Origin of the sequence: Actinoplanes sp. NPDC026670 (assembly GCF_040638175.1) — a bacterium.
Taxonomy (GTDB): Bacteria; Actinomycetota; Actinomycetes; order Mycobacteriales; family Micromonosporaceae; genus Actinoplanes.
The window spans coordinates 1-113,068 of record NZ_JBEZXU010000018.1 but is presented as its reverse complement, the minus strand read 5'-3'; the positions used below and the strand labels follow the sequence as shown (position 1 = coordinate 113,068).

Sequence of the window (113,068 nt, the reverse complement as noted above, 5' to 3'; positions counted from 1 at the left end):
CACCGGCGGCGGAGATCGCGCTGCTGCGCATCGCCCGCGAATCCCTGACGAACGCGACCCGCCACGCTCCCGGCACTCCGATCGCCATGACTCTCAGTTATCTCCCGCGATGCGTCCGGCTGACGGTCCGCAACCCTTCATTCGGTACGGCCACGCCCGGCCCGTTCCAGCAGGAGGAACGTCCGGCGGTTCCGGTCCGTATGAAAGCCCCGCTGGCCACGCACGGGCTGATCGGGGCGCGGGAGCGGGCCGCTCTCGTCGGTGGGACCATGCGGGCCGGCGCCGAGGACGGCGAATGGCTGGTCAGCGTGGAGGTCCCGGAGTGAGCGAACACCCGTTGCATGTCCGGTGGCTGGTCAGCCCGGAGGTCCCGGAATGAGCGAACACCCGTTGCATGTCCGGTGGCCGGCCAGCGTGGGGGTTCCGGAGTGAACGAACGCCCGTTGCGTGTCCTGGTCGCCGATGATCAAGCGCTGGTCCGGGAGGGACTGACCGCCCTGCTGGAGCTCACCGACGGTATCGAGGTGCTCGGCGCCGCCGCCGACGGTGAGCAGGCGCTGGCCCTGGTCGCCGACCACCGGCCGGACGTGGTGCTGATGGACCTGCGGATGCCGGTGCTCGACGGGATCACCGCGACCGCCCGGATCCGGGCCGAGTTCCCCGAGGTCGCCGTGGTGGTGCTGACCACCTACGCCGACGACGAGTCGATCACCGGCGCCCTGGCCGCCGGAGCTCGCGGCTACCTGACCAAGGACGCCGGCCGTGCCGAGATCAACCTCGCGCTACGGGCCGCCGCGGCCGGGCACGCCATGTTCGACCCGGCTGTGGCCGCGCGGCTGTCCGAAGCGATGTCCCGCCCGGTCCCGGCGCCGCCGCGGGACCGCCTGCCCGACGGGCTGACCCAGCGGGAGGCCGAGGTGCTCGCACAGATCGCGGCCGGCCGGACCAACGCGGAGATCGCCGCCGCCCTGTTCGTGACCGAGTCGACCGTCAAGACGCACATCAACAACGCCTTCGCCAAGATCGGCGCCCGCAACCGCACCGAGGCCGCCACCTACGCCACCCGCCACAGCCTGCCAAAACCCACGTGGTGACCGGTGGTCCGATCCGAGCCACGTTTCACCACGCGAACCGGCGCGGAGCGCAGCGTGCCGAGCCGCGGCGCATTCCGCACCACACATCACCACGCGAACCGGCGGGGAGCACAGCGTGCCGAGCCGCGGCGCGGAGCGCACCCCGAGCGCGGGCCCGGGCGTGGACGGCGGTGGTCAGGCGGCGTGGCCGGACTGGGCGGCGTGGGCTATCGCCCGGCGCAGGACCGCCACCGAGACGGTCAGGTCGCCGGCCATGTCGGTGAGGCCGAGCTCGATCCACTCACGGATCAGCTGGGAGTAGGGGATGCCGGCCTGGTCGGCGGCGGCCCGCACACGCTGCGCCAACAGCGGCGGGACACGGATGCCGAGGGGTACCATGGGTTCGGCCTCGGGCGCCGGGGGCAGGCTCACCCTCGTACCCTCGTGGTAGGTGACGTCTCCGGCGGCGAACGCCGCCGCGGCCGCCGAGATCTGCTCGTCGCTGTATTGCTGACTCATGACGCGTCCGCCTCCCAGGCCTTGAACCGCACCAACTCGTCGGGGGTCATCTCGCGGGCGCCGATGATCTGCTGCCGGTGCCCGCCGAGCAGCCGCACGGCGACGACGAGGGGACGGCCGGTGCCGGTGCGCCCGCTGATCGTCAGGAAATGCACCCCGGCGCTCTCCGCGGCCAGCGGCAGACGCCGCTGAGCGGACAGAACCTGGGTGACCTCCTGAGACTCGATGTCACGTAGACGCGCCAAGGCCTCGGTCAGCCACTCGTACCCCACATCACCAGCGTAAAACGTTCGTCAGACGGCGTCCAATGGCCCGGCTGTGACAAGACCGTGTTTATTTGCTGGTAGACAACTATCCGTGGCAGACGACTACTACACCATCGCGCTGGAACCGGCCGGCCGCAGCGCGGCGTCGCGCGTCCTGCTCACCGGCGCGTTCGACCTGGGTGCTCGCGAGGACCTGCGCACCTCCCTGCTCGACCTGGTCGGCAGCGATCCCGGTCCGCGAATCGTGGTCGACCTCGGGCGGGTGACGTTCATCGACTCGGAGGCGATCAACGCCCTGATCGAGGGATATCTCGCCGCCGAACGGGCCGGGATCGTGTTTCGTCTGGCCCAGGCCCGGGGCATCGTCGAACGGGTGCTCCGGGTGATCGGGCTCGACCATCTGCTTGACCCGCCGGAAGCCGGTGGTGATCAGGCAGAGGTGTGACCGGGCGCTAACCTCGGGGCGCGGACAAGCACGAGGAAGGGGCCACAGGGTCTTGGGCAACGGGGACGACCTACGGCTGTTGCGCGCCTACGAGCCGGTGGCCAGGTTCACCGAGGGTGAATACTTCTTCCCCGTCTCGGTCGAGCGGTACGTCAGCCGCGCCAGCCTGTGGCGTCACGAACCCGGGCAGGGCCCGGTGCAGATCGCCGCGCCCGGCGACCTGAGCCTCGACGCGCTGGCCACGGCCGGCGGCGCCGAACAGGGCCTCGGTCACGCGCTGTCCGGCATCGGCACCGGCGACAAGCACCTCACCCACATCCCGCTGCGCGACCGGCCGCCGCATCTGTCCCGGTCCAGCCGGCTCGGCGCGGTCGGGCTCACCGGCCGGCTGGTCGACACGCTCAACCGGTTCTCGCTGCTGTTCCGGGGCAGTGTCCCGGGTGGTTCGGCGGCCCGCTCGTTCCTGCTCCAGCGCGACCACCTGGAGACGAGCGAGCCCACCTACTACGGGCGGGTGGTGCGCGACGGGCCGTGGACCGTGTGCCAGTACTGGTTCTTCTACAACTTCAACAACTGGCGGTCGGCGTTCGGTGGGGTCAACGAGCACGAGGCCGACTGGGAGCAGGTGACCGTCTTCATCGACGCGGCCGCCCCGGACGGCCCGGACGGGCTTCCGGCGCCGTCGTGGGTGGTGTTCTCGGCGCACGACGAGGTGGGCGACGACCTGCGCCGCCGCTGGGACGACCCGGATCTGACGACTGTCGGCGGGCGGCACCCGGTGGTGTTCGTCGGGGCCGGCTCGCACTCCGGGGCCTATCTGCCCGGCGACTACCTGATCACGGTCCGGCCACCACGGCTGCGCGGCCTGGTCGGCGCGTTGCGGTGGTCGGCGCGACTCCTGGCGCCCTGGTCCCCCGAGGATCAGAGCAACGTCGGGATTCCGTACGTGGACTACGCGCGCGGCGACGGACGTGCGGTCGGTCCCGGCCAGTCCGAGGCATGGCACCAGGTGCAGATCGGCGACGAGACGGGCTGGGTACGCGACTTCCGCGGCCTGTGGGGGCGCGACACCCGCGACCGTCTCGGCGGCGAACGCGGGCCGGCCGGGCCACGATACGGGCGCGACGGCACGGTCCGGCCGGCGTGGGCGGATCCGGTCGGCTGGGCCGGGCTCGCGAAGGTCGTACCCGATCAGGCGGAGGAACGGCGGCTCGTCGCCATCCGTACCCAACGTGATCTTGATCGTCTCGCCGAGTTGGACGACGAGATAGACGCGCTGCGGCATGAGCTGACGGTGGCCGCCGCGGGTCTTCCGGCGGCCGCGCCGGAGGTGCGGTCGCTGGCCGCCCGGGAGCAGAAGCTGCTCGCGCTGCGGATGGAACGCACCCGGCTGGCCGACGAGCTGCGCCGGGCCACGACGGCGCCGCCGGTCGCCCAGCATCCGCACGCCCACCTGCTGCACCGCCGTCTGCCGATCGACCAGGTCGGCGGTTTCCTGGGCCGGGCGCTGTCCTGGTGGGCGGTGCTGAGCACGCCGCTGATCCTGCTGGCGATCGGCGCGGTGGTGGCGCCGCCGCCGGTCTCCGGCCAGCTGACCGCCCTGGTCCTGCTACTGGTTCTGCTCGGCGTGGAGGGCCTGGTCCGCAAGAAGTTCCTGGCCGTGGTGCTGCGGATCCTGGCGGCGTTCGTGCTGTTCGTAGCTTTGGCGGTGCTGTGGATGGAGGGCCGCTACGTGGTCACCTTCATATGCGCGGCGGCGGCGCTGCTGGTGCTGCTGGTGAACGTCCGCGAGGCCACCCGCCGCTGATCGGCGCTCTTGCGGCGACCCGCCGCTGCCCGACACTCCCGCAGCCACCCGCCGCTGCCCGACACTCCCGCAGCCACCCGCCGCTTATCGGCGCTCTTGCGGCGACCCGCCGCTGCCCGACACTCCTACGGCCACCCGCCGCTTATCGGCGCTCTTGCGGCGACCCGCCGCTGCCCGACACTCCTACGGCCACCCGCCGCTTATCGGCGCTCTTGCGGGGTCGACGGCCGCTGCGGCCACTCGGCGTTCGGGCGGCGTCGGCTATGGTCGGGCCGTGGCCACCGTCCGTGTTGAGACCGCCCTGTCCGTTTCTGCCCAGGCCGCCTGGGAGGCTGTGGCCGATGTCGGTGCGGTGCACGAGCGACTGCTCCCCGGCCGGGTGGCCGCCGCCCGGATGGAGGGCGACACCCGGATCCTGACCATGCCGGACGGGTGGGAGGTGCGCGAGTTGATCGTCGCGGTCGATCATGAGCAGCGCCGCCTGGCCTACGCCGTCGTGGGTGGGCAGCGGCTGCCACTGACCTACCATCACGCGTCGTTCCAGGTCTTCCCGGAGGGCGCCGGCAGCCGCCTGGTGTGGACGACCGACGTGCTGCCGCACCCGATGGCCGCGCACGTGGAGGCCCGGGTCTCCCGCGGCATCGAGGAGATCAAAGAGGCCCTGGAGGCGTAACACCCCCACCCGCCCCGCCCCCACCGGCGATCTTGTGGAGTTCCGACACACTCGAGTTTCGCCATTCCGGGGATCGTTTGGGTGACGGCGCACCGGTGTCCGTCGTCGCAAGCCTTGGTCGTAGCCTTCCGCGAGACTCGGTCGGCGGCGCTGGGCCCGGCGCGGTCGCCAGCGGGCGGCCAGACTCGGTCGCCAGCGCTCGGCCCGGCGCGGTCGCCAGCGGGCGGCCAGACTCGGTCGCCAGCGCTCGGCCCGGCGTGATCGCCAGCGGGCGGCCAGACTCGGTCGCCAGCGCTCGGCCCGGCGTGATCGCCAGCGTGCGACGACCAGCGCACACAATCCGGCAACGTGCGATTCCATCCTCGCCGGAGCGATGACAGGCGCACACGGACGACACAACGTGTGCGCCCGTCCCCGTCAGAGCGAAGCAGGCGCACACGATCGGCGAACGTGTGCGCTGACCACCGCTGCGCCCAGGCAAACGTGTGCGCCGACCATCGCTGCGACCGGCGAGCCCGCCCTCGGCAGCCCGCTCCCGGCATCGGCTCCGGAACGGCCGCCCAAGGTCGTAAGACGTCACGATGATCTTGCGAAGCTCGCTGAGGATGACGCTGACCAGTACGAATGCAAGACTCACTTCAGCGTCGACCCCGACCTGCAATGTCGATGCGCAAAATGGCGAAACTCGAGCGACACACCTGTCTCGCAGAACTCCACAAGATCGACGCGGAAGGCGCGAGGGGCGCGGACGCGCGAGGGCGCGGGCGGCGCCGCGAAGCGCGGGCGGCGGCACTGGGCGCCGGCTACGGGGTGGGGAACTCCTTCTCGGGGCGGTCCTTCATGTAGTCGGCGAGGGTCTCGTAGACGGCCGGGTTCACGATGCCGTGTGACATCCGGTCGGTGTGCGCGGCCCAGTCCGGGTTGGCCAGGTATCCGGCCACGACCAGGTCGCGGGTGCCGACGACCAGGGCGGCCGTCTTGTCGCTGTCGGTGGTGCCGGTCTTGCCGAACACCGGGTGCCCCACGACGCTACGGACCTGCGGCGCGGTCGAGCCGGCACAGTTGCCGAGCTGGGCACGGTCGCCGACCGGGCAGCGGGCCGCGTCGAGGGCTTTGCGGGCGACGTCCTTGGTGGTGGCGCGGGTGCACGCCGACTTCCCAGTGTCGATCTTGGTGCCGTCAGCGGTGGTGATCTGCTGGATCGGGGTGGGCGCGCAGTACATGCCGTCGGCGGCCAGGGTCGCGTACGCGTTCGCGATGTCCAGCGGAGTGGACGCCGAGACGCCGAGGCTGAAGGCACCCCACTCGTGCGCCTGCTCCGGGTCGTTGGCCCGGGTCGCGTCATCGGCCGACCGGAACTGCACACCGAACCGCTTGGCCACGGCCACCACGTTCTCCGCACCGGCCCGCTCCTGAAGCGGGATGAAGTAGGTGTTCACCGACCGCCCGAACCCGGTCCACATGTTGAAGTTGCCCTGCTCACTGGCCGACGCGTTGCTCGGGCAGTAGTAGCCACCGCAGCCGGCCGGAGCAGCCGAGTCGAGGTAGCGGGACTTGTAGCGCTGCGGCGAGTAGATGGTGGTGTCCAGGCCCATCCCCTTCTCCAGGGCGGCGACCATGGTGAACATCTTGAACACCGAGCCGGCCTGGTAACCGGGGACCCCGGTGCTGCCGGTGATGATCGGGTTCGTGGTGTTCGGGTAGGTGCCGCGGATCCCCTCGCGGGCCTGGTCCGGGTTCGACGAGAGCCGGTTCTGCGGGTGCTCGGCGTCGTCGATCTTGAACTTGCGGTTCGCGGCGAGCGCCCGGACCGCGCCGGTGCCCGGTTCGACGGCGGCCAGCATCAACGCGTTCTGGCTGGTGTCGGCGATGTGCTCGGTGACCCGCTTGCGGGCCGCGGACTGGGCGTCGAGGTCGAGGGTGGTGACGATCCGGTAGCCGCCGCTCTTCAGCAGGCGCTCCCGGTCGTACGTCGTCTCGCCGAAAGCCGACTGGTCGAGCCACCACCGGTAGAAGTAGTCGCAGAAGAAGCCCCAGTGGTTCTTGGCGACCGACACGCAGCCCCGGCTGGGCCGCTTCGCGGTGCGCGCCACCTTCTCGTTCTTCGCCTCGGCGCCCTGGGCGGCGGTGATCTGCCCGAGCTCGACCATGTTGTCGATGATGTAGTCGCGGCGGGCCACCGCCTGCGGGTAGCCGGTCTCGGTGGTCGGGTCGAACGCGGTAGGCGCCTTCACCATGCCGGCCAGCAGCGCGGCCTCGCCGATGGTCAGGTCGGCCGGCTTCTTGCCGTAGTAGACCTGGCTCGCCGCGTTCACCCCGTAGGCGCCGTTGCCGAACGGCGCCATGTTCAGATAACGCTCCAGAATCTGCTGCTTGGACAGCTCTTTCTCGACCTGGATCGCATACTTCATCTCGTTCAGTTTCCGCTGGGCGGTGTCCTTGGTGGCGTTCACCACCTCCTGCGGATCAGTCGTCGAATAGGCGAGGGCCATCCGCACGTATTGCATGGTCAGGGTGGACGCGCCCTGCTTGCCGCCGCCCTGGTTGTTGTTCACGAATGCGCGGGCGACACCTTTCAGGTCGACGCCGTTGTGCTCGTAGAACTTGTGGTCCTCGGCAGCGACGATCGCGCCCTGGATGTTCTTGGACATCTGTGACAGCGGCACGTCGCTGCGGAACTCGTCATACATCAGCGCGATCTGGGTCTTGCCGTCCGACGCATACACCCGGGTGACCTGCGGCGACGCCTGCTCGACGAGCGCCGGGGGCAGCTCACCCAACTCCTCTGCACCGGCCTTGGCCGCCAGCCCGGACATCGCGACGGCCGGGAAGGACGCCGCGGCGACCACGAGACCGGCTATCAGGCCGCAGGTGGCCAGGACTGCCACACTGCGGAGGACACGACGTTCAGGAACAGGCATTCCGGTATTCACTCCACTCAGGCTAACGAGCACGAACGGCAACGTTCAGGGTTAGGGAAATCCGTCACACGCGGTATCCCGGAACGGCGTTGCGCAAACCTGTGGGGCGCCTGGGAAATGGCTTTGAATCAGCGCGACCGAAGTGAGCCCAGCCAGCCGAGCACCCGGCCCGGTTCGGTGCCCGCGGCCAGCAGTTCACGGCGGCGCAGGTCGGCCAGCAGCCAGGACGGGCCGGGCCCGCGGTACGACCGGAAGGCGCCCGCGGACAGCGCCACCGGCCGTAGCTCCAGCCAGCTGTCCTTGGTCAGCACACCACGCGACCGGCTGCGGGGCAGCGGGAGATGCCGGGGCGAGCCGGTCTTGTCCTGACTGGTGATCTTGAGAACGGTCACCGTGCCGCCGCCACTGAGCACCAGCACCGGACGATCCTTGCCGGTGCTGCGATCGTCGTCGAACGTCACGAAGGCGTTCCAGATCTCGCCTGCCGCCGGGGCGCGCTCGGTGGACGGCAGCACGGCCGGCGCGAAATGCCTGACCGCCGCGACCGCCAGCAGGATCGCCGCCAGGACGCCGAGCGGCTCGACGAGCAGCATCACCCACAGCGTCCGGGCCGAGGCGGTCGCCGGATCCCCGTACACCGGCACGCTGTTGGCCAACGCCCACGCGGCGACCACGCCGGCCGCGCCGAGCGCCACGAACGCCCGCACCACCAGCGACAGCACCCCCGGCCGGCGCAGGAACTCGATGGTGGCGGCGGTCAGCAGCAGCGCGGCGAGCGAGACCGCTGCGGCCGGCCAGAACCCGTCGACCGGATAGCCGGCCAGGTGACCGAAAAAGCGCGCGCCGGTGCAGGCGGCCAGCAGGAGCAGCGCCCGCAGCCAGAACAGCGACGGCGGCTCGGACCAGCGCGGGCGCAGGCGCCGGGCCATCAGCAGCGCCACCCCGGCCGAGATCAGCAGCGTCAGGCCGACCGCGGAGGCGCTCGCGTCGGAGCCGATGAGCAGGTCGGCCGGGGCCGCCATCAACAGAGCGGCCCCGCCGTACACCGCCACCACGATCGGGGCGACGATCACGCCGACCGGGCGGAGGAAGAAGCCGATGCGGTCCCACAGGATCACGCCGAACAGGACGCCGACGATCACCACCGTGATCACCACGAGCGCGCCGTTACCACTCAGCAGATCCACTCGGTCAGCTAACCACAGTGGACACCGGATTCACCCGCCGGTGATGCTCCAGTGCCACGCCTCCGACGGCAGGTTCACGAAGCCGTACTCGGCGGCGTGCGCGGTCATCCACTCGAACGCCTTGCTCTTCCGGGTCAGCGTCTTCCCGCCCGACGTGACGTCCACGGCCAGGCCGATCTCGTGCAGTGAACGGCCCGGGATCGCGGTCGGCACCCGGCACGACGACGCGGGGGCGGTCCAGACGTCCGGGCAGCCGTTGATCGTACGCAACTCGATCTGCCGTTCCTTGGTCCGGAAACCACCGCCCGACATGCTGATGCCGTCGGCCTTCGCGTCGTCGATCATGCGCTTGAACGCGTACGCGACGTTCCTGTGCACCGTTACTCCGTACACGCTGGTGGTGTCGGCGATGGTAAAGACCGGCCGGACCTCGTCGACGACGCTGCGGCTGATCGTGGCCGCCTGGGCGGCGTAGCCGGCCGCGGTGCCGGCCGTGGCGATCCGGGTCTGGGTCTGCTCGACGGCGGCGGAGGTCTGGCCGACCGAGGCCAGCGAGTTGACCACGGCCGAAGTGGTGACGCCCGCGACCTTCTTCGCGGCCCGCAGCTCGGCGGCCGCCTGGTGCAGCCGGGTCCGGCGGGCGTCGCGAACGGTCGTCGCCGCGGTCACCGCCCGCTTGGCCCGCGCGATGGCGGCGTTGCTGCGGGGCTTCTGCTTCGACTGCCGGGCCAGCGCGTTCTTCGCGTCGGTGAGCGCCCGTTCGGCCGACTTGAGCTTCTCGAACACCGCGGAGTGCCCGGCGGTCACGGTGGCCAGCTTCTTCTGTGCGCTGACGCTCGCCTTCTGCGCCTTGGCCGCGTCAGCGCTGCGCTTCTTCAGGTCGGCCTGCTGTTTGACGAGGGTGGCCCGCAGATTCGCCATCGTCGCGTCAGCGGTCAGACTCCGGTACATCAGACTCGCGTAGTTCTTCGCGACGCCGGGCACCGCGGCCTGCGCCGCTCCCGGCGCGGTGGCCACCGGCGCGAGGCTTCCGAGGGTCAGGGCCGCAGCGGCGACGAGACGGATTCCGCGGTTGCGCTTCTTCACCGGGCGTACGCTCCTCAAGCTCAGTCGTCAGTGCGGTTCCGACTGTGCGCAGCGGGAGGTGCGATTACGGCCCGGTCGAAGTGCGGATCGGTTGCACGGCTCTAACCGGGTGTGAGCCGCCCCACCAGGGAGTGCGCGGCCGCCGTGACCAGACCCCGGTCGTAGGTGACCACATACTCGAACTGCCGGTCTCCGTCGGTGCCGGTGTCGCCCAGGTCGAGGGCCATCAGGGCGGCCGACGTGTGCGCGCCGAGCACCACCACGGTCCACTCCCCGGCCAGCGGATCGTCCGGGGCCAGGGCGGCGCCGCGGACTCCGGGGACGGGCGCCGGCGGCATGCCGACCCCGAGCGCCGCGACGAACGGCAGCCGCGCGGCGAGCTCGATGAACCGCCGGGCGGTCGACGGCCGAAAGAACCGGACATCCTCGAAGGCGGCCAGCACGACAGGCGGCACGCTCGCCTCCAGGGCCATCAGCTCCAGCGTCCGGGACACCGGCACGAGCAGGTGCTTGGGCGCGTGCCGGACCCGCCGGCCGGCACCGATCAGCTGGTACGGGGTGGCCGCCAGCACCGTGCCGATCGGCCGGGCCGCGAACCGTTCGGGGGCCGGCACCGGCGGCACGAACTCCCGTTCCCCGCGGCTCCACAACCAGCCCTGTCCCAGGGTCGCGCCGAGCACCTGGGCCCGGACCAGATCGTCCGGGGTCTCGATGCCCTCGGCGACCACCTCGGCCCCGGCCTGCTCGGCGTAGGCGTGGACCGCCCCGGCCACCGCCACGGTCGCCGGGTCCTTGACCGTACGCAGCAGTTTCAGGTCGAGTTTGACCACCTCAGGCCGTAGCAGCGGGATGAAGGCCAGCGACTCCGGGTGCACGCCCACGTCGTCCAGGGCGATCGCGCACCCGGCCGCCCGCAGTTCCTCGGCCCCGGCGAGCACCCCGGCCAGGTCCGCGGCCAGCGCCCGCTCGGTGATCTCCACGACCACCTGCACATGGGCGGGCCGGGTGGCGAGCGCGTCCAGGACGACGTCGCGCCGCCGGGTCAGCGTGTCCGGCTCCAGGTTGACGAAGAGCGTCATCGGGCGGCCCTGGGAGAGCCGTCCGGCGTCGGCCAGCGAGGTCCGCAGCGACGCCCGTTCCAGGTCGGCGAGCCGTCCGGTGGCCCGCGCGGTGTCCAGCAGCTCGACCGGCGACTGCCAGCCGGAGTCGGCGGGCGCCCGCAGCAGCGCCTCGAAGGCCGGCACCACCCCGCTGTCCAGGTCGACGAACGGCTGGTAGACGCAGTACAGCAGACCGTCGCGGAGCAGGGCGTCCAGACTGATGCGGCTGGTGGTGGCGGTGGAACTCACCAATCACCTATCGGCACCCGTGCCGCACCGCTGAGTCAGACGTCGATCACGTCACCGAGAGGTCGTCGCGGGGTGGCGACCGTCGGGCGGCCGTATCCGGCGCGCAGTACCATCTGCGCCCACACTCCGGCGGCGGTGTCGGTGAGCTGTTCACGGATCGCCGGGATCTCGACCGGCTGGCTGATCGGGGTGGTCGCCAGGTTGTGCCAGGTCGCGGTGAGCAGCACACGCTGGAGCGCCTGCCCGGCGCGGAGCCAGGCCGGACGGTCGTCGCCCACGGTCGCCAGAACCATGATCATCGGGTACGGCTCGAACGCCTCACTGGGCCGGGCCACGCCGGGTTGCATCAGCCCGAAGTCGCGGATCGGCATCGTCTCCAGCGCGTCCCACGGCCCGGCCGCGGTCTGCGGAACCCCGTCCCGGTGTGGAACCGCCAGGGCTGGCTGTTGTGCAGGGACGGGGCGAGGGTGGCGGCCCGCACGCAGTCCTCCAGGAGGGCCCGCTGCTGCACGCTGTCATCGACGATCATCACGGCCTCCCGGGGCTGGCGTTCCTCTCGACGCCTCCGAGTGTTCGCCGGATCCGCCCTCCCGCGGAGGGCCGTTGGACCCGCCGCCCCGGGCCCGCCGTCACCCGCTCTCAGCGTGCCGGGCGATCGTGAACAACACCCCGACCGGCCGTCGCTCAGCACGGTTAAACCGCCGGCATTCCGACGGTGAGCGACGGCTCGCCGCCTGAGCCGTCGCCCACCACGGCAAAACCACCCACATTCCCGCGGTGAACGACGGCTCGCCGCCTCAGCCGTCGCCCACCACGGCTAAGCCGCCGGCATTCCGGCGGTGAGCGACGGCTCGCCGCCTCAGCCGTCGCCCAGCACGGTAAAACCGCCCGCATTCCCACGGTGAGCGACGGCTCGCCGCCTCAGCCGTCGCCCAGCACGGTAAAACCGCCCGCATTCCCACGGTGAGCGACGGCTCGCCGCCTGAGCCGTCGTCCACCACGGTAAAACCGCCCGCATTCCCGCGGTGAGCGACGGCTCGCGGTCTCAGCCGGGACCGGTCCCCCCGACCGCGAAAGCTCAGGAGCAGGGGGCGGTGCCGTTCCAGTTGTCGACGGTGGTGTATGCCCACAGGGTGCCGTCGTCGGGGAGGGTGACGGCGCGGTCCGGGAGTTCGGCGCAGTCGCGGTCCTTCTCCACCGTCGGCCAGTTGCCGAGGGTCAGTTTGTAGTGCACGGTGGCGCCGGGTGTGACCCCGGCCAACTGGACCCGCCAGGCCGGGGTGCCGGTCCCGTCCCAGGACGTCCGCAGGTAGCGCATGGCCTTGACCGCGCCCGGGTCCCAGTCGGGGCGGCCGGTGCCAAGGACGGACAGGTCGCCGGCCAGGTGGACGGTCCCGGGAGTGTCCGCCGGGACGGTCACGTCGATGATCGCCGCCGATCCGGCGCAGACCCGGCACTCGCTTCCGGCGATCATCCGGGCCACGTCGATCAGACCGCCGCCGATCGGGTACGGGCTGTTGTACCAGCCACCACCCAGCGGCAGCCGGTGCGCGCTCGCCGTCAGGCTCTCGCTGACCTGGGCCGGGGTGAGTTCGGGGCGCCGGGACAGCAGCAGGGCGATCGCCCCGGAGACGTGCGCGGCGGCCTGGCTGGTGCCGCGCATGACGCCGTACGAGTCACCGGCCGGCTCCCGGGTCCCGGCGTCGACTGTCGACAGCACCCGGTGCGCCGGGTCGTTGTTGCGCCAGTAGCCCCATCCGCCGGGCGCGGCCACCTCGACGGTGTCGCCGTAGTTGGAGTACGACGCCAGGTATCCGTCGTCGCCGGTGGCGCCGACCGTGATGACGCCGTCGCAGTTGGCCGGATGGTAGGCGGCGGCGTCGGCGGCGGAGTTCCCGGCCGACACGACCACGCTCGTGCCGCGGGACAGCGCCTTGTCGACGGCGGCCTGGAGGGTCGGCCCGCACGGCCCGTACCCGCCCAGGCTCATGTTGATCACCCGGGCCGGCGTGGTGTTGGCCGGCGCCCCGGGGACCGGTGCTCCGGAGGCCCAGACGATGGCGTCGGCGATGTCGGAGTCGAGGCCGCCGCAGGTGCCGAGGACCCGTACCGGCTGGACCCGGGCCCGGGGCGCGATCCCGGCGACGCCGACGCCGTTGTCGCGGACCGCGGCGATGATGCCGGCGATGTGGGTGCCGTGCCAGCTGCTCGGCGAGAACGCGGTGGCGCCGCAGTCGCCCTCGTCGTTCCAGTCGCCGGGGTCACGGGCGTCACCGTCGCGGCCGTCGCCGTCGGCGGTGTTCGCGGCGTCGGCGATGAAGTCGTAGCCGGCGACCAGGTTGGGGGCGAGGTCGGCGTGCGGGCGGAAGCCGGTGTCGAGGACGGCCACGGTCACGCCGCTGCCGTCGGCGCCGGTGTCCCATGCCTCGTCGACCCGGAAGGCGCTGTCGGTCTGGCCGTAGACCTGCCAGAGCGGCCACTGCTCGCCGTAGCGCGGGTCGTCGGGGGTGGACGTGCGGGTGACCGGCAGGTCCGGTTCGACTGCCGCGACTCCGGGCGCGGCGGCCAGCTCGGCCATGAACGCACGGGCCCCGGCGGCGTCCAGAGGTCTCCCGGCGCGGACCGTCCGGCCGCCGGTGGCCAGGGTGCGCACACCGGCCACCCGGGCGGCTGCCCCGGGTTTCGACGTCACGATGAACGACCGGTAGAGCTGCCCCTCCCGCAGGCCGTCGGCGGCGATCACGGGCGCTGCGGACACCTGTCCGGCCGTCACCACCACCGGCACGAGTCCGCACATCGCCGCCGCGAGCAGCGCGAGCGTCCGCCTCATCTCGACCCCCTCCGCAAGATCTTGCACTAGCTGCAAGAGATGCCAGCCATTTACCTGGAGGAGGCTGCGCTGGGTCAATGGCGAAGACCACGCCCGATGCACCTGAGAACGGTTACAGGGCGTTAAATGCCCGGCCTGAGCTGCACCTATGAAATGAATAAAAACATCTCGATGGGATTTGCAGGCCACGAAACAGTGCGGAAAAGCGCGCCGAACCCCACCGAAAGAACTTGCGGTGGCCAGAATCCGTTGACATGCGGCTCGATGGCCACTGTGCCCGGCCGACCGGGCTTCTTAGATTTCCGGCATGTCTGTTGTGATCCCCCTGCTCATCGGGGCCGGCTACGTCCTGCTGAGCTCGCTGATCCCGGAGCCGCACCGGCGCCCGTTCAACGCGATCATGGTGGCCGGCGCCGGCGCCGCCTACCTCAGCGGCGGCGGCCTCGGCGTGGGTGAGGTGCTGTTCGCCTCGGTCATGGCGTTCGTGGCCTACCGCGGGCTGACGTCCTGGCGGTTCATCGGGCTCGGCTGGCTGCTGCACACCGCCTGGGACGTGGTGCACCACCTGCGCGGCGAGCCGATCCTGCCGTTCGACCACGGCTCGTCGTTCGGCTGCGCGATCTGCGATCCGGTGATCGCGCTGTGGTGCCTGGCCGGCGGCCCGTCGTTCGCCACGATGACCGGATGGTTGCGGCCCCGGCGGACCGGGGCCGCGACCTGATCACTGCATCTGGGCGGCCACCTCGTCCGCGGTCAGACGGCCACGGTCCCCGGTGGGCGCCAGCGACCTGGCGGCCGCACCGGCGGGCACCGGGTCGGCCGGGCGGCGCCGGTGCCAGTCGGTCACCGCCTGGTAGGCGGCCACCACGGACAGCAGGCGGTCCTCGCGGTACGGCTCGCCGCCCAGGATCGTGCCGATCGGGACGCCGGCGGCGGTGAAACCGATCGGGAAGCCGATCTCCGGCAGACCCAGGATGTCGAACGGCACCGGACCGGTCTGCACCACCACGTCACAGTGCTCGAAGAGGTCCAGCACCCGTTCCAGCAGGACCAGTTTGGCCCGCTGTCCGGTCAGGAACTCGTTGCCGCCGAGCAGTGCGCCCTGCAACCAGCCGGTCACCGACACCCCGAAACCGCGCAGGTCGGACCGCAGGTAGGGCAGGAACGGCTCGGCCCGTTCGGGCAGCCGCACGTTGTTGAACGCGGTCCCGGTGAGCAGATCCCACTCCTCCGGGAACGGCACGTCGACCAGGCGGACCCCGTCGACCGCGTCGAGCGCCGCCAGGAACGCCTGCCGCTCCGGGGTGCTCGCATAGCCGGGCAGCACCCCGACCCGGGTGTTCCACCGGGCCCGGACCCGGTTCCTCACCCGCACCGGGGTGGCCGCCTCGATCAGGTCCGGCACCGGCGGCAGGCCCTGGGTCCGGGGATCGGCCGGATCCTCGCCGGCCATCGCGGTCAGCATGATCGCCGCGTCCAGGGCGTCCCGGGCGAGCGGGCCCGGATGGTCACGGGTGTAACTGAGCGGGATGATCCCCGCCAGCGACACCCGGCCCATCGTCGGTTTCAGGCCGGTCAGGTTCTGCGCGTTCGACGGGGCGGTGATCGAGCCGCCGGTCTGTGTGCCGGTGCCTGACGCGACCATCCGGCCGGCCACCGCGGTGGCGGTGCCGGTGGACGAGCCGCCCGGGTCGGTCGCCGGGTTCGCCGGGGTCCACGCGTTGACCGTGGTGATCCGGCCGTCCGGCGTGGTGGCCCGGGTGGTCGCAAGCGGTCCCATCTGCGTCTTGCCGAGCACGATCGCGCCGGCCGCCTTGAGCCGGGCCACCGCTGTCGCGTCCGAGGGCGGCACGAAGTCCTTGAACAGATACGAGTTCGCGGTCGTCCGTACCCCCGCGGTCCAGTAGTTGTCCTTGATCGCGAGCGGAATGCCGTGCAGCGGCCCGGTGTGCCGCTTCTTCGCCGCGGACGCGGCAGCGGACCGCGCGCCGTCCGCAAGGACGGTGTTGAACGCCTGGTAGACCGGGTCGAACGCGCCGATCCGGGACAGATAGGCGTCGACCAGTTCGGCCGGTTTCAGTTTGCCGTAGCGGATCATCCAGGCCGCTTCGGCCACGGTGAGTTCGGTCGGGTCGGCGAGGGCCTCCGGGCGTGGCCGCACGTAGGCGCCCGCGCCGAAGCGCGGGATTCCGCCGGCCAGAGCGGCCGGTGCGGGCAGTGCGGCGGTCCCGGTGACCGCGGCGGCGGTGATCGCGGCGGTACGGGTGAGGAAGAGCCGCCGGTCGGTGCGCGTCACGAGCGCCACTCCGTGCTGATCGACGGGTACAGCATCGGCGCCGGCTGCTGGGAGAACGCGGCCGCGTGCGCCGGATCGGTGCCCGCCGGGGCCGGCAACTGGTAGGCGGCGAGGGTGGTGACACTGCTCCGCATGAAGGAGCGCAGCGAGGCGAGCACGGAGTCGCGGCCGGGCGAGCCGGTCGCCGGGTCGGCGGCGGTGCCCGGGGGCAGTTGATCCAGGTCGATACCGAGCGACGCGAGGCGGGCCCGGATCATGGTGTCGAGTTCGGCGTCCGTTGGTGGTGTGACTGCCATGGTGATCACCATTGGATTCGACTGTGTCGATCCTGTGAACGGGTGATCACACGGGCGGGTCAGTCGGTGTGCACCGGCAGGCGCATCCGGACCCGGTAACCGCCCTCCGGGGTCGGGCCCGACTCCAGCGTGCCGCACAGCAGGTCGGCCCGCTCCTGGAGACCGATCAGGCCCTGGTGGGCGCCGGGCAGCGGGAGCGACGGGCGCGACGGCGGGCCGTTCGTGACGGTCACACCGACGAACTTGCCGTCGTGCCACAGGTCCACCGTCGCGGCGGCGCCGGGAGCATGTTTGCGCACGTTGGTGAGCGCTTCCTGGACCGTACGGTAAATGGCTCTCTGTCGTGGTGTGCCGACGGCAAGGCTCAGGTCTCCGGTGAGGTCGACGTCGATGCCGCTGTTCGAGATCAGCGTGCACAGGTCGGCCAGGGTCGGCTGCGGGGTCAGCTGGGTGATGTCGTCGCCGGAGGCGCGCAGCAGGGTGACCATGGTGCGCAGTTCGTCGAGCGTGCCGACGCTCAGTGACCGGATGGTGCGGGCCGCCTCCCGGGTGTCGTCGTCACCGGCCGACACCTGCAGGGCTCCGGCCTGCACGGCGATGAGGCTCACCTGATGCGACACGACGTCGTGCATCTCCCGGGCCAGCTGAGCGCGTTCCTGGGCCAGGATGGCCTGCGCGTGCAGCACCCGCTCGTGCTCCTTGACCTCCTCGATCTCCTCCAGCCGGTGCGACAGGTCGTGCCGGGTCTGGACGAGCTGACCGAGCAGCACCGGCAGGACCACGGTGGCCAGGGCGTAGACGAAGTAGATGACGCTGTCGCCGATCGGGTCGCCGTCGGGTTCCAGCGGCGAGGGCGAAGCCGACGCGACCGCGGCCAGCACCACGCAGACCGACAGCAGCACCCGGTTGCGGGACCGCTCGGCCAGCGTGTAGAGGGCGATGCACGGCGCGACCAGGGCCGCTTCGAGCAGCGTGGCCGGCAGCGTGAGCAGCACGACGGCCAGCGGGAACCGGCGCCGCAGGGCGAGCGCGGCACACGCCACGACCGCCGACCCGATCGCCACCGGATGGTCGCTCCACAGGTCGACCCAGATGTCGGCGGCGGCCGCGACGATCAGGGCGATCTCGATCAGACGGGCTTTCACCGACCGGCGTCCAGCAGGCCGGCCCGCTGGGCGAGCAGCGCCGCCTGGACCCGGCCCGACACCCGCAGTTTGGTGAGCAGTGCGCTGACGTGGTCCTTGACCGTGCCGGTGCCCAGGTGCAGACGGACCCCGATCTCGGCGTTGGACAGGCCCTCGGCCAGCAGCACGAGCACGTCGCGTTCCCGGTCGGTGAGCCGTTCGACCCGGGTGTCGGCCCGGTCGGCGCTGGCCTCGTCGGTACGGGGCAGGCTGCGCAGCAGGGTGCGGGACGCCTTCGGCGACATCACCACCCCGCCCATCGCCAGGGTGCGCACCAGCTGGGCCAGGTGCTCGGGCTCGGTGTCCTTGAGCAGGAACCCGGCCGCGCCCAGGTGCAGCGCCTTGAGCACGTACTCGTCGGCGTCGAAGGTGGTCAGCATCGCCACCACCGGCGGGTCGGGCAGCTCCCGGAGCCGGCTGAGCACGGTCAGCCCGTCCACGTCGGGCATCCGGATGTCGACCAGCACCACCTCGGGCCGGTGCTCCCGGACCGCCTCGAACGCGCCCCCGCCGCTCGTGGCCGCGACGACCTCGATGTCCGGCGCCGCGTTCAGGATCAGCCGGAAACCCGACCTGACCAGCGCCTCGTCGTCGACGACCACCACCCGGATCACGTACACCGCCGCTCTGCCCCGTTAAGAATGCCGGTAGCACCCTAGAGCGTTCCCGCCGGCCGGCCACTCCGCCGACCGGCGGGATCGTCCCCGCCACCGGGCTGGATCAGCCGGTGATCCCGTACACCTTCGGCACCGAGAGGGTGCGCCGCGCCGCCGTGCCACCCAGGACGATCTTGCGCAGCGCCGTGTTGTTGGCGGTGCTCAGTTCGCCCAGCCGCTTCGCCGGGTTGGCGACGACCTGGATGTAGTAGGTGCCGTTCGGCAGGTTCGTCACGTCGAACGACTGGCCCGGACGGTCCTGGCTGTAGGTGTCGCCGTTGCCGATGTCGAGGACCTCACGGACCGCGACGACGGTGTTGGCGCCGCACGAGGTGGACAGGTCGGTGTTGTCCGGCCGCCACTTCGCGCTCTTGATGGTGTAGTCGACGGCGTCGGTGTTGGCCAGGCAGAACGCCTCCTTGCCACTGCGCACCGCGAACTTCTTGTCCGCCTTCAGCAGGTTGTACTGCGCGAAGTCGGTGAAGTGCCAGTGGAAGTGGCCCTCCCGCGGGTCCCATTGCATGGTGCCGGCGGGCCGCGAGCCGACCTGCTTGCCGTTCGCGTCGAAGTAGTACTGGTAGGCGTCCATCACCTCGGTGCCGGTCCGCCGGAACCCGTCCACCACCAGGGGCGACGTGCCGGCGTTCCAGACCGTGGCGCCGAAGTTGACGTACGTCCGGTTGTTCTCCCGGGACATCGAGATGCCCCACGCCGGCAGCGACCGCAGGTCCGGCTTGGGGCCGGTCTTCGGGATCGCCTTCAGCGTCGCCGGGCGGCTGGCGGCCGCCCGGAACTCGGACCGGAACGACGACACCTGACGGCCGGCGTCACCCTCGGCGGTGTGCCGGTCGTGACCGGCGGCCGTGGTGGCCAGCGCCAGGGCCGGCTCCGACCGGGCGTCCGCCGACCGGGCCGCGGCCAGGCCCTCGCCGTCGGTCTTCACGTCGACGACGTTGACGACCACCTTGGCGGTGGCGTTCTTCGCCGGGATGCCGAACGCCTTGCGGTACTTCGGGTTCACCGACGCCTCGGCGGTGTACTTCCCGGCGACCAGCTTCGCCAGCGGGGCCGACGACGCGGGCTGGTCCGGCACCTGCGCGTTCCAGCCGGCCTGCACACCCCAGACCGAGCCGAGCGTGAACGGGTTCTCGCCACCGCACCGGGTCGGGTACGGGTTGGTCGCCGGAGCGTCCCGCCGGGTCCGGGCCGAGCTGTACGAGTTCCCGCAGAAGGACGTCTTGTAGCCGGCGACGGCCTTCCCGTTCTTGTCCTTGAAGGTGATCGTGACGAAGTCGGTCAGGCCGGTGAAGTCCTTCACCGTCCCGGCCGGCAGCTTGACCTGGGTGTTCTTGCCGTTCTTGCGAACCGTCCGGTACGCCGTGATCGGCTTGTCGTATCCGGTGCGCTTGGCCCGGATCTCGAACGGGTCCTTACCCGCGATCACGTGCAGGCCCAGGTCCAGGGAGACGTACACCTCCCCCTCGTCGCTGGCGTACCGCTCCGCTGTCACCGTGCCGGTCGCGGCGACGAAGTTCAGCACGGGTGGCGTCGCGGCCGCCTCGGCCACGCCGACCCCGGCTCCGGCGAGCACGAGCGCACCCGCCGCTACGCCGACCACCGGCCAGCGTGACCGCCGACGGCGGTTCTGCGCGTCAGTCATCCGTTCCCCCCTCGATGTGACCGGAGGTGTTCCGGCCGTGTGAGAGGGATCCCACGCGACACCCTGTGAAGGCCCTGTGAAAACAACCCTCCCGGGCACGAAACCGGTAGAGAGTCCAGCCGGTCGGCGGGGGTCGCCCCGCCGGACGACGGGATCAAGCGCATCGGCGCATTGACATGCACCTGTGCCGCCGGAAGGCTGAAGCCGGATTCTGAGGAGGCAGGGTTGGGCGGGTTCATCCTCGGTGTGGCCATCGCGCTCTTCGTGGGGATGCGGCTGGCCCGCCTGATCGACGGCCGCAAGGGCGCGAAATCCGGGTACCAGAAGGCGAACTCCGACCTGCCCGGCGCCCGGAAGAAGTCACGTGCCGCGTTCTTCGCCCTGTTCCGGTTCGTCGCGCTGCTCGTCGTGATCGCGGCCGCGGTGATCTACGGGTTCGTCCGGGCCAACGCGCAGAACTGAGCTCACCTCTCGTACGCCCACATCGCGATCTCCACCCGGTTGCGTGCCCCGAGTTTCGCCATCAGGCTCGCCACGTGCGTCTTCACCGTGCTCAGGCTGATGTGCAGCTCGGCCGCGATCTCGGTGTTCGTCCGCCCCCGGGCGACCGCGCCGAGCACCTCCTCCTCACGGTCGGTCAGCGGATCGACAGGCTGCCGCGGCGGCCCGGCCGGCCCCGAACCGGCGAACGCCTTCAACAGCCTGGTCGTCACGTTCGGCGCGATCAGCGCGTCCCCGGCGGCCGCCGCGTGCACCGCCTGAGCCAGCAGCGCCGCGCCGGCGTCCTTCAGCAGGAAACCCCGCGCCCCGGCCCGGAGCGCCGCGTACACGTACTCATCGAGGTCGAAGGTCGTGATGACGACCACCGCAAGCGGATCAGCGACGCCGGGTCCGGCCAATCTGCGGGTCGCCTCGATGCCGTCGACGCCGGGCATCCGGATGTCGAACAGGCACACGTCCGGCCGCAGCCGCCGGGCCAGCTCGACCGCCCGCAGACCGTCCCCGGCCTGCCCGATCACCTCGATGTCCGGCTCGGCGTTGAGGATCATCGTAAGTCCGGTCCGGACGATCTCCTGATCGTCGGCGACCACCACCCGCACGCTCATGCCAGCCCCCGCGGCAGCTCGGCCGTCACGGTCCAGCCGCGCCCCTCGCCCGGCCCGGCCTCGCAGACGCCGCCGAGCAGCGCGGCCCGCTCCCGCATCCCGGCCAGCCCGAACCCGCCGCCCCTGGCCCCGCCGCCGGCGCCGTCGTCGGTCACGCACAGCCGGACGGTGCCGGCGCCGGCCGACACCCGCACCGAGATCCGGGTGGCGTGCCGGGCGTGCCGGCGGGCGTTCGTCACCGACTCCTGGGCCAGCCGGTAGAGCGCGGTGCCCACCGCCGGCGGCAGCTCCCCCACCCCGGCGTCGATCTCCACCTCGACCTCCGGGCCCTCCGGCGACGGGCCGGCCAGCCCGGCCAGGTCCGCGACCGCCGGGCTGGGCGCCAGTTCGGCCGGATCACCGCCGCGCAGCGCCCGCACCATCGTGCGCATCTCGCCGAGCGCCCGCACCGCCTCCGCCTCGATCACCCGCAACGCGTCCACCGCGCCCTCCGGCGAGGTCCGCGACACCGCGATGCCCGCCTGCGCCCGGATCGCCATCGCCGACACGTGATGCGCCACGGTGTCGTGCAGGTCGCGGGCCAGCCGCTCCCGTTCCAGCAGTTTCGCCTGGTCCAGCTCACGGACCCGGAGCCGCGACCGGTAACGCATGGCGGCCGCCACCGCGAACACCACCGACATCACCAGGAACCCGGCGACCAGATCGGTCCCGCGGGCCGTCACCGCGATCTTCACCAGGATCAACGCCGTGCCGGCCAGGATCTCCCCACCCGAACCCCAGCGGACCAGCGCATACGCCAGCAGCAGCACGAACGCGCCGGACACCAGATCCGGCTGCTGCCCGATCAGCAGCGGGACCAGCCAGCTGACCCCGAACACGATCGCCACCATCAGCAGCGGCCGCTCCCGGCGCCACAGCAGCGTCGGCGCCAGCGCCGCCGTCATGATCACCGTGGGCACGCGCGCCGGAACGTCCGGCCGGAACAGCCCCTCGGCCAGCACCCCGATCAACACCAGGGCGACGAGCGCCAGATCCCGCCGGCCACGGCCCGGCGGATCCGGCGGGCGGGGCTCAGCGAGCAGCGCCCGGAGCGGTTCAACCACGAGCCGATGGTACGCACGGAGCACGCTCCCCGGATTGGCCTGAAGTACGGCCGTGGTCCCCCACTTTCGGCCGGTGCGATCCCGGACCACGCTCCGATGAGTCAGGTCCCGCCGATCGCCAGCATCAGAACCATGAAGTCCTCATCGAACTGGCTCATCCCGGCCGGGCTGCTGGCGCTCACCTTCGTGCCGGCGGTCGCGGGCGCGCTACGGCTGTCCGAGATGGCCGGCGGCGCGGCGGTGATCCCCGACGGCGAACGGGTCACCCAGTCGCCTGTCGCACTGGTCGCGCACATCGTCAGCGTCACCGTGTTCGGGGTGCTCGGCGCGTTCCAGTTCGCGCCGGGCGTACGCCGCCGGTTCCGCCGCTGGCACCGCATCGCCGGCCGGCTCATCGCGCCGGCCGGACTGATCGCCGCGGTCAGCGGCCTGTGGCTGACCCTGTTCCTGCCGGCCGCCGCCGTGGACAGCGTGGTCCTGGCCGCGATCCGGGTCGTGGTGGTCGCCTGGATGGTGACGTCCCTGGTCCTCGGCTTCGTCATGGCGCTGCGCCGCGACTTCACCGCCCACCGCGCGTGGATGATCCGCGGCTACGCCATCGGGATGGGCGCCGGCACCCAGTTCTTCACCCAGGCCGCGTGGCTCGTCACGGCCGGCGCGTTCACCCCGGCCAGCCGGACCGCCACGATGGCCGTCGCCTGGCTGATCAACGTCGTGGTGGCCGAATGGCTGATCCGCCGCCGGCCGCGCCGCACCACACCGTCACGCCGGCCGATCGTCCAGGTTCAGCCGGTCCGGGCCGGGACGGACGGGTAGGACGGCGCCCCGGGCTTCATCACCTGCTGCAGCCGCTCACGTCGCCGTACATGTTGACGCCGATGAGATCCGGCGGGTAGTCGGCGCCGAGCGAGTTTCCCGGCGACGTCGAGGAGTATCCGGCTGAGTCGCAGGCGGCCTCGGCCAGCGCGTTGTGGGTGATCGCGAAAGCCCACACCCAGACGACCACGCCGACGATGGCCAGGAGGATCTCGCGGAATCGCCGGGGGTCCGGGTTCGCCTCCGGATCCACCTGTTCCGGCGGTTCCGCCCGCCCCGGCGGCTCCACCCGTTCCGGCCCGGCCTCCTGGCGTGGTGGCTCCACCGCGAACGGGGAATTCACCCAGCGCGGCGGGTACACCGGGAGTCGCGGTTCGGTCAGGGGCGCGGGTTTCTCGGCGGACAGGGTGCCGACGAAAGCCTCGAAGAACCGCCGGACCTCCGAGACCGGCGGCGGGGGCGGTGGCACCACCGGTGGAGGCTCGCCGGCGACGGCCGGCCGCCGACGGACGGCCACCGCCGTCACCGCCGCCAGTCCGGCGACGGTCACCGCGGTCACCGCGGCCAGCGGCAGCCATCGGGACAGGGTGGGCTCGGGTGGCTCGGTCACGGGCCACCCGACCCGCGGTCGTCTCTCAGCGCCGGCTGAGGCAGGTGTCGAGATTCGCATAGACAGTGCTCCGGAGAGTGTTCTCCCCGCCGATGTCGTCCGACGTGGAGTATCGATAAGCGTCGACTTTGAGCTCCGGCACTCTTCGGCCGGCCTCCGCGCACACCGGTTCGCGCGACGCGTTGGTGTGGATCGCCAGCGCCCACACCCCCAGGACGCCGGCCGCGATCGCGAGGAGGATCGCCCGGAACCGCGGCGGGTCGGGCCGCCCGGCGGGCGGCTCCGGCGACGGAGGTGGCGACGACGGCGGCGCGGCCTCGTCGTCGACGACCGGCCGGCGACTGAGGGCCACCGCGGCAGCCGCGACACCGGCGACCGCCACGGCGGCCACCGGCAGCCAGCGAAGCAGCATGGGCTTGGACGGAACGTTCACAGGTCACCGCATCGGCAACCGGACGCCGACCTGAACAAAAGTCGTGGTCGGCCCGGCCGTCAGCGGTATTCGTCGCATTCGTCGGGCAGGCTTCGGCGACCGCTCAGGCTGCCGGCCCCCACGCTGTAGGAGCTGCTCTGATAGCTGGACCGGGCGCTCGCGCACTCGGACTCGACCCATTCGTGGCGGATCTCCGCCACGCCCCACCCGGCGACGACACCGACCACGAACGCCAGGAGGATCACCCGGAACCGGGTCCGGCCGCCCAGGTGCCCGGGTGGCGCCGGCACCGGTCTGGGCGGCAGCGGCACCGGTGGCGGCGGCTGTGGCGTGGGCGCCTCCTCGACGACGGTGACGGCGGCGACGGCGGGTTTTCGGCGGCGGGCCGCGACGGCGGCCGCGGCGAGGCCGGCGACGCCCGCGGCGGTCGCGGCGGCCAGCGGCAGCCATCTCGGCCGGGCGCTCCTGGACGGTTCGATCACGGGTCACCGCCATCGGCAACCGAACGCCAACCTGAAGGAAACCGCCCCGGACAACCCGGCGTGGCCGCCCGGCCCGGACCGCCGGCCGTCGCTGACAACGGTTTCGGAGGGCGGATGACCATGCTCAGCGACGGCCGGCGGTCGTAGCCACCGGACAAGCCCGGCGGTCGCGTTGCCGGCCGTGCCCCGGCAGCCACGTCGCGGGGACTCCCGAGAGCGGCGAACGCTGCTTCTGTGGGCGTGCCGTCCCGTACCGAAGCAAAGAAAGGTCAAGAAAAGCTCAAGGCCCGCGGCGGCCGTGCCGATGCCAGGCACCATGCCGAAGTTCAAGACGATCGCCTTCCCCGAAGCCAGCATTCTGGACCGCCGGGTCGCCGTCATCCTGCCGCCGCAGCACGTGTGGGTCCGCACCCTGGACGAGGTGCCGGAACCGCTGGTCGCCGCGCTGCCGGAACTGCCCGTGGCCGTCTGACCGATGGCCGCACGGCTTGTGTGGGCCGCCGGGCTGGTCCTCGCCGTCGCCGGTTGCGGCACGGCGCCCGATCCGCCGACGGTCGCGCAGTCCGCCCGGCCTACGTCCCCGTCACCCTCTGCTTCCCCGTCACTCTCTGTCTCCCCATCACCCTCCGCCTCTCCGTCGCCCTCCCCCTCGCGAAGCACAGCGCCGTCTGCATCGCCGGTCTCCACCGGCCGGATCAGCACCGGCTGGGAGATCACCGTCTACTACACGGCCGTCGAGAGGTTCCACGACGGCGACCCGACCCAGGTCACCGGCTGCCCGCGACTGGAGTGCACGGACGGCGACGACGACCTGGGCGCCTATCCGGCCGACTTCGTCGACGCGGTCCGCGACGAGGGCACCGGCCGCACCTCCTCCGGGCGATACCTCAACTGGTCGTACGACACCGGGTTCTGGCTGGATTCGGCGCCGCGCACCAGTGACGGCGGCACTCTCGTGCCGTTCGTGTCGGCGGCCACCGACCCGGATGTGCTGCCCCGCGGCACCCGCTTCACCGTGTCCGGCTGCGGCAGCCAGGAGGACGGCTCCGCCGCGCCGCAGAAGGTCTGCGCGGCCCTGCGTGACGCCGTCTGGAAGATCACCGACGAGTTCACGCCGGGGCTCGGCGGCCCCAGGCATCTGGACGCCTACATCGGCGAGGAGACCGGTCCCGGTTTCACCGACTCGCAGTGGTATCTCACGCTCACCGGGGCGCGCCTGCTGCTCGGCTAGCGTCGGCACATGCTCATTCCCGGGAACACCGTCTGGCTCCGCCACCTCCAGCGCCACCGGTTCGGCCTCGTCGTGCCGTTCCAGGCCGTGGCCGACCTGGGCGACGCCGTCCTGTTGTGGGCGCCGGCCGGCAACGCGGCCTGGCATTTCACCCTGCCCGACGGCCGTGGCATGGGCGAAGTGCCGCTGCCCGAGTGGTCGGCGTCGGACCGGGTCCCGGTGCCGCACACCATCGACCACGGCGTCCTCAGCTGGCATCCGCGCGGGCGTGACTACTCGATCCGCTGGTTCTTCCGGCCGGACGGCACGTTCTTCAGGTGGTACGCGAACCTGGAGGCCCCGCCCGTACTCTGGCGCCGGGATGACCTGACCGGCCTGGACACCACCGACTGGGACCTGGACGTGGTGGTCGAACCGGACCGGAGCTGGCGCTGGAAGGACGAGGAGCTGTTCGCCACCCGCCTGACCATGCCCGAGGCGTACTGGGCCGACGACGAGGACCGGGTCCGCCGCGCCGGCAAGGAGGTGATCGCCCTGGCCGAGGCGGGCGCCTTCCCGTTCGACGGCACGTGGTGCGACTTCCGCCCGGATCCGTCCTGGCCGGCGCTGCCCCGGGAGCTGCCGGACGGCTGGGATGTGATGTAAGCAACCGTTTACTTCTCGCGCTCGCTGCCGATATAAAGTCAGCAGCTGTTTACTACTAGCGTCGAGGACACCATGACCCCAACTACAGAGACCCGCAGCAGTGGCGGCGGCCTGCTGGTGCTCTACCTGGCCCTGGGCGGTCTGGCGTTCGCGTGCCTCCAGTCCCTGGTCTCGCCCGCGCTGTCCACCATCGGTCACGAGCTGAACGTGTCGACCAGCGACGTCAGCTGGATCGTCACCGCGTACCTGCTGTCGGCGTCGGTCCTCACGCCGATCCTCGGGCGCCTCGGCGACATGGTCGGCAAGCGCAAGATCCTGATCGTCGTGCTGTCCATCCTGGCCGTCGGCACCGTCGTGTCGGCGCTCGCCACCAACCTCACCGTGCTGATCCTGGGCCGGATCCTGCAGGGCGCCGGCGGCGCGATGATGCCGCTGTCGATCGGCATGGTCCGCGACGAGCTGCCCCGCGAGCGGGTGGCCACCACGGTCGGCATGATCTCGGCGATCTTCGGTGTCGGCGCCGGCATCGGCATCGTGGCGGCCGGCCCGATCGTCGAGCACCTCTCCTGGCACTGGCTGTTCTGGCTGCCGCTGGTGCTGGTCGGGATCGCCCTGATCGGCGCGATCTTCGGGATGAAGGAGTCGCCGGTCCGCACCCCCGGCAAGCTGGACGTCCTGGGCGCCACCATCCTGTCGGTGTCGCTTGTCGCCCTGCTGCTGGCGATCAGCAAGGGCCAGTCCTGGGGCTGGACCGACCCGGAGACGATCGGCCTGCTCGCCGGCGGTGTCGTCGGCCTGGTGGTGTTCGTGCTGGTCGAGCTGCGGGTCAAGGAGCCGCTGATCGACATGAAGCTGATGCGCATCCGCGGCGTCTGGGCCACCGACCTGGTCGCGCTGATCCTCGGCTTCGCCATGTTCGGCACGTTCCTGCTGGTCCCGACGCTGCTCCAGCTGCCCGAGGCGACCGGCTACGGGTTCGGCAAGTCGGTCTCCCAGGCCGGCCTGTTCCTGCTGCCCACGGTCGTCATGATGGTGGTGTTCGGCCCGATCGCCGGCCTGCTCAACCGCCGGTACGGCCCGAAGGTCCCGATGTTCCTCGGCTCGGTGCTGGTGGTGGCCGCGTTCGCGATCCCGGCTCTCGGGCACGGCGCGATCTGGCAGGTGCTCGCCTCCGGCCTGCTGACCGGCGCCGGCATCGGCTTCGCGTTCGCCGCCATGTCCAACGCGATCATCGAGAGCGTGCCGCCGGCCCAGACCGGTGAGGCGACGAGCGTCAACTCGATCGCCCGGACCATCGGCAGCAGCATCGGCACCGCCGTGGTGGCCGCGGTGATCACCTCGAACACCACGCCGCAGGGCCTGCCGACCGACGCCGCGTTCACCGACGGCTTCTGGGTCTGCGCCGGCGTCGCCGTCCTGGCGATCGTCGCCGCTCTGCTGCTGCCGGGCGCGCACAAGCGGCACGAGCAGGCGGTCGCCGCCGGCGTCACCGACGTGCCGGACGAGCCCGAGGAGATCCACGTCCTGCACCGCGCCAACGCCTGACGGGACTTTCGGCCCTGCACACCGAGGCCACCTCCGACGAAGCTGTGCGTCGACGGAGGTGGTCTCTGGTGTTGGTGGCGCTCATCATTGTCGGGATGGTCCTGCTGGTCACGTGTGCCGCGCTGTGGCCCGAGCCGGACGAGCCCAAGGTGACCTCGGAGGGTGCGCTGGCCCGCAAGCTGCTGGCCGGCGAGATCGACCAGCGGCAGTACCGGACCGAGCTGGCCCGGCTGGCCCGCGGCCTATGAGCCGGTGACCTCGCCGATCGCCTGATCCAGGATCTCCAGGCCCAGGTCCAGCTCACCCGTCGTCGAGGTGAGCGCCGGCGCGATCCGGAACACCCCGCCCATCCCCGGCAGCTGCACCACGTTCATGTGCAGCCCCAGTTCCAGGCAGCGCCGCGTCACCGCGGCGCCGATCTCGTCGGCCTTACGGCCGCCGTCCTCGACCAGTTCGAGACCGATCAGCAGGCCGCGGCCGCGCACGTCACCGATCACCCGGTGCCGGGTCGCCAATTCCTGCAAACCCCCGCTGAGGTACGACCCGAGCTCGCTCGCCCGCACATCCAGTTTCTCCGCCGTCAGCACGTCGAGCACGGTATTGCCGACCGCCGCCACCAGCGGGTCCGACGCGTGGGTGGTGAAGAACAGGAAGCCCCGGTCATGGGCGGTCTGCTCGATCTCCGGGCTGGTCACCACGGCGGCCAGCGGCAGCCCGGCCCCGAGCGTCTTGGACAGGGTGAGGATGTCCGGCGTCACCCCGTCGCGTTGGAACGCGTACCAGTCCCCGGTCCGGCACAGCCCGGTCTGCGCCTCGTCCAGGATCAGCAGCCCGCCCCGCGCGTGCACCCGGTCGCGCAGCTCGCCGAGATAGCCGGGCGGCAGGTCGATCACCCCGCCGGAGCTGAGGATCGGCTCGACGATGCAGGCCGCGAGACTGCCCACCGACTGCGCGTCGAACAGCTCGAACGAGAAGTCCAGCTGCCGACGCCAGTCGAGTTCCCCGTCGGCGGTGGTGAAGTCCGGCCGGAACGCGTTGGGTGTCGGGATCGCGAAGTTGCCGGGGGCGGCCGGGCCGTACCCCTTGCGCCCGGAACTGTAGGTGGCGCCCGCCGCCGCCTGCGTCATGCCGTGCCAGGACCGGGCGAACGAGATGATCTCGTGGTTGCCGGTGACGAGTTTGGCCATCCGGATCGCCGCCTCGTTCGACTCGGCGCCGGTGGTCAGCAGCAGCACCTTGCTCAGCGGGTCGGGCAGCGACTCGGCCAGGCGGCGGGCCAGGTCGACGACGGGCCGGCTGAGCATGCCGCTGAACAGGTGGTCGAGGGTGGCGGCCTGCCGCTGGACGGTCTCGACGACGGCCGGATGCGAGTGCCCGAGGATCGCGCTCATCTGCCCGGACGTGAAGTCGAGCAGCCGGCGGCCCTCGGCGGTCCACACGAAACTGCCTTCGGCCCGCTCGATGATCTCAGGCGTGAAGCTGCTCGCGCCGATGTAGCGGACCAGGTGACGCTCGGCGTCGGACCAGAAGGTTTCAGACATACCCCGACGCTAGGAACCACCGAGCGTCACGTCCATCTCACATTTCTGCCGCTGCTGTTAAGCAGAGCCGTACAGTCGGGGCTCGTGACCCTCAATCCGTGGCGGCTGCGGCTGCTGGCCGACCTGGCCACCTACGGCACGGTCCGGGCGGTGGCCCAGCGGGGCAACCTGAGCCCGTCGGCGGTGTCCCAGCAGCTCGCCACCCTGGAGCGGGAGACCCGCACCACGCTGCTGGAACGCACCGGCCGACGGGTCCGGCTCACCGCCGCCGGGGTGCTGCTGGCCGGCCGGGCCCGGGAGATCCTGGCGCTGATGGACGCGGCCGAGGCCGAGTTGCGGGGGCTGGCCGACGAACCGGCCGGCACCGTCACGCTGGCCGCCTTCCAGAGCGCCGTGCACACCCTGGCCGAACCGGCGATCACCCGCCTGGCCGCCCTGCACCCGGACGTCACAGTGGTCCTGCACGAGCTGGAACCGCACGACAGCATGCCCGCCCTGCGCCGCGGCGACGTGGACGTCATCATCACCACGACCGACTTCGCGGGCGCCGAACTCGACCCGGCGATCGACCTGGTCCCGATCGCCGCCGACGAGATCGTGCTGGTGCTGCCGCCGGATCATCCGCTGACCGCGCACGAGTCGGTGCCGGTACAGGCGTGCGCCGACCAGCGCTGGACCTTCGAGGCGGCCGGCGCCTACATGTCCGAACTGGCCACCCGCCTGTGCCGGGAGGCCGGCTTCGAACCGTCGGTGATCTGCCGCTTCAACAACTACATGCTGGCCCTGGGTCACGTGGAACGCGGCCGCTCGATCACCCTGCTCCCGAGCCTGGCCGTGGACCCCCGCTACAACGTCGCCACCCGCCCCCTCGCGCCGCCGGTGACCAGGCGCATCATCGCCGCCGCCCGCCGCCCGCCGACACCGCGCCCAGAGATCACCGCCGTCCTGACCGCGCTGCGTTCCTGAGTCAGGACCGCCAGCCGTCGCCCACGGCGGTAATACCGCCCCGAAAACCACCGTCAGCGACGGCTGGCGGCCTCAGCCGTCGCTGACCACGGCAAAACAGACCGAAAACCACCGCCAGCGACGGCCGGCGGCCTCAGCCGTCGCTGACCACGGCAAAACAGACCGAAAACCACCGCCAGCGACGGCCGACGGTCTCAGCCGTCGCCCACGACGGGAATGCGGCACCCAAAACCGCCGTAGGCGACGGCTGGCGGCGGGTCAGTGGCGTAGCAGGCCGGTGATCGGGACCGGCGGGACGTGGCCGGTGGGCGGCAGGGTCAGCGCCAGCGTGATGCCGATGTCCACCAGCGACGAACGCGGGCGCGACCCGACCTGGGACAACGGTGTCCAGCAGGGCTCGGTGGTGTCGCCGTTGGGTTCCGGGCGCAGCGTGCCGCCGGTGATCCGGATCCCGTAGAAGACGCCGACGTTCTGGTGGTCGGCGGTCCGTTCCAGGCGTTCGGCGGCCGGGATCACCCGGGAGTCCACGCCGAGCAGGCGTTCCACCACCGCCGTGTACCCGGTCTCCTCCGCGACCTCCCGGATCACCGCGTCGAACGGGTCCTCGTAGAGATCGACACCACCGCCCGGCAGCGTCCAGTGCGTGACTCCGTGCGGCGACACCCAGCGGGCCAGCAGCACTTCATCGTCGACGATGCACACGCCATAGGCGGCGAGCCGGAAGGTCACGCAGCGACCCTAGCCGCAGCCACGGCAGAAGACCGATCAAGAGCAGCAACACCAGCAGCGGTACGCGCCACCCGCCGCCGATCACCGCATCGGGCGCCGCGGGTGTCGGGGTGGTCCACGGGCGGGCCGTCTTCGACCAGACCAGGAACGCGTCCCCGATCGGGACCAGGCCGAACGCGTACCGCTTGGTGCTGAACGTGGTCAGCGGGATCCCGGCGAGCTCGCCGAAGTTGGCCAGCGCCCCGGCCAGCGAATCGTCGCCCTGAGCCTGGGCGGCCCCGATCGCGACGACTGTCGTGGACAGGCTGATGCCCCGGATCAGCGGGCCCGAGTCGACGTCACCGGCGCCGTCGACGCCGTGCGGGTATTCGCGGATCGCCGGCCCGAGCCACAGCGGACGGTCCAGGAACCGCTCCCGGAACAGCAGGTACTGCTCGCGGGCGAACACCGGATCGACGTCGACCAGGAACCGCTGGATGATCGCCTGCGAGGTGCCGCGCGCCCCGTCGACCAGGGCGCCGGTGGCCGGGTCCACGTAGTGCGGGAGCAGCCCGGTCGCGGGGTCGAGCAGCCCGCGGGCCCGGGTCACCCAGCGGTCCACGGTCGGCGCGAACCTCGGCCCGGCCAGCCGCAGCGACGCGATCGCCACGGTCGAGTCGCACGGCCAGGCCTGCCCCGGGTACGCGGTCAGGAACGGTGACGGCGACGCGTCGAACGCGGCCGCCAGGGTCTGCGAGTCGGCGTCGAACCGGGCCCGTTCGGCCGGGTCCTCGCGCAGCGTCAGCAGGCCGCCGCGCAGCCAGTTGGTCCAGCCCGCGTAGAACACGCCGTACGCCGGGATCGCCGACGCGTCGAACGGGGCCCGCCCGGCCGGCGACTCCATCCGGGACAGCGCCCAGGCCGCCTCGTCGGCGGCCCGGCCCGGTTCGACGCCCCGTTTACCGAGGTCGACCCAGGTGAGCCCGTAGAGCACGTTGAGGAAGAAGTAACCCTCCGGGAAGAGCGCCTGCGCGTCCGTGTCGGCGCCGCCCGCCAGCCTCTCTCGTAGATAGGCGAGTTGTAGCCGTACTCCCGAAGGCTCTTGATCCTGAGACGTGGCCGGAGCGACAAGCCGGACCATTCCGACAACCGCAAGGATCGTCAGAACCCCCGCAAAGATCTTCCGGACCCGCGACACCGGCCCACCCTATCGACGCCCCTCCACCCACCGATCCCAAGCATCCCCACAACCCGCCGCCGGGGGAATCGCGCAAGATCTACAACCGCGCTACTTGACCGCCCCACTCGTGATGCCGGCGATGATCCGGCGTTGGGCCAGGGCGAACGTCACGACGAGCGGCAGGCTCATCAGGATCACGTACGCGAAGATCAGGTGCCAGTTGTTGAGGTAGAGGCCGGCGCTGGCCACCTGGAACAGGTTCAGCGGCAGGGTGTCGATCCGCCCGCCGATCACGAAGAACGCGTAGAACACGTCGTTCCACACGTAGAGGCAGATCAGGATGGTCGCGGTGGCCAGCACCGGACGCAGCAGCGGCAGCACCACCCGCCGGAAGACCGCGACCGGTCCGGCGCCGTCGATCCGTGCGGCTTCTTCAAGAGCCTCCGGGATGGTACGCACGAAGCCGGTCACGAAGAAGATGACGGTGGACAGGTAGATCCCGACGTACACGCCGATCATGCCGGTGACCGTGCCGGCGAGGCCGAGCTGGCGCAGCAGCAGGACCACCGTGACGACGGCCGGTGGCAGGATGATCCCGCTGATGCCGAGCGCGTAGAGGACCGCGGTGAGCCGGGACGAGCGCCGGGCCAGCACCCACGCCGCCATCGAGCCGATGACCAGCACGATCGCCACGGTCGGCACCACGATGAGCATGCTGCCGAGGAACGCGGCCGGGATGTCGGCGTCCACCCACACCTGTCGCAGGTTCTCCCACAGGTGCCAGGTCGTCGGCGGGGTCAGGTCGGGGTCGACGGCCTCGCCCTGTGACTTGCCGGCGGTGGCGACGACCAGCCACAGCGGGACCCCGATCACCACGGCGACCAGCAGCAGCGCGACCACCGGTTGCAGGCGGCGGGTCACAGGATCTCCTCCCGTTTGCGGAGCACGTAGATGACCGGGAACGCCATCAGCGCGACCAGCAGGACCAGCACCAGGCTCATCGTGGTGGCCTGGGCGAACAGCCCCTGCCCGAAGGTCCGGTAGATGAAGATGTTGAGGATCTCGGTGGTCCGGGCCGGGCCGCCGCCGGTGGTGGCCTGCACGATGTCGAAGCCGTTCATCGACCCGAGCAGCGCGGTCGCCACGTTGAACGTGACCGCCGGCGCCAGGAACGGCACCCGCACCGACCAGAACGTGCGCCACTGGGAGGCCCCGTCGATGTGCGCGGCCTCGGTCACGTCCTGCGGGATGGTCTTGAGCCCGGCCAGGTAGATCAGCATGGACAGGCCCATCCACTTCCACGCGTGGATCAGCGCGACCACGACGATCGTCCACGTGGTGTCGGCCAGCCACTCGGTGCCCTTGAACAGCGCCTGGAAGATGTAGCCGACCGCGAGCGCCGACATCAGCACCGGGATCAGGAAGAACACCCGGGCGATCCGGTTGACCACGGTGTCGCGTTCCAGCAGCACGGCCAGCCCGAACCCGAACAGGTTCTGGAAGACGGCGACCAGCACCGCGTACACGATGGTGATCCGCAGCGACCGGAACAGCGTGCCGTCCGAGGTCAGCTGGACGAAGTTGTCGAACCCGACCGGGTTGATCGCGGCCTTGAACCCGGACCAGTCGGTGAACGCGTAGACGAAGTTGAACACCGTCGGCAGGAAGAAGAACACGAGCAGCAGCACGTACGCCGGGACGAGGAACCAGAGAGGGTGGGTGCGCCGGACGATGGAGCCCGGCGCACCCGCGGAGAGGATCGTCACTTCAAGTAACCGGCGGCCTTCGCGAGCTGGACGAACTGGTCCTGGGTGGCGGTGGCGACCTGTTCCGGGGTCATCGTGCCGGCGATCATGTCGGCCAGGTTGATGTAGAGGTCCGGGTTGGCCACGGCCAGGGCCTGCATGGAGCCGACCGAGGTGGGCAGGGAGGCGTGCACGTCGAGCAGCGCCTTCGGCACTCCGGCTGGGCTGGGCACGGCGGTCTCCAGCGACACGGTGTTGCGGTCGGTGACGAAGGCCTGATAGCCGGGGCCCATCCAGTAGGCGAGCAGCTGTCGTGCGGCGGCTTCCCGCTTGGCGTCACCGGTCTTGAACGCGACGAGGGCGTTCGACTGGTCCGGGATGAAGGTGCCGATGTTGCCGGACGGCGCGATCGGGAAGAACCCGATCTTGGAGTCGAGCGTCGCGGTGTCGGCCTTGGCCTGGAGCTGTCCGAAGAACGAGTTCACCTGCACCACCATGGCAGCCTTGCCGTCGAGGAGCGCGGTGCCTTGATCCTCGAACTTGGCCGTCTTGATGTCAGCATTGAACAGGCCGTCTTGAATCAATTGTTGATACGTCTTGATCGCGTCGAGGATCGTCTTGTCGGTGAACTTCTCCTGGCCGGTGTTGACGCGCTCCCACAGTCCGGCCTTGGCCGCGTCGGCGAGCTGCACCTGCACCCACCACTGGGTGGCCCAGCGGTCCGCGCCCATCTCGTAGAACGGCGTGACGCCCTTGCCCTTCAGCGTCTTGGCCAGGGTGACCATCTCGGCGAAGTTCTTCGGGGTGGCGGTGATCCCGTTCGCCGCGAAGACCTCCTTGTTGTAGTAGACGCCCTCGACCGCCGGGCTGGTGACCAGCGCCGCGTAGCGGGTTCCGTCGAGCAGCCCGGTGATGTCCTTGAGCGACGGGTCGAGTTTCGGCAGCCAGGGCGCGTCGGTGAGCGGCTGGAGGTTGGTCTTGGCGTTGATCGCGGTCAGCATCGACGCGGTCGGCTGCCAGAACGCCAGGTCCGGCTTGTCCCCGGTGGCGACCTTGGTCTGCACGCTCTGCTCGTACGGGTCGGGCACCGTGACGACCTCCACGGTCGCGCCGGTGGCCTGCTGGAACGCGTCGACGACGGACTTGGGGACGGTGTTGCTGTTCTGCGCCGCCCAGATCGTGAGCTTCACCCCGTCCAGCTTGGCGGTCGGGTCGGCCCAGGTGACGGCCCCGCCGCCGGTCTCGGGCGCGGCGGACGGATCGGAGCAGGCGGCCAGCCCGAGGGTGAGGGCCGCGCCGAGGGCTATCCAGCGTTTCATCGTGATCCTTCGGTTTCAGGGAGGACGCGGATCCGCAGGATCCGCGCGGCATACGGCTCGCCGGGTGTGGTGGTCACGGTGAGCGAGCCGGTTTCGGTGTTCCAGTGGCACGGCCAGACGACCGCCCGATTCGGGTAGAGGACGTCGAGTTCGACCCGTCGTCCCCGCAGATGTTCAAGATCGATAGTCACTTCAGCAGAGGCCCCGGGCCGCCGCCACAACCCGAGATGCGTGGTGTCGCCGGAGTGCAGCCCGAGGGCGAGCCAGCTGTCGTCCCAGCCCGGCAGCCCGAGCGGCCACACCGGAACCGTGGCGGCCAGGCCGGCCCGGATCGCCCGGAACGCGTCCACCCCGTCCCGGACCAGCCGCTGCTGGTCCGGAGTCATGGCGTCGAGCCGGCCGGACAGGTAGAGCCGCCCGAGCAGCCCGGTGCACATGGTGAAGGCGATCTCCGCGTCGGTCATGTCCGGCTGCGGATAGGCCCAGCTGGCGGCCTGCTCGGGCAGGATCGACAGCGGGGCGGACACGGCGATCGGCGGGTACTTCCGGAAGTCCTGCTGGTCGCTTGTCGACTGCAGGTGCATCCGGCTGAGCAGCGCGTAGTCGGCGCGCATCCCGCCCGACGCGCAGTTCTCCAGAATCAGGCCGGGGTGGCGGGCGAGCACCCCGTCCAGCCAGGCCAGGTGCGCCCGGTTGTGGTCGAGCAGGCCGGCCCCGGCGCTGTGGGCGGCGAGGTCGGTGCCCGTACCCGGATCGATGTTGTAGTCGAATTTGAAGTAGCCGGCGCCGAACTGTTCGACGAGCCGGTCGACGACCTCGTCGAGGTGGGCGATCGCCGCCGGGTGCCGCAGGTCGAGGTGGTAGCGGCCGTGTTCGACCAGCCGGACGCCGCCGCGCTGGAGGAACGCCTCGGCCGGCAGTTTGTCGGCCATCGGGCTGCGCACGCCGATCACCTCGGGCTCCAGCCACAGGCCGGGCACCATGGCGTGCGCGCGGATCCGGTCGACGACCTCGGCCAGCCCGCCCGGGAAGCGGGTGGTCGACGGCTGCCACTCCCCCACGCTGTCCCACCAGGTGGTGTCGTTGTCGTACCAGCCGGCGTCGATGCAGAAGATCTCCGCCCCGGCCGCCGCGGCCGCGTCGATCAGCGGCAGCAGCTTGGCCGTGGTGGGGTCGCCCATCAGCGTGTTCATGTAGTCGTTGAAGATCACCGGCAGCGCCCGGTCCGGTTGCCGCAGGGTGCGCCGCTGGGCGGTCAGGGCGGCGACCGCGCCGTGCAGCCCGCCGCCGACCGCTATCGAGGCGGGCACCGTGGTGAACGACTCCCCCGGCGCGAGCGGCTGCTGCCACTGGTGGTCGATGTCGTTGGGGCCGGTCAGCGCCAGGTAGGCGCCGCCGAGCTGTTCGCCGGTCTCCCAGCGCCACGCCCCGTTGTGCTCGACCTGCCAGGCCACCGCGGCGCCGGTGACCCGGTCGGCGAGCACCCCGGCCGGCTGGTGTGCGCCTGTCGACCAGGTTCCGGTGCTGGTCACCGCGTGCCGGCCGCGGCCGTCCTGGCCGTGCATCCGCAGGTTGAGGTCGGGCACGAGCTCGCGCAGCGGCCGCCGGGTCCAGCGGCCCTCGCCCAGCCACTCGCCGTCACCGGACACCAGGTCGAGGTCGTCGACCGGCCCGAGCCCGAGGGCGAACGTGGTCACGCCGAGCAGCAGCACCGGCGCCGTCCCGTCGTTGATGATCGTGGTCTCGACCCGCAGGCTCGCGCTGACCACCACTTCGGCGGTCAGGCCACTCTCCGCGTCGTGCAGCCGCAGCCGCAGTTCCCGCGCACCGGGGAAGCTGTGGGCGAGCCGGAACCGCCGTCCGATCACGGTCTGCGAGAACCGTGCCGAGACGTGCCCGCGGCCGCTGCCGGCGGCGAGCACCTCGACGATCGGCTGGTTCGCGGCGCCGGGCCGCTCGGTGGCGGACGCGAGACGTGCGGTGACCGGCCCGTCGACGGGGGTGTCGATGACGAGCGGACCCCAGGCCAAGCTCACTGATGACTCCTCAAGGATCTTCCCGGCCGGCCGTCACCGCTGCCTCGGCGATGACGGCCGGCCGAACCAAACGGTCAGCCGAGTACAGCGGCGATCTGAATGCGGTCGAGGTTCGGGGCGTAGCCGGTGGAGGCGTTGCCGAACGTGATGGTGTTGGCCCCGGCGGCCAGGTCCACGTCGACGACCGTGGTGCGGTAGGTGTTCCAGGCCAGCGTGTTGCGGAAGTAGTGCTTCTTCGCCGTGCCGCCGTTGACGCTGATCTCCGCGTACCTGTCGACGATGTTGTTGTTGTAGGCGTGGTCGCCGACCACCTCGGCGTTCGCGTAGCTCACGACCAGCCGGTAGCGGCCGGCCGCCGGGGCGGTCACCCCGTTGAACCGCAGCGTGTTGGCGCTGCCCGCGCCGACCCAGCCGACGTAGCTCCCACCCGAGGCGGCGCTGTCGGCGGTCACCACCGCGGTTCCGCCGCGGGTGTTGGCGCTGCTCTCGGCCTCGTAGGCGGTGACCGTCCCACTGGCGGCGGCGAGGTCCAGGTAGTCGAGGTTGACGGCGTCCCGGTCGTCGGAGGCGTAGGCGTTGTACTCGACGCGGCTGATCCCGGCCGGCAGGTACACCTTGGTGGTGACGGTGTTCCAGGTGTTCCAGTTCGCGGTGCCGGGCAGCGCCACGTCGGTCAGGTCCGAGCCGTTGACCCGCAGGCGGATCGACCGTGCGGCCGGCGCGCCGGTGTAGGGGCCGGCGCTGTAACGCAGGCTCAGGTTGTAGTAGCCGTCGTTCGGGGCGGTCACCACGAACTTCGTCGAGGCGGTACTGCTGGCGCCGTACCCCTCGGTGAAGTAGGTCCCGGAATATCCGGTGTTGGTGCCGTAGGTGATCCGCGCGGTGCCGCCGATGGCGGCGTATTCAGCCTCATAGCGGTTGGTCACCGCGGCGGTCAGGTCCTGGTTCGGCGTCAGGATGATGTGGTACGCGGAAGCGCCCTTCAATCCAGTAAGAGGCAGTGTGAGCTGCCCGTTTGTCGCGCTGAAGTCCCCTTCCGACACGACGTACGGCCCGCTGGACGGGTTCGTGCCGGAGCTGTCGACACCCCAGACCGTGGCGTGCACGCTCGTCCCGAGGTAGCTCGGCACACCGCGGACCACCACGTTGGTGTCGTAGGTGCCGGAGGCCGGGTTGTTGCCGCCGAGGATGATCCGCGCCTGCCGCTTCGCGGAGTCGACCGCCCCGAGCCCCTGCAACGATCCGCCCGCGGACGGCGGGGTGACCGCCACCGTGTTGCCGGTCAGGTCGCCGTACCACTTGTAGAGCCACCATCCGCCGGTGGCCTGGTTGTTGCGGGTGACCAGGTCGTTGAGCCCGCCCGCGGTGGTCCAGTAGGCGAGGCAGCCGTCGACCTTGCTGTTCTCGAACTTGGCCACGTACTGCACCAGGTTGCCCGGCACCCCGAGGTCGCCGTTGATCCGGGCGTACTCGTTGATGGTGATCGGCCGGGCGCTGATCCCGAGGCTCGTCTCGATCGACCGGTAGTCGGCGTAGTGCAGGTGCCAGCTGGAGTAGAAGTCGTCGCCGAGCTCGTGCCAGGCCATCACGTCGGGCAGCACGTTGTTGTCCCGGGCGAAGGTGAGGAAGGTCCGCAGGTCGGCCGAGCGGTAGGCGGCGAACCCGGGGCCGGCGATCCGGGCCGACGGGTCGATCGATCGGATCCGCTGGAAGACGGTCTTCCAGTCGGCGAGCAGGCCGTTCAGGTTGCCGCCGTACCAGATCTGGTCGGGCTCGTTGAACGGCACGTAGACGTAGGAGCTGCGGTACGGGTCGGCGATCACCTTGCGGACCTGGGTCTCGACCTTGGCCAGGTAGTCGTTGATGCCGAGGTTCTCGTACGGCCACTGGGCGTACACGTCCTGCATGTAGATCTGGATCTCGCGGCCGCCGGCGCGCTTGAACATCGGCGCGATCCGCAGCGCGTCGCCGTTGGGGTGCTGCAGCCCGTCCGGCGCCTTCTGCGCGGTGACCTGGGGCTTGAGCGCGGCGAGCATGGTCTCGGTGGGGATGCCCTCGTCACCGAGTCCGTAGAGGAACCCGGTCGCGCCGTAGCGCAGCGCGCCGGTGCTGGCAGCGAGGTCGAAGGTGATCTGGGAGGGAGCGGCCTGCGCGGGCAGGGCGGTGAGCAGGCCGGCGGTCATGGTGGCGACGACCGTGACGGCGATCTTGCGTCTCATGGTGCTCCTCTGTCCGGGGTTGACAGTTGTCCATGTGACCGGTCACACGAGTGGAGGACGTGGCTAGTGTGACCGGTCACACGCGTCGACCGGAAGAGCGCGTTACGGTTTCGTTACCGAGGTGTGGCGGTTGACTCCCGGATGACCAGATGGGGCACCTGCGGCGTCACGATCGGCTCCCCCACCAGCTGCTGCACGCAGGCCCGGCCCAGGCCCTGGAAATCCATCCGCACGGTGGTGAGCGCCGGCGTCCAGAAAGCGGCCCCGGGCACGTCGTCGAACCCGATGATGCTGACGTCGCCGGGCACGTCCCGGCCCGCCTCGTAGAGCGCCCGGCGCACCGCGAGCGCGGTGTCGTCGTTGCCGCACAGGATCGCGGTCACCGCCGGATCGGCCGCCAGCTCCCGCCCGGCCACGTGCGCCGACACCACGTCCCAGCCGGCGGCCACCACCTCCGGCACCTCCCGGCCGGCCCCCTCCAGCGCGTCGCGCCAGCCGCTCTGCCGCGCGCTGGCCCGTGCCTCGGACGGGATCGCCACGTGGTGCACGGTGCGATGACCCAGCTCCAGCAGGTGCCGGGTGGCCTCGGCGGCGGCCTGCCGCTCGTCCAGGAACAGCATCGGCCGGGCCGCGCCGGGCAGCCCGCCCGCCTCGGTCGCCGCCACCACCGGCACCTCCTCCGGCAGCGCACGCACCACCGCCGCGCCCGCCGGGTCGAAGGCGACCACCACCACGCTGCCGGCGCTCGGGTCGCTCACGTAGTCGGCGGCCTGGCGCACGTCGCCGGCCGCCTCCGACTCCACCACCCGGACGCCGACCGCGAGGCCGAGCAGCCGGCCCGCCTCCTCGACGCCCTGGAGAACGCCTGCGTAGCCGTACAGCGTGGTGTTGGCGGTGACCACGGTGACCGCGTTGGCCCGCCCCGAACCGAGGGTCTGTGCCGCCCGGTTCGGCCGGTATTTAAGCTGCTCCATGGCGTCGAGCACCAGCTGCCTGGTCTCCGGCCGGACCCGGGGCGAGTTGTTCAGCACCCGCGACACGGTCTGGTAGGAGACTCCGGCGGCGGCTGCCACGTCCCGGATCTGCGGCCCCGGTTCCCGCCGCCGGCCCGGCCGATCATTGTTGTCCACGACCTAACTTGTATCGGAAACGAACTGTGTCGTACGTCCCGGCCCCACGCCGTACCGGAATTCTCAGATCGAAATCGGCCGTGCCGATTCACGATCTGCGGCGGAACTCGAGCGGAGAAGGGGAGGCGGACATGGCCCTTCCTCGATGGCGCTCCTGGTTCGTGCCGGTCGCGGCGCTGCTCGCGGTGGCCGAGGTCGTCCTGATCATGGCCGGCCAGCACGTCGCCTTCCACCGGCTGCTGGTGTGGATCCCGGCGGTCTGCGGTGTCGCCATCGCGGTAAGCGCTTTCACCGCGACCGCCGTCGGTGCCGTGCCGGGCAGCCCGCTCGACAGGTTCTGGCGGCGGGTGGCGGTCGCCATGGGCGCCGTCTTCATCGGCTCGGTGAGCCAGACCATCGACGTCGCCGTGGTGCCGTTCAACGGGATGCCGCCGCTCGGCTCACGCACCCTGCTCTGTTACGTGATCGGCACCCTGCTCGCGATCGTCGCGCTGCTGCGCCTGCCCGGCGGTGGCCGCAGCTGGCGGCAGCTCACCACGGCCGTGCTGGACCTGGCGGTGGTAGCGGTGACCGCCGGCGTGGCCGCCTCGGAGTACCTGGGCTGGGCCGTCGACAAGTTCGGTGGCCGCGCCTCGGCGTGGTGGCTCAACCTGGCGATGGTCGCGATCGGCGTCGCCGGCGTGACGGTGGTCGTCAAGATCATGTCGGCCAGCCGGAGCCCGGCCGCGCGGACCGCGCTGTGGTGGCTCGCGCCGATCGGGATCGCCGGCCCGCTGTCGGTGATCCTGATGACCGCCTTCCTGCCCTGGCCGCACCTCAACGGCAGCGCCGCGGTGCTGGCGTTCGTCGGGCTGTTCGGCGCGCTGGCCGGGAACGCCCAGCAGCGGGCCTACGCCGGGCACGGTGTCGCGTCGTCGCGGGTCGCGCACCCGGCCGTGTACCGGCGCGGCGCCGCCATCCCGCTCATCGCCACCGGGCTGACCAGCCTGCTCGTGGGCACCGTCTACCTGCGTACCGGGCATCTCACCACGGTCCAGGTGGCCGGCACGACGCTGCTCCTGCTGCTCGTGGTGACCCGGCAGGCGTTCGCGCTGGGTGAGAACGCCACCCTGCTGGAGACCGTCGCCCACCAGGCCATGCACGACGAGCTGACCGGCCTGTACAGCCGCCGGTCGTTCACCACGGCGGTGGCCGGCGCCGAGGGCCCGCACACCGTGGCGCTGATCGACCTCAAGGACTTCCGGTCGATCAACGACAGCCTGGGCCCGGCCGCCGGCGACGCGCTGCTCACCGGGTACGCCTCCCGCCTGACCCGGCTCGCCGGCGACCGGGCGGTGGTGGCCCGGCTCGGCGGCGACGAGTTCGGCCTGCTGCTGCCGGGCACCCCGGACGAGACCGCGGCGATCGTGGACCCGCTGGTGGCCGCCGGTGACGAGCCGCTGTCGGCGGCCGGGCACGAGGTGGTGGTCGAGGTGTCGATCGGGATCGCCGACGGCGCCGACATGTACCGGCGGGCCGAGATCGCGCTGCGCGAGGCCGGGGCGCACACCGACGCCCGGGTGGTCCGCTGGGACGCCTCGCTGGAACGGCACGTCAACCAGCGGGCGACGATCGCCGCCGACCTGCGCCGGGCGCTGACCGCCGGCGAGTTCCACATGGTCTACCAGCCGATCGTGGCGCTGCCGCACGGCCTGATCACCGGGGTCGAGTCGCTGATCCGGTGGACCCGGGCCGACGGCCGGACCATCTCGCCGGCCGATTTCGTGCCGGTGGCCGAGGAGACCGGGCTGATCCTGGAACTCGGTGAGTGGATCATCGACACGGTCTGCGCGCAGGCGGCCGAGTGGCGCCGGCGGTACGGCCCGGACGCCCTGGACTCGGTGGGCGTCAACGTGTCGGCGCGCCAGCTGCTCGACCCGGGCCTGCCCGACCGGGTGGCGGCCACGCTGGCCCGGCACGGCCTGCCGCCCGGGCAGCTGACCGTCGAGATCACCGAGACGGCGGTGTTCGGCGGCGGCCGGGCGCTGGCCACCGTGCAGGCGCTGTCCGACCTGGGTGTGCACATCGCCCTGGACGACTTCGGCACCGGGCACTCGTCGCTCGGCCTGCTGCGGACCTGCCCGGTCGACGTGATCAAGGTCGACAAGTCGTTCGTCGACGGCCTCAACGGGACACCTCAGCAGGAGGCCATCGCCGGGGCGATCGCCGACATCGCCGAGAAGATGGACCTGGGCACGGTGGCCGAGGGTGTGGAGACCCCGGAGCAGGCCCGCCGGCTGTACGAGCTGGGCTACCGCCGGGCCCAGGGCTTCCTGTTCGCCAGGCCCATGACCGTGGCGGCCATCGACGAACTGCTCGACCCAGGGGTCGGGATGGCCGCCTAGCCGGCCCCTATACCTGAAGTGATGCACTGAATGCGGCTCTTACGCCGATTCGGAGCGGATTGCTGCGGTAGACGCCTATAACGGGTATAGGCCAGAAGTATCCGCATCCGTAGCCGAGGAGCTCCCGCATGACTACCGTCGCGCCGAGGCCGGTGCCCGTCCGGCCTCATCCGATTCGCCGACAGGTGAAGGGATCGGCGCTGGCCCGAATCCTGCGCACCACGGACGCGAAGCAGATCGGGATCATGTACATGATCACGTCGATCGTGTTCTACATGGTCGGCGGCCTGATGGCCCTGCTGATGCGGGCCGAGCTGGCCAAACCGGGCATGCAGATCCTCTCGCCCGAGCAGTTCAACCAGCTGTTCACCATGCACGGCACGGCGATGCTGCTGTTCTTCGCCACCCCGATCGTGTTTGCCTTCGCCAACTTCGTGATCCCGATCCAGATCGGCGCGCCGGACGTGGCGTTCCCGCGGCTCAACGCGTTCGCGTACTGGCTCTACCTGTTCGGCACGCTGACCGCGATGAGCGGGTTCATCATGCCGGGCGGGGCGGCGGACTTCGGCTGGTTCGCGTACACCCCGCTCAGCGACAGCCTGCACTCGCCGGGCATCGGCGGCAACGCCTGGGTGGTCGGCCTGGCGATCGGTGGTCTCGGATCGATCCTCGGCGCGGTCAACCTGATCACCACCATCCTGTGCCTGCGCGCACCGGGCATGACCATGTTCCGGATGCCGATCCTCACCTGGAACATGCTGGTCACCAGCCTCCTGGTGATCCTGATCTTCCCGTTCCTGGCGGCCGCCCTCTTCGCCCTCGCCGCCGACCGGGTGCTCGGCGCGCAGGTCTTCAACGTGGAGACCGGCGGCCCGATGCTCTGGCAGCACCTCTTCTGGTTCTTCGGACACCCCGAGGTGTACGTCATCGCGCTCCCGTTCTTCGGCATCATCACCGAGGTCGTCCCGGTGTTCAGCCGCAAGCCGGTCTTCGGCTACAAGGGACTGGTCGCGGCGACCCTGCTGATCGGCGCGCTGTCGATGAGCGTCTGGGCGCACCATCTGTTCGTCACCGGCCAGGTGCTGCTGCCGTTCTTCAGCTTCCTGAGTTTCATGATCGCGGTCCCGACCGGCATGAAGTTCTTCGTCTGGATCGGCACCATGTGGCGCGGCCAGATCACCTTCGAGTCGCCGATGCTGTGGGCGGTCGGCTTCATGGTGACGTTCCTGTTCGGCGGCCTGTCCGGGGTACTGCTCGCCGCCCCGCCGATCGACTTCCACGTCTCCGACTCGTACTTCGTGATCGCCCACTTCCATTACGTGCTCTTCGGCACGATCGTGTTCGCGGTGTTCGCCGGCATCTACTTCTGGTTCCCGAAGATGTTCGGCCGGATGCTCGACGAGCGGCTCGCAAAGATCCACTTCTGGCTCACCATGATCGGCTTCCACGGCACGTTCCTGGTCCAGCACTGGCTCGGCAACAAGGGCATGCCCCGCCGGTACGTCGACTACATGGAGACCGACGGCTTCACGTTCCTGAACACGTTCTCCACGATCGGCGCCTTCATCCTCGGCATCGCGACTCTGCCGTTCGTCTACAACGTGTGGAAGTCGTACAAGATGGGCCAGGTCACCACCGCCAACGACCCGTGGGGGCACGGCAACTCCCTCGAATGGGCGACCAGCAGCCCGCCGCCGCTGCGCAACTTCGACCACATGCCGCGGATCCGTTCCGAGCGCCCCGCCTTCGACGAGAAGTTCCCGCATCTGGCCGCCGGCGAACAGTCGCTGGCCGGGCCGCCGGAGGGCGGAGCACGGCCGTTACGCAAGGAGTCCGACGGCGGCGCCACCTATGCCGAGGACATCGGGTCGGACCGGGATCGAAAGAAGAAAAAATGAATCCACGAAAGGCCGGGCGAATCGCCCGGCCTTTTTCTTGTCGGGTGTACGACAACGTGCAGAATGCGCCTGAAGTGATGGCCTGACGGTGCCACCGGTCATGGATACTCATCTCGCCCCGGAGCGCGGAAAACGCGCCCGAGATCATTTTCGGATTCGGGCAGGAGATCCACATGCCAACGATCGTCTACGTGCATGGAAACGGCAACAAGATCGCCTCCGACCGGCTGCGCGGCGAATGGGACCGCGCGCTGTTCGGACGCGACATGGGCGCCCGCTCCCGGATGGCCTACTGGGCGCCGGTGCTGCATCCGAGCCCGCTCGGCGCGGTCGAGGCCGACGAGATCCAGCAACTGCCGGTGTCGCCACTGGAGTCGTTCGTCCCCGAGTCGCCGCCGCCCGACGAGTTCACCGCCGAGCTGCTGTTCGAGGCCGGCGACAAGGCCCGCCAGCTCGAGCCCTGGCTGCGCGACCTGGTCTACACCGGCGACGCCATCGTCGACGGGGAGAACACCGCACCCCCGGTGTCGTCCCCGTTCGAGGCCCTGCCGCTGCCCCGGCCACTGCGCCAGGCGGCCTTCCGGGAGCTGGTGAAACGGACCTTCAAGGATGTGTACGCCTACTTCTTCGACAACCGCGGCGACGCCATGCGCCAGGTCCTGCGCAACACGCTGGCCGGCCTGGACGGGCCGGTCGTCGTGGTCGGCCACAGCCTCGGCTCGATCATCGCCTACGACGTGCTGCGCGAACCGGCCTTCGCCGGGCTGAACGTGCCACTGCTGATCACCGCCGGCTCGCCGCTCGGCGTCACCGAGGTGCAGGATCTCGTGGTCCGCCCGCTCCAGGTTCCGGCGCCCGTCGCACAATGGCGCAACGTCTCCGATTTCCGTGACCTGGTGGCGCTCGATCACACCATCCGACCGGAATTCTCACCGGCCGCCCGATGCGCTGATCTCGCGGTCATCAATGACAGCTGGAATCATCACGGCATCGGTGAGTATCTGGCCACCGTCGCGGTCCGCCAGCCGATTCTGCAGATCTTCCAGCAGTGACCGGGGAGGCGAGTGGAAAGATGACCGAAATCAAATCGGCGCGCACCGCCGAACAGCTCGAAGGGTTCCTGGTCACCGGCGTCGACCGTCCGATGTAGCACCGCGGTCTGACAGCGGCCGCCGGATGTCCGTCCGCGGGCAGACGATTCACGGCTCCCACCGTTCCTAGCATCGCGGCATGAAAACCTTCCTGGCGGTCTGCGCTCTTGCCGCGGGCCTGATCACCCCGGTCGCGACCGGGACCGCGGCGCTGGCCGCCGAGCCGCTGCAACTGTCGGCGCCGACCGGCCGGCACCCGGTCGGCGCCACCGAGCTGTACCTGAAGGACACCTCCCGCCCCGACCCATGGGTGCCCGGCCAGACCGCCCGCGAACTGATGGTCACCCTCTGGTATCCGACCGGCACCACCCGGGGCGCCCGCGCCGAGTACCTGTCGGCCGAGGAGTCCCGCCTGCTGATCGAGGGCAAACACCTCGAAGGCGTGCCGCCGGAGATCCTCAGCACCGTCGGCACGTACGCGATCGCCGACGCGAAACCGGCCGGCCGCGCGCACAGCCTGCCGCTGATCGCGCTGTCGCCGGGCTGGACCCAGCCGATCGCCACCCTGACCGGCCTGGCCGAGGACCTGGCCAGCCACGGCTACGTGGTGGCCGGGATCAACCACACCTACGAGACGTACGCGATCACCTTCCCGGACGGCCGGATCACCGGGTGCGCGGCGTGCGCGCTCGACAACGACCGGACGTTCTTCGGCAAGCTCTACCAGAGCCGGGCGGCCGACGTGTCGTTCGTGATCGACGAGCTGACCGGGCGGCACCCGAAGTGGCGGGGCAGCCGGCTGATCGACAGCAGCCGGATCGGTGCGGCCGGGCACTCGGCGGGCGGCGCGTCGGCGCTCGCCGCGCTGGTGAACGACCGGCGGATCGACGCCGGGATCGACGTGGACGGCACCACGAACTCCGGTGGCGACCCGGTGGTCCCGGTGACCGGGGCGAACCGGCCGGCGCTGGTGCTCACCAGCGACGACCATCTGCCGGACGGGCACGACACGTGGCTGGCCGCGGACTTCGCGAACCTGACGGGCTGGAAGCGCTGGATCGCGGTCGCCGGCGCCGATCACGCGTCCTTCACCGACCTGGGGATCTTCGCCGACCAGCTCGGCATCGACATCGGCGCGACGACGCCGGGTGTCCGGGTCACCGGGATCACCCGGCGGTACGTGCGGGCGCTGTTCGACGAGCACCTGCGGCACCGGCCGCAGCCGCTGCTGAACGAGGCGTCGGACCGCTACCCCGAGGTGAGCATCGTGGCCCGGTGAGAGTCGGGCGGGCCGCCGGATGTTAGCGATCACTTGGAACCTGTCAAGGTTTCCGCTAAGTTACCGGCGGCCCGCCCTCACCCGTCATCATAAAGCTTCTTATCGATGCGAGCAGGGCGTTGACGTGCTATTGATCCGCATGCAAAGCTGCCGTCATTCAATCGAAGAAGTTCGATAATTCGATCTTTACCCCTGGCTAGCCGGGGGTCTTTTCTCGCATGCATATGAAACGTTACACGGGGAGGACTCCGATGACGGTCAGCAGGCGCACCCTTCTGCGCACCGGCCTCGCCCTGGCCGGCGCCGGGCTCACCACCACCGCATGCAGCAGCGGCGGCGGCGACGGCAAGACCACCCTGCGGTTCGCCTGGTGGGGCAGCGAGGAGCGAGCCAAACTCACCCAGCAGGTCGTCGATCTGTTCGTCACCAAGAACCCCGGCGTCGAGGTGAAGACCACCTACGCCGCCTACGACCCGTACTTCCAGAAACTCGCCACCGAGATGAGCGGCGGCAACGCCCCGGACGTGCTCCAGATGGGCGACCGCTACCTGCGCGAGTACGCCGAACGCAACACCCTGCTCGACCTCACCCCGCACCTCGGAAAGGAGGTGCAGACCGCCGACCTGGAGAAGAAGCTGTTCCCGGCCGGCAACATCGGAGACAAGACGTACGGCCTGCCGATGGGCCAGACCACCCACGTGCTCCAGTACGACGCGAAGCGCTGGGAGGAGGCCGGGGCCAAGCTGCCCGCCGAGGGCTGGACCTGGGACGACCTCAAGACCGCGGCCGCGCAGGTGTCGGCGAAGTTCGGGCCCAAGGTGAGCGGGCTCAGCGACCCGTTCGGCATCGAGGACTGGTTCGGTGACTGGCTGCGCCAGCAAGGTAAGGACCTCTACACCGCGGACGGCAAGCTCGGCTACGGCGAGGCCGACGTGGTCGCTTGGTGGAAGCTGGGCGTGCAGTTCCGTGAGGCGAAGGCGATCACCCCGCCGGAGATCACCGCGAACACCACGCTCACCCCGTTCCCGCGCAAGGAGTCGACTGCCGAGTTCTGCCCGGACAGCACGGTCGGCATGACCTCCTGGGAGACGTACGGCGGTGAGTTCGCGCTCACCCAGTTCCCCACCGCGGGCACCGGCATCGGCCAGTTCACCCAGCCGCCGATGATGCTCAGCGTCGCCCAGCGCACCGAGAACAAGGACGTCGCCCTCAAGTTCGCCGACTTCTTCATCAACGACCCGGAAGCCGGCGCGATCCTCGGCATGGCCCGCGGGCTGCCGCCCAACCTGAAGATCCGGGACACCCTGTCGGCGAAGCTGACCGACGAGTGGAAGATGGTCGCCGACTACGAGGCCAAGGTGTCGCCGCAGCTGCTGCCCGCCCCGGCCCCGCCGCCGAAGGGCGCCGGTGTGGTGAAGACCCAGTTCCAGCGGATCTACGACGACGTCATGCACGGCAAGGCCACCCCGGAGGCGGCGGCGCCGCGCCTGATGAGCGAGATCCAGCAGGCCCTCGGCGCATGACCACCGTGCTCGATCGACCTGTGCAAAAACCCAGGTCAACGTCAACAACAGCGCGGAGGTACGGCGAACGCCCGTCGATCGCCTACCTCTTCCTGTCCCCCTGGGTGGCCGGCGCGCTGCTGCTGACCCTGGGCCCGATGCTGTGGCTGCTGTACCTGTCGTTCACCGAGTACGACCTGTTCACCGCCCCGCGCTGGGTGGGCCTGGACAACTACGTACGGATGCTCACGGTCGACCCGCACTTCTGGAACGCGGTGTGGGCCACCTCCAAGTTCGTGCTGATCTCGGTGCCCGTACAGCTGGCGGCCGCCCTCGGGGTCGCCCTGCTGATCCACCGCCGGAGCCGGGCCCAGGGCTTCTATCGGTCGGCGTTCTACGCGCCGTCGCTGCTCGGCGCGAGCGTCAGCGTGGCCCTGGTCTGGCGGGTGATCTTCCACGATTGGATCGGGCACCCCGACCGGGCGCTGCTGGCGCTGGTGCTGCTCGCGGTCTGGCAGTTCGGCGCGCCGATGGTGATCTTCCTGGCCGGGTTGCAGCAGATCCCGCAGGAGTACTACGACGCCGCCGCGGTCGACGGGGCCGGGCCGTGGCGGTCGTTCCTGAAGATCACCATTCCGATGCTGTCGCCTGTCATCTTCTTCAACCTGGTGCTCGACACGATCCGCGCGTTCCAGGTCTTCACCGGCGCCTACGTGGTCAGCAACGGCACCGGCGGGCCCAGCGACTCCACCCTCTTCTACACCCTTTATCTGTACGAGAAGGGCTTCGTCGAGTTCAAGATGGGCTACGCGTCGGCCATGTCCTGGTTCCTGCTCGTGGTCATCGCCCTGATCACGGCGCTCCTCTTCCGTACCGCCAAAGGTTGGGTCTTCTATTCCGGGGACGAGTCGTGACCGGTCGGCTGAGGGTGACCGGCTGGCATGCCGCCGTGGTCCTGCTGCTGATCCCGCTGCTGTACCCGATCGTGTGGCTGTTCCTGGCGTCGTTCAAGTCGGGTTCGGAGATCGTGCAGAGTCTCGCGCTGCTGCCCCGCGAATACATCCTGGACAACTACCTGGCGCTCGGTGACGACCTGGCCGGGGTGCCGGCCTGGACGTTCTTCGTCAACTCGACGATCGTCGCCGGCGCGTGCGCGCTGGCCAACATCGCGAGCTGCTCGCTGGCCGCCTACGCGTTCGCCCGGCTGCGGTTCCGGATGCGCGGGGTGCTGTTCGCGTTCACGCTCGCCACCATCATGCTGCCGGTGCACATCATCACCATCCCGCAGTACTCGCTGTTCCAGAAGCTCGGGATGGTCGACACGTTCTGGCCGCTGATCCTGCCGAAACTGCTGGCCACCGACGCGTTCTTCATCTTCCTGATGGTCCAGTTCATGCGGACCATCCCGCGGGAACTGGACGAGGCGGCCCGGCTGGACGGGTGCGGCTCGATCCGGATCTTCGGCACGATCGTGCTGCCGCTGGTCCGGCCGGCGCTGGTCACCACCGCGATCTTCACGTTCATCTGGACCTGGAACGACTTCTTCACCCAGCTCATCTATCTGTCCTCGCCGGAACGCCTGACGCTCCCCCTCGCGCTGCGCCTGTTCATCGACACCACCGACTACAACGCGTTCGGGCCGATGCTGGCGCTGTCGGCGCTGGCCATCGTGCCGATCCTGCTGTTCTTCGCCGCGTTCCAGCGGCTGCTGGTCGAAGGTTTCGCCACCTCCGGACTCAAAGGCTGATCCCCATGCAAGAGTTCTCCCGCCGCACGTTCGTCCGCGGCGTCGCCGCCACCCCCCTGCTCGCCGCGGTCCCCGGTTCCCCCGCCGTCGCCGCGCCACCACCGCTTCGCGCTGCGACCTTCCAAGCACCGGACACCGTGGCGCTGAAATGGCTCGAGGACACGCCCGGAACCAACGTCGGCAGCACCTGGGGTGTGCCGTGGCCGCAAGGGGCCGTGCCGGCCGACTCGCCGTTCGCGCTGACCAGCGCCGAAGGCTCGGCGGTGCCGGTGCAGAGCTGGCCGATCGGGTACTGGCCGGACGGGTCGCTCAAGTGGAGCGCGCACGCACTGCCCGCCAACGCGCCACTGTCCGGGTCCTACACCCTCAGCCGGTCCGCCGGCGCTCCCGTCACCACCGCCGTGACCGTCGCCGAGAAACACGACACGATCACCGTCGGGACCGGTGTGATCGACGTGGTCATCGGCCGGCGCGGGTCGTCGCTGATCAAATCGATCACTCGCGGCGGGGTCGAGATCGCGCGTGCTCTGGAACTCGTCAGCCTGCGTCAGACGACAGCCGACGACGAGGACGAGCGCCGCACCTCACGGGAGCGCCTGACCAGCAACATCCGCAAGGTCACGGTCGAGCAGCGCGGGCCGGTCCGGGCGGTCGTCAAGATCGAAGGTGACCACCGGCGGCGCGGACGGTCGTGGCTGCCGTTCATCGTGCGGCTCTACCTCTACGCCGGGGCCGAGCACGTGCGTGTCGTGCACACGTTCCTGTTCGACTCCGAAGGGCAGAAGGAGTTCGTGGCCGGGCTCGGCGTGCGGGTCGGAGTGCCGATGCGCGACGAAGCCTACGACCGGCACATCCGGATCTCCGGGGACGGCGACGGGCTCCTGCGTGAGGCGGTGAAAGGCATCACCGGCCTTCGCCGGGACCCCGGAGCGGTGGTACGGACGACGCAGCTCGCCGGCCAGAGACTGCCCGACCCGGCCACCTGGGACCAGCGGGTCACCACCCGGCTGCCGCTCATCCCGGCCTGGGGCGACTACACGCTCGCGCAGCTCAGCTCGCAGGGCTACACGATCCGCAAACGCACCAAGACCGGGCACGGGTGGATCGACGTGGACTCGGGCGCCCGGGCCGGTGGGTTCGCCTACGTCGGCGGGGTCAGCGGCGGGCTCGGATTCGGGATGCGGGACTTCTGGCAGCGGTATCCGGCACAACTCGACATCCGGGGCGCCGACACCGCCGAAGCGCAGGCCACGATCTGGATGTGGTCGCCCGAGGCCGGGCCGATGGACACCCGGTTCTACCACGACGGGCTCGGCCAGGACACCTACCCTGAGCAGCTCGAAGGGCTCAACATCACCTACGAGGACTACGAGCCCGGATTCGGTACGCCGTACGGCATCGCGCGGACCACGGAGCTCAGCTTCTTCGCGCTCGGGGCGACTCCCTCCTCCGTGGAGACGGCTGCTCTGGCCCGTACGATCAAGAATCCACCGCAGATCGTGGCGCCGCCCGCGCACCTCGCCGCCGCCGGAGCGTTCGGGGGTCTGTTCGCGCCCGTCGACAGGTCCACGCCGGACCGGGCCAAGATCGAGGACCGGCTCGACTTCCTCTTCGATTACTACCGTGACCAGGTCGAATCCCGCCACTGGTACGGCTTCTGGAACTACGGCGACGTGATGCACACGCCCGACGTGGACCGGCACGTGTGGCGCTACGACGTCGGCGGCTACGCCTGGGACAACTCGGAACTGTCGCCCGATCTGTGGCTGTGGTTCGCCTACCTGCGGTCCGGGCGGGCCGACATCTACCGGTTCGCCGAAGCGATGACCCGGCACACCGGTGAGGTGGACGTCTACCACCTGGGTGAATGGGCCGGGCTCGGCACCCGGCACGGGGTGCAGCACTGGGCCGACAGCGCCAAACAGCAGCGCATCAGCACCGCCGTCTACCGGCGCATCTTCTACTTCCTCACCGCCGACGAACGTGTCGGCGACCTCATGCACGAGCTCGTCGACTCCGACCGGACGTTCCTCGCCCTCGACCCGCTCCGCAAGATCCGCACCGAGCCGTACACACCCGACCCGCACGCCCTGTCGATCGGCCTCGGCACCGACTGGAGCGGGCTGGCCGCGGCCTGGCTCACCGAATGGGAACGCCGCGGGCCGAAAGCCGCGATCGCCGAGAAGAAGCTGCTCGCCACCATGCGCACCATCGGCCGGATGCCGAACGGGTTCGTCACCGGCAGCGGCCTCTACGACCTGGACACCGGTGAGTTCGCGGTCGCCGCCAAGACCGTCAGCGTGTCGCACCTGAGCGCCATGTTCGGGCAGGTGGAGGTCTGCGCGGAGCTGATCGCGCTGGTCGACATGCCGGAGTTCGAGGCGGCCTGGCTCCAGTACTGCCGGCTGTTCAACGGGACCCGGGACGAACAGGCCGCCGAGACCGGCGCCAACTTCGGCAACCTGATCCTCAAGCAGGGTCACTCGCGCCTCACCGCGTACGCCGCCGCCCGCCTCGGCGACGCCACGCTGGCCGCACGGGCGTGGCGGGAGTTCAACGCCACCGACGGTTACACCGACGCCAACCCGTGGCGGACCGTGCCCCTGACCGGCCCGGAGGTGCTCAACGCGGTCGACGACGCCCCCTGGGTCGACACGAACACCACAGCCCTGTACGGCCTGGCCGCCATCCAGAACCTGGCCCTGCTCGCCTGACCGCCAGCCGTCGCTCACACCGGGAACCCACGCCGTATTCCGACGGCTCGCCGTCCGAAGACCGCCAGCCGTCGCTCAGCGCGGGAATGCCGTACGGAAAACCGTGCTGAGCGACGGCTGGCGGTAACGTTCGGGGCCGGACCGGACATGGACGTGACGTGATCTCTCCTGAGGAGCGCTTCCGGCGGGTCTACGCGGCCAACTTCGAGGCGATGCTCGCGTATGCCATGCGGCGCGTCGAGCAGCCCGAGGACGCCTCGGACGTCGTCGCCGAGACGTTTCTGGTGGCGTGGCGGCGCAGCCGTGACCTGCCGCCCGACGACGAGATGCCCCTTTGGCTGTACGGCGTGGCCCGTCGCGTCCTGTCCAACCACCACCGTGGCGGCGCCCGCCGGGACCGTCTCGGTGAACGGCTGCGCCAGCGGATCACCAGTCTCATCGCGGTCGATCCGGGGCATGAGGTGCCGCAGCGGCTCGCCGTGCGGGCGGCGCTGGCCCGGCTGCCGGAAACCGATCGGGAAGTCCTCATGCTCACCGTCTGGGAGGGCCTCCAGCCACGGGAGGTGGCCGAGGTCGTCGGGCTGAGCGCGGGCGCGGTACGGACGCGGCTGTCACGAGCGCGGGCACGGTTGCGGGAACTGGTCGGTGACGATGCGCCGACGCCCGGACATGTACTCGACGTCCTGACCGCGACCGTCCCGGAGGAGGGCCGATGAACGACGAACAGCTCGACGACCTGGTACGGGACGCCGATCCGTACCGGTCGTCAGGCGGGGCGGACCCGAGTCTCCTGGAGGAGATCATGTCCGTACCACATGTCCCGTCCCGGCGTCGTCTCGTCGGAGCGTTCGCCGCGGCAGCGGCGGTGACCGGCGTCATCGGCGCGTCTGTTCTGTTGCCGGACCGGACCGCGCCCGCCCCGGTGGCCGGTCCCGACGTCGTCCTGAACACGCCGGCCGCCGTCCCGTCCAGTGTCTCCACCGGCGGCCAGGGGGCCGGCCGTCAACTGGACCTCGCCTACGCGGTGCGCACTCCGCGCCTGGTCATCGACGAGTCCGGCTGGGAGCTCCAGGTGATCTACGGTCTCACCGACGGGACCGGCAGTGTCACCTACGAGAAGGGCGACCGGAATGTCGACCTGAGCTGGTACCGGGCCGACTACTACCCGAGTTACCTGGAGGACCGCTCGCACACCGGCAGACCGGTGGCGACCCGGGTGGCCGGGTCCAAGGCGAAGATCTTCACCTACAGCAGGCGGGACTTCGCGGTGATGCTCGATCCCCGGGACGGCACCTTCGTCGAGATCCGGGTCCAGGGCGGCGGGGTGGACCGCGCCTTCGTCGAGGAGTTGCTGACCCGGATCAGGCAGGTCGGGCCGGACGAGTTCCTGGCCGCCCTGCCGCCCGAGGTGATCACCCCGGGCGAGGCACGGGAGGCGACCGGGAAGGCGGTCGCCGGTGTGCCGTTGCCGCCGGGGTTCGACGTCGACGGGTTGACCCCGGACGGCGCTTACACCCCCTGGCAGTTCCGGAGCCGGGTCGCCAAGGGGGTGATGTGCGGCTGGACCGGCGAGTGGGTGCGCGCCGTCGAGGCGACGGACGCCCCGGCTGCCGAGACTGCGGTCGCCGCGCTGCGGGGCAGCCGGAACTGGCCGCTGCTCCAGGACCAGACGACCCAGGCCAACTGGACCGTGCACATCTGGCAGCTCATCGACGAGTTGGATCCGCGAAAGCCGCGCGACTTCGAGAACCAGCTGGGCTGTGACAGATAACGGGGGTTCAGCCCGGCCCCGTCACCGATCCGGGCGGCCACTCCGCAGAAGGTGTGGCTGCCCGGATCGGCCGGTCGATCGAGGCGGGCACATGAGTCAGCGGGACGCGACCAGGCGCTGATCGGCGGTGCGGCGCACCAGGTGGACGAGCGCGGCCAGCCGCACCTCGGGCTCGGCCGACTCGTCGGCGGACACGCTGGTCAGCCAGGGCAGAACACCGTCGAAGCCGGTCGGCAGGGCGGCGACGGCCTGGACGATCCGCAGGCGCTGGACGGTGCCGGCCGCGGCCGCAAGGTCAGGAAATTCGAACATGCCCCGCATCATGCCGGGACCCCCTGACATTTCTGGAAGCCCGGCGACAGGATCGGTGTATGCATCCCGACACTCGCGTCGTCAACATCCGCGTCCCGATCCCGGACAGCACGCCGCTGAGCGTGCCGCTCTACCAGACGTCGTCGTTCGCATTCGACGATCCGGAGCCGCTGGCCGACGGCCTGAACCGGCCGGACGGCTCGTTCGTCTACTCGCGGTTCGCCAATCCGACCGTGCGCGCTTTCGAGGAGACCATCGCCGAGTTGGAGGGCGGGGTCGCGGCGATCGCCACCGGCTCCGGCATGGGCGCGGTCTCGCTGCTGCTGCACAGCCTGCTCCGGGCCGGCGATCACGTGATCGCGCAGCACGCCCTCTACGGCGGCACGCATGCCGCGCTGCGCAAACTCGCCGACCGCAACGATCTCACGGTGACCTTCGTGTCCGGGCACGATCCCGAGGAGGTACGGGCGGCGATCACCCCACGGACTCGGGTGCTGTATCTGGAGACCGTGGCCAACCCGACCGGCCACGTGAGTGATCTGCCCGCCCTCGCACCGATCGCCCGGGCGGCCGGGGTCGTGACGATCGTCGACAACACGTTCGCGACGCCGCTGCTGTGCCGTCCGATCGAGCACGGCGCCGATGTGGTGCTGCACTCGGTGACCAAGTTCCTCGGCGGGCACAGCGATGTGACGGGCGGTGTCGTGGTCTTCGCCGACGACGCCCGCTACCGGGAGGTGTGGTCGGAGGCGGTCGAGTTCGGCGCCACCCCGGATCCGTTCGCGGTCTGGCTGACTCTGCGCGGCCTCCAGACGCTGCCGCTGCGGATCGCCAGGCACACCGGGAACGTGGCCCGGGTCGCCGGTTTCCTGGCCGGTCATCGGGCGGTCGAGCGGGTGCTGTGGACGGGCGCCCCCGATCACCCGAGCCACGCGACCGCCGCCGCGTTCGTAGGCGGCTTCGCCGCTCCGTTCTGTTTCGATCTGGCCGGCGGTTACGACGCGGGTCTGCACTTTCAGAAGGCGGTACGGGTGGTCAAGCTCGCGCCGTCGCTCGGTGGCACGCAGACCCTGATCCTGCATCCGGCGTCGAGTTCGCACCGGCAGCTGGACGCGGAGGCGCTGCGGGCGGCGTCGATCAGCCCCGGCACGATCCGCATCGCCGTCGGCATCGAGCACCCCGACGACCTGATCGCCGACCTGGACCAGGCGCTCAGCGCAACCTGACGATCCCGCCCACCCGGGTCGTGCGGCCGTCGGTGTCCGCCCGGACCGCCGACGGCCGCCCCAGCGCGTCCCCCTGCCACACCTCGACCCGCCGGCCGAGGTGCGCGGCGAGGCATCCGGAGCTGTTGGCGTTGGCCACGTCCTCGTCGACGCCGATCGCCGGCGCGAACAGCCGGGCCCACGCGACCGGCCCGTCGAGGTGGTAGACGAAACAGCCGAGCAGCCCGCGGTCCCGGCACTCGGCGGCGAGGCGGGGGAAGTCGGGGGTCAGCGACATCAGCCCGGCATACGGGATGAGCAGACGTGGGGTGCCGGGTGAGGCGACCACGATCCCGCCCGGATCGCCGTCGATGCCGAGCGCGCCGAGCACTCCGCGGAGATCCCCGGCCGGCGGCGTCACGGTGACCGGCCCCTGGTCGAACCACACCTCGATCGCGCCGCCGGCCAGCCGGGTGGCGGTCGCCTCGAACGTGCGCCCGCCGGTCTGCTGGACCACCCGCTGCCCGGCCCGTCCACTTCGGTCCAGCAGGACCGCGTGCGCCGCGATCGTCCCGTGCCCGCAGTTGCGCAGCTCTTCCGTACGCGTGAAAAAGCGGACAACCGGAAGGTCGAGGAAGGCGCCGTGCGACGCCCCGCCGGACCTGACGATCGCGCAGCGATCGGCGTCGCTGAAGGCGGCGTCGTCATCGGCGACGACGGTGGGGCTGCCGCCGCTGGAGTCCCGGACGCACGCGTCGACCACGGTGACCACAGTGAATCCTCCGCTCAGGGGCTAGCTTTGCACCTAGTGCAACGATGCACTTAGTGTAGAAGGGTGACCATCGATCGCCGGTCGGCCGTGAAGGCCCGTCATCGGCGCGCCATCCTCGACGCGGCGAACGCGCTCATCTCCGAAGGCGTCCGGTTCAGTGTCGACCAGCTCGCCGAGCGGGCTGACGTGTCCCGGCGCACCATCTTCAACCACTTCACGTCGATCGACGACGTGGTGATCACCGTGTGCACCGAGATGCTGCACGTCGTGATCGACGGGTTCCGCACCACCGTCACCTCCGGTGAGCGGGAGTCGATGTTCACCGACGTCGCCGGGGCGCTGCGGGCCACCGACGTGCCCGGCATCATCTCGTACCTGTGGCGCGCCCTGGGCGGTTTCACCCCGGACAACAAGCAGTCGTCGCAGATCTTCCACGCCACGGTCGTGCGCACCTCCGAGGAGATGGCCCTCGAGCTGGCCCGCAAATATCCCGAAGCCGACCCCCTGGACGCCGCGATCCTGGTCAGCTCACTGATGAACGGCACCGTGGTGATCGCCATCCACTGGATCGCGGTGACCGCCGCCGAGATCGACGAACAATCCCGCGAACTGTGGCGCAACCTGCTCGACCGCATGATCGACACAGTCCGCACCGGCTACTAGCTAGAAGGAAACCGAATTGGCCGAGCTCCTCTACCGCCTGGGCCGCTTCTGCGCCAGGCGTGCCGGCGTCGTCCTGGCCTCCTGGCTGGTGGTCCTGGGTCTCGCCGTCACCGGCTACTTCGTCGCCCGCGGCGAGCTGTCCCCGGTCGTCGACATCCCCGGCACCGAGACCGCGAAAGTGAGCGACCGCCTCGGCGAGCGGCTCCCGGTCGCGGCCGGCGGCAACGGCAAACTCGTCTTCCACACCCCGGACGGCGCTCCGCTGACCGACTCGCAGAAGACGGCGATCTCCGCCCTGCTCAAGTCGACGGGTGAGCTGGAGGGCGTCGCCTCCGCGACCGACCCGTTCGCGATCTCCCAGACGATCGCCGAGCGGCACGCCCAGGTCGCGGACGGCCTGAAGCAGATCGCCGCCGGACGGGCTCAGATCAACGACGGGCAGCAGCAGATCAACCGGGCCAAGGGCGTCTGGGACGACCTGGACGCGGCCACCCGGGCGCAGGTCGACGAGCAGCAGGCCCTGCTGATCGAGAAGAGCACCGAGCTGGAGACGCAGGCCGCCAAACTGGCCGTCGGCCAGCAGCTGCTCACCATGTCGTCGCCGATCCGGCAGGTGTCGGTGGACGGCTCGACCGCGGTCGCGCAGGTCCGGTTCACAGTTCCGCAGCTCGACGTCACCCCGGAGACCAAGGAGCGGGTGGTCGGGCACGTCGACGCGGGGCTGCCCGGTGGTGTCGAGGTCGAGTACTCCAACGAGATCACCCAGGGGCTGCCCGAGATCGTCGGTGTCGGCGAGGTGATCGGCCTGGTCATCGCCGCGATCACGTTGCTGGTCATGCTGCGTACGCTGATCGGCGCCGCCCTGCCCATCCTCAGCGCCCTGGCCGGCGTCGGCATCGGCGTGACCGCGTCGCTGGCGCTCTCCGGTGTGGTGGAGATGCTGTCGATCACCCCGGTCCTCGGCGTCATGCTGGGTCTGGCCGTCGGCATCGACTACAGCCTGTTCATCCTCAACCGGCACCGGCGGCAGTTGCTCGACGGTGTCGACTTCCACGAGTCGATCGGGCTGGCCAACGGCACCTCCGGCAACGCGGTGGTGTTCGCCGGGTCGACGGTGCTGGTCGCCCTGCTGGCGCTGAACATCACCGGGATCCCGTTCCTGGGGCTGATGGGCACCGTCGCGGCGATCTGTGTGGCGGTGGCCGTGCTCCTGGCCGTCACCCTGACCCCCGCCCTGCTCGCGCTGATCGGTAAGCGGGTCCTCAACCGCAAGGCCCACGCCGTGTCGAACGCCGCGGTCAAGCCGATGAGCACCGTCCGGGCCGTGGTCACCGTGCTGGCCCTGCTGGTCGCCCTGGTGACGGTCGCGATCCCGGCGATGTCGATGCGGCTGGGCCTGCCGGACGGCTCGTCCGAGGACACCACGTCCACCCAGTATCAGGCGTACAAGCTGATCGCCGACCGTTTCGGGGCCGGCGTCAACGGCTCCCTGGTCGTCGTGGCCGATCTGCCGGCCGCCGTGACCGGCGACGCTCAGCAGGCCGAACAGGCCCGGATCGGCAACCTGCTCCTCAACCAGAACAACGTCGCCGCGGTCGCCCCGATCGGCGCCTCCGAGGACGGCCGGACCCTCGGCTTCCAGATCATCCCGGAGACCGGCCCGACCACCGCCGAGACCGAACAGCTGGTCCACGACCTGCGCGCGCTCTCCCCGGTCTCCGGCGACGTCACCCTGGGGGTGGCCGGTTCGGCGAGCGGCAACATCGACATCTCGGAGAAGCTGGACAACGTGCTCCCCCTCTACCTGGGGGTGGTCATCGGGATCTCGCTGATCATCATGATCTTCGTGTTCCGGTCGGTCCTGGTACCGGTCACCGCGACGCTCGGCTTCATCCTCAGCCTGTTCGCCACGTTCGGCGGCATCACCGCGATCTTCCAGTGGGGCTGGCTGAGCGCCCTCTTCGGCATCCACGACCCGGGCCCGGTGCTGAGCTTCCTGCCGACGATCCTGATCGGCATCCTGTTCGGCCTGGCCATGGACTACCAGCTGTTCCTGGTGTCCGGCATGCGCGAGGCGTACGCGCACGGCGCTCCGGCCCGGCTCGCCGTCCAGCAGGGCGTCCACGCCGGCCGCACGGTGGTCACCGCCGCGGCGATCATCATGATCTCGGTGTTCGGCGGCTTCATCTTCTCCAACACCGCGATGATCCGATCGCTCGGTTTCGGCCTGGCGTTCGGTGTGCTGGTCGACGCCTTCCTGGTCCGGATGCTGCTCATCCCGGCGGTCATGCACCTGCTGGGCGACTCGGCCTGGTGGATCCCCCGCTGGCTGGACCGCATCCTGCCCAACGTCGACGTGGAGGGCGCCGCTCTCGAACGCGCCCACCCCGTCGTACACCACCCGTCCCATTCGGAACCGGCCGAGCCGGCTCTCCGCTGACCTCCCGGTGGCTGCCGGGTCACGGTCTCCGGCAGCCTCTCCGGTACGGCCACGAAACCGCTCGTGGCTACGACGCGACGTCTTGCCTGCTCCCGGCCGCCAACGCGGCTTTCGGGCGGAGGCCGTCGGTCACCGGGGCCGAACACCCTCGAAGAGCACGTGCAGGATCCGGTCGACGTACTCATGGGTCAGCGGTTCGCCGGTGATCAGGAACGCGAAGTACAGCGGGCCGGACAGAACGGTCATCGCCAGGTCGAGGTCGAAATCCGCCGCGACCTGGCCGTGCTCCCGGGCGATCAGCATGCGCGCGACCACCTTCTCCGCCTGCGGGCGGATGAACCGTTCGTTGAGCCCGGCCGCGACCGCGGGATCGTGCTGGGCCTCGGCGACCAGGGCCTGATAGAGCCGGTTCCACGGCGGGACGCCGAGCAGGTCGACCGCGGCGTGGACCTGGGTCCGCAGGTCGGCCGCGAAGTCGCCGGTGTCCGGGATGTCCAGGGCCGGGGCGTTGAACGACAGCAGTGAATCCAGGAAGAGCAGCCCTTTCGAGGACCATCGGCGGTAGACGGTGTGCTTGCCGACGCCCGCCCGGGACGCGACGCCCTCGATGGTCAGCTTCGAGTAGCCGACCTCCAGAGCCAGGTCGAGCGCTGTCCTCATGATCATCTCAGTGCGGTCGGCCATGCCGCCATCCTAACCGAACGGCACGGCACGTGCCGTGTTGACAGGCCGCCCTCAGACATCCATGCTCATGAAACGGCACGGAACGTGCCGTGCCGTTTCAATCGAAGGGTGTGCCATGAGCAAGGTCTGGTTCATCACCGGCTCGTCCCGCGGCCTCGGCCGGCAGTTCGCTGAGGCCGCGCTGTCCCGCGGCGACCGGGTCGCCGCGACCGCCCGCGACACCGCGAGCCTGGCGGATCTGTCCGCCTCCTACGGCGACGCCGTACTCCCCCTCGACACCGACGTGACCGACCGGACAGCCGTTCTCGGCAGCGTCCAGCGGGCACACGCGCACTTCGGCCGGCTCGACGTGATCGTCAACAACGCCGGGTACGCCCAGCTCGGCGCGATCGAGGAGCTGACCGAGCAGCAGTTGCGCGACCAGTTCGAGACCAACCTGTTCGGCGCGTTCCGGGTGATCCAGGCCGTCCTGCCGATCCTGCGCGCCCAGGGCTCCGGGCACATCGTGCAGCTGTCGTCGGTCGCCGGGCTGATCGCCATGCCGCTGGGCAGCGCCTACCACGCGTCCAAGTGGGCGCTGGAGGCTCTCAACGAAAGCCTCGCCGGAGAGGTCCGCGAATTCGGCGTCAAGGTGACAGTGATCGAGCCGGCCGGGTTCGCCACCCGCTCCGGCAAGAACCCCAACCCGCTGAACAACGGTCACGTGGCCACCCCCGATCCGGTCTACGACGGCCTGCGGGTGCGCCTGGCCGAGCTGGTCGGCGGCATGCCGGCGGGCGACCCGGCCGCCGCTGCCCGGACGCTGCTCACCATCGTCGACTCGGACACGCCACCCCTGCGGGTGCTCTTCGGACAGGGCTTCCACCCGCTGCTCGAGAAGGTCTACGCCGACCGGCTCCGGACCTGGGACGAGGGCCGGGACCTGTCGGTGGCCTCGCACGGCACGCCGGTCGCGGCCTGAGCACCCGGAGAGCCGACGATGAACCTGACGTTGTGGATCGCCACCGGCCTGCTGGCCGCGGCCCTCCTGGTCAGCACGTCCAAGATGTTCGTGCCCCGGGAGAGGATCGCGGCCACCGGACCCGCCGCAGAGTGGATCATGGACTTCAGCCCGCGCTCGCTACGGGTGATCGGTGCTCTCGAACTGGCCGCCGTGGCCGGGCTGATCCTGCCAGCCGTGCTCGATGTCGCCCCGGTCCTGGTGCCGGTCACCGCGATCTGTGTGGCAGCGCTGTTCGCGTGCGCCGCGGCCATGCGGGCCCGCCGGGGCGAACGCCTGACGATCGCCCCGGACCTCGTCTACCTGGGACTGGCGGTGTTCGTCGCGTGGGGGCGTCTCGGCCCCTGGGCGTTCACCGGCTGACCCGGCCGGCCCAGGGCCAGGAGCACGAAGGCGACGACCGCAGCCAGGGTACGAACGGTGTGGGCCAGCTGCCACCGGTCCCGTACCTCGGCCCAGCCGGCCGGCGGGGACCCGGCGTTCCAGCCCACCTGCTCGGCGTTGATCGGCAGGTTGACCACCACGGTCAGCCCCATGACCAGGGCCAGCAGCAGGAAGGCGACGACGACCGGCCATCGGGTGGCCGCCCGGCGACGCAGCAGGACGAGCACCCCGGTGGCGGCCAGCGCCGGCAACAACGTGACGACGGCGAGCTTGTCGAGGTCGGCCAGCTCCACCAGCCGGACCTGGGTGTAGACCGTGCCGTCGAAGCGGCGCAGCGAGACCTCGAGCACGAGGACCGCGGTGAGAAAGCCGGCGAAGAGGCCGGTGCAGACCAGCCCGATTCCCTTCACGGCGGTCAGCTCCCCGCGAACGCGGCGCGGTGGTCCTCGGCCCAGGTGGCGTAGGTCCGGGCCGGCCGGCCCAGCACCCGGCAGACGTCGTCGCCGGCCGGCCCGGCCGCCCGGGCGTAGTCGGCCTGCGAGCCCAGGAGCCGGTCGGGCACCTCGGCCGGCAGTCCCGCGGCGATCATGCCGCCGCGGATCGCGTCCGGGGTGACCTCGGCGAAGGTGAGCGGGCGGCCGAGCACGGCGCCGAGGGTGGCGACCTTGTCCGGCTGGCTCAGCGACTGTGGGCCGGTGAGCAGGTAGGTGCGGCCGGCGTGGTCCGGGCCGGCCAGGGCGAGCGCGGCCACCGCGGCGATGTCCCGCTCGTCGACGGTCGAGGTCCGCGCCTGCGCATACGCCCCGCGCACGATGTCGCCGCCCCGGATCTGCCCGGCCCAGGCCAGGGTGTTGGCGGCGAAGTCGGCGCAACGCAGGACCGTCCAGTCCAGCCCCGAGCCGACGGCGAGTTCCTCGGCCGCCTGGAACTGCTCCCGGAACCGGGGCTCGCCGGCCGGGTGGGGCACAGTCACCGAGGAGAGCACGACGATCCGCCGCGCTCCGGCCCGGCGGGCATGCGTGAGCACGCCGGCGGCGGCCGGGCCGGCGGCACGCGGGCTGAGCAGCACGGCCCGCACCTCCGCCAGGTCCGGGATCTCGTCCGGGTGCACGCTGAACGCGCCGGCCGGGAGCACGGCCTGCCGGTTGCGGGTGACTGCGGCGACCGGCAGGCCGCGCCCGGTCAGCAGCCGGACCGTCTCGCGGCCGACGACTCCGGTGGCGCCGAGGATCAGGATCATGACGGAACCCCTCTCGCTTTCGTACTATACGAAAGTCAAAGTAATTTTAGTTTGGGGTTCGTACAATATGAGTTCCGTAACACCTCGCAACCGCCGGCAGGCCACCGTCCAGATCAAGGACGGTCTGCGCGACCTGCACAACGAGTTGTCCACGCTGAACCGGCAGATCGGCACCCGACTCGCCATCAAGGACACCGACATGGACTGCATCGACCTGATCAACCGGCACGGGCCGATCAGCCCGAGCAACCTGGCCCGCCAGGCGGGTCTGCACCCGGCAACCGTGACCGGCGTGCTCGACCGCCTGGAGCGGGCCGGCTGGATCGCCCGGGAACGAGACCCGGCCGACCGGCGGGCCGTCACCGTCCGGGCGCTGCCCGACCGCGGACGGGAGATCTACCAGTTGTTCGCCGGCATGAACACGGCGATGGACACCATCTGCGCCGACTACGACGACCAGCAGCTCGCCGTCATCGCCGGGTTCCTGCAGCGGGTCACCGGCGCCGGGACCGCGGCGGCCCGTGCGCTCGCCCAGGACAGCGGCGCGCCGGACTAAGATCGTCACCTATGTCTGCTGCCGACCGGGATCCGCGCCGCGCCGTGGGCGCCGAACTGCTGTCCACCTCGCCGGTGACCCTCTTCCACCGTGTCCCGGTTCTCCAGCAGGCGCTGCGGCGATTGCGCGAGTCCGGATACCACGTGGTGGAGCTCGACGCGGGCGCCTGGCGCTCCGGCCGGGAGATGCACGCCGACCTCGCCCGCGGCCTGGACTTCCCGGCCTACTACGGCAACAACCTCGACGCCTTCAACGACTGCCTCGGCGACGTCACCGGCCGTGCTTACGGCTTCCCGGAGGACGCCACCGGTCTGGTCCTGGCGCTGACCGGATTCGACGGCTTCGCCACCGGACTGCCCGGCCTGGCGCACGGCCTGCTCGACGTAATCGCCGTCCGCTCACGCGGCGCTCTGCTCTCCGGCGAGCAGCTGATCTGCCTGATCCAGTCGGCCGATCCGCGTTTCTCCACCGCGCCGGTGGGCGCCACCCCGGTCGTCTGGAACCCCGCCGAGTGGCACGACGGCCTCCGCGGCGGGTGAAGACGGCCGGTCACACCCGCTGCTGGAACCGGTCGAGCATGGCGCGGACCTCGGTGGCCGTGCTGTTGGCACCGAACAACTCGGTGCCCGGCTCCATCCGGACCCCGTCGGCCAGCGCCCCGGCCACCACCGGGTCGAAGCCGAGCCGGTCGACGATCGCGGCCACCTCAGCCAGGTCGGCCGGGTCGTCCCCGGCGATGGCGACGGCCTTGCGCCCGGGTGCGCCGGCGGGCCGGGCCTCCTCCTCGACGACGTGATAGCCGACGTGGTTGAACGCCTTGACCACCCGAGCCCCGGACAGGAAGTCACGGACCAGTGAGCTGGTGTCCGACCGCAGGTCATCACGGATGCCGTCGACCTCCCACCAGTAGTTCATGGCGTCGATCACCAGCTTGCCGCGCAGCGCCGCCGCCGGAACGGTCCGGTGCTTGCCGAGCGGCAGGGCGAGCACGACCACGTCGGCCTGCTCGGCAGCCTCGACCGCGGTGACGGCCGTCGCGCCCGGCGCCAGCACCGTGACGATGAGCCCGATCTTCGACGGGTCGCCGGAACCGGCGATCAGCACCCGATAGCCGGCCGCGACCGCGAGACGGGCCAGCACGGTGCCGAGTTTCCCCGCTCCGAGAATGCCGATGGTCGTCATGGCCGCCCCTCCCAGGTAGTTGACGTGTCATCCAACCGGCCGGGGCAGCCGTTCATTCCCGCCGCCTCGCACCCGGCAGAATTCCCGTGCCTCCGGCGAATTCCGGGGATCCGCTTGCAGCGGACGCCGTCCGCCGGTGCGTCTTCGAGGTGATGGCAACTGATGGGGCAGTGATGACGTTCGAGAGTTTCGTGGCCGAGCACGGTCAGGCGCTGGTGCGGCTGGCGTTCGTGCTCACCAGCAACCGGCAGCACGCCGAGGATCTGGCGCAGAGCGCGCTGGTCGACGCCTATCGCAACTGGGCGAAGGTGTCCGCTGCCCGAAGACCCGATTCCTACGTGCGCAAGGTGCTCGTCAACGCCCACCTGAGCTGGCGGCGGCGACGCTGGACGACCGAGCGCCCCAGCGAGATCGGCGAGGCCGCGGCCGGTCTGCTGCCCGACCCGGGCGACGCCTACGCCGAGCGTGATCATCTGCGCACCCTGCTGGCCGGTCTGGCGCCACGGGCCCGGACCGTGCTGGTGCTGCGCTACTACGCCGACATGAGCGACGCGGTCATCGCGGAGACGATGGGCATCACCGAGAGCACGGTCCGTGCCACCGCCTCCCGCGCCCTGGCCACCCTCCGGGAAGACGCCACACAGCAGGCGGCTGACACCGGCCCCATGCGGATCACCGCGCCGCAGGACGGGCCGGTCACCTCCGCGAAAGGCACTCCGAGCGTCCCGCTCACCACGGGGCGAATCACCGGCAATGTCCTGGAGGGACAATGAGCGACCTGATCGAGCAGCAGTTGCGTGACCTGTTCGCCGCCGACGCGGACGCCGCCCCACGCCCGTCCGACCTGGTGACGGGCACCCGGCGGGCCGCCCGGGAACAGCGGCTGCGCACCGGTGCGTGGGCGCTGGCGGCGAGTGTCGTCGCGGTCACCGCCACGGCGTTCGCGGTGTGGCCGCCCGCCCCCGAGCCGGTGCCCTTCCCACAGGTGGCGTCCCCACCCACCGATCCGGTCCGGGCGCCGGGGACGCTGTCGGCGACGCCCGGCTACGGCCCGGGCACGCGCTTGTCGATGCGCCCGGTGGCCCAGGTCCTGGACCTGGCCGCGGACACCGCAGCCAAGGCGGCTGACGTGGTGCCCGAGCCGGGTCAGTTCCTGTACACGCGGACGGTGGGCCGGGACGGGCGGGTCCTCGCCGAGCGGTGGTATTCGATCGACGGCACCCGCGACGGCCTCGGTTTCAACGTGCAGGGTGGGGTGGTCGACCGGTTCGCCTTCCCCGGCTGCCGCGACGGGCGTTACGTCTCCGGCCCGGACCAGGGCGGCCCCTGCGAGACGGATCCGGCCTACCGGCCCGACCTGCCGGAGGACGCTGAGGCGATGGCCGGTTACCTCAACCTGTCGACCTCCCACCTCGACGACGATCCGGCGGAGAACAAGACGAACGGCATCGCCAAGAACATGTGGACGCTGGGTTCCTCCCGGTTTCTGCGGCCGGCGCAGCGGGCCGCGCTGTTCCAGGCTGCGGCGCGTATTCCCGGGATCGCGGTGGTCGACGACGCCGTGGACGCCGCCGGCCGCACCGGCACCGGAGTGACGTGGACGTTCGGCGGGTACAAAGCGATGTGGATCTTCGATCCGGAGACCCACGCCTTCCTCGGCAGCGACCTCGACACCGTCGAGCAGGCGGTCGTCGACGAGGTGGGTGACCGACCAGCCAGGTGACCGACCCGGCGGTGGCACGCCCAGAAAAAGGCAGGCCACACGCGGGCCGGTCAGCGCGCCACCAAAGCCGGTCAGCGGCCCGGCGAACCGGCAGGCCGGCGAACCGACAGGCCGACAGCCCGGCGGACCGGCAACCGGCAGACCGACCGACCGCGCGTCGGCGGGGCGGTCAGCGGGCCAGCCAGCCTCCGTCGACCGGGAGGACGGCGCCGTGGACGTAGCGGGCCGCGTCCGAGGCCAGGAAGACGACCGCGCCTTTGAGGTCGTCCGGGGTTCCCCAGCGGCCGGCCGGGATGCGGTCGGTGATGGCCGGGGCCCGGGCCGGGTCGGCGCGGAGTTCGGCAGTGTTGTCGGTCTCCATGTAACCGGGGGCGATGGCGTTGACGTTGACCCCGAAACCGGCCCACTCGTTGGCCAGCGCCCTGGTCAGGCCGAGTATGGCGTGTTTGCTCGCGGTGTAGGCGGGCACCCGGATGCCGCCCTGGAAAGAGAGCATCGAGGCGATGTTGATGATCTTGCCGTGGCCCTGGGCGATCATCCGGCGGCCGGCCGCCTGGCTCAGCTGGAAGGCGGCGTCGAGGTTGACCGCGAGGACGTCGTCCCAGTCGCCGGCGGTGACCTCGGCGGCCGGGGCTCGGCGGATGATCCCGGCGTTGTTGACCAGGATGTCGATCCGGTCGAGTTCGGACACGTAGGCGTGCAGGTCGGCGGTGGCGAGGTCGAGTTCCTTGCTGCCGACGGCGATCACCGAGGCGCCGGCCTCGGCCAGGGCGTCAGCGCACGCCCGGCCGAGACCACGGTTGCCGCCGGTGACCAGAGCCACCCGCCCGTCGAGGCGGAAGCTGTCCAGGATCACGAGTCAGAGGCCCAGATTGCGCAGAGTGGGCACGGTCTGGCCGACCCACTTCAGGGTGGTGTCCTCGTGGGCGCCCTGGGTGCGCTGGGTGCCGGCCAGGAACCACAGGTAGTAGGTGGTGTAGCCGGGCGCGCTGACCACCGTGTGGTATCCCTCGGGCATCATGTGCATCCCGTGGTCGCGGACGGTGAAGTTCTCCTCGTAACCCTCGTCGGTGTAGAGGCGGCAGATCCCGAACCCGCCCTCGGGCGCGACGCGGAAGTAGTACATCTCCTCGTGCGCGGCCTCGGCCGGCAGGTTGTCGTTCTTGTGCCGGTGCGGCGGGTAGGTGCTCCAGTTCCCGGACGGCGTGTACGTCTCCCCCACGATCAGGCGCCGGGCGGGCAGCGACGGCTGGGCGATCTCGGTCAGGATCTGGTGGTAGTCACGGCCGAAGTTGGCCCCGCCCCAGCGGCCGTCGGCGACCTGCGAGGGCTCGATGACATACGGGTCGGTGACCAGGTCGCTCGGGGCGCTGGGCAGGGCGATCTCGACCGCGCTGACCGCCTCGATCGAGATGTCGGAGTCCCGTGGGATGTAGACGGAGTGCGGCTTGCCGCTGAAGACGTCCGCCCGGCCGCCGACCGACGCGAACTTCGACCCTCCGACGGTGAAGTTCGCGGTTCCGCCGAGGATGACGGCCAGGATCTCCCGGTCGCCGGAGGACCCCGTCCAGGTCTCGCCGGGCGACAGCGTGAGCAGCTGGAAGTCGAGGATCGAGCACGGGTTGAACGGCAGGGTGTTGAGGCCGGGCGTGGCCGGGATGTAGCAGTGGTACTTGTAGTCCATCGGAGGTTCTCCTTACCAGGGGTGGGTCCAGCCGGGCCGGGTCACGCGGGCGAGGGCTTCCAGGTAGAAGTAGTCGCCCCACAGGTTTCCCTCGTCGACCCCGACGGCCTTGGGTTTGTCGTAGACGCCGTGCAGAAGAAGGGCGTTGGAGCCCGGGTTGCCGAGGGTCGAGTAGTCGTCGATCAGCGAGCGCAGAATCCGTCCGGCCGCTGCCCGGTACTGGTCGGCCAGCGACGACGGGACGAAGGCGGCCAGTTCGAGCAGCCCGTTGACCGCGATGGCGGCTGCCGAGCTGTCCCGTTCCTCCTGGGCCGCGGCGGAGGTGAAGATCAGGTCCCAGTACGCCACCCCGTCCGGCGGCAGGTGGGCCAGGAAGTAGTCGGCACACCTGATCGCCGCCCGCAGCAGGGTCGGGTCCCCGGTGTACTGGTGGTTGAGCGTGAACCCGTAGATGCCCCACGCCTGCCCGCGGGCCCAGCAGGATTCGTCCGCGCTGCCCTGCTCGGTCTCCCCGCGCAGCGGCGCACCCGTGACCGGGTCCCAGTAGAACGTGTGGTAGGTGGTGTCGTCCGGCCGCAGGATGTGGTCACGCAGCTGAGCGGTGTGCCGCCGGGCCGCGGCCGCGTACCGGGGGTCGCCGCTGGTCCGGCTGGCCCAGAACAGCAGCGGCGTGTTCATCAGGCTGTCCACGATGGTGCGCCCCTGCTGCCGGGGGTCGGCGAGGTCACCCCACGCCTGGATGATCCCGGCCGACGGCAGCACCCGCCGCATCAGGTGATCGGCGGCGGACAGCGCGGCCCGTTTGGCCTCCGGGTCACGGTTGCGCCGCCAGGCGGTGACGCAGGACAGCGTGTAAAGGAACCCGAGGTCGTGGGTGTCCAGGTCGATCTCCCGGTCGACCCGCTCGACGAACGACCGGACGTGCCCGGTGGCCGCCTTCCGATAGGTCTCGTCGCCGGTCAGGTCGTGCGCCAGCCACAGCATCCCGGGCCAGAAACTGGTGGTCCAGCCGATGTTGGCCGGCCGCGGCCGATAACGGTCATCGACAGTCGTGTCGTCCGGGTACCGATCCCCGAACTCGGCGATGTTGGCGTCGATGGTGCGCAGGGCGGCGCTCACCGCGGTTCCGGTCTGGTCGGCGATCGCCGTCATGTCGTCCTTCCGATTGTGGTCAGGGTGAACCGGCTGTTCGCCCACACGATGTAGAGCAGCGGGCTGGCCGCCACACCGATCGCGATCGCCGGCCGGGCCGCCAGCAGCACCTCGAACAGCACCAGCACGACCAGCGAGAACAGGCTCAGGTACCAGCGGCGCAGCCCCAGGTAGGCGCCGGCCCGGGCCAGGTCGCGCAGCCGGGCGTCCGGCCGTTCGGCCAGCGCCACGAGCGTCAGCACGGTGGTGATCACGATCAGGGTCATGACGACGGCGATCACCGGCAGCAGCACGGCGCCGGCGGTCCGCCCGGCGAGCCAGGCCGCGTCGACGCCGAGGACCAGCAACGCGACGGTGGCGAGCGAACCGGCGGTCAGCGCGCGTCGCGCCGAGCCGCGCCAGGCGTCCCAGAAAACCTTCCAGACCCCTCGGTCGTACGCCCGGAGCACCGCGAAAACCGCAACGAGGGCGGGCCCGCCGAGCGGCGCGAACAGCACGAGCAGTGGCCAGGTCCGCCCCGGATCGGTGGTCAGCACGATCAGCACGAGCGGCGCGCAGGCGATCGCGAGCAGCAGGTTCGTCAGCAGCGCGACGTGCGCCGCCTCGAAGATCCGGCCCCAGTTCATCCTTTTAGCCCCGTGGTCGCGATGCCCTCGACGAAGTACCGCTGGCCGAGCAGGAAGACCACCACGATCGGCAGCACCGACAGCACCGACCCGGTCATGATCAGCGCGTATTCGGCGTTGTACTGGTTGATGAACGACTTGAGCCCGATCTGGATCGTCCACAGGTCGGGGCTGCGCAGGTAGATCAGCGGCCCCATGTAGTCGTTCCAGGTGGTGACCGCGGTGATCAGGGTGAGGCTGGCCAGCGCCGGAACCGACAGCGGCAGCATGATCCGCCGGTAGATGCCGTACTCGCTCATCCCGTCGATGCGCGCCGCGTCGAGCAGCTCGTCGGGAACCGTCTCGTAGAACTGCTTCATCATGAACACGCCGAGCGCGCCGAACGCCTGCAACGCGACGATCGACCAGAGCGAGTCGGTGAGCTGGAGCTTCGACATCATCACGAACTGCGGGACCATGTAGGACTGCCACGGCACGGCCAGGGTGCCGATGTAGGCGAGGAACAGCACGTCCCGCCCCGGGAAATGGATCTTGGCGAAGCCGTACGCCGCGAAGCTGCCGGTGAGGACCTGGAGCAGGGTGACGACCGCCGACAGGAAGACGGTGTTGCCCAGCCAGGTGGTCATGTTCGACTTCGACCAGATGTCGGCGTAGTTGCTCCACACCGGATCGGTGGTGATCCACTGGACCGGGATGGTGAAGACGTCGTTGTTGCTCTTCAGCGACGACAGCACCATCCAGTAGAACGGCAGCAGCACCACGACTCCGGCCGCCCCGAGAGCGAGATACCCGAGGATGCGCCAGGCGCGCGGCTTCCGCCGTACCGAATCAGGGGTGTCGGTTTGTGAGGTCGGCGAAGCCGATGTGAGGAGGGTGGTCATCACGAGCTCCTGCGTTTGTTGACGACGAACTGGATGACCGTCACCACCAGGCAGATCGCGAACAGCACGATGGAGACCGCGGACGCGTACCCGAACTGGTTCTCCTCGAAGCCCTTCCGGAAGATGTACTGCGCCAGCACCAGCGTCGACTGCCCCGGGCCGCCGTTGGTCATCACCAGGATCAGGTCGAAGACCTTGAAACTGCCGATGGTGAGCAGCACGGTGATGAAGAAGGTGGTGGGCCGCAGGCCGGGCAGGGTGACCGCCCGGAACCGCTGCCACGCCGACGCGCCGTCGACCTTGGCCGCCTCGTAGAGCTGCCCCGGGATGGTCTGCAGCCCGGCCAGGAAGAGCAGCATGTAGTAGCCCATGTCGCGCCACGTGCCGACGATGATGACGGCCGGCATCGACCAGTCGGCCGAGGTGGTCCAGCCCGGCGGGTGGTCCACGCCGATCCACCGCAGCAGCTCGTTGACCGGCCCGTATCCCGGGCTGAACAGCATGTTCCAGATCTGCGCGATGGCGACGATCGAGGTGATGTACGGGAAGAACGCGACCGTACGGAAGAACGCCACCCCACGCAGCTTGCGGTTGAGCAGCAGCGCCAGCCCGAGCGAGACGCCCAGGGTGAGCGGGATGTGGAAGGCCGCGTAGTAGAGGGTGTTGCGCAGCGCGGTCCAGAACGTGGTGTCCGCGGCCATCTGCCGGAAGTTGTCCAGCCCGGTCCAGGTGGCCCCGCCGAACACGTTCCATTCGGTGAACGCGTAGTAGAACAGCAGGCCCACCGGGATCAGGGTGAGGACCAGGAAGCCGATGAAGTTCGGCAACAGGAAGCTCAGCCCCACCGCGGTGTTACGCCACCGCCGGCGGCCCGTCGGCATCGTCGTCATGTGCGGTCTCCTAGAGGTGCCGCGGGCCCGGTCCCCGTGCCGGGCCCGCGGAGTTTCACTTGTTCAGGACCTCGTTCTTGGCCCGGTCCTGTGCCTTGGTGATGGCCGCGTCGATCGGCGTCGTGCCGGACAGGACCTCGGTGTGCAGGTCCTTGAGGATGTTCTGCAGCGGCGCCGTGTACTTGGAGACCGGGTTCTCCGGCTTGGTGTCGTGGGTGGCGAAGGTGAACTTCGACAGGTCGTCGCTGGGCGCGCCCTTGAGCGCGAAGATGGTGTCGGCCACCGAGCTGTTGTCGGCGGGCGTGACCCCGATCCCGGCGAGCGCCTTGGCGGCGTCCGCGCCGGCCGCGTAGGCCAGGAACTCCTTGGCCGCGGCGATCTTCTTGTCGCTGATCTTCGGGTTGATGCCGAGCCCGGTCGGGTCGGCGAAGGTGAGCGGAACGGCCGAGGTGCCGGTGGTCGCCTTGGTCAGCTGCGGCGCCGGCGCGATGCCCCACTCGAAGGTGTCGGCGTCGCCCTTGGCCTGCTGGTTGAGCAGGGTCGCGATGTACCAGGTGCCCATCACCATCATCGCGGCCGACTGCTTACCGAACTGGGCCTGGTAGGTGAGGCTGTTGGTGGTGGCGTCACCGAGGCTGACCTGCGCGCCGGCCGCCTGGAGGTCGAGGCTGGTCTGGTAGTACGGCTTGAGGAAGGCGTAGTCGCCGCTCTCCAGGCTGGCCCCGGCGGTCTGGGCCAGCGCGAAGCCCTGGTCGGTGGATTGCCAGGTGTGCTGGTACGCGCCGAGCGCCTTGTCCCCGGCCGCCTTCAGCTTCGTGGTCAGCTCCTTGGCCGCGGTCGCGTACTCGGCCCAGGTCCAGCTGCCGTCCGGGTGCTTGACGCCGGCCTTGTCGAACAGCGCCTTGTTGTAATAGAGCACCCACGAGTCGGCCCGGTACGGGATCGCCCAGGTCTTGCCGTCCACCTGGTAGGCGCTGACCCCGCCGACCTTCGGCCCGAGCTTGCCGGCCACGTCGGAGACGTCGACCAACTGCTTGCCGTCCTGGTAGGTGTAGAAGTTCTTCAGGTTCTTCTGCACGTAGATGTCCGGGGCCTTGCCGGCGGCCAGGTCGGCGATCATCTGGGTGTCGTAGTTGGCGGCGTCGTATTCCTTGAGCTCGACCACGATGTCCGGGTGCGAGGTCTTGAAACCGTCGGCGAGGGTCTTGAACTCCGGCGTGGTCGCCAGACTCCACCCGGCCAGGGTGAGCGTGACCGGGCCGGACTCCTCGGCATCACCGCCGCTGCTGCAACCGGTGATGCCGAGCAGGAGCGCCGTGACGGCGGCGAGGGAGCGCTTCATCTCTACTCCTCTATGTCGATTCTGGTGTGTGTGAGAACGGCGTCGGGCCAGACGACCCGGACGTGCCCCTGGTGGATCTCGGCGCGGCACGTCGTCTCCGCCGGGTCGGTGGACAGTTCGACGAGCACGGCGATCCAGCTCTCCGGAATCGGGAACTCGATCCATGGCACCCGGACCGGGCCGCCGAGCGGGGACGCGTCGTCGTGTTCGGTTTCGCCCGCCGCGCCCGCGCCGATGATCGGCGTGAGACGCGAGACGAGCCCACCGGTCGCGGGCCAGCCGCCGATCCGCAGGCGGACGGCGTCCGGCACGGCCTGCGTGACCCGGACGAGCCGGACCTCCCAGGGCCCCCGGACCAGCGAGAACGTGGTGATCCGCCCGGCTGGGCGGAGCTTTCCGGTGCGGCCGGAGCCGTGGTCCCGGCCCGGCGGGTCCGGTTCCAGCCAATGCGCTTGGGTCACCGATCCGGCAAACCCCAAAGACCCCTCGGCGCGTACGGCCAGAGTGCGCATGCCGGTGCGGTGCGAGTGCCGCCCGGCCGCGCAGACGAGGACCACCGACTGGTCCTCGGGGTCGGTCCAGCCGCTCTCGTCGAGAACGGGAGCGGTCGCCGTCGAGTAGCCGATCCGGGCGTAGAGCGGTGAGTCGCCGCCCGGCACGCCCTCGTCGCCGTGATCGGTGCCGTGGTTGATGACCCGGACGATGCCGTCGGCCCGGGTGCCGGCGATCAGCCAGCCCGGGGCGCGCACGGCGCGGAGCACGTCGCCGGTCTCCACCGGCAGCGGCTCAGCAGGCGCGGCCCACACCGGATGATCCGCCGGGAGGGCCACACCGAGCAGGCCCTTGCTGGCCCAGTAGGGCGAGCCGGGACCGGAGTAGGACTGGGCGAGCCGCGGCCACGGCCCGTGCCAGCCGAGAGTGAGCAGGTCACCGTGGGTTTCTGCGTGGGTTTCGAAGTGCCCGACGACCTTGCCGGCGGCATGCCGCAGCTGGCCGGGCGCGTGGGACGGGACGTCGGCGAGGATCCCGGCCCAGAACGGAGCGGCCGCGGCGAACCGGTAGATCAGGCTGCGGCCCTGGATCAGCGGCGAGCCGTTCGCGCCGGTCAGGGCGAGCGCGTCGGTGAGGAAGCGGTCGAGCAGGTCCCGGTCGACCGGGCGCAGGCCGGGCGCCCCGGACATCCGTGACCAGAGGACCGGGTAGAGGTGCAGGGCCCAGCCGGTGTAGTGGTCGTAGGCCCGTGACGAGCCGTCGGACAGCCAGCCGTCGGCCCGCCGGAACGTGTCGTGGGTGGCCAGGTCCGCCGCCATCTCGGCCGCCGAGTACGGGCCGCCGACCGAGCGCAGGAACGTCTGCACGACCAGGCGGAACCACACCCAGTTGATCCGCGGGTAGGTGTCGTCGCCGACGGCCGGGGCCAGGTAGTCGACGATCCGCTCCTGGACACGGGGGTCCAGGCGGTCCCAGATCCACTCACGGGTCATGTCGAGGATCAGGGCGATCGACGCCGCCTCCACTTTGGCCTGGGCGTGTTCGGTCAGGCGTACCCATCGATCGGGGTTTGCCGGATCGGTGCCCGCCGCAAGGCCTGACGCGTATCGCTCGACCAGGTGATCGAGGCCCTGGCCGCGCTCGCCGGCCAGGCGGAAGCCGGCCAGCAGGAACGTCCGGGCGAAGCCCTCCAGACCGTCGACCGCACGCCCGTAACCACCCTCGGCGCCGGGCAGCGTGATCAGCGCGTGCGACGGCGAGGCGTGCCGGGATGCGGCGGCGAGCAGACGGTCGGCGAACCCGGTCCAGTCGGCACGGGTGTCGAAGGCAGGTGGCACTTCACGCTCCGGAGTCGGTCGGGCGGGTACCTGTGATCGGTTTCCGGGAAGTAAAACGCTCACAATCGACCATGTCAATGAGTACTTCGCTCAGGTCGCGACAGAAGTGATCGGATAACGTCGTGACCTGGCCGTTTAGGAGGACTAACAGCTAACCGATCGGCTCCCCGAGCACAGCCCGATCGTCACAGGACGATGAAAGTGATCTGATACGATCGCTTTCGATCACGGGGAGGGGACCATGTACGTGCCACCGGCGACCGACCGCGCGGTGTGGCGGACGGCGGACGAGCCGACCCTCCACGAGCTGTCCGAGCGCGCCCGCGCCACCCTCGGCACGCCCTGGCCCACTCCCCTGGCCCGCGACTTCGCCCGCTACTTCCGCGACGGCGACCGGGACACCTACGAGCAGGCCATCTGGGGCCGGCACCAGCGGCTGGCCCGGGCCGTGGTGCTGGCCGCGGCCACCCTCGACCCGGTCTGGCTCGACGAGGTGGCCGACGGGGTCACCCTCTTCTGCGAGCAGAGCACCTGGTGCTGGCCGGCCCACGACGACACGTTCACCCGGCACGGCTCGGTGCTGCCGACGGTCACCGACCCCTACGTCGACCTGGGCGCCGGTGAGGTCGCGGCCGACCTGGCATGGACCGATCACGTGCTCGGCGCGCAGCTCGACGAGCGCTATCCGGGGTTGCGCGCCCGCATCCGGCACGAGGTCTCGGTGCGAGTGCTCCAGCCCTTCATCGAGCGGCGCGACTGGAGCTGGCTCGGTCTCGACGGTCACGTGCACAACTGGAACCCGTGGATCCACAGCAACGTGCTGATCGCCGCGACCCTGCTGGGCTTCTCCGGTCCGTTGACCGACCTGGTCATCGAAGGGATCGGCCGGTATGGCGCGGCCGTGCCCGCCGACGGCGCCATCGACGAGGGCTACCACTACTGGTGGCACGGCGCGCTGCCGTACCTGGAGACCCTGGAACGGCTCGGCCACGACCTCGACCCGGCGCTGATCGACTTCCCGCATCGCGTCCACCTGGGCGGACCCTGGTATCTCAACCACGCCGACGGACCCGCGCGGCCGTCACCACACCAGCCGTGGCACGTGCTGCACCGGCTGGCCGGTGTGGTCGGCGCCCGTGACGCCCGCGCCCACGCCGCCACCCACCGGCGGCCCGGCGAGGCGGTCGCCCACGAGAGCCACGGCCTCGGTTACCTGCTCCAGGCGGTCGTCGACCAGGACTGGATCGCCGCCGCCCCGGGAGCGTCGCCGCTGCCCCGTGACGTGTGGTTCCCGTCCACGCAGGTGCTGCTGGCCCGCCCCGCCGCGGGCAGCGCCGCCGGGCTGACCCTGGCGATCAAAGGCGGCCACAACGGCGAGAACCACAACCACAACGACGTCGGCAGCTTCATCGTGGCCCGCGACGGGGTGCCGGTCCTGGTCGACCCGGGGCGGCCCACCTACACCGCGCAGACCTTCGGACCCCGGCGGTACGAGATCTGGACCATGCGATCGACCTGGCACAACACCCCGTCGATCCGGGGCACGGAACAGGCCGCCGGCCGGTCGTTCGCAGCCCGTGACGTGGTCGCCGACCCCGAATCCGGGTCGTTCACCCTCGACCTGGCCGGGGCCTACCCCCGCGACGACATCAGGCGCTGGGTGCGTGCCGCCCGGCTGGACCGCAACACCGGCACGATCACCATCCGTGACTCGTGGGAGCTGTCGCCCGGCGCCGGGCGGACCGTGCTCCACCTGATCGCGGCCGGCGAGGTCACCCTCACCGGCGGCGGCGCCGACATCAACGGCGTGACGGTGACCTGGGGCGACCGGCCCTGCGAGGTCACCAGCCGGCGACTCGACGACCCGATGCTCACCGACGTGTGGGGCGACCGGCTGACCCGCCTCGACATCGACGTCACCACCCTGGGTCCCGTCGGTACCCTCGAACTGACCGTGAAGGAGAGACGGTGAGCAACACAGACAAGCGGGGGCCGTTGCAGGTGGCCCGCCGGGCGCGGCTGCTGGAACAGTTGCAGCGCGACGGCGTGCTACGGGTCTCCGACCTCACCGATGCGCTCGGCGCCTCCACGGTCACGATCCGCCGGGACATCGCGCAGCTCGCCTCCGAGGGCCTGGTCCGCCGGGTGCACGGCGGGGTCGCCCTGCCCAGCGGCGACGACCAGCGCGACAGTGAGGACGTGTTCAGCGGCAGCATCGGCATGCTGGTGCCGTCGCTCGACTACTACTACCCGCACGTGGCCCGCGGCGCCGAGGAGACCGCGCGCGAGCTCGACCTGCGGATCGTGCTGCGCGGCTCCTCCTACCAGACCGAGGACGACCGGCCCCAGCTCAACCGGCTCGTCGACCAGGGCGTCGACGCGCTGATCGTGGCCCCGCGGATGGACGCGCCGACCGCCCAGCAGACCATCGAATGGCTGGCCGGGCTCGGCATGCCGGTCGTCCTGCTGGAACGCACCGCCACCGCCGGGCCGCACCACGCCCACCTCGAATCGGTCGTGTCCGACCACGCGCAGGGCGCCGGCATGGCCGTCCGTCACCTCGCCGGCCTGGGCCACCGCAAGGTCGGCGTGGTGCTGGCCGCGCTCAGCCCGACCAGCCCGCACATCCACCGCGGCTGGCACGAGGCGGTCACCGAGCTCGGCCTCGACGTCACCGGCACCGTCGACGAGCAGGTCCCCGACGCGCGCACCCCGGACAGCAAGGACGCCCTCGACAAAGCCCTCGACCAGGCCCTGTCGACCGGGACCACGGCGCTGCTGGTGCACGCCGACGCGGAGGCGATCGCGCTGGTGCAGCGCTGCGAGGAACGCCACCTGTCGGTGCCCGGCGATCTGTCGGTGATCGCCTACGACGACGAGGTGGCGGGGCTGTTCAGCCCGGCGCTGACCGCGGTCCGGCCGCCTCGGGGCTCGATCGGCCGGGCGGCGGTCCGCCTGGCCGCCGACCGCCTGTCCGACCCGCAGCGCCCCACCCACCGCATCGTGATAAGCCCCGCGCTGCGCATCCGCGACTCCGCCGCCGCCCCGAACCGCCCATAGCCCAGCCGTCGCTCACGACGGGAAAGCACGCCGCGAAACCACCGTGGGCGACGGCTCACGGTTTGGCGGCGCGTGATGAGCGGGTCATACCCGAATTTTTCGGGACAGTGAGGATTGCCGGACCACCAGGTCCGGGGCGACGAGAACGCCCTGCACCGGGCGTTTGTCGCCGTCCAGGAGGCGGGAGACCATGAGCTCGACGGCGAGCCGGCCGACGTGGTTCTTGGGTGGGCGGATCGCGGTCAGCGCCGGTTCGGCCAGGTGGGCCACCTCGTCGTCGTAGGAGACGATCGCCAGGTCGTCGGGGATGCGGATGCCCTGGTCGGCGGCGTTGCGGGCGATCGCGATGGCCTGCGGGTCGCTGTGCACGATCAGGGCGGACAGCCCGGCCCGGCCGGCGTTCACCGCGTCGCCGGGGATGCCCAGGTCGGCGCAGGCCCGGTGCCAGCCCTGGAGCAGATACATCGAGGTGGGGCTGCCGCCGGACAGTTGCAGGCCGATCCGGCGGTGGCCCTGCTCGTACAGGTGGTGGACGGCGATCTCCAGGCCGAGGGCGTGGTCGCTGCGTACCCATTCGATCTGCCGCGGGGTGCTGGTCCAGCCGCGGGGCTGACGTTCGACGAGGATCGTCGGAACGGGCAGGCGGCTGATCCAGTTCAGGGTCCGATCGGCTTCGGCGCCTTCCAGGCTCGGGGCCAGCAGCAGACCCTGGACCTGGCCGGCGTCGACGAGCCGGCTGATCTGCCGCCGGTCCTCCTCCGGGTCGTAGCTGGAGCCGCGCAGCTGCACGTTGACACCGAGGGCGGCGCCGGCGGCGCGGGCGCCGGCCACGATCGGCGGCCAGTAGAAGTCCAGCGAGGGCACGACCATGCCGATCGTGAACGCGGTCTTCTGCACCGGGGACGGCCGGGCCGGGGCCGGCAGGGTGGCGCCGCCGTGGACGCGGTGGCACAGGTTGCGGGCGGCCAGGGCGGTGATGTCGCGGCGGATGGTCAGCTCGCTCACGCCGAGATCGCGGGCCAGGTCGCTGACGCGGACCGCGCCGCAGCGTCGCAACTCGGTGAGCAGCCGCTCGTGCCTCTGCACCTGGAACAGCGCTGTTCGATTGGTTGCGTTTGCGACCGATCGGGATCGCACCATGGCATCACCGTTTCCGACCGTTTACGAAGACGTTACGCACATTCTTACGCATCGATCGGGGTCCTGGATGAGACTTCTCGCCGCCGTCGCGGCCTTCCTGCTGATCGTGGTGCTGCCGGCGCCGGCGCAGGCCGCGCCGGTCACGATCACCAACGGGGTTCAGTTCACCGACACGTCCGGGGCCGGGGTGCACGCCCACGGCGGCGGGGTGCTCAAGGTCGGCGCCTACTGGTACTGGTTCGGAGAGAACCGCAACGCCGACGACACGTTCCGGGCGGTCTCCGTCTACCGGTCGACCGACCTGCGCAACTGGGAGTTCCGCAACAACGTGCTCACCTCGTCGTCGGCGTCCGAACTGGGCAGCGCCAAGATCGAACGGCCGAAGGTCATCTACAACGCGTCGACCGGGCGCTACGTGATGTGGATGCACAAGGAGAACGGGACGGACTACGGCGAGGCGCGGGCCGCGGTGGCATCGTCGGCGACGATCGACGGCACGTACACCTACCACGGCAGTTTCCGGCCGTTCGGCACCTACATGTCGCGGGACATCACGCTCTACGACGACGGCGGCACGGCGTACATGATCTCGGCCGCCGACGAGAACCGGGACCTGATGATCTACCGCCTCACCGCCGACTTCCTCCAGGTCTCCACGGTCGTCGGCAACTTCTGGGACGACGCGACCCGGGAGGCGCCGGCCATGTTCAAGCGCAACGGCGTCTACTTCCTGGTCACGTCGGGCACGTCCGGCTGGAACCCGAACCAGTCCAAGTACGCCACCGCCACCAGCATCAGCGGCCCCTGGTCGGGCTGGACGAACGTCGGCGACTCGACCAGCTACGGTTCGCAGCCGGCGTACGTCCTGCCGATCACCGGCACGTCCGGCACCAGCTACCTCTACATGGGCGACCGCTGGGCCGGCGCGTGGTCCGGACCGGTCAACGATTCCCGTTACGTCTGGCTGCCGATCAGTTTCCCGAGCTCCACGTCGATGTCGCTGTCCTGGTACCCGACGATCACGGTGGACGCCGCGGCGGGCACGATCACCGGGAACGCGGCCACCTATTACCGGATCACCAACCGTAACAGCGGCAAGGTGATGGACGTGGTGAGCGCCTCACAGGCCAACAGCGCCGAAATCAAGCAATACACCTGGAACAGCGGCGGAAACCAGAAGTTCGAATTCCGGGACGCCGGCAGCGGCTATTTCCAGATCGTCGCCCAGCACAGCGGAAAATGCCTCGACGTGGCCTCGTCATCGACCGCCGACGGCGCCAACATCATCCAGTACACCTGCGGAAACGGCACCAACCAGCAATGGCAGTGGGCCGCGACCGGCAGCTATTTCCAGATCAAGGCCCGGCATTCCGGAAAATGCCTCGACGTCGTCTCGGCCAACACCGCCGACGGCGCCGACATCCAGCAGTACACCTGCGGTTCCGGCACCAACCAGCAATGGTCAAGAACAACCTCATAGGGTACGGCGTGGACAGCCCCGTCAATTTCACGCCGTCCCGGAACCACGACGCGACGTGATCCCGGCTCCAGGCCGCAGCGCGAGCTGCGGGCTGGAGCCGTCGGTCACCGGGTGACGGCAGCCGGCCGGAGCCCGTCGAGCGCCGTGGTGACCGCGTCGAGCGCCGACCCGTCCGGTGAGTAGCAGATCTTCGTGCCGTCGCGCCGGGTCTGCACGAGCCCGGCCTGCCGGAGCACCCGCAGATGCTCGGAGATCGTCGGCTGGCTGACCCCGAACGCCGTGCCCAGGTCGCAGGCACACACCTCACCCTGCTCGAACAGCTCCCGCAGGATGCCCAGCCGCACCGGGTGGGCAAGCGCCCGCAGCCGTACCGGAAGCTCGTCAGAGATCGTCACAGGCGAATCCTACCTTGATATTTAGCAACTTCCCTATATAGGCTCTCGCCTATGAATCTCAGCTCTCCGCGACTGCGATTACTCGCCACCGCGATGACCCTCGACGCTCTCGGCAGCGGCCTGTTCGGCCCGTTCGGCCTGCTGTACGCCCATGAGGTGGCCGGCCTCCCACTCGCCGTCGCGGGGGCGGCGATCGGGGTGGCCGGCACCGTGGCCCTGGCCGCCGGGCCACTCGCCGGAGCCCTGGTCGACCGGTTGGGCCCCGCCCGAGTGGTGGTCCTGGCCAACGCCGTGGCCGTGCTGGGCGGCCTGATCCTGCTTACCGCCCGCGACCTGTGGGTGTTCAGCCTGGCGTCAGTGCTGGGCGTGGCCTCGGCCCGGATGTTCTGGTCCTCGTTCGCCCCACTGGTCGCCGCGGTGACCGCCGACCGCGCCGAACGCTGGCTCGGCTACCTGCGAAGTGCCCGCCTGGCCGGGGTGATGCTCGGCGGCTTCGCCGCGTCCGTGGTCCTCACCCTGGACCGCCACCACGGCCTGATCATCATGCTGGCCGTCGACACCGCGACCTACGCCCTGGCCGGCGTCCTCACCACCGTCGCCACCGCCGCGCTGCGCCGCACCATCCCGTCGGCCTCTACCGCCCCGCCGGGCCGCACCGCTGCTTCCGCCCACACCGGCCGAGCCTCCTACCGGACGGTGCTACGTGACCGCGCACTCCTGCGGCTCACCGCGCTCAACACCGCCTGCACCCTGCTGGTCTCGGCCCCGGTCATCGCCATGCCGGTCTACCTGATCGACTCGGTACACGGCCCCGCATGGCTACCCGGACTGGCCGCCGGCCTGCTCACCGGCCTCGTGGCGCTGGCGATGACCCGCACACCCCACCTGACCCGGGGCACCGGCCGCCTGCGTGTGCTCGCCCTGGCCTGCCTGCTCTGGTCGGCCGGTTGCCTGCTCTTCATCACAGCCGGATCGAGCCCGGTCCCGGCCGCCCTCACCGCGACGATGGTGCTGGCCCTGGCGCAGGCGTTCTACGAGCCGACCGCCGACGCCGTACCGCTGGCCCTGGCCCCACCTCACCTGACCGGCCGATACACCGCCGTCTACCAGTTGGCGTGGGGCGTTTCGAGCGCCCTGGCCCCACTACTGGTAGGCACCCTGCTGTCGATCAACCCGGCCGCCCTGTGGATCACCCTGGCCGCGATAGCAGCCACCACCGCAGTCGCCTACCACCGCACCGGCGCCCACCTGACCCACCGGGTGGGCCACTCCGGAGCCTCCCTGACCTTCGGCTGACAGGCGCTCAGGGCCGGGAAACTCGCAGGCGCGGGCAGCCGCGGGCTGCCTAGGATGGCGGCGTGTTCGAGCTTCAGCGAGTACGACCTGACCATGCACCGGCACTGCTGGAGTTCGAGCTGGCCAACCGGGAGTTCTTCGCGCGCACCATCGACGACCGCGGCGACGAGTATTTCGCGCGCTTCGATGAGCGGCACGCCGCGCTGATCGCCGAGCAGGAGGCCGGGACCTGCCACTTCCACGCGCTGGTCGACGAGCAGGGCGCCATCGTGGGCCGGTTCAACCTGGTCGACGTCGCGGACGGCAGCGCCGAGCTCGGCTACCGGCTGGCCGAGCGGGTCACCGGCCGTGGGCTGGCCAAACTCGGGGTTCGCCGGGTGATCGACCTGGCCCGCGACGACTATGGGCTGACCACGCTGACCGCTGGCGCCGGCCGGACCAACCTGGCCTCGCTCGCGGTGCTCCGCGCGACGGGGTTCCAGGTGTCCGGCGATTCGGACCGGGGCGGCATCCGGCACATCCGCGACCTGAAAACGCTCTGACCATACGGTGGAACCATGATGCGCAAGATCAATGACCGGCTGATCAGCTGGGCCAGCATCCTCGAAGAGGAGACTCTGCGGCAGGCCGAGAAGGCGTCCCAGTTGCCGTTCATCCACCCGCACATCGCACTGATGCCCGACGCGCACCTGGGCAAGGGCGCCACGGTCGGCTCGGTGATCCCGACGCTGGGGGCGATCATCCCGGCCGCGGTGGGTGTGGACATCGGCTGCGGGATGGCCGCCGTGCGCACCCAGTACCACCGGGACGACCTGCGCGGCAGCCTGAGCCGGCTACGGACATCGATCGAGCAGGCCGTCCCGCTGTCGGCCGGGTCGTACAACTCGAACCTGACCGATTCAGCGAAGCAGCGGGTGGAGCGGCTGACCGCGGAGGCGGAGGCCGCCGGTTTCGACCCCGCCGGGTATGCCCGCAACTGGACCTTGCAACTCGGCTCGCTGGGCAGCGGCAACCACTTCATCGAGGTGTGCCACGACGAGAAGGGCGCGGTCTGGCTGTTCCTGCACTCGGGTTCGCGGGGCGTCGGCAACAAGATCGCGACCCATCACATCCGGGTGGCACAGGATCTGATCGCCGAACGCGGCGTCACGCTGCCCGACCGCGACCTGGCCTACCTGGAGGAGGGCACCGAACAGTTCGACGCGTATCTGCGTGAGCTGCGGTGGGCGCAGAACTTCGCGCTGCTCAACCGGGACGAGATGATGGACCGGGTGATCGCCTGTTTCGGCGGGTTCGTCGGCGGGCCGGTCGAGCAGCGTGAACGGGTTCAGTGTCACCACAACTACACCGAGCAGGAGACCCACTACGGCGAGACGGTGTGGCTGTCCCGTAAGGGCGCCATCAACGCGGCGAAGGGTGTGCCGGGCCTGATTCCCGGTTCGATGGGCGACGCGTCGTACGTGGTGGTCGGCAAGGGCGACACCACATCCCTGAATTCGTCGCCGCACGGGGCGGGCCGGGCGTATTCCCGTACCAAAGCCCGGAAGACCTTCACCCGCGACCAGTTGCGCACCGCCATGAAGGGCATCGAGTTCCGCGACACCGACGCGTTCCTCGATGAGATCCCGCAGGCGTACAAGCCGATCGACGTCGTGATGCGGGACGCCGACGACCTGGTGGAGGTCCGGCACATGCTGCGCCAGATCGTGAACGTGAAGGGCGACTGACGATGTGACATCTGCCCCGAACTCCTTCGCAGCGCGCCCGACCGGCCGAATGGACTGGTGGAACGGCTGACCGGCGGAGGCGGAGGGGAACATCGGATGGAGGAGCGGTACCGGGGCGTTCACACCCGCCGCGCGCTGCACCGACGCCGGACGTCCCGCCGTACCCGTACGGCTGTGGTGTTGCTGGCTCTGGCCGGCGCTGTCGCCGCCGGTGTCACCCAGACCGGTGTGTTGCGGTCGCCGGCCCAGCCGGTGACCGCGCCCGCCGGCTATTCGGCGCCGGCCGGTCCGGTGGTCAACGAGCCGGTCGCCGAGGCCCTCTACGACGCCGACGGCTACCGGAAGGCCCTCGAGGGGCAGATCGGCCATCACCTGTCGGACACCGGTTTCGCCGAGATCGAAGAGGTGGCCGAGCAGGTCTGCGGCTGGGATCGGGAGGAGTTCGCGGGCTGGGTGGCGGTCAACACCGACGACGGCACGCTCGCCGACGTGCATCTGGACGTCGAGTACCGCTGCCCGCAGCGGGAGACCGAGATCGCCGAGGCGCTGCGGGTGATCTCCGAGGCCCGGAAGTCCTGCAAGATGCCGAAGACCGACGACCCGGAGATCCGCGAGATGATCACCGGCAAGCCCGCCCAGGCGGCTCTGACCTGCGTCTATCTGACAAAACCGATAACCAGCGGCTGAGGCGGTACGGTCGACCGCGTGGAAGAGGCGCTGGCAGGCGGTTTCGTGGCGGGCGCGGTCCGGGTGGATGGAACCGTGCGGAAACAGCCGCCGCGCGATCCGGGGTTCGTGCACGAGCTGCTGTTGTTCTTCGAGCGGTCCGGCTGGCGTGGCGCGCCCCGGTTCCTGGGCGGCGACGACCGCGGGCGGGACGTGCTGGAGTTCCTGGACGGCACGGTGCCGTGGGAGCGGGCCCCCGACTTCGGGTTGGCGGCGGTGGGGCGGCTGATCCGGGAGTTCCACGATCTGACCGCGGGCACCGCGCTGGCCGGGGATCAGGAGGTGGTCTGCCACCACGATCTGTCCCCGAAGAACACCGTCTACCGGGGCGCCGAGCCGGTCGCGTTCATCGACTGAGACGACGCGTCGCCGGGCCGCCGGGTGCAGGACGTGGCCCACGCGTGCTGGCAGTTCGGAGGGCTGGGCGCGGCCGGGGCGGGACAGCGGGTCCGCGGAATCGTCGACGGCTACCGGCTCGGGCCCGCCGACCGGGCCGTGCTCGTCGACACGATCCTGGAGTGGCAGGAGGCGACCTGGCGCGGGATCCTCGCCGCGGCCGAAACCGGTGACGCGGCCATGATCCGGCTACGGGACGGCGGGACCGTCGAGCAGATCCGGGCCGTGCACGACTGGACGTCACGGCACCGGGCGGAGCTGGAGCCGGGCTGACCGAAAACGGTCTCCTGAGCGTCCGGGCGGGCCGACCATGGAGGTATGGGAGAGATACACGTACCGGAAGCGCCCAAGAAGATCCACGGGGACAAGCTGGCCGAGGCGTTCCGCGAGCCGAAGCCGGACATCAGCCGGCTGCCCCGGCACCCGGCGAGCACGGCGGCGGCCCCCACCGAAGCGGAGGCCGCCGGCGCGGTCAGGCGTCGTACTCCTTGAGGAACGCCAGCAGGTCGTCGCCGAGCTGCTGCTTGTGGGTGTCGGTGATGCCGTGCGGCGCGCCCGGGTAGACGATCAGCCGGGCGTCCTTGACCAGCTCGGCGGACGCCTTGCCGCCGACCTCGAACGGCACCACCTGGTCGTCGTCGCCGTGGATGACGAGTGTCGGCACGTCGAACCTCGCCAGGTCGTCACGGAAGTCGGTGGCCGAGAACGCCGCGATGCTCTCGTAGGCGTTGCGGTGCCCGGCGGCCATCGACTGCAGCCAGAACGCCTGGCGGATGCCCTCGGACACCTCGGCGCCGGGCCGGTTGTTGCCGAAGAACGGGCCGTCGGCGAGGTTCTTGTACAGCTGAGAACGATCGGCGGCAGACCCGGCCCGGATGCCGTCGAACACCTCGATCGGCACACCGCCCGGGTTGTCGTCCTGGCGGACCATCAGCGGCGGCACCGCGGAGACCAGCACCGCCTGCGCGACCCGGGCGCTCCCGTGCCGCCCGAGGTAGCGGGTGATCTCGCCACCACCTGTGGAGAAGCCGACCAGGGTGACCTCCCGGAGATCCAGAGCATCCAGAACGGCGGCGAGATCGTCGGCGTACGTGTCCATCTCGTTGCCGTGCCACGTCTGGCTGGACCGGCCGTGCCCGCGGCGGTCGTGGGCGATCACCCGGTAGCCGTTGTTCGCCAGGAACAGCTGCTGCGCCTCCCAGCTGTCCGAGTTCAGCGGCCAGCCGTGGCTGAGCACGACCGGACGGCCGGCGCCCCAGTCCTTGTAGAAGATGTGCGTGCCGTCGGAGGTGGTCACGAAACTCATCGGGCGGCCCTCTCGATCAGGTCGGCGACTGCCTTGGGCTGGGAGATCAAAGCGACATGCGAAGAGCAGATCTCGACGGTACGGGCGCCCGCGCGCTCAGCCATGAACCGCTGCACGGCCGCCGGGATCAGCCTGTCGTCCTTGGCGACGAGGAAGTACGACGGGATGGTCTTCCACGCCGGCTCGCCGGACGGGGTCTGCAGGGTGCTCGTGTCGCCGGGCCGCTGGGTGGCCCACAGCACGTCGGCCTCGGCCGGTGACAGGTCGCCGGCGAACACCCGGTGGAAGAACTCCCGTTTGACGTAACCGTCGACCCCGCCGGGGTGCTCCCGGAAGTCGAGGGCGTCCAGGGTCAGTTCGGTGCCGGGGAACCGGTTCTGCAGGTGGTACACGTCGTCCCCGGCGTCCGGGGCGAACGCGGCCACGTACACCAGCGCCTTGACGTTCTCCACGCCGGTGGCCGCGTTGGTGATGACGACACCGCCGTACGAGTGTCCGACCAGCACGATCGGCCCGGTGATGGTCTTGAGGACACTCTTCAGGTAGGCGGCGTCGGAGGCGACACCGCGCAGCGGGTTCGCCGGGGCGAGGACCGGATAGCCGGCCCGGATCAGTCGCTTGAGGACACCGGACCAGCCGGCGGCGTCGGCGAACGCGCCGTGCACGAGAACGATGGTGGGCTTGACCTTGGGGCCGCTTGCGGCGGCCGGGGCACCGGTGGCGGCGACGGCCACGGCTGCGGCCGCGGTGCCGGCCAGAACGGTACGGCGGGAAACGGAACTCATGCCCTTGAGCCAACCGTCCGGCGGCGTCCCGGACCATGCGGAACGACCGGCAGAAACCGGCAGCGCTCGGGTCAGAGTGTGGTGAGCCGTTCCACGGCGAGTTTCAGCAGCGGCCCCCGCCCGAGCAGCCGGACCGCACATTCCAGGTCGAACCTGGCCTGTTCCACCAACCCGAGGCCGGCATAGGCGAGACCGGCGGCCAGGTGGGCCTGTCCGATGCGGCCGGACTCGCCGAACTCGATGGCGAGCGCCATCGCGGCTTCGCTTCTCGCCAGGGCCTCATCAAACCGGCCGAGGTCGACGAGAGTATGCACGAGACCGGTGCTGCCGACGGTCCGGGCCGCGAAGGCGGAACGGGGTGTCACCGGCCTGGTCTCGCTCTCGCGCAGAGTCTGACGGAAATGCTCAAGCGCCTCCTCGTACCGGCCGTCGTTACGCAGCGCCAGCCCGACACCGAGATGCAACTGCAGGTAACAGTCGTGATCCCCGCTGGCCTCGGCGAGAGGCAGCGCCCGGGCGTAGGCGGCCAGCGCCCGCTCATGATGTCCGGTGTACCGCCAGGCGTCTCCCTCGTATTGCAGCGCCCAGCTCTGCTCGCTCAGATCGCCCAGCTCGGCGGCGAGCCGGTAGGCAGCGCGCGCGGCGTCACCCCCTTCCTCGTAACGGTGGGCGCAGACGACCGCCGCCCAAGCGAAATAGTTGAGGTGCACGACCGTCTGCAGTGGATCGGGCAGCCGGGCGGCCGCGTCCCGGGACAGGCGGTACACGTCGTACCAGCCGGGCCAGCTGCTCATCGTGTCGGAGAACCAGTGCAGCGCCTCGGCCACGTCGACGATCAGCTGGTCGTCGGCGCAGTCGCGCAGCCCGCCGAGCCAGTTGCCGGTCTCGGCCTGGAGCCACGCGGCGGCTTCCTCGAGGCTGTCCAGCGGCACGATGCCGGCCCAGTCGTCGGGCCGGGCGCCGTACCCCGGCTCGAACCAGCGGCCGGCCACGATCGCCGTCTCCAGCAGCCAGCGGATCATCCGCTGGCGGGTGGCGGCCCGGGCGCCCGCCGGTTCCTCGACGCGCAGGCGTTCCGCGGCGAACAGGCGGATCAGGTCGTGGAAGCGGTACCTGTCGGCGCCTTCGGCCTGGAGCAGGCCCAGCTCGACCAGCTCGTCGAGGCGGTCCTCGGCGTCGTGCGGCCCGGATCCGGTGAGGACGGCCACGATCGGGGCGGTGAAGTCGAGGCCCGGGACGTGCGCGAGCCGCCGGAACAGCGCCCGGCCCTCCCCGGAGAGCTGGGCGTGCGACAGGGCGAACGCGGCCGCCACCCCGGTGTCGCCGGTGCTCAGCACGGCCAGGCGCCGGTCAGCGTCGGCGAGCCGGTCCAGCAGGTTGCCGACGGTCCAGGCGGTACGGGTGGCCAGTCGCGTGCCGGCGATCCGCAGCGCCAGCGGCAGGTGGCCGCAGAGCCGGGCCACCTCGTCGACCTGCCCGGCCGCGGACGGGTCGCCGGCCTGCCCGGCGATCGAGCGGAGCAGGCCCGCCGACTCGTCCGGGGCCAGCGGGTCCAGCCCGATCCGCAGCACACCCTCCAGGCCGCCGAGCATGCGGCGGCTGGTGATCAGGACGGTGCTGCCGCCGGGGCCGGGCAGCAGCGGGCGCAACTGGGCCTCGTCGGCGGCGTTGTCGAGGATCAGCAGGCAGCGGCGTTCGCCGAGTTCGGCGCGGATCTGGCTACAGCGTTCGTCGGGGTCGTCGGCGATCCGCCGGGGGCTGACGTCGAGGGCACGCAGCAGCTGGCGGGCGGCCTCGCCGGGTTCGAGGGGCTCCGGGTCGACGCCGCGAAGATCCAGGTACAGCCGTCCGTCGGCCGCGTCGGTGTCGGCCGAGGCCCGCACCACCAGCGCCGTCTTCCCGACGCCCGGCTGGCCGTGCACGACGACGATCTTGTCGCCGTGCTTGAGGATCTGACCGATTTCAGCGGCGCGGCCGACGAAGTCGTCGACGGCCCGGGGCGGCTCGCACAGCCGCGGCCGGACCGTCTTCATCCGCTGGGCGCGGGCCGACCCGGCGAGCAGATCGTGCTCCTCGTCGGTCACTCCCAGAGCAGAGGCGAGAGCCGCGAGGGTACGGGGCTGAGGCGCTCGGCTGTGCCCGCGTTCCATGTCGCTGATCGCCCGGACACTCACCCCCGACGCCTCGGCCAGTTGTTCCATCGTCAGCCCGGCCCCGCGACGCAACGAACGCAGCCGTCCCCCGAACCCCGTCACACGTCCAATCTAGATCCCGCCCGGATCCGCGCGTCCTCGGCCGGATAGTCGAACCAGCCCTCGGGATCGTCCGGCCGGTTCCGCAACAGCCAGTCGACCTCCTCGGTGACCGTCGTCGCGAAGTCACCGGCCGGCCGGTACCCGAGCCGCCCGGCCGCGGTCATGTCCAGCACGATCGGCGGGACCCGGTGCCACGGGTGCCATCCGGTCTCGTCGTCGATCTCCGTCCAGGTGTGCCCGGCCAGGCCGGCGATCACCCGGGAGATGGTCAGGCCGTCCGGGGCGTCCGGGTCGGCGGCGTTCAGGATCCGGCGGCCGGGATCGTCCGCGGCACACGCGACCAGGGCGGCGATGTTCGCGGCGGCCGACGTGTGGTCGACGCCCCGGCCACCGTCGGCGAGCAGCACGAACGGGCGGCGGTCCAGGGCCCGCTTCAGGAAGAACCAGGTGCGGGCCGGGTCCGCGCCGGCGCCGTGCACCTTCGACGGGCGCAGCACGGTCACCGGGGCGCCACTGTCCAGCAGCAGCTGCTCGGCGGCCACCTTGTTCGGGCCGTAGCCCTCGGCCGAATCGAAGTCCATGTCGCCCGGCGGCAGGGTCGGCTGCTCCTCGGTGACCGGGCCGTCGAAACGGGGCGGTTCCGGCGAGTTCACATGGTTGCCGTCGGCGTCCACGTAGACGGCCTTACTGGAGATCATCACCGCCGACCCGGCGTCGCGCATCAGCGGCAGCACCTGGGCGGCGTGCTCGGCGGTGTAGCAGGCACAGTCGACGACCAGGTCGTACGTGCCGGTGGGCAGATCGTTGTGGCCGGCCAGGAGCAGGGTTGCACCGGACGGAACCGGGCGGGGCCGGCGGCCGGTGGCGGTGACCTGCCAGCCCGCGCCGATCAGGTGGCGGGCGACCGCCCCGCCGATCAGGCCGGTGCCGCCGATGACTAGAGCATGTCGCATTGGATAGATTCAAACAGGTGAGCGATCACCTGGCACCGCATTGGGGTTCCGCGGCCCTCGTCGTCATCGACATGCAGGCCGATTTCACCACCATCGACGGTACGGTCGAGGTCATCCCGCAGGTCAGCGCGCTGGCGGCGGCGTTCCGTGCGGCGGGGCGGCCGATCGTGCACATCGTGCGGCTCTATGCGCCGGGCAGCGCCGACATCGACCTTCCACGGCGGGCTCTGGAGAATCCTCCGGTCGCGCCGGGCACCGCGGGTTCGGAGATCGTCGCGGGGCTTCCCGCCCCGGTCACGCTCGATCCCGCGCTGCTGCTGTCCGGGCGGCCGCAGCCTGTCGGTGAGGACGAGATCGTGCTGTTCAAGCCACGGTGGGGCGCCTTCTACCGGACCGATCTGGAGTCCTGGCTGCGGGAGCGCGGCGTGGACACGGTCGTGGTGGCGGGTTGCAACCTTCCGAACTGTCCGCGGGCCACCCTCTTTGAAGCCAGCGAGCGCGATTTCCGTACCGTAATCGTGTTTGATGCCGTGTCCCAGACAAGCGGTGAGCGGCTCGCCGATCTGGCCTCGATCGGAGTCAATGTTCTTTCCGCCGCGGACGTCACCGGAAGCCTGCCCGGCTGACCCGGCATCCCTTCGGCCTCGACCGTCGCCGAGAGACTGTCTGAGCGCGGTTCCTTCGGTCTCGACCCGTCGCCGATAGGCTGCCGGGGTGAGCACACGCGCCGAGGCTGTCGAACTCTGCCTGGAGGCGCTGGCCACCGGCCGTGTCCATGGCGTCTCGCCGAACCACGACCCCGCGCATGCGCCGTTCTTCCAGACCGTGATCGGCGACCACGGGATGGTCCGCGACTTCGGCCTGTGGGAGGCCCATTTCACCCGCTGGACCGTGCAACAGCCGTGGCAGTGCCAGTCCGTGGTGGTCCAGGCACACCGGATGCGCCGGCCGCCGAAGTGGAAACGCCTGCTCCGCGAGCTCACCGGCTTCGACCTGGTGCCGGGCGATCTGGCGGTGCCCGGCTCGGAGTACATCCGGGTCGTCGCCTCGGACAGTGAGGCTTGCATCGACGCCGAGACCGGCCGTCTCCAGAAGATCAGCATCCCGGCGGCGCCGCCGCTGAGCCGCCCCGCCCCGGCGCCCAACCACCTGCGCCGCCGGGTACGCACGGTGGCGGCCGGCCCGCCGAGCGAGTGGCCGGGGATTCCACCCGCCGCCTGGCCGCACGTCGTCGCCACCATCGACAACCTGCACCGCGACGAGCCGGCGCAGCGTCCGATCTGGACGGCCTACGGCCGGTGGCTCCTGGATCGCGCCGCGTCGGTGTGGCCCGCGGACGAGTGGGCGTGGCGGTGGTCCCGGTTCGTCCTGGACCGCCCGGGCACGGTCCCGGTCGGCGAGGTGACCCGGGTATGCCTGGCCGCCCTGCCGATGACCGCCGACGAGGCGGCCACCCTACCCCGCGACTGGCGAACCCGCACACCGGACATGGTCCGCCGCTCCCGGATGACGCTGGCCCTACTACGCTGCGCCGCCGACGACGTCCCCCTGCCACCCCCACCGCGCCCGGGCGTGGCCGCCTGGCAGCCGTTACTGCGCCACCTCGGCTGACCTGCCTCCTCGCTGCGGCACGGCCACCTTCGTCCCGTCGACCCCGGCTGCCGGCGTCTCTCCCTTCGCCCGGTCCCGTCCCGCAGCTGTTCCGACCTCCGCCGTTTCAGATCTCCGCCACCCCCGATCACCGCTATCTCCGGTCTCCGCCGTTTCAGATCTCCGCTATCTCCGGTCTCAGCCGCTTCCGGTCTCCGCTACCCCTGATCGCCGCCACCTCCGATCGCCGCCGCCTCCGATCTCCGCTACCCCTGATCGCCGCCACCTTCGATCTCCGCCGCCTCCGATCTCCGCCGCCTCCGGTCTCCGCCGCTTCCGATCTCGGCCTCGAAGTTGCGATAGACCGAAAACGATCACTGCTGACACCCCTTGGGGGCAGATTCACGGGTGGCGAAGAATGCGATCATGAGCAATCCGGGAAGGCGGGCGGTGACGGTCGCACTGATCGCGCTCGCGGGAAGTCCCGACTTCAGCGACCGGGCGGACGCGGGCCGGAGCCTGGCCCGGTTCTTGGAGGACCCGGACGCCCGGGCGACTCTGGTGAGCCTCGTGCTCGACGCCGGCGACACCTTCGTCACTCGGGTCACGGCGGAGGCGCTACTCCGCCGTCAGGACATCGCCGGATTGTCGGTGGTCGCCTCGGCGCTCACCGAGGCCGATGCCAACCAGGCCGACTGGATCCACACCGCGGTGCTCGACGTATTCGCATCGTTCGAGGACGAACGCGACGCCGTCCTTCTCCTGTGCGACGCATTGACCCTCGATCCGGACGCCCGCGTTCGCAACGGCGCACCTCACCTGAACGCAATGCTCACCGGAATCGAACCGGCACTCCACGCCGACCACGGATTCGAAGCCGACCTACGCCCGGACCAGAGAATCGAGCCCACCCACCACGATTAGGGTGCAAGCGTGGTTCGTGGGGTCGTGTTCTTCGACGTGGATGGCACATTGGTGCCCGGCACCAGCAGTGGGCAGCATCTGGCTGAGCTCCTGGGCCATGCAGCGGTGGTCCGGGATGCGGAGGCCGCCTATTCCGCCGGAACCCTGACCAACCGGGAAGTGTCCGTCATCGACGCCGAAGGTTGGGCGGGCCACTCGCCGGCCGAGGTGCGCGGGTTCCTGGAGTCGATGCCGCTGGTCGGCGGCATCCCGGAGACCGTCGCCTGGTGCCGGGACAACGGCCTGCTCCCGGTACTGGCCACACTCGCCTGGGACATCGTCGGCGCGTTTCTGTGTGACAGGTTCGGTTTCGACCGTGCCTGCGGCCCACGGCTGGCGCTCGTCGACGGCCGATACTCCGGCCAGGTCACCGAACACTTCGACGAACTGGGCAAACGTGACTTCGCCATCGCCGTCGCCGAGGAGATCGGAGTGCCGCTCGCCCGCTGCGCGGCGGTCGGGGACAGCCGGTCGGACCTTCCCCTCTTCGGCACGGTCGGGTTGGCTATCGCGTTCAACGCAACCCCCGCAGCTCAGACGGCAGCCCACACATCCATCACCGGCAACGATCTACGGGCGGTCATCCCCCTGCTCTCGACAGGACTTCTCTGAGCCTCCTCCAAGCGAAGCGCCTCATCCCGACCGAGTCTTCATCCCAAGCGAAGCGCCATCCCGAGCGAGGCCTCATCCCGAACGAAGCGCCATCCCGAACGAAACGCCATCCCGAGCGAGGCGTCTCATCCCGGGCAAAGCGCCACATCCCGAACGAAACGCCATCCCGAACGAAACGCCATCCCGAGCGAGGCGTCTCATCCCGGGCGAAGCGATGGATGATCTCCGGCACGACGTGGCCATACCCGCCGCATGGCCGACCGGGGGCAAGGGTTGTCGCGCCGCCGCACCGTGGGCCTGGCAGGCCTCCGGACGGCCGGAAGGATCTCGACCACGACGACGAGCACCCACAACTACCGCTGGATGACCAGACCCAACGACGATCAGCGCACACAATCGCGGAACGCGTGCTTTCACCACCGCCATCACGTAGGCCAGGTCGCGCAATCAGCGTTGCGCGGTCGCCTGTCGTCGTCATGGCGATGACCCGCGCCCACGATCGCGCTATGTGTACTCCCACCCTCGTTGAACCGAGAACCTGGAGGGCCCAGCGGCCCGCAACTCGAACCGGAACACAGAACCAAGGCAGAGGTTGGACCAAGCCGAGACCCGAGCGCGCGGCCCCATGCGACCAGAAGAGGCGCCAAGGCTTGGCCCACACCCGAACCCGAAACCCGGGTCCCGAACCCGGAACCCAACTGGCCCGGGCCCCGGGACCCGGATCCGGAGCCCGGACTCGGAGCCCAGACTCAGGCCCAGAGCCCAGAGCCCAGAGCCCGGACTCGGAGCCCAGACTCAGGCCCGGAACCCAGAGCCCGGAACCCAGAGCCGGGAGCCCGGAGGCGGAAGCCCCGAGGCGGAGCCGAAGCCAGAGCGCGGTAATGCCAGAGCCCGGTAATGCCCGAGCCCGCGGTAATGCCCGAGCCCGGCAATGCCCGAGCCCGGCAATGCCGGAGCGCGGTAATGCTCGAGCCCGGCAATGCCCGAGCCCGGAACTGGAACTGGGTAGCCGGGCGGTCGAGTGTCTGGGCGGATCGGACGCGGGGCTACGTCGTCAGGGGCGTTCGGGGTGTGGGCTCGTGCTGGGGCGGGGGCTGGCCGGCTCGCCGGTTGTGGCCAGCAGGAAGGTTGCGGCGGCGGCGAACACTGCGGCGGCGGCGAAGATCAGGGGCGGGTGGCCGTACCCGATGAGGGAACCGAAAATGACGCCTGCGGTGACCGGGACGCAGGCCTCGGCGATCGCGCTGACGCCGGTCAGCGCGCCCTGGACGGTGCCCTGTTCGTCGGCGCTGATGCCGCGGGAGATCCAGGACTGGGCGGCGGCGCCGGCGAACGAACCGGCCACCCCGACCGCCTGCCAGGTGTAGAGCATCCACGGCGTCGATGCGAACGCGATGCCGGCCAGGGAGACGGCGCCGATGAGGCTGCCGACGACCGCGGCCCGCCGGTCTCCGAGGGCGCGGACGATCGGGCCGGTCGCCCACGACTGGAAGGCGGCGCCGGCCAGCGCACTGACGGCCATGACCACGCCGATGTGGGTGGTGGACCAGGCGAACTGGACGGTCAGGAAGAACATCCACACCGACTGGTGGATCATGCGGGCGATGTCGGCGCACAGCCGGGCGTAGGTGAGGCGGCCCAGCACCGGGCGGCGCAGGACGGCCCGGATGGCGCCGAACGGGTTGGCGGCGCGCAGCGTGAGCGGCGTGACGCCGTCGCCGGGGCGTGACTCCGGCAGGACGAGCCAGCCGTACGCCACATTGGCGAAACAGAGCAGTCCGGCGGCGAGGAACGGCAGGCGCACGTCGACCGCGCCGAGCAGCCCGCCCAGCACCGGTCCCGCGACGAAGCCGAGGCCGAACGCGGCGCCGATCAGGCCGTACGCCCGGGCCCGCCCGTCTGGTTCGGTGACGTCGGCGACATACGCGTTGACCACGGTGTTCGTTCCCGCGCAGGCCCCGGCGAGAGCATGGAACGCCAGGAGTGTCCACGGGCCGGACGCCGACGCGTGGGCGAGCCAGTCGACGCCCAGGCAGGTCAGTGACAGGAGCAGCACGGGTCGGCGGCCGTACCGGTCGGAGATCCGGCCGAGCAGCGGCGACGCCCCGAACTGCAACACGCCGTAGGTCGAACCGAGCACCCCGGACCAGAGGACCGCGGTCGCCGGATCGGTGGTGACCTCGGTCATCAGGGCGGGCAGGATCGGCACGATCAGACCGAGCCCGAGCATGTCGAGGAAGACGGTGACGAGCAGGAATTTCAACGTCGGCTCCGTGAGTCGAGGTGGGCGAAAGCCCCCCTCGCAGGCACGGAGGATCAGATTATCGGTGCCGTCAAACGATTTTCTCCTGACGTACGTAGTACGAGGTCACCGCCGGTTGGCCGGTGTAGTTGGGCCCGGCCCGGTCGTCGGCGCCGAGGTACCGGTAGGGCAGGTCGAGAGCCCGTGGCCCGGTGCAGGTGATCCGTTTGCGCCGGGCGTCGTACCCGATTCCGGCCGCCCTGAGCAGTGCGGCCAGAGGTCGCCCGCCCGGCTGGATCGACGCGAGGTCCAGGTCTGCGACGAACATCCCGCCGGGCGTCAGCCATCGCAGGATCCGGCTGAGCACACCCAGCTTGTCCCCCACATAGTGCAGCCCGTGCACACACGTGATCAGGTCGAACTCGCGGCCCGGCGTCCAGGTCTCGAGTGGCGCCGCGACCAGCGTCACACCGGGCGGGGCGGGCCGGAACGCGTCGACCAGATCCACCCCGGTCAGCGTCACGCCGGTGGTCTGCTCAGCAGCCTGGACCAGGGCTCGCCCGCTGCCGCAGCACAGGTCCAGCCAGGCCGTCCCGGCCCTGGTCAGCGGGTCGAACCCGAGCACTTTCGCATAGCTGTTGACCCCGTGCAGCTGCCGTTCCCGGTTCATCGCGTTGTTGGCGACCACCGACGAGGCGTGCAGGGCCTGGTCATCGAGCAGATCCACCTCGACACTCTGCCAGGAATGATCGGATCGGGCCAGAACGATCGGGCGCCGGCCGGGCCCCGCAAACGAGAGTGGAAGCCGAAGGGAGACCTCATGATCTCGGCACTCAACCAGCTCATCGACATGGTCGAGGCGCACCTCAGCGTCGACGGCTCCGGCGCGGAGCTGGACCTCGGCCTGGTGGCGAAAACGCTCGGCACCACCGAGTACCACCTGCGGCGGATGTTCTCGTCGCTGGCCGGCATGCCGCTGTCGGAGTACGTCAGGCGGCGCCGGATGACGGTGGCCGCCGGCGACGTGGTCCGCGGTGAGGACGATCTGCTCAGCATCGCGGTCCGCTACGGGTACGGCTCGACCGAGGCGTTCGGGCGGGCCTTCCGGGCGGTGCACGGCGCCGGACCCGGTGAGGTACGCCGGGACGGAGGCCCCCTTCGGACCCAACCACAACTCAGGTTCCGCCTGACCGTCGAAGGGAGCACCCCCATGGACACCCGCATCGCCGAACAGCCCGCTTTCCGGCTTGTCGGCCACGCCGCGAGGGTTCCGCTGATCCACCAAGGCGTCAACCCGCACATCCAGCAGCACATCGCCTCGCTGCCACCGGCGACGCATCAGCGGCTGAAGGAACTCAGCGACACCGAACCGGCCGGGCTGCTCCAGGTCACCGACGGTGTCGAACCCGACGCCCCGGAGGGCAGCGAACTGACCTACCTGCACGGGGTCGCCGTCACCGGGCAGACGCCGGTGCCGGACGATCTCGACGCCATCGAGGTGCCGGCCGGGAAGTGGGCGGTGTTCCACGCCAGCGGACCCTTCCCCGACGTGCTCCAGGCGACGTGGGCGGCGACGGCGACCGAATGGTTCCCGTCCAACCCGTGGCGGCTGCGGCCGGGGCCGTCGATCGTCACCATCCTGGAGTGGGCCGACGATTTCAGCACAGCGACCACCGAGCTGTGGTTGCCGGTCGAGCCCGCCTGACGGTTGTGGATGGCGGCGCCACGGCCCGCACACCGGGCTAACCGCCCGCGCGCAGCGTGGCGTGCATCTCCCATGGGGCCTGTGGCAGGACATGGCCGGTCTCCAGCAGCGACTTGAGATTGGCCATCACGGCCGGCCAGCCGTGTGAGACCGCCTCCACGTCGGCGTCGGTCGCCAGCCGCACATGGGTGACGGTCAGCCGGACGATCTCCTGATGCGGCTCGATCAGGAAGGTGACCGTCGACGCGTCCGGGCCGGCGCCGGAGCCCGGCTCGCCGAACGTCATGACGAGCCGGGTGGGCGGGTCGGACTCGAGGACCACGCCACCACCGTCGGCGATGCCGGACCCGTCGGTCCGTTGGTGCTCCCACGGCGAGCCCGGTTGCCAGTCGGAGACGTTGCTGTGCCCCCAGAACTCCCCGGTCAGGTCGGCTGAGGTCAACGCCTCCCAGACCCGCTCGGGGGTGGCGTGGATGTACGTCACGTACACGAAATCGGGTTTCACCCTGTGCTCCTCCGCATGGCGCCGGACGTCGTAGAGGATGCGCAGCCGCGACTCCTCGAACGGGGCCAGCCAGCGCATGTGCAAGTCGTGGATCGGGACCGGATTGAGGTAGTGCAGCTTCTCCCGCCCGCGCCGGACGGTGCTGATCAGATTTGCCTCCTCCAGCACGGTGAGGTGCTGGGTGACGGACTGCCGGGTCATCTCCAGGCTGTCGCAGAGCCGGCCCAGGGTCAGCCCGTTCTCCTGGCGGAGGCGGTCGAGCAGCCGGCGGCGGGTCGGATCGGCGAGTGCCCGGAAGACCAAATCCATGACGTGCATTATGCAGTCCGGAGACTGCATAATGTCAAACATGACTACTCGGCGACGTTCGCGATCATCCGATGCAGCACCTTGAGGGCCGTCACGTAATCAGCGTCCGGGATGCCCTCATGGATCCGGGCGCGGATGGCCGGGCCGGCCTTCTTCATCTCCAGACGGGCCGCCTCGCCCGCCTCGGTGATCGACAGCCGGTCGCCGTCGCGGATGAGCCAGCCGCGCCGCACCAGTTCGGTGGCCTCGGTGGCCAGGTCGTCCTCGGCCCGCAGGTAACTGCTCATCGCCGCTTCGAGTTGCGGGAGGGTGCGCCCGGCCCGGTCCGGGGCGAGGTCGTTCGGGGACAGGTTGCGCAACAGCCAGAACTGTGGCTGGCGGAAACCCGCCTCGGCCTGCCGGGCCCGGGTGAAGGCGATCAGCGCTTCATAGGCGACCCCGGTCCAGTAAGCGGCCGGCTGCCCGGCCAGTTCGTCGTCGGATAGTTGGTCATCGGTCATGCGGCGAACGGTAGGACTTCAACCGGGCTTGAGTTCAAGCCCGGCGGCTGGCGGGCGCGGGCTACCGTGGTCCCGTGATCGATTTTTCGAGTCCGTCGGTATTCAAGCTCACCCAGGTCGACCCCGGAGCGGTGTATTCGCAGGTCGCGCCGCTACTCATCCAGGGCGAGCAGCTGATCTACGCGTTCAAGACGACCCGCGACTTCGTGGCGTTCACGAACAAGCGGTTGATCGCTGTGAACGTGCAGGGGATGACCGGCAAGAAGGTCGACTTCACCTCCCTGCCGTACAACAAGATCCAGGCCTTCTCGATCGAGACGGCCGGCAACTTCGACCGGGACGCCGAGCTGGAGCTGTATTTCAGCGGCCTCGGCAAGGTGCGGCTGGAGTTCAAGTCCAGCTCGGACATCCGCGCCCTGGGCCAGATGATCGCCGCTTTCATCCTCTGACCGACCACGGGCACCGGCAGCGGCGCCGAAGGTACCCTCGCGGGATGATCAAGGCAGTCGTGATCGACGTCGACGACACCCTGTGCATGACCGAGGCAGCCTCGTTCGAGCTGGAGAACGAGGTGCTGGCCGCCATGGGCCGGCCGGCGATGCCGCGGCGCCTGCACCTGGCGACGTGGGGTGAGCCGCTCCTCCAGGCCATGCCGCACCGGTCGCCGGGGATCGATCTGGCCGTGTTCGCGCCGCTGTTCCAGACGATGATGGACCGCTATCTGGAGCAGGGCCGGCTCGACGTGATCCCGCCGGAGAATCTGGCGGCCCTCGACGAGCTGGTCCTCTCCGGCCGGAGCGTGATGTTGCTGACCTCGCGGGAGGGCCACGAGGTCAGGCACATGCTGGCACCGGATCATGTGCTGGCGACCCGGATCAGCGGCATCTGGCATCGCGGCAACACCCGGCACGGCAAACCCGACCCGCGGGCCTTCGACGAGTTGCTCGCGCACACCGGGCTGTCGCCGGCGCAGTGTGTCTACGTCGGCGACTCGCCTGGTGACGCGGTCGCGGCCGGCGGGGCGGGCATCGCGTTCATCGCCTGCATGCAGAGCGGGGTGCGGCAGCCCGACGACTTCGAGAGCCGCTACGTGACCGCGTCGGTCGCCGCCTTTCCCGAGGTGGTGGCCGTGGTGGAAGACCTCAGCCAAACCCGGCACTGACCCGAAACCGCCCGGCACTGACCCGAAAACGCCCTGGCGGGCTCAGCCGAACTCGACGCTCACCCGGTGTTCGCTCGACGGCCAGGCCGGCACCGGGAGCCGGGTGAGGCCGCCGCCACGTTCCTGCGCCACGATCGACACGGTTCCCCTCGCGGCGGCCGGAATGAACAGATCGACCCCCGAGATGAACGTCTGCGCGATGAACTCGGGCAACGGCGCGGTCAGGTCGCTCACCCCGTCGCTGTCGTCGTCGAAGGCGAACACCCCGATCACCCGGCGGTTGTGCGGGGCGGTCGCCGGGTTCAGGATGTCCTGCCCGTTGATCCACAGGTGATCGCCCTCGCCGCCCCACCACTCCTTCTGCCGCTGGAACGTCAGCGCCGTGTGCCGGTCGCTGGTGTCGACCAGTCCGCCGAGACCTTCGCCGGGGCGGCTGGTGAGCAGTCGCACGAACGAGTCCGAGCGCTGGAACGGCTGGAAGTAGAAATGGTGGGTGGACTGCCCGGCGCGGAGCAGCGCGAACTCGTACCTCTCGAAAGGTTTGAGTGGGACCGGCCCGAACGCGCCATCCGCGGTGACGGCCGCTCTGATCGGCCGGCCCTGGCGGCGGCCGGTCCGGCCGCTGACCCGGAAGATCTCCAGCGACGCCTCGATCACGCCGCTGTTGCTGGGAAACAGCACGGCCCGGCCGGACACGTGCGCGACCGGCGCCCAGCGGACGTCGGTGCTGTGCGGCTCGTGCCCGCGCAGGAACCGGTAGATCTCCCGGAACGATTCGGCCGACGACACGGTCTGCGTGTGCGACTGATCGGATTGATACACGTTGGACGCGCCCACGACCGTTCGCGCCGGGTCGCCCTCGCCCCAGATGGCCAGTGTCGGCACGCCTCCGGGCAGCCCGGTGGCGGGGCGTCCGTCCAGGTTGACGTAGTGGGCGACACGGGCAGCGCGGGCCGGGGAGCTGTTGAGGTAGCCCTGGGTGACGAACGTGCCGAGCGAGTGCGCGGCCAGGTCGACCTGATCAGATCCGGACGACGCCAGCAGGCGGGTGATCCGCTCGTCGAGGCTGGCCCAGACCTGCTGGACGATCGTGGCGATGTTCGGCGAATCGTACTCGTGGGCCTCGATGATCTTCGCCGGGTATCCGTTGCTCGCGAGGCGTTTCGCCTGCACCCGGAACTGCATGGCCGATCCGGCGCTGCCATGGATGAAGATCACCGGACGCGGTGGGCGGCCCCGGCCGGCCAGCGCCGGTGCACCCGTTCCGGCGGCGAGCGCCACGCCGGCCGGCGCCACCATCAGACTTCGGCGAGTAATCCCCATCGACCCTCCCGATAGACAGCCGTGATTTCTGCACGGTCTGTGCAAGTATCGCGGTCCGGGTCAGGACTGGGCAATATCCGCGGCCGGAATCCCGTCGGCACACGTCACCGTCATGGCGATCACGTCGTTGCCGCGCTTGAACACGACCTCGGGCGAAGCCGACGGGCCCGGGTCGACCGACTCCAGCTTGTACGGCCGGATCGGCGCCCACGAGATCAACCGCGCGGTCGCCGGGGCGGTGCAGGTGGCGACGACCGTCCCGCCGTCCGATGCGAGGGTCCGCTCCACAGTGGGCGACGGCGACGGCGACGCGGTGGTCACGGTCGGCGCCACGGTGCCCGGCGACGGGATCTGCTGCCGCGACGGCGCCTGTTCGGCCGCCGCCGTCCGGGATCGCTGCCCATTCTTCGGCCCCGGCGCCGCACCAGCGCTCGTCGCCTCGGCTGTCGCTCCGGGCAGGACGGGCGGCACCGGCGCCGAGGAGGCCGCCACGGCTCGGCCGTTGACGCCGGCGGCCTCCGAGATCGGGCGATCGGCGATCAGCCAGACACCCGCGCCGACCCCTGCGAACAGGACGATCACCGCGGCGACCCACCGAATCATGGTGGTCCGCCGACGCGAAGCCATCCCGCCAGCGGCCGGCGCGACACTGGGCGCTCCCGGGCTCACGACCGCGACACCGGGCGGACCCGGACTCACGGCCGCGGCACCGGGCGCTTCCGGAATCACGGCGGACGGGACTTCGGAAACCGGCCCTCGGCGGACCACAACGGTCAACTCCGGCTCGTCACCGGCGGATCGAAAGCCATCAGAATCCAGCGAATCAGCGACGACCCGGATCCCCGCCCCATGAGCGAGAACCGAAGCCGCCTCCTCGGCGCTGGGCCGCCGCCCCGGATTCTTGGCCAGGCATCGATCGGCGAGACGCACCACATACTCCGGAACACCGGCCACATAAGGCAGCGGCGCGGGCGGAACATAAAGGTGCGCCCGGACCATCTGCCGGGTGTCCTCACTGCTCCACGGCGAACGCCCGGAAAGCATCCGATAAAGCACGACCCCGAGCGCATACACATCGGAGGCGGGCACCACCGAATCGCCGACAAGCCGTTCCGGAGCGAGATAGGCAGGCGTGCCGAGCACCTCATCCGGGTCGTCCGGCAGCCCGGACCCGTCCGGCGCGACCGCGGCCGCGATCCCGAAATCGACGACCTTCGCCCCGGTCGGCGCGAGCATCACATTGCCCGGCTTGATGTCCCGGTGCACCAGGCCCTCGGCATGCGCGGCGGCCAGAGCGGCCGCGATCTCGGCGCCGGTCCGCATCGCGAACGCGGGCGGCAGAGCACCGGCCGAGAGCCGGGCCGAAAGGGTTCCACCCGGAACCAGCTCCATCACCACATACGGAAATACCCGCCCGGAAAGCGCGGTCTCCCCGTAGTCATGAACCTGGGCGATATTGGGATGCGACAATGCCGCGGCCGCCCGGGCCTCACGCCGAATCCGATCCCGGGACCGCGCATCTCCGGCCTGCGCCGGAGCCAGCAGTTTCACCGCCACGGCCCGCCCGAGAACCTCGTCGTGCGCCTGCCAGACGACGGCCATTCCCCCGACCCCGACCGGTGCCACAAGCCGATAACGCCCGCCGAGGAGCAGCCCTTCGCGTGCGCTCTCATTTGCACCGGGATCGTTCATCCCCGCCAGTCTGCCGCCAATGTTGACCATCCGCAGCCCCCGGCAAACCCAAATTCCCAACCACCCTCATCCGGTACGGCCACCCCTCCCGCCGGACCCGGACCGCCCCGGACTACGACGCGACGAAACCATTCCCTCCCGCCCGCCAAGGCGCCTCTCGGGCGGAAGCGCCCCCGCACCGAACCCCCCAGCCGGCTCGCAGAGGCGGACAGCCCGCGTGGACATCAACGGCTCGAATCGAACCGCGAGTCACCACACCAGAGAGGCGCGCAGCCCGCGTGGACACCTGCGGCTCGAACCGAACCGCGGGCCACCACACCGCAGAGGCGTGCAGCGCCGACGTGACGGGCGGCGCTCGACACGCTGGGGAGGGCTGGTGCGTGGCTGCGGACGGGACAGCCGGGCGGGCCTCTCTCGTGGGTGGGGGCGGGTAGCCGTACCGAAATCAGGTTTTGATCTTGGTTTTGTAGGTTTTGGTGTTTCCGGCCCGGTCGGTGACGGTGAGGGTTGCCGGGTTGGTTCCGCGGCGTGTGCCGGGTTTCCATTTCAGGGTCCACGGGGACTTCGTGGCGGTCCGGGTGATCTTCTTAGAGCCGGCCGTGATCACCGCCTTGACCTGGCGCAGGCCGAGGTTGTCGCGGGTCGACGGGGTGATCGTCACGGTTCGGCCGGAGCGGGTGATCTTGACCTTGGAGATCGTCGGGGCGGTGTTGTCGAAGACGAATGTCCGGTTTGCGGTTCGGGTGTTGCCGGCGCGGTCCGTCGCGCGCAGTGTCAGCGTGTGTGTTCCGTTGAGGCCGGCGCTGTCGAAGGTGAACGTCCACGGTGACGCCGTGTCGGTGGCGACGACGCGGCCGGCCCGGAGCAGTTCGACGCGGGCGATCCCGGACGCGTCGGCGGCGGAGGCGGTGACGCTCAGCTTTCCGCGACGCGGGGTGCTGCTCGCGGAGGGTGACGACCAACCGACCGCGGGCGCGGTGACGTCCGGCGGGAGCAGGGCGTTCACCGTGCCGGACGCGTTGACCCGCCCGCTGGCGACCCACTCCCCGACCGGATCCGCGGTCGACTCGATCGCCGTCCGTAACTGCGTCGCGGTCGCCGACGGCTGCGCCGAAAGGCCGAGCGCGGCCACCCCGGCGACCATCGGCGCGGCCGACGAGGTGCCGGTGAACCAGTAGTAGGCGCCGTCCCGGCCCTGGGCCACGTTGGCGCCCGGCGCGGCCACATCGACCCAGGTGGAACCGTAGTTGGACCAGCCCTGCCGGGCATCGGCCGCGGTGGAACCGGCGACCGCGACGACGCTCGGAAAAGCCGCCGGATACGAGGGGGTGGTCACCCCGTCGTTGCCGGCCGACGCGACCACGAACACCCCGTGAGCGGCCGCGTAGTCGACCGCGTCGGACAGGATCTGCGACGTCTCCGGCCCGCCGATCGACATGTTGATCACGTCGGCGCCCCGGTCGACGGCATACACGATGCCCTTGGCGATGGCGTCGTGCCCGCCAGAGCCGCTCGCGTCCATCACCTTGACCGGCAGGATCCGGCAGGTCCAGCAGAGCCCGGCCAGGCCGGCGCCGTTGTCGCCGGCCGCCGCGATCACCGTGGCGACCATCGTGCCGTGCCCGTTGTCGTCGGCCGGGTCGGCGTCGTCGTTGACGAAGTCGTATCCGGGCAGGACCCGGCCGGCCAGTTCGCTCACCGCCGCGACGCCGGTGTCGAGCACCGCCACGGTCACCGAGGCCGACCCGGTCGTGACATCCCAGGCCGCATCACCTTCGGTCACCAGGTTGCCCCACTGCTGATCCTGCAAAGGATCATCGGGGGTACGGGTGACCCGCGCCACCGGCACCGGTTCCACATAGGTCACCTCCGGGTCGCCGGCCAGTGCCGTGGCCACATCTCCGGTGACGGTCACCGTGACCGCGCCGAGCTGTGGAGCGGCATCGCTGGCCAGGACACGGACCGCCGGGTCCGCGTCGAGGGCCGCGACCGTGGCGGCGGCGGACGCCCCGGTCCGCAGGCCGATGGTCACGGTCGTGCTGGTCGCGGCCGCTTCGGCGGGGGTGACGCCGGTCAGGGAGGCCGCGGTCAGAGCCGCCGCGACCGTCAGAGTTCGATACCGCATGGTTCGGAAAATTACGGAGGCCTGAGTGCAACAGCCGTGCGGATCGGTTGCCGTCAGGTATCAGTCGGACATTACCGGCACGTGGTCCCGAATCTTCCCGGGGATCCTCTCGGTGCGGAACGCCCACCAGGCCAGCAACAGGACGGTGATCACCTCGGCCAGGCCGAGCAGCCGCTCCACGGTGCCCAGCGGAATGGCCCGCCACCAGCGCTCCCCGGTCCACGGCTCGGCCAGCACCGCCCACAGGATCGGCGTGAAGCAGAGCAGCGACACCAGCCCACCGGCGGCCACCAGGCGGGCCGGCCCGGTTTTCCGCCCCGCGGCCAGCAGCGCGCCGATCGGCAGGCTCAGGAACGCGACCACACTCGCCACCCGGTGCACGGCGCCGCTCGACGACGGCCCGGCCTGCCAGTTGTGTTTCTCGAACCAGACCACCCCGACCAGGCCGACCACCCACAGGGCGAGCACCGTCAGCGCGGCCCGGGAAAGCCGGCCGGCCCGGTGCAGGGCGGCCAGGATCGCCGCCGAACCGGCCGCCAGGAGCAGGGTCGCGGCGTCGAACACCCAGCCGTCCGGCATCAACGCGTACTGGCTGATGGTGCGGCGGGTCCAGTCCAGCTCGGCCGAGGGTGGCAGCACGTGCAACGACGCGTACAGGCCGAGGGAGGCGAGGACAGCGAGGACACCGAGGCCGGCGAGGGCTTTCATCCGCCAAGGGTGCAGGATCTTCCTGTGAGTGTTCTTGAGATCGTGCAGTCCCTGCCGGGTGTCGACGAGCTGCGGCGGCGGTCGCAGGCGCTGGCCATGTGCGAGGCGATCATCAGTCCCGACTGGGAGAGCCGGTACTACTCGTACGACTCCCGGTGGAACGTCGAGCGCGGCGAGCACCTGGCGTCGATGCGGAACGGGTCGGGCGACGAGTACTCGATCGTGTTCTCCCCCGCCGGCGTCTGGATCCGTGGGCTCGACCACGAGGCGAAACCGGCGCCCGGACTGTTCGACGACGTGCCGGCGGTGTTCGCGGGCCAGATCGGTGAGCCGGCGTTCGCCAACATCTGCCTGTGGCGGGAGACGGGCGGCAACCAGTGGCACGGGCGCGGGCTCGACGACGTGTCGTGGCTGTTCGAGATGCTGGTCGACGGCAGCCCGGAGGCGTACCAGGAGTTCGCCGAGGACTACTACGAGGAGGACGTCGACCTGGCGGCGGTCACCGAGGTCTTCGGGTTGCGGCCGCTCACCGACAAGCTCGTGCGACGGCTCAACCCGGCCGTGACGGTCGAATACCTGGACGACGACATCACGGAGATCGATTACCCCCGGTGATGGCGTTTGACGAAGGTGTAGCCCGGCTCCAGCGTGAAGCCGTCTATCTGCTCCTTCTCCAGCGCCTTCTGATGCAGGCTCTGCTGTTTCTTCGACGCGTGGGCGCCGGCCGGCAGACGGCGGACGAACCCGTTCACCCAGTGGTCACGGCGATCGCCGGCCTCGCCGTGACCGTCGCCGCCGCCCTCGCCGGGTAGCGGCGCCTCCTCCACGAGCGGGGCGTAGAACAGCAGGTCGATCGGATCCTCGCCGTCGACGGCCGGATAGTTGAGCTCCCCGTCCGGCCCGGTGCTGCCGGTGACCCGGGTGACGTAGCCCTCGCGCAGCAGTTGGTCAACGGCGTTGCGCAGCAGGAACGTGCCCTTCTTACCGCGGCCCAGCCCGCAGTGGGCGGGCAGCTCCGCCTCCGGGAAGACCGCCGAGCCGTCGTCGAAGACCCGGCCCAGCCGGCGAACCGCTTTCAGCACCTGCCCCCGGTTGGAGACCCCCGGATCGAACTCGCGGGTGATCACCCTCGGGTCGTAGTCGTGGAAGTAGTCGACGCCGTCGACCCGCAACGGCTCATCCAGCGGCGTGGTCTTGACCAGCACATACTCCTCGGAAGGCCGCCAGGCCACGGTGACCAGCACACCCGGCCGCACGTCGGGCGGCCAGGCGATCCCGGTCAGGTGCAGGCCCGGATCGTGTGCGGGCGCCGACTCGACGGACGCCCGGCCCGGAGTCACCCCGAATTCCCGGTGCTCCAGCACGACGGTGACCGACTCACGGCCGGCGACCGTCGCGGCCAGATCATCCGGCAGGGGGCAGACCGCATCCAACAGATCCGCCCGGACCAGCGCGAACCTACGACTTCTCACCAGGGAGAGATTACCCGCCCGGACGCGGGTTGACCTGAACCGGACTTCAGGTCGGAAGCTGTCGGGATGCGCGTCTACGGGATTTCGTGGGTCGGGGTGAAGACCGATTCGTATCGGGCGATGCGGGACTTCTTCGCCGAGACGGCCGGGTTGCGGCTGGACGGGGAGCGGGGCGAGTTCGCCGTGTTCGGGCTGCCCGACGGTGGCAAGGTGGAGATCTTCGGGGCCGGCGCGGACGATCCGCCGGAGCAGTTCGCCCGTGAGAAGGTGGTGGCCGGGCTGTTGGTCGACGACGTCGCCGCGGCCGCCGCCGAACTCCGGGAGGCCGGGATCGAGCTGATCGGGCCGGTCGAGGACGGCGGTGGCGGCTACCGGTGGCAGCACTTCCGCGCGCCGGACGGCAAGGTCTTCGAACTGGTGCAGAACCCGGTGGCGCTACGAAGAAGCCACCAGCCGGGCGCGGAGGCGCTGTAGCAGCGGCAGCAGGCCGTAGACGACGATCGGCACCGCGATCGTGGCGGTCACCAGGGTCCGGACCACCATCGGGACGTCCCGCAGCAGTTGCAGGACGATCAGGGCCGGAGAGACGGCGAGCCAGATCATGACGGCCATCTGATGGCGGCTCGATTTATTCGGCATGGCGATTTCTCCTGGTCAGTGAGTGTTGGCGAGGGTGGCGACAGTTCGATGCCGACCAGCCGGTCGCCGTCGACAACGATCCTGGTCACAGCCCCGTCGACGACGCGGACACCACGGGCGGCGAGGCGCTGCCGTTCGCCGTCGGTCGATTCATAGCCGTTCGAGAAGAGGGTCACATCGTCCGACCACTGCCTGATCAGCAGGGCGTGCGCCACGGTTTCGGGACTGCCGCCAAGCACTCCGAGAGGGCGGTCCCGGACCTCATAGCCGTGGCAGTACGGGCAGTGCAGCACGTCGCGGCCCCAGCGTTCGGCGAGGCCGGGGATGTCCGGGAGGTCGCCACCGCGCGGCCAGACGCGGTCGCCGGTGTTCGGCCGGCGCGGTCGGCCGGCCTGCGACGACCAGCACACACAATGCGGCAATGTGCGATTCCACCCCCGCCGCAACGACGGCAGGCGCACGCATACAGCACAACGTGTGCTCCCCTTCCCGTCAGAGCGAAGCAGAAGCACACGATCGGCGAACGTGTGCGCTGACCATCGCTGCGGCCGGCGGACCCGCTCTCGGCGATCCGCTCCCGGCATCACTCCTGGGCGGGCCGTCCAAGGTCATCAGACCTCACGGTGATCTCGCGGAGTTCGCTGAGGATAACGCTGACCAGGGCGAATGCAAGATTCACTTCGGCTGCGGCCCTGACCTGCAAAAGTCGCTGCCCAAGATGGCGAAGGCCGAGGGCGAGACGAGCGTGCCCGAATTCCACAAGATCGCGGATGGTCGAGCTTCCTAGCCGGTGGGCAGGCGCTGGATGAGGGCGCCGTACCAGGCGACGCCCTTCAGGTACGCGTCGACGGTGATGTGCTCGTCGTTGGTGTGGATCGACTCGCGCTGCTGCTTGGTCATCTCGAACGGGGTGAACCGGTAGACCCGCTCGCTGATCTTCGTGAAGTGGCGGGCGTCGGTCGCCGCCATCATCACGTACGGCGAGGTCAGCGCCTCCGGGAAGTGCGCCGAGGTGACGTCGGCGATCAGGTCGAACGCGTCGTCCAGCGGAGAAGACGGGGACGGCTCACCCTCGTCGATCACGGTGATCCGCACCTGCGGGTCCTTGATCACCCGGCGGACGTGCCTGATCACCCCGGCCATCGTGTCGCCGACCAGGATGCGGATGTTCACCCCGGCGGTGGCGGTCGCGGCGACCACGTTCATCGCCGGGGAACCGCTGAGCGTGGTCACCGCGAAGGTGCTGCGGGCCATCGCCGCCGCCTCGGGGCCGGCCGCCAGCAGCAGCCGGGTCAGCAGGGCGCGGCTACGGACGGCGGTCGTCAACGCGTACCGCATAGGGGGTTTGGCGTGTGGGGCCGCCCGCCGGAAGAGTTCGACGGTGGCATCAGGCGCCGATGCCCGCATCGGCGACCGGTCGAGGCGGGTGATGGCCCGCGCGAGACGCGCGGTCGGGCCGAGCGGGGCCGGGGTGGACGCGTGCCCGCCGCGGCCGTCGACGCGCAGCTCGAGGGAGGTGATGCCCTTCTCGGTGACGCCGATGACCGCGATCGGTTTCGCCACGCCGGGGAACGCGTCGTAGGCGACCGCGCCGCCCTCGTCGAGCACGAACCACGGGGTCACGCCGCGCCGCCGCAGCTCCTCGACGGCGAGCGGCGCCGCGTCACCGGCGACCTCCTCGTCACAGCCGAACGACAGCCACACGTCCTGCGCGGGGACGTGCCCGGCGGTGAGCAGGTTCTCGACGGCCTGGCAGATCGCGACGAGGCTGCCCTTGCAGTCGAGGGTGCCGCGGCCCCAGATGATCCCGTCCTCGACGACCGCGTCGAACGGCGGATGCGTCCACTCCCCCTCAACCGGCACGACGTCGCTGTGGGCCATCAGCACGATCGGTTTCGCACTCGACACGCCGGCCCAGTGGAACAGCAGACCGTGCCGGCCGACCCGGGTCAGCGGCAATTCGTGCAGCCGTGGGAAATGCCCCTTCAACGCCTCCAGAAAAGCGTCGAAGGCGGCATGATCCCAGGCAGCGGCATCCCTCGTGGAAACCGTCGGAATGCGGAGCAGATCGCGGAACGCCTCGATCATTCAGCGGCCGGCAGAGTATCCATGAACGAGCTCACCGAGAAGACCGCGTTACCGGCGCCGGGCGGGCCGTAACCGGGCGGACTGCTCAGTCCGTTGGACTCCATCGTCGCGCGGTACGCCTCCAGGAGCCGGATGTGGTACTCCAGGGGAGCGCCCTCCGGGTTGGTCCGGCCGAGCGGGGTCGTCGGCTCCGGGCACCAGGTGGTGAAGCGCGGCAGAATGCCCCGGGACATGAAATATTGCAGGCCCTCGGTGGTCGACTCGATCGCCTCGTCGACGGTGCGGAAACCGAACGGCTCGGCCATCTCGATGCCGGCCACGAAGTTCGGAATCACATTTCGGGGCCCGAACACCTCGGCTGACTCGAGAATGCGGCGGTGCCACTCGGCCCGGCCGACATAACGCTCCTTGCCCGGGCAGTGCAGCTCGAACAACCGCTTGTCCCACACCTCGAAGTTGGGGTGGTAGATGCGGATGCCGTAGTCGTAGAACCGCTGCACATCCTCCCGGGGCAGGGCCTGCGCGACCACCTTGCCGATCCACCGGCCGGGGAACCGCTCCTCGATGGCCTGCGCGTAACGCCCGTAGAAGTCGGCCTCGGCCAGCCCGTCGACCTTGCTGGTGATGCTGCCGCCGGTCAGCGTGTAGGCGTGCGACGCTTTCGCGGTGTCGTATTTGTCGATGATCGCGAGCGCTTCGAGCACCTCGTCGACCGGTTTCACACCGGTGTAGGGCCGCCCGGCCGCCTTGTGCTGACGCCAGTTGTGGTTGATGTCGCAGTACTGGCATTCCTCTTTGGCGCCGAAATACTGACAGACCCGGAACACGGTCAGGTAGATCAGATAGCCCCACTGAATGGTGGGCGCCACCTCCATGATCTGTTTGCCGCTCTCCAGCGTGTGCCGGTAGTAGTCGGGCATCGGCGGCAGCCCGACATCGGCGATCGGCTTGTCGTCGAGGAAGAGCATCAGCCGGCCGTCGTCGGACGGCTTCACCCGGTAGGGCGACGACGGGTTGACCCGCACCGACACGACAGTGCGCCGCAGCCCGTAAGGCCCGCCGGTGAGCACGATCTCCTCCGGCGGCCGCCGCAGCGCCGCCTCACCAAGCTCAGGCAGAGTCCGGTGGTCGAACGAGAAGATGAAATACGATTTCGGCTTGACGTCACCGCTCTCGTTGTCGGTGAGCGCCGAGTCGTCGAACGCCAGCCCGCCCCGCAGCAGGTCTTCCTTGATCACCGCCTCGCGGGGGATGTGCGGGAACCGTCCCATCAGATCTTCGATGAGATCCGTACGCGTCTGCATTGTGGCGTCCTCCCAACCGGACCGTAGCACGCCCAGCTCCTTACACCCGGAGCCAGGCACCCGTGTCACAGATCACCAAACCCCAGGTCAACGCCATGGTCACCGCTTCCGGGCAGCTCACGATCGTTTCAATTGATCTTGTACGCGCCACATCCACCGACAACCGCACCACACCGCCCCGGCCCACCACCGCGACCCACCCGCAACACCGGACCGAAAGGCGCCTCACGGGCGTATCCGCCCTCCGCGTGGCCGGCCCTCCACGCAGCCGTGGCCCTCCACGCATCCGGCCGCTGCGGGTCGCGTTGGGCGGCCATGTCGATTGGCGCGCACATTGACTGATCGTGGGCTGCTGTCGTTGTTCGCCCGCGGATCTTGCACGAGTTTTCACGCGCGCGCCGATCTTGCAGCCCTTTCCACACCCCAGCACGAAGAAAGCTGCAAGGTCTCCCCAGCGCAGTAGACCTTGCACGACAAACCACACCCAGACGTGAAGAACCTTGCAAGATCTGTGAAGGTTTTTGTCAAGCGGTGGCTTCGAGGATGCGCCAGATTTGGCGGGTTATGTAGCGTTTTAGGTTGCGGGTGATCTCGGC

111 protein-coding genes and 1 pseudogene (1 of these 112 cut by a window edge) are annotated in these 113,068 nt (G+C 70.4%); 52 read left to right on the top strand and 60 right to left on the bottom strand.

The annotated features are described in order from the left end of the window. Both AB0E94_RS19655 and AB0E94_RS19650 read left to right on the top strand, forming a co-directional pair. Positions 1-326, top strand: partial view of a histidine kinase gene (locus AB0E94_RS19655; protein ID WP_360328088.1) — the end only. Its footprint begins 865 nt before the window's first position; only the last 326 of its 1,191 coding nucleotides appear in the window; its start codon lies beyond the left edge, outside the window; the stop codon is at positions 324-326. A gap of 102 nt (positions 327-428) precedes the next feature. Next, complete coding sequence (locus AB0E94_RS19650; protein ID WP_360328085.1) at positions 429-1,094, top strand: response regulator transcription factor; 666 nt, start codon at positions 429-431, stop codon at positions 1,092-1,094. 174 nt (positions 1,095-1,268) lie between these two features. Here AB0E94_RS19650 and AB0E94_RS19645 read toward each other — a convergent pair whose 3' ends face one another. Together AB0E94_RS19645 and AB0E94_RS19640 are read right to left on the bottom strand one after the other, a co-directional pair. After that, positions 1,269-1,592 carry a hypothetical protein gene (locus AB0E94_RS19645; protein WP_360328083.1) on the bottom strand — a complete coding sequence of 108 codons (324 nt, stop codon included), beginning with the start codon at positions 1,590-1,592 and terminating at the stop codon, positions 1,269-1,271. After that, positions 1,589-1,864 (bottom strand): hypothetical protein, encoded by a 276-nt coding sequence (locus AB0E94_RS19640; protein ID WP_317796467.1) that lies wholly within the window; start codon positions 1,862-1,864, stop codon positions 1,589-1,591. The genes AB0E94_RS19645 and AB0E94_RS19640 overlap by 4 nt, the downstream gene beginning before the upstream one ends. A gap of 85 nt (positions 1,865-1,949) precedes the next feature. On the opposite strand from AB0E94_RS19640, the gene AB0E94_RS19635 reads away from it, so the two are divergent. From AB0E94_RS19635 to AB0E94_RS19625, 3 genes are all read left to right on the top strand, one after another. Continuing rightward, positions 1,950-2,303 carry an STAS domain-containing protein gene (locus AB0E94_RS19635; RefSeq protein WP_360328080.1) on the top strand — a complete coding sequence of 118 codons (354 nt, stop codon included), beginning with the start codon at positions 1,950-1,952 and terminating at the stop codon, positions 2,301-2,303. Positions 2,304-2,355: 52 nt separating this feature from the next. Then, a complete protein-coding gene (locus AB0E94_RS19630; protein ID WP_360328077.1) occupies positions 2,356-4,110 on the top strand; it encodes a hypothetical protein in 1,755 nt (584 codons plus the stop codon). A 274-nt stretch (positions 4,111-4,384) separates the two neighbouring features. Further along, positions 4,385-4,783 (top strand): SRPBCC family protein, encoded by a 399-nt coding sequence (locus AB0E94_RS19625; protein ID WP_360328075.1) that lies wholly within the window; start codon positions 4,385-4,387, stop codon positions 4,781-4,783. A gap of 803 nt (positions 4,784-5,586) precedes the next feature. On the opposite strand, the gene AB0E94_RS19620 is transcribed toward AB0E94_RS19625, so the two are convergent. The 6 genes from AB0E94_RS19620 to AB0E94_RS19595 all read right to left on the bottom strand — a co-directional run bounded on the left by AB0E94_RS19620 (position 5,587) and on the right by AB0E94_RS19595 (position 14,156). Further along, positions 5,587-7,704 (bottom strand): transglycosylase domain-containing protein, encoded by a 2,118-nt coding sequence (locus tag AB0E94_RS19620; protein ID WP_360328072.1) that lies wholly within the window; start codon positions 7,702-7,704, stop codon positions 5,587-5,589. A gap of 128 nt (positions 7,705-7,832) precedes the next feature. Beyond that, positions 7,833-8,891 (bottom strand): hypothetical protein, encoded by a 1,059-nt coding sequence (locus AB0E94_RS19615; RefSeq protein ID WP_360328070.1) that lies wholly within the window; start codon positions 8,889-8,891, stop codon positions 7,833-7,835. Positions 8,892-8,921: 30 nt separating this feature from the next. Beyond that, positions 8,922-9,977, bottom strand: a complete 1,056-nt coding sequence (locus AB0E94_RS19610; RefSeq protein ID WP_360328068.1) for a D-alanyl-D-alanine carboxypeptidase family protein — start codon at positions 9,975-9,977, stop codon at positions 8,922-8,924. Positions 9,978-10,078: 101 nt separating this feature from the next. After that, complete coding sequence (locus AB0E94_RS19605) at positions 10,079-11,326, bottom strand: EAL domain-containing protein (protein ID WP_360328065.1); 1,248 nt, start codon at positions 11,324-11,326, stop codon at positions 10,079-10,081. A 35-nt stretch (positions 11,327-11,361) separates the two neighbouring features. After that, positions 11,362-11,697, bottom strand: coding sequence for a hypothetical protein (locus AB0E94_RS19600; RefSeq protein ID WP_360328062.1), 336 nt, complete (start codon positions 11,695-11,697; stop codon positions 11,362-11,364). A 707-nt stretch (positions 11,698-12,404) separates the two neighbouring features. Beyond that, positions 12,405-14,156 (bottom strand): S8 family serine peptidase, encoded by a 1,752-nt coding sequence (locus AB0E94_RS19595; RefSeq protein WP_360328059.1) that lies wholly within the window; start codon positions 14,154-14,156, stop codon positions 12,405-12,407. A 307-nt stretch (positions 14,157-14,463) separates the two neighbouring features. On the opposite strand from AB0E94_RS19595, the gene AB0E94_RS19590 reads away from it, so the two are divergent. Beyond that, positions 14,464-14,877 (top strand): DUF6010 family protein, encoded by a 414-nt coding sequence (locus AB0E94_RS19590; RefSeq protein WP_360328056.1) that lies wholly within the window; start codon positions 14,464-14,466, stop codon positions 14,875-14,877. Here the strand turns inward: AB0E94_RS19590 and AB0E94_RS19585 are convergent, their stop codons facing one another. From AB0E94_RS19585 to AB0E94_RS19565, 5 genes are all read right to left on the bottom strand, one after another. Further along, on the bottom strand, positions 14,878-16,452 hold the full coding sequence (locus tag AB0E94_RS19585; RefSeq protein ID WP_360328053.1) for an amidase: 1,575 nt from the start codon (positions 16,450-16,452) through the stop codon (positions 14,878-14,880). It lies immediately after the preceding gene. Next, a complete protein-coding gene (locus tag AB0E94_RS19580; RefSeq protein WP_360328050.1) occupies positions 16,449-16,748 on the bottom strand; it encodes a hypothetical protein in 300 nt (99 codons plus the stop codon). The genes AB0E94_RS19585 and AB0E94_RS19580 overlap by 4 nt, the downstream gene beginning before the upstream one ends. A gap of 59 nt (positions 16,749-16,807) precedes the next feature. Beyond that, positions 16,808-17,893 carry a histidine kinase gene (locus AB0E94_RS19575; protein ID WP_360328047.1) on the bottom strand — a complete coding sequence of 362 codons (1,086 nt, stop codon included), beginning with the start codon at positions 17,891-17,893 and terminating at the stop codon, positions 16,808-16,810. Further along, positions 17,890-18,552, bottom strand: a complete 663-nt coding sequence (locus AB0E94_RS19570; protein WP_360328044.1) for a response regulator transcription factor — start codon at positions 18,550-18,552, stop codon at positions 17,890-17,892. Before AB0E94_RS19570 ends, AB0E94_RS19575 begins: the two co-directional genes overlap by 4 nt. A gap of 100 nt (positions 18,553-18,652) precedes the next feature. Next, positions 18,653-20,248 carry a lysyl oxidase family protein gene (locus AB0E94_RS19565; RefSeq protein ID WP_360328041.1) on the bottom strand — a complete coding sequence of 532 codons (1,596 nt, stop codon included), beginning with the start codon at positions 20,246-20,248 and terminating at the stop codon, positions 18,653-18,655. A 225-nt stretch (positions 20,249-20,473) separates the two neighbouring features. Here AB0E94_RS19565 and AB0E94_RS19560 point away from each other — a divergent pair, with 225 nt between their 5' ends. Continuing rightward, positions 20,474-20,710 carry a hypothetical protein gene (locus AB0E94_RS19560; protein ID WP_360328038.1) on the top strand — a complete coding sequence of 79 codons (237 nt, stop codon included), beginning with the start codon at positions 20,474-20,476 and terminating at the stop codon, positions 20,708-20,710. Positions 20,711-20,712: 2 nt separating this feature from the next. Here AB0E94_RS19560 and AB0E94_RS19555 read toward each other — a convergent pair whose 3' ends face one another. After that, a complete protein-coding gene (locus AB0E94_RS19555; protein WP_360328035.1) occupies positions 20,713-21,354 on the bottom strand; it encodes a response regulator transcription factor in 642 nt (213 codons plus the stop codon). Further along, positions 21,351-22,457 (bottom strand): histidine kinase, encoded by a 1,107-nt coding sequence (locus AB0E94_RS19550; protein WP_360328032.1) that lies wholly within the window; start codon positions 22,455-22,457, stop codon positions 21,351-21,353. The genes AB0E94_RS19555 and AB0E94_RS19550 overlap by 4 nt, the downstream gene beginning before the upstream one ends. A 132-nt stretch (positions 22,458-22,589) precedes the next feature. Here AB0E94_RS19550 and AB0E94_RS19545 point away from each other — a divergent pair, with 132 nt between their 5' ends. Beyond that, positions 22,590-23,273 (top strand): DUF2306 domain-containing protein, encoded by a 684-nt coding sequence (locus AB0E94_RS19545; RefSeq protein ID WP_360328030.1) that lies wholly within the window; start codon positions 22,590-22,592, stop codon positions 23,271-23,273. A 19-nt stretch (positions 23,274-23,292) separates the two neighbouring features. Here the strand turns inward: AB0E94_RS19545 and AB0E94_RS19540 are convergent, their stop codons facing one another. The 3 genes from AB0E94_RS19540 to AB0E94_RS19530 all read right to left on the bottom strand — a co-directional run bounded on the left by AB0E94_RS19540 (position 23,293) and on the right by AB0E94_RS19530 (position 24,798). After that, entirely contained in the window at positions 23,293-23,883 is a 591-nt protein-coding gene (locus AB0E94_RS19540; protein WP_360328028.1) for a hypothetical protein, read from the bottom strand. 25 nt (positions 23,884-23,908) lie between these two features. Continuing rightward, positions 23,909-24,295: a hypothetical protein gene (locus tag AB0E94_RS19535; RefSeq protein WP_360328025.1), complete on the bottom strand. Its 387-nt coding sequence runs from the start codon at positions 24,293-24,295 to the stop codon at positions 23,909-23,911. Positions 24,296-24,375: 80 nt separating this feature from the next. Continuing rightward, positions 24,376-24,798, bottom strand: a complete 423-nt coding sequence (locus AB0E94_RS19530) for a hypothetical protein (RefSeq protein ID WP_360328022.1) — start codon at positions 24,796-24,798, stop codon at positions 24,376-24,378. 316 nt (positions 24,799-25,114) lie between these two features. Between AB0E94_RS19530 and AB0E94_RS19525 the strand changes: the two genes are divergently transcribed. From AB0E94_RS19525 to AB0E94_RS19505, 5 genes are all read left to right on the top strand, one after another. Continuing rightward, complete coding sequence (locus AB0E94_RS19525) at positions 25,115-25,270, top strand: hypothetical protein (protein ID WP_360328019.1); 156 nt, start codon at positions 25,115-25,117, stop codon at positions 25,268-25,270. Between the two features lie 3 nt (positions 25,271-25,273). Then, positions 25,274-26,029 (top strand): hypothetical protein, encoded by a 756-nt coding sequence (locus tag AB0E94_RS19520; RefSeq protein ID WP_360328016.1) that lies wholly within the window; start codon positions 25,274-25,276, stop codon positions 26,027-26,029. A 9-nt stretch (positions 26,030-26,038) separates the two neighbouring features. After that, entirely contained in the window at positions 26,039-26,674 is a 636-nt protein-coding gene (locus AB0E94_RS19515) for a DUF402 domain-containing protein (RefSeq protein ID WP_360328013.1), read from the top strand. 72 nt (positions 26,675-26,746) lie between these two features. Next, positions 26,747-28,219 carry an MFS transporter gene (locus AB0E94_RS19510; RefSeq protein WP_360328010.1) on the top strand — a complete coding sequence of 491 codons (1,473 nt, stop codon included), beginning with the start codon at positions 26,747-26,749 and terminating at the stop codon, positions 28,217-28,219. A gap of 68 nt (positions 28,220-28,287) precedes the next feature. Next, entirely contained in the window at positions 28,288-28,467 is a 180-nt protein-coding gene (locus AB0E94_RS19505; RefSeq protein WP_360328007.1) for a hypothetical protein, read from the top strand. Here the strand turns inward: AB0E94_RS19505 and AB0E94_RS19500 are convergent. After that, positions 28,462-29,760 (bottom strand): aspartate aminotransferase family protein, encoded by a 1,299-nt coding sequence (locus tag AB0E94_RS19500; RefSeq protein WP_360328004.1) that lies wholly within the window; start codon positions 29,758-29,760, stop codon positions 28,462-28,464. The two genes, AB0E94_RS19505 and AB0E94_RS19500, sit on opposite strands and share 6 nt — an antisense overlap. Before the next feature lie 84 nt (positions 29,761-29,844). On the opposite strand from AB0E94_RS19500, the gene AB0E94_RS19495 reads away from it, so the two are divergent. Next, a complete protein-coding gene (locus tag AB0E94_RS19495) occupies positions 29,845-30,726 on the top strand; it encodes a LysR family transcriptional regulator (protein WP_360328001.1) in 882 nt (293 codons plus the stop codon). A gap of 258 nt (positions 30,727-30,984) precedes the next feature. Here AB0E94_RS19495 and AB0E94_RS19490 read toward each other — a convergent pair whose 3' ends face one another. The 8 genes from AB0E94_RS19490 to AB0E94_RS19455 form a co-directional block, all read right to left on the bottom strand. Then, on the bottom strand, positions 30,985-31,455 hold the full coding sequence (locus AB0E94_RS19490) for an NUDIX domain-containing protein (protein ID WP_360327998.1): 471 nt from the start codon (positions 31,453-31,455) through the stop codon (positions 30,985-30,987). Continuing rightward, entirely contained in the window at positions 31,409-32,575 is a 1,167-nt protein-coding gene (locus AB0E94_RS19485) for a hypothetical protein (RefSeq protein ID WP_360327995.1), read from the bottom strand. Before AB0E94_RS19485 ends, AB0E94_RS19490 begins: the two co-directional genes overlap by 47 nt. Before the next feature lie 147 nt (positions 32,576-32,722). Next, entirely contained in the window at positions 32,723-33,535 is an 813-nt protein-coding gene (locus AB0E94_RS19480; protein WP_360327992.1) for a carbohydrate ABC transporter permease, read from the bottom strand. Then, the gene (locus AB0E94_RS19475; protein WP_360327989.1) at positions 33,532-34,380 is read right to left on the bottom strand and encodes a sugar ABC transporter permease; all 849 of its coding nucleotides are present in this window, start codon (positions 34,378-34,380) and stop codon (positions 33,532-33,534) included. Before AB0E94_RS19475 ends, AB0E94_RS19480 begins: the two co-directional genes overlap by 4 nt. Further along, entirely contained in the window at positions 34,377-35,678 is a 1,302-nt protein-coding gene (locus tag AB0E94_RS19470; RefSeq protein WP_360327986.1) for an ABC transporter substrate-binding protein, read from the bottom strand. Before AB0E94_RS19470 ends, AB0E94_RS19475 begins: the two co-directional genes overlap by 4 nt. Beyond that, positions 35,675-37,714 (bottom strand): alpha-galactosidase, encoded by a 2,040-nt coding sequence (locus AB0E94_RS19465; RefSeq protein ID WP_360327983.1) that lies wholly within the window; start codon positions 37,712-37,714, stop codon positions 35,675-35,677. Before AB0E94_RS19465 ends, AB0E94_RS19470 begins: the two co-directional genes overlap by 4 nt. 74 nt (positions 37,715-37,788) lie before the next feature. Next, positions 37,789-39,933 (bottom strand): carbohydrate-binding protein, encoded by a 2,145-nt coding sequence (locus tag AB0E94_RS19460; RefSeq protein ID WP_360327981.1) that lies wholly within the window; start codon positions 39,931-39,933, stop codon positions 37,789-37,791. 113 nt (positions 39,934-40,046) lie between these two features. After that, on the bottom strand, positions 40,047-41,063 hold the full coding sequence (locus tag AB0E94_RS19455) for a LacI family DNA-binding transcriptional regulator (protein ID WP_360327978.1): 1,017 nt from the start codon (positions 41,061-41,063) through the stop codon (positions 40,047-40,049). Between the two features lie 131 nt (positions 41,064-41,194). Here AB0E94_RS19455 and AB0E94_RS19450 point away from each other — a divergent pair, with 131 nt between their 5' ends. The 10 genes from AB0E94_RS19450 (at position 41,195) to AB0E94_RS19405 (ending at position 55,449) form a co-directional block, all read left to right on the top strand. Beyond that, positions 41,195-43,447 (top strand): EAL domain-containing protein, encoded by a 2,253-nt coding sequence (locus AB0E94_RS19450; RefSeq protein WP_360327975.1) that lies wholly within the window; start codon positions 41,195-41,197, stop codon positions 43,445-43,447. Between the two features lie 128 nt (positions 43,448-43,575). Next, positions 43,576-45,345: a cytochrome c oxidase subunit I gene (gene ctaD, locus AB0E94_RS19445; protein ID WP_360327972.1), complete on the top strand. Its 1,770-nt coding sequence runs from the start codon at positions 43,576-43,578 to the stop codon at positions 45,343-45,345. A gap of 173 nt (positions 45,346-45,518) precedes the next feature. Next, complete coding sequence (locus tag AB0E94_RS19440) at positions 45,519-46,397, top strand: hypothetical protein (protein WP_360327969.1); 879 nt, start codon at positions 45,519-45,521, stop codon at positions 46,395-46,397. 178 nt (positions 46,398-46,575) lie between these two features. Beyond that, on the top strand, positions 46,576-47,715 hold the full coding sequence (locus AB0E94_RS19435) for a hypothetical protein (RefSeq protein ID WP_360327967.1): 1,140 nt from the start codon (positions 46,576-46,578) through the stop codon (positions 47,713-47,715). 251 nt (positions 47,716-47,966) lie between these two features. Then, positions 47,967-49,238 (top strand): extracellular solute-binding protein, encoded by a 1,272-nt coding sequence (locus tag AB0E94_RS19430; RefSeq protein ID WP_360327964.1) that lies wholly within the window; start codon positions 47,967-47,969, stop codon positions 49,236-49,238. A 20-nt stretch (positions 49,239-49,258) separates the two neighbouring features. Then, positions 49,259-50,131, top strand: coding sequence for a sugar ABC transporter permease (locus AB0E94_RS19425; protein WP_360327961.1), 873 nt, complete (start codon positions 49,259-49,261; stop codon positions 50,129-50,131). After that, entirely contained in the window at positions 50,128-50,964 is an 837-nt protein-coding gene (locus AB0E94_RS19420) for a carbohydrate ABC transporter permease (protein ID WP_360327958.1), read from the top strand. Before AB0E94_RS19425 ends, AB0E94_RS19420 begins: the two co-directional genes overlap by 4 nt. 5 nt (positions 50,965-50,969) lie before the next feature. Continuing rightward, positions 50,970-53,678, top strand: a complete 2,709-nt coding sequence (locus AB0E94_RS19415) for a hypothetical protein (RefSeq protein ID WP_360327956.1) — start codon at positions 50,970-50,972, stop codon at positions 53,676-53,678. A gap of 158 nt (positions 53,679-53,836) precedes the next feature. Beyond that, the gene (locus AB0E94_RS19410; protein ID WP_360327953.1) at positions 53,837-54,394 is read left to right on the top strand and encodes a sigma-70 family RNA polymerase sigma factor; all 558 of its coding nucleotides are present in this window, start codon (positions 53,837-53,839) and stop codon (positions 54,392-54,394) included. Then, positions 54,391-55,449 carry a hypothetical protein gene (locus tag AB0E94_RS19405; protein ID WP_360327950.1) on the top strand — a complete coding sequence of 353 codons (1,059 nt, stop codon included), beginning with the start codon at positions 54,391-54,393 and terminating at the stop codon, positions 55,447-55,449. The genes AB0E94_RS19410 and AB0E94_RS19405 overlap by 4 nt, the downstream gene beginning before the upstream one ends. 96 nt (positions 55,450-55,545) lie before the next feature. On the opposite strand, the gene AB0E94_RS19400 is transcribed toward AB0E94_RS19405, so the two are convergent. Continuing rightward, a complete protein-coding gene (locus tag AB0E94_RS19400) occupies positions 55,546-55,761 on the bottom strand; it encodes a hypothetical protein (RefSeq protein ID WP_360327947.1) in 216 nt (71 codons plus the stop codon). A gap of 59 nt (positions 55,762-55,820) precedes the next feature. Here AB0E94_RS19400 and AB0E94_RS19395 point away from each other — a divergent pair, with 59 nt between their 5' ends. Continuing rightward, complete coding sequence (locus AB0E94_RS19395) at positions 55,821-56,987, top strand: aminotransferase class I/II-fold pyridoxal phosphate-dependent enzyme (RefSeq protein WP_360327944.1); 1,167 nt, start codon at positions 55,821-55,823, stop codon at positions 56,985-56,987. Here the strand turns inward: AB0E94_RS19395 and AB0E94_RS19390 are convergent. Continuing rightward, positions 56,974-57,738 carry a PhzF family phenazine biosynthesis protein gene (locus AB0E94_RS19390; protein ID WP_360327941.1) on the bottom strand — a complete coding sequence of 255 codons (765 nt, stop codon included), beginning with the start codon at positions 57,736-57,738 and terminating at the stop codon, positions 56,974-56,976. The genes AB0E94_RS19395 and AB0E94_RS19390 overlap by 14 nt on opposite strands. Positions 57,739-57,801: 63 nt before the next feature. On the opposite strand from AB0E94_RS19390, the gene AB0E94_RS19385 reads away from it, so the two are divergent. Both AB0E94_RS19385 and AB0E94_RS19380 read left to right on the top strand, forming a co-directional pair. Next, entirely contained in the window at positions 57,802-58,401 is a 600-nt protein-coding gene (locus AB0E94_RS19385; RefSeq protein ID WP_360327938.1) for a TetR/AcrR family transcriptional regulator, read from the top strand. Positions 58,402-58,417: 16 nt separating this feature from the next. Then, positions 58,418-60,841 (top strand): MMPL family transporter, encoded by a 2,424-nt coding sequence (locus AB0E94_RS19380; protein ID WP_360327935.1) that lies wholly within the window; start codon positions 58,418-58,420, stop codon positions 60,839-60,841. Between the two features lie 129 nt (positions 60,842-60,970). Here AB0E94_RS19380 and AB0E94_RS19375 read toward each other — a convergent pair whose 3' ends face one another. Beyond that, on the bottom strand, positions 60,971-61,525 hold the full coding sequence (locus tag AB0E94_RS19375) for a TetR/AcrR family transcriptional regulator (protein ID WP_360327932.1): 555 nt from the start codon (positions 61,523-61,525) through the stop codon (positions 60,971-60,973). Between the two features lie 115 nt (positions 61,526-61,640). On the opposite strand from AB0E94_RS19375, the gene AB0E94_RS19370 reads away from it, so the two are divergent. Next, the gene (locus AB0E94_RS19370; protein WP_360327929.1) at positions 61,641-62,486 is read left to right on the top strand and encodes an SDR family NAD(P)-dependent oxidoreductase; all 846 of its coding nucleotides are present in this window, start codon (positions 61,641-61,643) and stop codon (positions 62,484-62,486) included. 18 nt (positions 62,487-62,504) lie between these two features. Then, positions 62,505-62,888: a DoxX family protein gene (locus tag AB0E94_RS19365; protein ID WP_360327926.1), complete on the top strand. Its 384-nt coding sequence runs from the start codon at positions 62,505-62,507 to the stop codon at positions 62,886-62,888. Here AB0E94_RS19365 and AB0E94_RS19360 read toward each other — a convergent pair. Beyond that, positions 62,825-63,319 carry a DUF1772 domain-containing protein gene (locus AB0E94_RS19360; RefSeq protein WP_360327923.1) on the bottom strand — a complete coding sequence of 165 codons (495 nt, stop codon included), beginning with the start codon at positions 63,317-63,319 and terminating at the stop codon, positions 62,825-62,827. The genes AB0E94_RS19365 and AB0E94_RS19360 overlap by 64 nt on opposite strands. Positions 63,320-63,324: 5 nt before the next feature. Then, positions 63,325-64,149, bottom strand: coding sequence for an NAD(P)H-binding protein (locus AB0E94_RS19355; protein WP_360327921.1), 825 nt, complete (start codon positions 64,147-64,149; stop codon positions 63,325-63,327). A gap of 67 nt (positions 64,150-64,216) precedes the next feature. Here AB0E94_RS19355 and AB0E94_RS19350 point away from each other — a divergent pair, with 67 nt between their 5' ends. Together AB0E94_RS19350 and AB0E94_RS19345 are read left to right on the top strand one after the other, a co-directional pair. Beyond that, positions 64,217-64,705, top strand: coding sequence for a MarR family transcriptional regulator (locus tag AB0E94_RS19350; protein ID WP_360327918.1), 489 nt, complete (start codon positions 64,217-64,219; stop codon positions 64,703-64,705). Between the two features lie 11 nt (positions 64,706-64,716). Continuing rightward, positions 64,717-65,244, top strand: coding sequence for a barstar family protein (locus AB0E94_RS19345; RefSeq protein ID WP_360327915.1), 528 nt, complete (start codon positions 64,717-64,719; stop codon positions 65,242-65,244). A 10-nt stretch (positions 65,245-65,254) separates the two neighbouring features. On the opposite strand, the gene AB0E94_RS19340 is transcribed toward AB0E94_RS19345, so the two are convergent. Further along, a complete protein-coding gene (locus tag AB0E94_RS19340; protein ID WP_360327913.1) occupies positions 65,255-65,887 on the bottom strand; it encodes an NAD(P)-binding domain-containing protein in 633 nt (210 codons plus the stop codon). A 173-nt stretch (positions 65,888-66,060) separates the two neighbouring features. Here AB0E94_RS19340 and AB0E94_RS19335 point away from each other — a divergent pair, with 173 nt between their 5' ends. Continuing rightward, complete coding sequence (locus AB0E94_RS19335) at positions 66,061-66,660, top strand: SigE family RNA polymerase sigma factor (RefSeq protein WP_360327911.1); 600 nt, start codon at positions 66,061-66,063, stop codon at positions 66,658-66,660. Beyond that, on the top strand, positions 66,657-67,610 hold the full coding sequence (locus AB0E94_RS19330) for a CU044_5270 family protein (protein ID WP_360327908.1): 954 nt from the start codon (positions 66,657-66,659) through the stop codon (positions 67,608-67,610). The genes AB0E94_RS19335 and AB0E94_RS19330 overlap by 4 nt, the downstream gene beginning before the upstream one ends. A gap of 169 nt (positions 67,611-67,779) precedes the next feature. Here AB0E94_RS19330 and AB0E94_RS19325 read toward each other — a convergent pair whose 3' ends face one another. The 8 genes from AB0E94_RS19325 to AB0E94_RS19290 are packed head-to-tail and all read right to left on the bottom strand — an operon-like array spanning position 67,780 to position 76,014. Beyond that, complete coding sequence (locus AB0E94_RS19325) at positions 67,780-68,466, bottom strand: SDR family oxidoreductase (protein WP_360327905.1); 687 nt, start codon at positions 68,464-68,466, stop codon at positions 67,780-67,782. A gap of 3 nt (positions 68,467-68,469) precedes the next feature. Further along, entirely contained in the window at positions 68,470-69,294 is an 825-nt protein-coding gene (gene iolB, locus AB0E94_RS19320) for a 5-deoxy-glucuronate isomerase (protein WP_360327902.1), read from the bottom strand. A 12-nt stretch (positions 69,295-69,306) separates the two neighbouring features. Beyond that, positions 69,307-70,446, bottom strand: a complete 1,140-nt coding sequence (locus AB0E94_RS19315) for a glycoside hydrolase family 88 protein (protein WP_360327899.1) — start codon at positions 70,444-70,446, stop codon at positions 69,307-69,309. After that, on the bottom strand, positions 70,443-71,072 hold the full coding sequence (locus AB0E94_RS19310) for a hypothetical protein (RefSeq protein ID WP_360327897.1): 630 nt from the start codon (positions 71,070-71,072) through the stop codon (positions 70,443-70,445). Before AB0E94_RS19310 ends, AB0E94_RS19315 begins: the two co-directional genes overlap by 4 nt. Then, positions 71,069-71,953: a carbohydrate ABC transporter permease gene (locus AB0E94_RS19305; RefSeq protein WP_360327894.1), complete on the bottom strand. Its 885-nt coding sequence runs from the start codon at positions 71,951-71,953 to the stop codon at positions 71,069-71,071. Before AB0E94_RS19305 ends, AB0E94_RS19310 begins: the two co-directional genes overlap by 4 nt. Next, the gene (locus AB0E94_RS19300) at positions 71,953-72,843 is read right to left on the bottom strand and encodes a sugar ABC transporter permease (protein ID WP_360327892.1); all 891 of its coding nucleotides are present in this window, start codon (positions 72,841-72,843) and stop codon (positions 71,953-71,955) included. Before AB0E94_RS19300 ends, AB0E94_RS19305 begins: the two co-directional genes overlap by 1 nt. Before the next feature lie 55 nt (positions 72,844-72,898). Further along, positions 72,899-74,185: an extracellular solute-binding protein gene (locus AB0E94_RS19295; RefSeq protein ID WP_360327891.1), complete on the bottom strand. Its 1,287-nt coding sequence runs from the start codon at positions 74,183-74,185 to the stop codon at positions 72,899-72,901. Between the two features lie 2 nt (positions 74,186-74,187). Beyond that, entirely contained in the window at positions 74,188-76,014 is a 1,827-nt protein-coding gene (locus tag AB0E94_RS19290) for a DUF2264 domain-containing protein (protein ID WP_360327888.1), read from the bottom strand. A gap of 241 nt (positions 76,015-76,255) precedes the next feature. Here AB0E94_RS19290 and AB0E94_RS19285 point away from each other — a divergent pair, with 241 nt between their 5' ends. Continuing rightward, complete coding sequence (locus AB0E94_RS19285; protein ID WP_360327886.1) at positions 76,256-77,986, top strand: heparinase II/III family protein; 1,731 nt, start codon at positions 76,256-76,258, stop codon at positions 77,984-77,986. Beyond that, positions 77,983-79,074, top strand: a complete 1,092-nt coding sequence (locus AB0E94_RS19280) for a substrate-binding domain-containing protein (protein ID WP_360327883.1) — start codon at positions 77,983-77,985, stop codon at positions 79,072-79,074. The genes AB0E94_RS19285 and AB0E94_RS19280 overlap by 4 nt, the downstream gene beginning before the upstream one ends. Positions 79,075-79,158: 84 nt before the next feature. Here AB0E94_RS19280 and AB0E94_RS19275 read toward each other — a convergent pair whose 3' ends face one another. Then, on the bottom strand, positions 79,159-80,160 hold the full coding sequence (locus tag AB0E94_RS19275; RefSeq protein ID WP_360327880.1) for a substrate-binding domain-containing protein: 1,002 nt from the start codon (positions 80,158-80,160) through the stop codon (positions 79,159-79,161). 121 nt (positions 80,161-80,281) lie between these two features. Between AB0E94_RS19275 and AB0E94_RS19270 the strand changes: the two genes are divergently transcribed. Further along, entirely contained in the window at positions 80,282-81,694 is a 1,413-nt protein-coding gene (locus AB0E94_RS19270; RefSeq protein ID WP_360327878.1) for an RICIN domain-containing protein, read from the top strand. A gap of 104 nt (positions 81,695-81,798) precedes the next feature. Here the strand turns inward: AB0E94_RS19270 and AB0E94_RS19265 are convergent, their stop codons facing one another. Continuing rightward, positions 81,799-82,089 (bottom strand): metalloregulator ArsR/SmtB family transcription factor, encoded by a 291-nt coding sequence (locus AB0E94_RS19265; RefSeq protein WP_360327875.1) that lies wholly within the window; start codon positions 82,087-82,089, stop codon positions 81,799-81,801. Between the two features lie 51 nt (positions 82,090-82,140). Here AB0E94_RS19265 and AB0E94_RS19260 point away from each other — a divergent pair, with 51 nt between their 5' ends. The 7 genes from AB0E94_RS19260 to AB0E94_RS19230 all read left to right on the top strand — a co-directional run bounded on the left by AB0E94_RS19260 (position 82,141) and on the right by AB0E94_RS19230 (position 86,726). After that, the gene (locus AB0E94_RS19260; RefSeq protein WP_360327872.1) at positions 82,141-83,385 is read left to right on the top strand and encodes an MFS transporter; all 1,245 of its coding nucleotides are present in this window, start codon (positions 82,141-82,143) and stop codon (positions 83,383-83,385) included. A 62-nt stretch (positions 83,386-83,447) separates the two neighbouring features. Then, entirely contained in the window at positions 83,448-83,927 is a 480-nt protein-coding gene (locus tag AB0E94_RS19255) for a GNAT family N-acetyltransferase (RefSeq protein WP_360327870.1), read from the top strand. Positions 83,928-83,942: 15 nt separating this feature from the next. After that, positions 83,943-85,112, top strand: a complete 1,170-nt coding sequence (locus AB0E94_RS19250) for an RtcB family protein (protein ID WP_360327868.1) — start codon at positions 83,943-83,945, stop codon at positions 85,110-85,112. Between the two features lie 96 nt (positions 85,113-85,208). Then, positions 85,209-85,799, top strand: a complete 591-nt coding sequence (locus AB0E94_RS19245; RefSeq protein ID WP_360327865.1) for a hypothetical protein — start codon at positions 85,209-85,211, stop codon at positions 85,797-85,799. A gap of 18 nt (positions 85,800-85,817) precedes the next feature. Further along, positions 85,818-86,195: a hypothetical protein gene (locus AB0E94_RS19240; protein WP_360327862.1), complete on the top strand. Its 378-nt coding sequence runs from the start codon at positions 85,818-85,820 to the stop codon at positions 86,193-86,195. Positions 86,196-86,228: 33 nt separating this feature from the next. Further along, the gene (locus AB0E94_RS19235) at positions 86,229-86,507 is read left to right on the top strand and encodes a hypothetical protein (RefSeq protein WP_360327859.1); all 279 of its coding nucleotides are present in this window, start codon (positions 86,229-86,231) and stop codon (positions 86,505-86,507) included. Positions 86,508-86,552: 45 nt separating this feature from the next. Then, on the top strand, positions 86,553-86,726 hold the full coding sequence (locus AB0E94_RS19230; protein WP_360327857.1) for a hypothetical protein: 174 nt from the start codon (positions 86,553-86,555) through the stop codon (positions 86,724-86,726). Here the strand turns inward: AB0E94_RS19230 and AB0E94_RS19225 are convergent. From AB0E94_RS19225 to AB0E94_RS19210, 4 genes are all read right to left on the bottom strand, one after another. Continuing rightward, positions 86,707-87,540, bottom strand: coding sequence for an alpha/beta hydrolase (locus tag AB0E94_RS19225; protein ID WP_360327854.1), 834 nt, complete (start codon positions 87,538-87,540; stop codon positions 86,707-86,709). The two genes, AB0E94_RS19230 and AB0E94_RS19225, sit on opposite strands and share 20 nt — an antisense overlap. Next, positions 87,537-88,325 carry an alpha/beta hydrolase gene (locus tag AB0E94_RS19220; protein WP_360327851.1) on the bottom strand — a complete coding sequence of 263 codons (789 nt, stop codon included), beginning with the start codon at positions 88,323-88,325 and terminating at the stop codon, positions 87,537-87,539. Before AB0E94_RS19220 ends, AB0E94_RS19225 begins: the two co-directional genes overlap by 4 nt. 71 nt (positions 88,326-88,396) lie before the next feature. Beyond that, on the bottom strand, positions 88,397-90,580 hold the full coding sequence (locus AB0E94_RS19215) for a helix-turn-helix domain-containing protein (protein ID WP_360327848.1): 2,184 nt from the start codon (positions 90,578-90,580) through the stop codon (positions 88,397-88,399). Beyond that, positions 90,577-91,533 (bottom strand): hypothetical protein, encoded by a 957-nt coding sequence (locus tag AB0E94_RS19210; RefSeq protein ID WP_360327845.1) that lies wholly within the window; start codon positions 91,531-91,533, stop codon positions 90,577-90,579. Before AB0E94_RS19210 ends, AB0E94_RS19215 begins: the two co-directional genes overlap by 4 nt. 17 nt (positions 91,534-91,550) lie before the next feature. On the opposite strand from AB0E94_RS19210, the gene AB0E94_RS19205 reads away from it, so the two are divergent. The 4 genes from AB0E94_RS19205 to AB0E94_RS19190 all read left to right on the top strand — a co-directional run bounded on the left by AB0E94_RS19205 (position 91,551) and on the right by AB0E94_RS19190 (position 94,698). Continuing rightward, on the top strand, positions 91,551-92,159 hold the full coding sequence (locus AB0E94_RS19205) for an isochorismatase family cysteine hydrolase (RefSeq protein ID WP_360327842.1): 609 nt from the start codon (positions 91,551-91,553) through the stop codon (positions 92,157-92,159). A gap of 88 nt (positions 92,160-92,247) precedes the next feature. Next, positions 92,248-93,144, top strand: a complete 897-nt coding sequence (locus AB0E94_RS19200) for a hypothetical protein (RefSeq protein WP_360327839.1) — start codon at positions 92,248-92,250, stop codon at positions 93,142-93,144. 405 nt (positions 93,145-93,549) lie between these two features. Beyond that, positions 93,550-94,047 carry a hypothetical protein gene (locus AB0E94_RS19195; protein WP_360327836.1) on the top strand — a complete coding sequence of 166 codons (498 nt, stop codon included), beginning with the start codon at positions 93,550-93,552 and terminating at the stop codon, positions 94,045-94,047. Positions 94,048-94,056: 9 nt separating this feature from the next. Further along, on the top strand, positions 94,057-94,698 hold the full coding sequence (locus AB0E94_RS19190) for a haloacid dehalogenase-like hydrolase (protein WP_360327834.1): 642 nt from the start codon (positions 94,057-94,059) through the stop codon (positions 94,696-94,698). A 1,054-nt stretch (positions 94,699-95,752) separates the two neighbouring features. Here AB0E94_RS19190 and AB0E94_RS19185 read toward each other — a convergent pair. Both AB0E94_RS19185 and AB0E94_RS19180 read right to left on the bottom strand, forming a co-directional pair. Then, positions 95,753-96,961, bottom strand: a complete 1,209-nt coding sequence (locus tag AB0E94_RS19185; RefSeq protein WP_360327831.1) for an MFS transporter — start codon at positions 96,959-96,961, stop codon at positions 95,753-95,755. 70 nt (positions 96,962-97,031) lie between these two features. After that, complete coding sequence (locus AB0E94_RS19180) at positions 97,032-97,667, bottom strand: class I SAM-dependent methyltransferase (RefSeq protein WP_360327828.1); 636 nt, start codon at positions 97,665-97,667, stop codon at positions 97,032-97,034. A 93-nt stretch (positions 97,668-97,760) separates the two neighbouring features. Here AB0E94_RS19180 and AB0E94_RS19175 point away from each other — a divergent pair, with 93 nt between their 5' ends. Further along, positions 97,761-98,645: an AraC family transcriptional regulator gene (locus AB0E94_RS19175; protein WP_360327825.1), complete on the top strand. Its 885-nt coding sequence runs from the start codon at positions 97,761-97,763 to the stop codon at positions 98,643-98,645. Positions 98,646-98,682: 37 nt separating this feature from the next. Here the strand turns inward: AB0E94_RS19175 and AB0E94_RS19170 are convergent, their stop codons facing one another. Both AB0E94_RS19170 and AB0E94_RS19165 read right to left on the bottom strand, forming a co-directional pair. Beyond that, positions 98,683-99,459 carry a metalloregulator ArsR/SmtB family transcription factor gene (locus tag AB0E94_RS19170; RefSeq protein ID WP_360327823.1) on the bottom strand — a complete coding sequence of 259 codons (777 nt, stop codon included), beginning with the start codon at positions 99,457-99,459 and terminating at the stop codon, positions 98,683-98,685. A 44-nt stretch (positions 99,460-99,503) separates the two neighbouring features. Continuing rightward, positions 99,504-99,959: a MarR family transcriptional regulator gene (locus tag AB0E94_RS19165; RefSeq protein ID WP_360327821.1), complete on the bottom strand. Its 456-nt coding sequence runs from the start codon at positions 99,957-99,959 to the stop codon at positions 99,504-99,506. A 74-nt stretch (positions 99,960-100,033) separates the two neighbouring features. On the opposite strand from AB0E94_RS19165, the gene AB0E94_RS19160 reads away from it, so the two are divergent. Beyond that, positions 100,034-100,408, top strand: a complete 375-nt coding sequence (locus AB0E94_RS19160) for a PH domain-containing protein (protein WP_317796567.1) — start codon at positions 100,034-100,036, stop codon at positions 100,406-100,408. Positions 100,409-100,452: 44 nt separating this feature from the next. Next, entirely contained in the window at positions 100,453-101,121 is a 669-nt protein-coding gene (locus AB0E94_RS19155) for an HAD hydrolase-like protein (protein WP_360327818.1), read from the top strand. Between the two features lie 42 nt (positions 101,122-101,163). Here AB0E94_RS19155 and AB0E94_RS19150 read toward each other — a convergent pair whose 3' ends face one another. From AB0E94_RS19150 to AB0E94_RS19135, 4 genes are all read right to left on the bottom strand, one after another. Continuing rightward, positions 101,164-102,444 (bottom strand): alpha/beta hydrolase, encoded by a 1,281-nt coding sequence (locus tag AB0E94_RS19150; RefSeq protein ID WP_360327815.1) that lies wholly within the window; start codon positions 102,442-102,444, stop codon positions 101,164-101,166. Positions 102,445-102,504: 60 nt separating this feature from the next. Continuing rightward, positions 102,505-104,136, bottom strand: coding sequence for a protein kinase (locus tag AB0E94_RS19145; RefSeq protein WP_360327812.1), 1,632 nt, complete (start codon positions 104,134-104,136; stop codon positions 102,505-102,507). Between the two features lie 445 nt (positions 104,137-104,581). Beyond that, positions 104,582-106,261: a S8 family serine peptidase gene (locus AB0E94_RS19140; RefSeq protein ID WP_360327809.1), complete on the bottom strand. Its 1,680-nt coding sequence runs from the start codon at positions 106,259-106,261 to the stop codon at positions 104,582-104,584. A 60-nt stretch (positions 106,262-106,321) separates the two neighbouring features. After that, positions 106,322-106,969: a DUF998 domain-containing protein gene (locus AB0E94_RS19135; RefSeq protein ID WP_360327806.1), complete on the bottom strand. Its 648-nt coding sequence runs from the start codon at positions 106,967-106,969 to the stop codon at positions 106,322-106,324. Positions 106,970-106,993: 24 nt separating this feature from the next. Here AB0E94_RS19135 and AB0E94_RS19130 point away from each other — a divergent pair, with 24 nt between their 5' ends. Next, positions 106,994-107,584 carry a hypothetical protein gene (locus tag AB0E94_RS19130; protein ID WP_360327804.1) on the top strand — a complete coding sequence of 197 codons (591 nt, stop codon included), beginning with the start codon at positions 106,994-106,996 and terminating at the stop codon, positions 107,582-107,584. On the opposite strand, the gene AB0E94_RS19125 is transcribed toward AB0E94_RS19130, so the two are convergent. After that, positions 107,572-108,441: a hypothetical protein gene (locus AB0E94_RS19125; RefSeq protein WP_360327801.1), complete on the bottom strand. Its 870-nt coding sequence runs from the start codon at positions 108,439-108,441 to the stop codon at positions 107,572-107,574. The two genes, AB0E94_RS19130 and AB0E94_RS19125, sit on opposite strands and share 13 nt — an antisense overlap. Positions 108,442-108,507: 66 nt before the next feature. Between AB0E94_RS19125 and AB0E94_RS19120 the strand changes: the two genes are divergently transcribed. Further along, positions 108,508-108,915 (top strand): VOC family protein, encoded by a 408-nt coding sequence (locus AB0E94_RS19120; protein ID WP_360327798.1) that lies wholly within the window; start codon positions 108,508-108,510, stop codon positions 108,913-108,915. On the opposite strand, the gene AB0E94_RS19115 is transcribed toward AB0E94_RS19120, so the two are convergent. The 4 genes and pseudogenes from AB0E94_RS19115 to AB0E94_RS19100 all read right to left on the bottom strand — a co-directional run bounded on the left by AB0E94_RS19115 (position 108,877) and on the right by AB0E94_RS19100 (position 112,472). Then, positions 108,877-109,044 (bottom strand): hypothetical protein, encoded by a 168-nt coding sequence (locus AB0E94_RS19115; RefSeq protein WP_360327795.1) that lies wholly within the window; start codon positions 109,042-109,044, stop codon positions 108,877-108,879. The two genes, AB0E94_RS19120 and AB0E94_RS19115, sit on opposite strands and share 39 nt — an antisense overlap. Positions 109,045-109,118: 74 nt before the next feature. Next, a pseudogene (locus AB0E94_RS19110) lies at positions 109,119-109,415 on the bottom strand (thioredoxin reductase); the annotation flags it as partial. A gap of 448 nt (positions 109,416-109,863) precedes the next feature. Next, complete coding sequence (locus AB0E94_RS19105) at positions 109,864-111,168, bottom strand: M20/M25/M40 family metallo-hydrolase (RefSeq protein ID WP_360327793.1); 1,305 nt, start codon at positions 111,166-111,168, stop codon at positions 109,864-109,866. Then, positions 111,165-112,472: a radical SAM protein gene (locus AB0E94_RS19100; RefSeq protein ID WP_360327790.1), complete on the bottom strand. Its 1,308-nt coding sequence runs from the start codon at positions 112,470-112,472 to the stop codon at positions 111,165-111,167. The genes AB0E94_RS19105 and AB0E94_RS19100 overlap by 4 nt, the downstream gene beginning before the upstream one ends. Positions 112,473-113,068: the final 596 nt, after the last annotated feature.

What these genes read in the sequence shown, in the direction of transcription:
- AB0E94_RS19520 (WP_360328016.1), top strand. Translation starts at nt 25,274, where the DNA reads ATGGCCGCACGGCTTGTGTGGGCCGCCGGGCTGGTCCTCGCCGTCGCC.
- AB0E94_RS19310 (WP_360327897.1), bottom strand. Translation starts at nt 71,072, where the DNA reads ATGAACTGGGGCCGGATCTTCGAGGCGGCGCACGTCGCGCTGCTGACG.
- AB0E94_RS19260 (WP_360327872.1), top strand. Translation starts at nt 82,141, where the DNA reads ATGAATCTCAGCTCTCCGCGACTGCGATTACTCGCCACCGCGATGACC.
- AB0E94_RS19155 (WP_360327818.1), top strand. Translation starts at nt 100,453, where the DNA reads ATGATCAAGGCAGTCGTGATCGACGTCGACGACACCCTGTGCATGACC.
- AB0E94_RS19365 (WP_360327926.1), top strand. Translation starts at nt 62,505, where the DNA reads ATGAACCTGACGTTGTGGATCGCCACCGGCCTGCTGGCCGCGGCCCTC.
- AB0E94_RS19525 (WP_360328019.1), top strand. Translation starts at nt 25,115, where the DNA reads ATGCCGAAGTTCAAGACGATCGCCTTCCCCGAAGCCAGCATTCTGGAC.
- AB0E94_RS19580 (WP_360328050.1), bottom strand. Translation starts at nt 16,748, where the DNA reads ATGGCAGTCACACCACCAACGGACGCCGAACTCGACACCATGATCCGG.
- AB0E94_RS19175 (WP_360327825.1), top strand. Translation starts at nt 97,761, where the DNA reads ATGATCTCGGCACTCAACCAGCTCATCGACATGGTCGAGGCGCACCTC.
- AB0E94_RS19450 (WP_360327975.1), top strand. Translation starts at nt 41,195, where the DNA reads ATGGCCCTTCCTCGATGGCGCTCCTGGTTCGTGCCGGTCGCGGCGCTG.
- iolB (WP_360327902.1), bottom strand. Translation starts at nt 69,294, where the DNA reads ATGGACTACAAGTACCACTGCTACATCCCGGCCACGCCCGGCCTCAAC.
- AB0E94_RS19195 (WP_360327836.1), top strand. Translation starts at nt 93,550, where the DNA reads ATGAGCAATCCGGGAAGGCGGGCGGTGACGGTCGCACTGATCGCGCTC.
- AB0E94_RS19470 (WP_360327986.1), bottom strand. Translation starts at nt 35,678, where the DNA reads ATGAAACGCTGGATAGCCCTCGGCGCGGCCCTCACCCTCGGGCTGGCC.
- AB0E94_RS19220 (WP_360327851.1), bottom strand. Translation starts at nt 88,325, where the DNA reads ATGAGTTCCGTTTCCCGCCGTACCGTTCTGGCCGGCACCGCGGCCGCA.
- AB0E94_RS19500 (WP_360328004.1), bottom strand. Translation starts at nt 29,760, where the DNA reads ATGTCTGAAACCTTCTGGTCCGACGCCGAGCGTCACCTGGTCCGCTAC.
- AB0E94_RS19305 (WP_360327894.1), bottom strand. Translation starts at nt 71,953, where the DNA reads ATGACCACCCTCCTCACATCGGCTTCGCCGACCTCACAAACCGACACC.
- AB0E94_RS19135 (WP_360327806.1), bottom strand. Translation starts at nt 106,969, where the DNA reads ATGAAAGCCCTCGCCGGCCTCGGTGTCCTCGCTGTCCTCGCCTCCCTC.
- ctaD (WP_360327972.1), top strand. Translation starts at nt 43,576, where the DNA reads ATGACTACCGTCGCGCCGAGGCCGGTGCCCGTCCGGCCTCATCCGATT.
- AB0E94_RS19330 (WP_360327908.1), top strand. Translation starts at nt 66,657, where the DNA reads ATGAGCGACCTGATCGAGCAGCAGTTGCGTGACCTGTTCGCCGCCGAC.
- AB0E94_RS19515 (WP_360328013.1), top strand. Translation starts at nt 26,039, where the DNA reads ATGCTCATTCCCGGGAACACCGTCTGGCTCCGCCACCTCCAGCGCCAC.
- AB0E94_RS19435 (WP_360327967.1), top strand. Translation starts at nt 46,576, where the DNA reads ATGAAAACCTTCCTGGCGGTCTGCGCTCTTGCCGCGGGCCTGATCACC.
- AB0E94_RS19345 (WP_360327915.1), top strand. Translation starts at nt 64,717, where the DNA reads ATGTCTGCTGCCGACCGGGATCCGCGCCGCGCCGTGGGCGCCGAACTG.
- AB0E94_RS19170 (WP_360327823.1), bottom strand. Translation starts at nt 99,459, where the DNA reads ATGGATTTGGTCTTCCGGGCACTCGCCGATCCGACCCGCCGCCGGCTG.
- AB0E94_RS19250 (WP_360327868.1), top strand. Translation starts at nt 83,943, where the DNA reads ATGATGCGCAAGATCAATGACCGGCTGATCAGCTGGGCCAGCATCCTC.
- AB0E94_RS19545 (WP_360328030.1), top strand. Translation starts at nt 22,590, where the DNA reads ATGAAGTCCTCATCGAACTGGCTCATCCCGGCCGGGCTGCTGGCGCTC.
- AB0E94_RS19115 (WP_360327795.1), bottom strand. Translation starts at nt 109,044, where the DNA reads ATGATCTGGCTCGCCGTCTCTCCGGCCCTGATCGTCCTGCAACTGCTG.
- AB0E94_RS19145 (WP_360327812.1), bottom strand. Translation starts at nt 104,136, where the DNA reads ATGAACGATCCCGGTGCAAATGAGAGCGCACGCGAAGGGCTGCTCCTC.
- AB0E94_RS19565 (WP_360328041.1), bottom strand. Translation starts at nt 20,248, where the DNA reads ATGACTGACGCGCAGAACCGCCGTCGGCGGTCACGCTGGCCGGTGGTC.
- AB0E94_RS19140 (WP_360327809.1), bottom strand. Translation starts at nt 106,261, where the DNA reads ATGCGGTATCGAACTCTGACGGTCGCGGCGGCTCTGACCGCGGCCTCC.
- AB0E94_RS19485 (WP_360327995.1), bottom strand. Translation starts at nt 32,575, where the DNA reads ATGGTCCGGCTTGTCGCTCCGGCCACGTCTCAGGATCAAGAGCCTTCG.
- AB0E94_RS19150 (WP_360327815.1), bottom strand. Translation starts at nt 102,444, where the DNA reads ATGGGGATTACTCGCCGAAGTCTGATGGTGGCGCCGGCCGGCGTGGCG.
- AB0E94_RS19620 (WP_360328072.1), bottom strand. Translation starts at nt 7,704, where the DNA reads ATGCCTGTTCCTGAACGTCGTGTCCTCCGCAGTGTGGCAGTCCTGGCC.
- AB0E94_RS19230 (WP_360327857.1), top strand. Translation starts at nt 86,553, where the DNA reads ATGGGAGAGATACACGTACCGGAAGCGCCCAAGAAGATCCACGGGGAC.
- AB0E94_RS19375 (WP_360327932.1), bottom strand. Translation starts at nt 61,525, where the DNA reads ATGGCCGACCGCACTGAGATGATCATGAGGACAGCGCTCGACCTGGCT.
- AB0E94_RS19415 (WP_360327956.1), top strand. Translation starts at nt 50,970, where the DNA reads ATGCAAGAGTTCTCCCGCCGCACGTTCGTCCGCGGCGTCGCCGCCACC.
- AB0E94_RS19400 (WP_360327947.1), bottom strand. Translation starts at nt 55,761, where the DNA reads ATGTTCGAATTTCCTGACCTTGCGGCCGCGGCCGGCACCGTCCAGCGC.
- AB0E94_RS19120 (WP_360327798.1), top strand. Translation starts at nt 108,508, where the DNA reads ATGCGCGTCTACGGGATTTCGTGGGTCGGGGTGAAGACCGATTCGTAT.
- AB0E94_RS19460 (WP_360327981.1), bottom strand. Translation starts at nt 39,933, where the DNA reads ATGAGACGCAAGATCGCCGTCACGGTCGTCGCCACCATGACCGCCGGC.
- AB0E94_RS19590 (WP_360328056.1), top strand. Translation starts at nt 14,464, where the DNA reads ATGTCTGTTGTGATCCCCCTGCTCATCGGGGCCGGCTACGTCCTGCTG.
- AB0E94_RS19370 (WP_360327929.1), top strand. Translation starts at nt 61,641, where the DNA reads ATGAGCAAGGTCTGGTTCATCACCGGCTCGTCCCGCGGCCTCGGCCGG.
- AB0E94_RS19270 (WP_360327878.1), top strand. Translation starts at nt 80,282, where the DNA reads ATGAGACTTCTCGCCGCCGTCGCGGCCTTCCTGCTGATCGTGGTGCTG.
- AB0E94_RS19395 (WP_360327944.1), top strand. Translation starts at nt 55,821, where the DNA reads ATGCATCCCGACACTCGCGTCGTCAACATCCGCGTCCCGATCCCGGAC.
- AB0E94_RS19350 (WP_360327918.1), top strand. Translation starts at nt 64,217, where the DNA reads ATGAGTTCCGTAACACCTCGCAACCGCCGGCAGGCCACCGTCCAGATC.
- AB0E94_RS19300 (WP_360327892.1), bottom strand. Translation starts at nt 72,843, where the DNA reads ATGACGACGATGCCGACGGGCCGCCGGCGGTGGCGTAACACCGCGGTG.
- AB0E94_RS19355 (WP_360327921.1), bottom strand. Translation starts at nt 64,149, where the DNA reads ATGATCCTGATCCTCGGCGCCACCGGAGTCGTCGGCCGCGAGACGGTC.
- AB0E94_RS19535 (WP_360328025.1), bottom strand. Translation starts at nt 24,295, where the DNA reads ATGCTGCTTCGCTGGCTGCCGGTGGCCGCCGTGGCGGTCGCCGGTGTC.
- AB0E94_RS19595 (WP_360328059.1), bottom strand. Translation starts at nt 14,156, where the DNA reads ATGAGGCGGACGCTCGCGCTGCTCGCGGCGGCGATGTGCGGACTCGTG.
- AB0E94_RS19340 (WP_360327913.1), bottom strand. Translation starts at nt 65,887, where the DNA reads ATGACGACCATCGGCATTCTCGGAGCGGGGAAACTCGGCACCGTGCTG.
- AB0E94_RS19600 (WP_360328062.1), bottom strand. Translation starts at nt 11,697, where the DNA reads ATGCCGATCCGCGACTTCGGGCTGATGCAACCCGGCGTGGCCCGGCCC.
- AB0E94_RS19645 (WP_360328083.1), bottom strand. Translation starts at nt 1,592, where the DNA reads ATGAGTCAGCAATACAGCGACGAGCAGATCTCGGCGGCCGCGGCGGCG.
- AB0E94_RS19285 (WP_360327886.1), top strand. Translation starts at nt 76,256, where the DNA reads ATGTACGTGCCACCGGCGACCGACCGCGCGGTGTGGCGGACGGCGGAC.
- AB0E94_RS19440 (WP_360327969.1), top strand. Translation starts at nt 45,519, where the DNA reads ATGCCAACGATCGTCTACGTGCATGGAAACGGCAACAAGATCGCCTCC.
- AB0E94_RS19105 (WP_360327793.1), bottom strand. Translation starts at nt 111,168, where the DNA reads ATGATCGAGGCGTTCCGCGATCTGCTCCGCATTCCGACGGTTTCCACG.
- AB0E94_RS19295 (WP_360327891.1), bottom strand. Translation starts at nt 74,185, where the DNA reads ATGAAGCGCTCCCTCGCCGCCGTCACGGCGCTCCTGCTCGGCATCACC.
- AB0E94_RS19225 (WP_360327854.1), bottom strand. Translation starts at nt 87,540, where the DNA reads ATGAGTTTCGTGACCACCTCCGACGGCACGCACATCTTCTACAAGGAC.
- AB0E94_RS19315 (WP_360327899.1), bottom strand. Translation starts at nt 70,446, where the DNA reads ATGACGGCGATCGCCGACCAGACCGGAACCGCGGTGAGCGCCGCCCTG.
- AB0E94_RS19335 (WP_360327911.1), top strand. Translation starts at nt 66,061, where the DNA reads ATGACGTTCGAGAGTTTCGTGGCCGAGCACGGTCAGGCGCTGGTGCGG.
- AB0E94_RS19210 (WP_360327845.1), bottom strand. Translation starts at nt 91,533, where the DNA reads ATGCGACATGCTCTAGTCATCGGCGGCACCGGCCTGATCGGCGGGGCG.
- AB0E94_RS19245 (WP_360327865.1), top strand. Translation starts at nt 85,209, where the DNA reads ATGGAGGAGCGGTACCGGGGCGTTCACACCCGCCGCGCGCTGCACCGA.
- AB0E94_RS19100 (WP_360327790.1), bottom strand. Translation starts at nt 112,472, where the DNA reads ATGCAGACGCGTACGGATCTCATCGAAGATCTGATGGGACGGTTCCCG.
- AB0E94_RS19430 (WP_360327964.1), top strand. Translation starts at nt 47,967, where the DNA reads ATGACGGTCAGCAGGCGCACCCTTCTGCGCACCGGCCTCGCCCTGGCC.
- AB0E94_RS19555 (WP_360328035.1), bottom strand. Translation starts at nt 21,354, where the DNA reads ATGAGCGTGCGGGTGGTGGTCGCCGACGATCAGGAGATCGTCCGGACC.
- AB0E94_RS19165 (WP_360327821.1), bottom strand. Translation starts at nt 99,959, where the DNA reads ATGACCGATGACCAACTATCCGACGACGAACTGGCCGGGCAGCCGGCC.
- AB0E94_RS19510 (WP_360328010.1), top strand. Translation starts at nt 26,747, where the DNA reads ATGACCCCAACTACAGAGACCCGCAGCAGTGGCGGCGGCCTGCTGGTG.
- AB0E94_RS19405 (WP_360327950.1), top strand. Translation starts at nt 54,391, where the DNA reads ATGAACGACGAACAGCTCGACGACCTGGTACGGGACGCCGATCCGTAC.